Origin of the sequence: Salmonella sp. JXY0409-18 (assembly GCF_020268625.1) — a bacterium.
In the GTDB taxonomy this organism is placed as follows: domain Bacteria; phylum Pseudomonadota; class Gammaproteobacteria; order Enterobacterales; family Enterobacteriaceae; genus Salmonella; species Salmonella enterica.
Window position 1 is genome coordinate 57,672 of the sequence record NZ_CP084217.1, and the last position, 115,343, is coordinate 173,014.

The 115,343-nt window shown below is 44.4% G+C and carries 107 protein-coding genes; 47 read left to right on the forward strand and 60 right to left on the reverse strand.

Features of this window, described 5'->3' with window-relative positions; genetic code table 11:
- The first annotated feature begins 12 nt into the window (after positions 1-12).
- The 13 genes from LDB27_RS22665 to LDB27_RS22725 all read left to right on the forward strand — a co-directional run bounded on the left by LDB27_RS22665 (position 13) and on the right by LDB27_RS22725 (position 13,421).
- Entirely contained in the window at positions 13-1,071 is a 1,059-nt protein-coding gene (locus LDB27_RS22665; protein ID WP_001035162.1) for an ATP-grasp domain-containing protein, read from the forward strand.
- A 9-nt stretch (positions 1,072-1,080) separates the two neighbouring features.
- Positions 1,081-2,223 (forward strand): phosphoribosyltransferase domain-containing protein, encoded by a 1,143-nt coding sequence (locus LDB27_RS22670; protein WP_001285478.1) that lies wholly within the window; start codon positions 1,081-1,083, stop codon positions 2,221-2,223.
- Positions 2,216-2,989: a hypothetical protein gene (locus LDB27_RS22675; protein ID WP_001040059.1), complete on the forward strand. Its 774-nt coding sequence runs from the start codon at positions 2,216-2,218 to the stop codon at positions 2,987-2,989. The genes LDB27_RS22670 and LDB27_RS22675 overlap by 8 nt, the downstream gene beginning before the upstream one ends.
- Before the next feature lies 1 nt (position 2,990).
- Positions 2,991-4,070 carry a cysteine protease StiP family protein gene (locus LDB27_RS22680; RefSeq protein WP_001182411.1) on the forward strand — a complete coding sequence of 360 codons (1,080 nt, stop codon included), beginning with the start codon at positions 2,991-2,993 and terminating at the stop codon, positions 4,068-4,070.
- Complete coding sequence (locus LDB27_RS22685; RefSeq protein WP_000797366.1) at positions 4,070-5,026, forward strand: HpcH/HpaI aldolase/citrate lyase family protein; 957 nt, start codon at positions 4,070-4,072, stop codon at positions 5,024-5,026. Before LDB27_RS22680 ends, LDB27_RS22685 begins: the two co-directional genes overlap by 1 nt.
- A 10-nt stretch (positions 5,027-5,036) precedes the next feature.
- Positions 5,037-6,245 carry a DUF4236 domain-containing protein gene (locus LDB27_RS22690; RefSeq protein WP_000506887.1) on the forward strand — a complete coding sequence of 403 codons (1,209 nt, stop codon included), beginning with the start codon at positions 5,037-5,039 and terminating at the stop codon, positions 6,243-6,245.
- A 17-nt stretch (positions 6,246-6,262) separates the two neighbouring features.
- Complete coding sequence (terW, locus tag LDB27_RS22695) at positions 6,263-6,730, forward strand: tellurium resistance protein TerW (protein WP_001176767.1); 468 nt, start codon at positions 6,263-6,265, stop codon at positions 6,728-6,730.
- Between the two features lie 462 nt (positions 6,731-7,192).
- Complete coding sequence (locus tag LDB27_RS22700) at positions 7,193-7,831, forward strand: vWA domain-containing protein (RefSeq protein WP_024179285.1); 639 nt, start codon at positions 7,193-7,195, stop codon at positions 7,829-7,831.
- A 22-nt stretch (positions 7,832-7,853) separates the two neighbouring features.
- On the forward strand, positions 7,854-8,495 hold the full coding sequence (locus tag LDB27_RS22705; RefSeq protein ID WP_000116681.1) for a TerD family protein: 642 nt from the start codon (positions 7,854-7,856) through the stop codon (positions 8,493-8,495).
- Positions 8,495-9,133 (forward strand): vWA domain-containing protein, encoded by a 639-nt coding sequence (locus LDB27_RS22710; RefSeq protein WP_001253658.1) that lies wholly within the window; start codon positions 8,495-8,497, stop codon positions 9,131-9,133. The genes LDB27_RS22705 and LDB27_RS22710 overlap by 1 nt, the downstream gene beginning before the upstream one ends.
- A gap of 85 nt (positions 9,134-9,218) precedes the next feature.
- Positions 9,219-10,259: a TerY-C metal binding domain-containing protein gene (locus LDB27_RS22715; protein WP_001253653.1), complete on the forward strand. Its 1,041-nt coding sequence runs from the start codon at positions 9,219-9,221 to the stop codon at positions 10,257-10,259.
- On the forward strand, positions 10,259-11,896 hold the full coding sequence (locus LDB27_RS22720) for a PP2C family serine/threonine-protein phosphatase (RefSeq protein ID WP_000081622.1): 1,638 nt from the start codon (positions 10,259-10,261) through the stop codon (positions 11,894-11,896). Before LDB27_RS22715 ends, LDB27_RS22720 begins: the two co-directional genes overlap by 1 nt.
- A gap of 25 nt (positions 11,897-11,921) precedes the next feature.
- Positions 11,922-13,421 (forward strand): helix-hairpin-helix domain-containing protein, encoded by a 1,500-nt coding sequence (locus LDB27_RS22725; protein ID WP_001284313.1) that lies wholly within the window; start codon positions 11,922-11,924, stop codon positions 13,419-13,421.
- A 166-nt stretch (positions 13,422-13,587) separates the two neighbouring features.
- Here the strand turns inward: LDB27_RS22725 and LDB27_RS22730 are convergent, their stop codons facing one another.
- From LDB27_RS22730 to LDB27_RS22750, 5 genes are all read right to left on the reverse strand, one after another.
- Entirely contained in the window at positions 13,588-14,220 is a 633-nt protein-coding gene (locus LDB27_RS22730; protein ID WP_225519953.1) for a hypothetical protein, read from the reverse strand.
- A 38-nt stretch (positions 14,221-14,258) separates the two neighbouring features.
- Positions 14,259-15,041, reverse strand: a complete 783-nt coding sequence (gene istB / locus LDB27_RS22735; protein ID WP_001317493.1) for an IS21-like element IS100kyp family helper ATPase IstB — start codon at positions 15,039-15,041, stop codon at positions 14,259-14,261.
- Positions 15,038-16,060, reverse strand: coding sequence for an IS21-like element IS100 family transposase (gene istA / locus LDB27_RS22740; protein WP_000255946.1), 1,023 nt, complete (start codon positions 16,058-16,060; stop codon positions 15,038-15,040). Before istA ends, istB begins: the two co-directional genes overlap by 4 nt.
- 26 nt (positions 16,061-16,086) lie before the next feature.
- Entirely contained in the window at positions 16,087-16,629 is a 543-nt protein-coding gene (locus LDB27_RS22745; protein ID WP_225519954.1) for a competence protein CoiA family protein, read from the reverse strand.
- 360 nt (positions 16,630-16,989) lie between these two features.
- The gene (locus LDB27_RS22750; RefSeq protein ID WP_001285422.1) at positions 16,990-17,202 is read right to left on the reverse strand and encodes an Hha/YmoA family nucleoid-associated regulatory protein; all 213 of its coding nucleotides are present in this window, start codon (positions 17,200-17,202) and stop codon (positions 16,990-16,992) included.
- A gap of 170 nt (positions 17,203-17,372) precedes the next feature.
- Between LDB27_RS22750 and LDB27_RS22755 the strand changes: the two genes are divergently transcribed.
- Positions 17,373-18,548, forward strand: a complete 1,176-nt coding sequence (locus LDB27_RS22755; protein ID WP_000795947.1) for a tyrosine-type recombinase/integrase — start codon at positions 17,373-17,375, stop codon at positions 18,546-18,548.
- 21 nt (positions 18,549-18,569) lie between these two features.
- Here LDB27_RS22755 and LDB27_RS22760 read toward each other — a convergent pair whose 3' ends face one another.
- From LDB27_RS22760 to trhI, 25 genes are all read right to left on the reverse strand, one after another.
- A complete protein-coding gene (locus tag LDB27_RS22760; protein ID WP_001805195.1) occupies positions 18,570-18,914 on the reverse strand; it encodes a hypothetical protein in 345 nt (114 codons plus the stop codon).
- Positions 18,850-19,755 carry a hypothetical protein gene (locus LDB27_RS22765; protein WP_001198594.1) on the reverse strand — a complete coding sequence of 302 codons (906 nt, stop codon included), beginning with the start codon at positions 19,753-19,755 and terminating at the stop codon, positions 18,850-18,852. The genes LDB27_RS22760 and LDB27_RS22765 overlap by 65 nt, the downstream gene beginning before the upstream one ends.
- Before the next feature lie 9 nt (positions 19,756-19,764).
- Positions 19,765-20,727: a DNA replication terminus site-binding protein gene (locus LDB27_RS22770; RefSeq protein WP_000119427.1), complete on the reverse strand. Its 963-nt coding sequence runs from the start codon at positions 20,725-20,727 to the stop codon at positions 19,765-19,767.
- Between the two features lie 90 nt (positions 20,728-20,817).
- On the reverse strand, positions 20,818-21,264 hold the full coding sequence (locus LDB27_RS22775) for a hypothetical protein (protein WP_000549069.1): 447 nt from the start codon (positions 21,262-21,264) through the stop codon (positions 20,818-20,820).
- Positions 21,265-21,280: 16 nt separating this feature from the next.
- On the reverse strand, positions 21,281-21,817 hold the full coding sequence (locus LDB27_RS22780) for a hypothetical protein (RefSeq protein ID WP_000107168.1): 537 nt from the start codon (positions 21,815-21,817) through the stop codon (positions 21,281-21,283).
- A 73-nt stretch (positions 21,818-21,890) separates the two neighbouring features.
- The gene (locus tag LDB27_RS22785; protein WP_001371933.1) at positions 21,891-22,148 is read right to left on the reverse strand and encodes a hypothetical protein; all 258 of its coding nucleotides are present in this window, start codon (positions 22,146-22,148) and stop codon (positions 21,891-21,893) included.
- Between the two features lie 7 nt (positions 22,149-22,155).
- Positions 22,156-22,746: a hypothetical protein gene (locus LDB27_RS22790; protein ID WP_000578892.1), complete on the reverse strand. Its 591-nt coding sequence runs from the start codon at positions 22,744-22,746 to the stop codon at positions 22,156-22,158.
- Positions 22,747-22,790: 44 nt separating this feature from the next.
- Positions 22,791-23,066: a hypothetical protein gene (locus LDB27_RS22795; RefSeq protein WP_001004201.1), complete on the reverse strand. Its 276-nt coding sequence runs from the start codon at positions 23,064-23,066 to the stop codon at positions 22,791-22,793.
- 263 nt (positions 23,067-23,329) lie between these two features.
- Entirely contained in the window at positions 23,330-24,286 is a 957-nt protein-coding gene (locus LDB27_RS22800) for a hypothetical protein (RefSeq protein WP_000149830.1), read from the reverse strand.
- A gap of 171 nt (positions 24,287-24,457) precedes the next feature.
- Positions 24,458-25,396 (reverse strand): hypothetical protein, encoded by a 939-nt coding sequence (locus tag LDB27_RS22805; protein ID WP_000472043.1) that lies wholly within the window; start codon positions 25,394-25,396, stop codon positions 24,458-24,460.
- Positions 25,397-25,462: 66 nt separating this feature from the next.
- Positions 25,463-26,383: a hypothetical protein gene (locus LDB27_RS22810; RefSeq protein ID WP_225519955.1), complete on the reverse strand. Its 921-nt coding sequence runs from the start codon at positions 26,381-26,383 to the stop codon at positions 25,463-25,465.
- Between the two features lie 248 nt (positions 26,384-26,631).
- A complete protein-coding gene (locus tag LDB27_RS22815) occupies positions 26,632-26,910 on the reverse strand; it encodes a hypothetical protein (RefSeq protein WP_225519956.1) in 279 nt (92 codons plus the stop codon).
- Between the two features lie 50 nt (positions 26,911-26,960).
- On the reverse strand, positions 26,961-27,386 hold the full coding sequence (locus LDB27_RS22820; protein WP_225519957.1) for a hypothetical protein: 426 nt from the start codon (positions 27,384-27,386) through the stop codon (positions 26,961-26,963).
- Positions 27,387-27,456: 70 nt separating this feature from the next.
- Entirely contained in the window at positions 27,457-28,335 is an 879-nt protein-coding gene (locus LDB27_RS22825; protein WP_000762004.1) for a hypothetical protein, read from the reverse strand.
- A 78-nt stretch (positions 28,336-28,413) separates the two neighbouring features.
- Entirely contained in the window at positions 28,414-28,935 is a 522-nt protein-coding gene (locus LDB27_RS22830) for a hypothetical protein (RefSeq protein WP_001010933.1), read from the reverse strand.
- A gap of 270 nt (positions 28,936-29,205) precedes the next feature.
- Positions 29,206-30,438 carry a toprim domain-containing protein gene (locus LDB27_RS22835; protein WP_000220381.1) on the reverse strand — a complete coding sequence of 411 codons (1,233 nt, stop codon included), beginning with the start codon at positions 30,436-30,438 and terminating at the stop codon, positions 29,206-29,208.
- 113 nt (positions 30,439-30,551) lie between these two features.
- On the reverse strand, positions 30,552-30,773 hold the full coding sequence (locus tag LDB27_RS22840) for a hypothetical protein (RefSeq protein WP_000192120.1): 222 nt from the start codon (positions 30,771-30,773) through the stop codon (positions 30,552-30,554).
- Positions 30,774-30,844: 71 nt separating this feature from the next.
- Complete coding sequence (locus LDB27_RS22845) at positions 30,845-32,857, reverse strand: VWA domain-containing protein (protein WP_000762699.1); 2,013 nt, start codon at positions 32,855-32,857, stop codon at positions 30,845-30,847.
- 77 nt (positions 32,858-32,934) lie between these two features.
- The gene (locus LDB27_RS22850) at positions 32,935-34,062 is read right to left on the reverse strand and encodes a DUF3150 domain-containing protein (protein WP_000174395.1); all 1,128 of its coding nucleotides are present in this window, start codon (positions 34,060-34,062) and stop codon (positions 32,935-32,937) included.
- A 69-nt stretch (positions 34,063-34,131) separates the two neighbouring features.
- Entirely contained in the window at positions 34,132-34,299 is a 168-nt protein-coding gene (locus tag LDB27_RS22855; RefSeq protein ID WP_001176646.1) for a hypothetical protein, read from the reverse strand.
- Positions 34,300-34,430: 131 nt separating this feature from the next.
- Positions 34,431-35,489, reverse strand: a complete 1,059-nt coding sequence (locus LDB27_RS22860) for an ATP-binding protein (protein ID WP_000063335.1) — start codon at positions 35,487-35,489, stop codon at positions 34,431-34,433.
- Between the two features lie 57 nt (positions 35,490-35,546).
- Positions 35,547-36,524: a hypothetical protein gene (locus LDB27_RS22865; RefSeq protein WP_065311106.1), complete on the reverse strand. Its 978-nt coding sequence runs from the start codon at positions 36,522-36,524 to the stop codon at positions 35,547-35,549.
- Positions 36,525-36,584: 60 nt separating this feature from the next.
- Positions 36,585-36,962 carry a hypothetical protein gene (locus LDB27_RS22870; protein ID WP_000120822.1) on the reverse strand — a complete coding sequence of 126 codons (378 nt, stop codon included), beginning with the start codon at positions 36,960-36,962 and terminating at the stop codon, positions 36,585-36,587.
- 57 nt (positions 36,963-37,019) lie between these two features.
- Positions 37,020-37,892 (reverse strand): hypothetical protein, encoded by an 873-nt coding sequence (locus LDB27_RS22875; protein ID WP_000041927.1) that lies wholly within the window; start codon positions 37,890-37,892, stop codon positions 37,020-37,022.
- 394 nt (positions 37,893-38,286) lie between these two features.
- Positions 38,287-40,071, reverse strand: coding sequence for an IncHI-type conjugal transfer helicase TrhI (gene trhI, locus LDB27_RS22880; protein ID WP_000517886.1), 1,785 nt, complete (start codon positions 40,069-40,071; stop codon positions 38,287-38,289).
- A 179-nt stretch (positions 40,072-40,250) separates the two neighbouring features.
- Here trhI and LDB27_RS22885 point away from each other — a divergent pair, with 179 nt between their 5' ends.
- Positions 40,251-41,123 carry a hypothetical protein gene (locus tag LDB27_RS22885; protein WP_000771832.1) on the forward strand — a complete coding sequence of 291 codons (873 nt, stop codon included), beginning with the start codon at positions 40,251-40,253 and terminating at the stop codon, positions 41,121-41,123.
- Between the two features lie 28 nt (positions 41,124-41,151).
- Here LDB27_RS22885 and trhN read toward each other — a convergent pair whose 3' ends face one another.
- From trhN to hdtA, 8 genes are all read right to left on the reverse strand, one after another.
- Complete coding sequence (trhN, locus tag LDB27_RS22890) at positions 41,152-44,340, reverse strand: IncHI-type conjugal transfer protein TrhN (protein ID WP_080073148.1); 3,189 nt, start codon at positions 44,338-44,340, stop codon at positions 41,152-41,154.
- Between the two features lie 18 nt (positions 44,341-44,358).
- Entirely contained in the window at positions 44,359-45,414 is a 1,056-nt protein-coding gene (trhU, locus tag LDB27_RS22895; protein WP_181196458.1) for an IncHI-type conjugal transfer protein TrhU, read from the reverse strand.
- Between the two features lie 144 nt (positions 45,415-45,558).
- Entirely contained in the window at positions 45,559-47,070 is a 1,512-nt protein-coding gene (locus tag LDB27_RS22900) for a TrbC family F-type conjugative pilus assembly protein (protein ID WP_001256133.1), read from the reverse strand.
- A complete protein-coding gene (gene trhF, locus LDB27_RS22905; protein WP_001286759.1) occupies positions 47,057-47,569 on the reverse strand; it encodes an IncHI-type conjugal transfer protein TrhF in 513 nt (170 codons plus the stop codon). Before trhF ends, LDB27_RS22900 begins: the two co-directional genes overlap by 14 nt.
- A gap of 277 nt (positions 47,570-47,846) precedes the next feature.
- Positions 47,847-52,151: an IncHI-type conjugal transfer protein RSP gene (rsp, locus tag LDB27_RS22910; RefSeq protein WP_065311105.1), complete on the reverse strand. Its 4,305-nt coding sequence runs from the start codon at positions 52,149-52,151 to the stop codon at positions 47,847-47,849.
- Positions 52,152-52,270: 119 nt separating this feature from the next.
- Positions 52,271-52,825, reverse strand: a complete 555-nt coding sequence (locus LDB27_RS22915; RefSeq protein ID WP_000235775.1) for a plasmid transfer protein — start codon at positions 52,823-52,825, stop codon at positions 52,271-52,273.
- 8 nt (positions 52,826-52,833) lie between these two features.
- On the reverse strand, positions 52,834-53,259 hold the full coding sequence (locus tag LDB27_RS22920; protein WP_000836980.1) for a hypothetical protein: 426 nt from the start codon (positions 53,257-53,259) through the stop codon (positions 52,834-52,836).
- Complete coding sequence (gene hdtA, locus LDB27_RS22925; RefSeq protein WP_000952689.1) at positions 53,249-53,701, reverse strand: H transfer determinant A; 453 nt, start codon at positions 53,699-53,701, stop codon at positions 53,249-53,251. The genes LDB27_RS22920 and hdtA overlap by 11 nt, the downstream gene beginning before the upstream one ends.
- Positions 53,702-53,976: 275 nt before the next feature.
- Between hdtA and LDB27_RS22930 the strand changes: the two genes are divergently transcribed.
- Positions 53,977-54,957: an IS5-like element ISKpn26 family transposase gene (locus tag LDB27_RS22930; RefSeq protein WP_000019445.1), complete on the forward strand. Its 981-nt coding sequence runs from the start codon at positions 53,977-53,979 to the stop codon at positions 54,955-54,957.
- Between the two features lie 100 nt (positions 54,958-55,057).
- On the opposite strand, the gene parM is transcribed toward LDB27_RS22930, so the two are convergent.
- Complete coding sequence (gene parM / locus LDB27_RS22935) at positions 55,058-55,762, reverse strand: plasmid segregation protein ParM domain-containing protein (protein WP_077249218.1); 705 nt, start codon at positions 55,760-55,762, stop codon at positions 55,058-55,060.
- Between the two features lie 363 nt (positions 55,763-56,125).
- Between parM and LDB27_RS22940 the strand changes: the two genes are divergently transcribed.
- Genes LDB27_RS22940 through LDB27_RS22955 form a run of 4 tightly spaced genes read left to right on the forward strand, consistent with a single transcriptional unit; the run spans position 56,126 to position 58,806 of the window.
- Positions 56,126-57,073, forward strand: coding sequence for a metallophosphoesterase (locus LDB27_RS22940; protein ID WP_000718594.1), 948 nt, complete (start codon positions 56,126-56,128; stop codon positions 57,071-57,073).
- The gene (locus LDB27_RS22945) at positions 57,070-57,906 is read left to right on the forward strand and encodes a hypothetical protein (protein WP_000695957.1); all 837 of its coding nucleotides are present in this window, start codon (positions 57,070-57,072) and stop codon (positions 57,904-57,906) included. The genes LDB27_RS22940 and LDB27_RS22945 overlap by 4 nt, the downstream gene beginning before the upstream one ends.
- Complete coding sequence (locus tag LDB27_RS22950) at positions 57,899-58,420, forward strand: hypothetical protein (protein ID WP_000598516.1); 522 nt, start codon at positions 57,899-57,901, stop codon at positions 58,418-58,420. The genes LDB27_RS22945 and LDB27_RS22950 overlap by 8 nt, the downstream gene beginning before the upstream one ends.
- Positions 58,417-58,806 carry a hypothetical protein gene (locus tag LDB27_RS22955; RefSeq protein ID WP_001572421.1) on the forward strand — a complete coding sequence of 130 codons (390 nt, stop codon included), beginning with the start codon at positions 58,417-58,419 and terminating at the stop codon, positions 58,804-58,806. Before LDB27_RS22950 ends, LDB27_RS22955 begins: the two co-directional genes overlap by 4 nt.
- Positions 58,807-58,867: 61 nt before the next feature.
- Here the strand turns inward: LDB27_RS22955 and LDB27_RS22960 are convergent, their stop codons facing one another.
- The 13 genes from LDB27_RS22960 to LDB27_RS23020 form a co-directional block, all read right to left on the reverse strand.
- Positions 58,868-59,872, reverse strand: coding sequence for a ParB family protein (locus LDB27_RS22960; RefSeq protein WP_001278836.1), 1,005 nt, complete (start codon positions 59,870-59,872; stop codon positions 58,868-58,870).
- On the reverse strand, positions 59,869-61,122 hold the full coding sequence (locus LDB27_RS22965; RefSeq protein WP_001050364.1) for a ParA family protein: 1,254 nt from the start codon (positions 61,120-61,122) through the stop codon (positions 59,869-59,871). The genes LDB27_RS22960 and LDB27_RS22965 overlap by 4 nt, the downstream gene beginning before the upstream one ends.
- Positions 61,123-65,487: 4,365 nt before the next feature.
- Positions 65,488-68,169, reverse strand: coding sequence for a TraC family protein (locus tag LDB27_RS22970; RefSeq protein WP_000387412.1), 2,682 nt, complete (start codon positions 68,167-68,169; stop codon positions 65,488-65,490).
- 8 nt (positions 68,170-68,177) lie between these two features.
- A complete protein-coding gene (gene trhV / locus LDB27_RS22975; protein ID WP_001022587.1) occupies positions 68,178-69,128 on the reverse strand; it encodes an IncHI-type conjugal transfer lipoprotein TrhV in 951 nt (316 codons plus the stop codon).
- Between the two features lie 9 nt (positions 69,129-69,137).
- Positions 69,138-69,890, reverse strand: a complete 753-nt coding sequence (htdT, locus tag LDB27_RS22980; protein WP_183079335.1) for a protein-disulfide isomerase HtdT — start codon at positions 69,888-69,890, stop codon at positions 69,138-69,140.
- A 118-nt stretch (positions 69,891-70,008) separates the two neighbouring features.
- On the reverse strand, positions 70,009-70,491 hold the full coding sequence (locus tag LDB27_RS22985) for a transcriptional regulator (protein WP_065311104.1): 483 nt from the start codon (positions 70,489-70,491) through the stop codon (positions 70,009-70,011).
- Positions 70,492-70,498: 7 nt separating this feature from the next.
- Positions 70,499-71,854: an IncHI-type conjugal transfer protein TrhB gene (gene trhB, locus LDB27_RS22990; protein WP_000351841.1), complete on the reverse strand. Its 1,356-nt coding sequence runs from the start codon at positions 71,852-71,854 to the stop codon at positions 70,499-70,501.
- Entirely contained in the window at positions 71,844-72,305 is a 462-nt protein-coding gene (gene htdO / locus LDB27_RS22995; RefSeq protein ID WP_000521240.1) for a plasmid transfer protein HtdO, read from the reverse strand. Before htdO ends, trhB begins: the two co-directional genes overlap by 11 nt.
- 1 nt (position 72,306) lies before the next feature.
- Positions 72,307-73,578 (reverse strand): type-F conjugative transfer system secretin TraK, encoded by a 1,272-nt coding sequence (locus LDB27_RS23000; RefSeq protein ID WP_000592090.1) that lies wholly within the window; start codon positions 73,576-73,578, stop codon positions 72,307-72,309.
- A complete protein-coding gene (locus tag LDB27_RS23005; RefSeq protein WP_000783153.1) occupies positions 73,578-74,366 on the reverse strand; it encodes a TraE/TraK family type IV conjugative transfer system protein in 789 nt (262 codons plus the stop codon). Before LDB27_RS23005 ends, LDB27_RS23000 begins: the two co-directional genes overlap by 1 nt.
- An 11-nt stretch (positions 74,367-74,377) precedes the next feature.
- Entirely contained in the window at positions 74,378-74,728 is a 351-nt protein-coding gene (locus LDB27_RS23010; protein WP_012006609.1) for a type IV conjugative transfer system protein TraL, read from the reverse strand.
- 17 nt (positions 74,729-74,745) lie between these two features.
- Positions 74,746-75,099, reverse strand: coding sequence for a hypothetical protein (locus tag LDB27_RS23015; protein WP_000423602.1), 354 nt, complete (start codon positions 75,097-75,099; stop codon positions 74,746-74,748).
- Between the two features lie 1,148 nt (positions 75,100-76,247).
- Positions 76,248-77,123, reverse strand: coding sequence for a RepB family plasmid replication initiator protein (locus LDB27_RS23020; RefSeq protein WP_000594612.1), 876 nt, complete (start codon positions 77,121-77,123; stop codon positions 76,248-76,250).
- A gap of 476 nt (positions 77,124-77,599) precedes the next feature.
- On the opposite strand from LDB27_RS23020, the gene LDB27_RS23025 reads away from it, so the two are divergent.
- From LDB27_RS23025 to LDB27_RS23040, 4 genes are all read left to right on the forward strand, one after another.
- Complete coding sequence (locus LDB27_RS23025) at positions 77,600-78,655, forward strand: hypothetical protein (protein ID WP_065311103.1); 1,056 nt, start codon at positions 77,600-77,602, stop codon at positions 78,653-78,655.
- Between the two features lie 17 nt (positions 78,656-78,672).
- The gene (locus LDB27_RS23030; RefSeq protein WP_000594931.1) at positions 78,673-78,873 is read left to right on the forward strand and encodes a hypothetical protein; all 201 of its coding nucleotides are present in this window, start codon (positions 78,673-78,675) and stop codon (positions 78,871-78,873) included.
- A complete protein-coding gene (locus LDB27_RS23035) occupies positions 78,870-79,586 on the forward strand; it encodes a zinc finger-like domain-containing protein (RefSeq protein WP_000838218.1) in 717 nt (238 codons plus the stop codon). The genes LDB27_RS23030 and LDB27_RS23035 overlap by 4 nt, the downstream gene beginning before the upstream one ends.
- A 234-nt stretch (positions 79,587-79,820) precedes the next feature.
- Complete coding sequence (locus tag LDB27_RS23040) at positions 79,821-80,675, forward strand: hypothetical protein (protein ID WP_000970402.1); 855 nt, start codon at positions 79,821-79,823, stop codon at positions 80,673-80,675.
- 8 nt (positions 80,676-80,683) lie between these two features.
- Here the strand turns inward: LDB27_RS23040 and LDB27_RS23045 are convergent, their stop codons facing one another.
- Positions 80,684-81,496, reverse strand: a complete 813-nt coding sequence (locus LDB27_RS23045) for a DNA adenine methylase (RefSeq protein ID WP_001121575.1) — start codon at positions 81,494-81,496, stop codon at positions 80,684-80,686.
- Positions 81,497-81,865: 369 nt separating this feature from the next.
- Here LDB27_RS23045 and LDB27_RS23050 point away from each other — a divergent pair, with 369 nt between their 5' ends.
- The 6 genes from LDB27_RS23050 to tnpC all read left to right on the forward strand — a co-directional run bounded on the left by LDB27_RS23050 (position 81,866) and on the right by tnpC (position 87,676).
- The gene (locus LDB27_RS23050) at positions 81,866-83,029 is read left to right on the forward strand and encodes a hypothetical protein (protein WP_000114859.1); all 1,164 of its coding nucleotides are present in this window, start codon (positions 81,866-81,868) and stop codon (positions 83,027-83,029) included.
- Between the two features lie 247 nt (positions 83,030-83,276).
- Positions 83,277-84,968, forward strand: a complete 1,692-nt coding sequence (locus tag LDB27_RS23055) for a DUF4942 domain-containing protein (protein WP_000096324.1) — start codon at positions 83,277-83,279, stop codon at positions 84,966-84,968.
- Complete coding sequence (locus tag LDB27_RS23060) at positions 84,965-85,141, forward strand: hypothetical protein (protein ID WP_000070863.1); 177 nt, start codon at positions 84,965-84,967, stop codon at positions 85,139-85,141. Before LDB27_RS23055 ends, LDB27_RS23060 begins: the two co-directional genes overlap by 4 nt.
- A gap of 273 nt (positions 85,142-85,414) precedes the next feature.
- Entirely contained in the window at positions 85,415-85,747 is a 333-nt protein-coding gene (locus tag LDB27_RS24015) for a transposase (RefSeq protein ID WP_050586387.1), read from the forward strand.
- Positions 85,744-86,091, forward strand: a complete 348-nt coding sequence (gene tnpB / locus LDB27_RS23070; RefSeq protein ID WP_000609174.1) for an IS66 family insertion sequence element accessory protein TnpB — start codon at positions 85,744-85,746, stop codon at positions 86,089-86,091. Before LDB27_RS24015 ends, tnpB begins: the two co-directional genes overlap by 4 nt.
- Positions 86,092-86,140: 49 nt before the next feature.
- A complete protein-coding gene (gene tnpC / locus LDB27_RS23075) occupies positions 86,141-87,676 on the forward strand; it encodes an IS66 family transposase (RefSeq protein ID WP_001000406.1) in 1,536 nt (511 codons plus the stop codon).
- 316 nt (positions 87,677-87,992) lie between these two features.
- On the opposite strand, the gene LDB27_RS23080 is transcribed toward tnpC, so the two are convergent.
- Entirely contained in the window at positions 87,993-88,961 is a 969-nt protein-coding gene (locus tag LDB27_RS23080; protein ID WP_000654806.1) for an IS5 family transposase, read from the reverse strand.
- Between the two features lie 125 nt (positions 88,962-89,086).
- Positions 89,087-89,713 carry a hypothetical protein gene (locus tag LDB27_RS23085; RefSeq protein ID WP_000966519.1) on the reverse strand — a complete coding sequence of 209 codons (627 nt, stop codon included), beginning with the start codon at positions 89,711-89,713 and terminating at the stop codon, positions 89,087-89,089.
- Between the two features lie 372 nt (positions 89,714-90,085).
- On the opposite strand from LDB27_RS23085, the gene LDB27_RS23090 reads away from it, so the two are divergent.
- From LDB27_RS23090 to LDB27_RS23100, 3 genes are all read left to right on the forward strand, one after another.
- Positions 90,086-92,542, forward strand: coding sequence for an Ig-like domain-containing protein (locus LDB27_RS23090; RefSeq protein WP_001572417.1), 2,457 nt, complete (start codon positions 90,086-90,088; stop codon positions 92,540-92,542).
- A gap of 1,107 nt (positions 92,543-93,649) precedes the next feature.
- Complete coding sequence (repHI2, locus tag LDB27_RS23095; protein WP_000159529.1) at positions 93,650-94,738, forward strand: IncHI-type plasmid replication initiator protein RepHI2; 1,089 nt, start codon at positions 93,650-93,652, stop codon at positions 94,736-94,738.
- 1,771 nt (positions 94,739-96,509) lie between these two features.
- Positions 96,510-97,702 (forward strand): IS3-like element ISKpn18 family transposase gene (locus tag LDB27_RS23100; RefSeq protein WP_085955245.1). Its coding sequence is split into 2 segments (ribosomal slippage): positions 96,510-96,786 and positions 96,786-97,702, totalling 1,194 coding nucleotides; the frame shifts between segments, so codons are not numbered across the junction.
- Positions 97,703-98,203: 501 nt separating this feature from the next.
- On the opposite strand, the gene LDB27_RS23105 is transcribed toward LDB27_RS23100, so the two are convergent.
- From LDB27_RS23105 to LDB27_RS23125, 5 genes are all read right to left on the reverse strand, one after another.
- Entirely contained in the window at positions 98,204-100,624 is a 2,421-nt protein-coding gene (locus LDB27_RS23105) for an Ig-like domain-containing protein (protein ID WP_000681217.1), read from the reverse strand.
- A 464-nt stretch (positions 100,625-101,088) separates the two neighbouring features.
- The gene (locus LDB27_RS23110; protein ID WP_001572415.1) at positions 101,089-101,700 is read right to left on the reverse strand and encodes a hypothetical protein; all 612 of its coding nucleotides are present in this window, start codon (positions 101,698-101,700) and stop codon (positions 101,089-101,091) included.
- Positions 101,701-101,720: 20 nt separating this feature from the next.
- Positions 101,721-101,984, reverse strand: coding sequence for a hypothetical protein (locus LDB27_RS23115; RefSeq protein ID WP_000149861.1), 264 nt, complete (start codon positions 101,982-101,984; stop codon positions 101,721-101,723).
- A gap of 93 nt (positions 101,985-102,077) precedes the next feature.
- Entirely contained in the window at positions 102,078-102,839 is a 762-nt protein-coding gene (locus LDB27_RS23120; RefSeq protein WP_001167416.1) for a methyltransferase, read from the reverse strand.
- Between the two features lie 80 nt (positions 102,840-102,919).
- Complete coding sequence (locus LDB27_RS23125; protein ID WP_000277497.1) at positions 102,920-103,684, reverse strand: hypothetical protein; 765 nt, start codon at positions 103,682-103,684, stop codon at positions 102,920-102,922.
- A gap of 329 nt (positions 103,685-104,013) precedes the next feature.
- Between LDB27_RS23125 and LDB27_RS23130 the strand changes: the two genes are divergently transcribed.
- From LDB27_RS23130 to LDB27_RS23195, 14 genes are all read left to right on the forward strand, one after another.
- Positions 104,014-104,529, forward strand: a complete 516-nt coding sequence (locus tag LDB27_RS23130; protein WP_012006567.1) for a hypothetical protein — start codon at positions 104,014-104,016, stop codon at positions 104,527-104,529.
- A gap of 103 nt (positions 104,530-104,632) precedes the next feature.
- Entirely contained in the window at positions 104,633-105,070 is a 438-nt protein-coding gene (locus LDB27_RS23135) for a hypothetical protein (protein ID WP_001251243.1), read from the forward strand.
- Between the two features lie 176 nt (positions 105,071-105,246).
- Positions 105,247-105,489: a hypothetical protein gene (locus LDB27_RS23140; RefSeq protein WP_223230069.1), complete on the forward strand. Its 243-nt coding sequence runs from the start codon at positions 105,247-105,249 to the stop codon at positions 105,487-105,489.
- A 32-nt stretch (positions 105,490-105,521) separates the two neighbouring features.
- Entirely contained in the window at positions 105,522-105,773 is a 252-nt protein-coding gene (locus LDB27_RS23145; RefSeq protein WP_000111450.1) for a hypothetical protein, read from the forward strand.
- 403 nt (positions 105,774-106,176) lie between these two features.
- Positions 106,177-108,567: an Ig-like domain-containing protein gene (locus LDB27_RS23150; protein ID WP_000694550.1), complete on the forward strand. Its 2,391-nt coding sequence runs from the start codon at positions 106,177-106,179 to the stop codon at positions 108,565-108,567.
- 434 nt (positions 108,568-109,001) lie between these two features.
- Positions 109,002-109,472, forward strand: coding sequence for a hypothetical protein (locus LDB27_RS23155; RefSeq protein ID WP_000170638.1), 471 nt, complete (start codon positions 109,002-109,004; stop codon positions 109,470-109,472).
- Positions 109,473-109,521: 49 nt separating this feature from the next.
- Entirely contained in the window at positions 109,522-109,818 is a 297-nt protein-coding gene (locus tag LDB27_RS23160) for a type II toxin-antitoxin system RelE/ParE family toxin (RefSeq protein ID WP_000581857.1), read from the forward strand.
- 242 nt (positions 109,819-110,060) lie between these two features.
- Positions 110,061-111,008, forward strand: a complete 948-nt coding sequence (locus tag LDB27_RS23165) for a flavin reductase (RefSeq protein WP_164846946.1) — start codon at positions 110,061-110,063, stop codon at positions 111,006-111,008.
- 407 nt (positions 111,009-111,415) lie between these two features.
- Entirely contained in the window at positions 111,416-111,793 is a 378-nt protein-coding gene (locus tag LDB27_RS23170; protein WP_000853477.1) for a hypothetical protein, read from the forward strand.
- 94 nt (positions 111,794-111,887) lie between these two features.
- Positions 111,888-112,316, forward strand: coding sequence for a hypothetical protein (locus tag LDB27_RS23175; RefSeq protein WP_001133498.1), 429 nt, complete (start codon positions 111,888-111,890; stop codon positions 112,314-112,316).
- A gap of 64 nt (positions 112,317-112,380) precedes the next feature.
- Complete coding sequence (locus LDB27_RS23180; RefSeq protein ID WP_001290637.1) at positions 112,381-112,638, forward strand: hypothetical protein; 258 nt, start codon at positions 112,381-112,383, stop codon at positions 112,636-112,638.
- A gap of 155 nt (positions 112,639-112,793) precedes the next feature.
- Positions 112,794-113,402, forward strand: coding sequence for a hypothetical protein (locus tag LDB27_RS23185; RefSeq protein WP_000833773.1), 609 nt, complete (start codon positions 112,794-112,796; stop codon positions 113,400-113,402).
- A 168-nt stretch (positions 113,403-113,570) separates the two neighbouring features.
- Positions 113,571-114,821, forward strand: a complete 1,251-nt coding sequence (locus tag LDB27_RS23190) for a site-specific DNA-methyltransferase (protein ID WP_000104323.1) — start codon at positions 113,571-113,573, stop codon at positions 114,819-114,821.
- Positions 114,822-115,101: 280 nt separating this feature from the next.
- Positions 115,102-115,248, forward strand: coding sequence for a hypothetical protein (locus tag LDB27_RS23195; protein ID WP_001426334.1), 147 nt, complete (start codon positions 115,102-115,104; stop codon positions 115,246-115,248).
- Positions 115,249-115,343 lie beyond the last annotated feature (95 nt).

The following is a 115,343-nucleotide window of genomic DNA, read 5'->3' on the forward strand; positions in this document are numbered from 1 at the left end:
TAATTAAAAAAAATGAACAAGAAAATTTGGTTTATGGAAGGTTTGTCCTCCCAGCGAGATATTATTCAGGGGGTAAAATCATTTGCACAAAAAAATAATTTTGCTATTACCGTATTTGCCTCCCACCGTAACGAAAGACATGAAATTCTTTCCGTTGCCGATTATTCTTTGACTGAACCTGAAGATCCTCAAAAACGTCTTCAGTTTATTCAGGAAACCATTCAGACCTACGGCATCCACCATATTCATACTGGCCGTAACAGCCAGTGGTTTGAAGAACACCGTTCAGCCATTGAATCGACCGGAGCCACCCTTACTACCGGTGCAACAGGCGTCGACTGGTTAACTCTGGCTGACGAAAAAGTTACTTTTGCTCAGTTTATGGAGCAAAACGGGCTCCCGGTCGTACCGTCCTGGCGGGTGAATACGCTGGCAGAATTAAAGACGCACCTCGCGGCCCCGCCGTTCTCGGACAGCCCGGTATGCGTGAAGCCGGTGACGGGTATCTATGGCATGGGATTCTGGCGCTTTGATGACAGTGCTTCGCCCATGGCCGTCTTTAATCATCCCGAACATCGTCTGGTCAGTCCGCAACAGTATATTGCAGCAGCATCGGCTTCTGAGTCGTTTAAACCCCTTGTTTTGATGCCGTACCTGCCAGGCCCGGAATTTTCCGTCGATATCCTCGCGGATAAGGGCGAAATACTCGCAGCCGTGGGACGCCGTAAGGAAGGGGCTATCCAGTATCTGGTAAACGAAGGAAGCGCCTGGGAACTGGCTTGTGACTGCGCCCGGGTTATGAAGGCCGACGGGCTGGTGAATGTTCAGACGCGAAACGATGTGAATGGCAACCCGGTGCTGCTTGAAACCAACATGCGTCCGTCAGGCGGGGTGGGTTATACCCTTCACAGCGGGGTGAACCTTCCCGGGTTGTTTGCTGCCTTTAAGCTCGGTCTGATGTCTGAAGATGCGGTGATCCAGAGCGCCAGAAATACCTTTTCTCCGGTTGCAGTGAGATCCATCACAGATGTCATCGTTTACCCGGAATCACTCTCTAACCATCTGAATTAAGGCGTGTTTATGTCTGATACCCTCGAAGATATGATTTATCGCCGTACCCTCTCATGCGGTACGATACAGGTAACCCGCGACCAGGGTGATGTTTCGCTCGATGACCTGTTTGATATCGCTGAAAGACGTAACCCGAAACGCGCCTTTCTGTTTGTCAGCAAAGTACTCGGCAGGCACATTCCCGTGCCACCCTCAGTCATGCGGCAGGCCTACAGACAGCTTGCCAGCCAGTTCCCCGCAACGCTGACAGGGCCCGTACTTTTTATCGGTATGGCTGAAACCGCCGTTGGGCTAGGGGCCGGTGTGTTTGATGAAGTGCGCCACCAGCATCGTGAATCTGTCTATCTGACCTCTACCCGTCACCCGGTTGATGGCACGTTACTTTGCGAGTTCAAGGAAGAACACAGCCACGCCACCGATCATCTGATCTATCTGCCAGATGATGAAGAGAAAAGACGTCGTGTTACCAACGCACGAACGCTGGTTTTGATTGATGACGAGGCAACCACCGGTAATACCTTTATTAACCTGCTTTCTGCCCTGCGTAATACCGGCAAGCTTCAACATATTGAACAGGTTATCGCCGTTACGCTTACCGACTGGAGTAGCAACGCCCTGTCGGAGCGCACATCCTTGCCCGTCACTTCGGTTTCGCTTGTAAGCGGTCAGTGGGGATGGACCCCATTACCTGATGCACCTGTCCCGGACATGCCGAAAGTCAACGTAACTTCACGCGGAGAATGGGACATCCTGGGAAAACAGTCCTGGGGTCGACTGGGGATGCTCGCACCTGCGGCCGATCTCGGCCATGAGGTCTCCGTCCGCAAGGGGGAACGTATTCTGGTTCTCGGGACCGGGGAATTCGTCTGGGAGCCGTTCCTGCTTGCTGAACGGCTCGAAGCTGCCGGAGCACAGGCACTTTATGGTTCGACCACCCGCTCCCCTATCGCCGTTGGTTATGCCATTGAGTCCGCCATTTCCTTTACGGATAACTACGGGCTGGGCATCCCCAATTTTGTCTATAACGTCGCCCACCAGCAGTTTGACCGTATTCTTGTGTGTACTGAGACACCCGCAGAAAGTATTGACACGCAGCTTCTTAAAGCCCTGGCTGAGGTTGCGCCCGTCGTGGAGATTGTTACCTATGAATAAACCCGTTGTTCTGAGCGACCTTGACGACACGCTCTTTCAGACCCGTCGTAAAATGGTGGACGAGCTGGCCCTGGAGCCATTCCGTACCGGTGCCGTTGATCGCACCCTGAATCCACGAAGCTTTATGACGGAAGAACAGTCCATGTTGGTGGACTGGCTCCTGGAGCAGGCTGAACTCATACCTGTTACCGCCCGGGGAACTGAAGAAATCAGCCGCGTCCGGATCCCTTTCCACTCCTGGGCAATCACCACGCACGGGGCCGTCATTCTCACGCCTGAAGGCAAACCCGACGAGGAGTGGAAGGCCCATATGCTTGGCCAGCTGGCTCCCTACCAGGAAAAGCTGACATCGATGCAGCGTCTGATCACTGAAATGATGGACGCAAAAGGGATCAATGCCTGGGCAAGGCTGAACTTCGAATACGGTGAAACGGCGGTTTATATGGTGATGAAGCACCGCGACAGCACCCGCCTTGACGAGCTCAATGCCATTGCAGATGAGATAGAAACGGTGTTTCCGACCGAGGGCTTCTACATCCACCGCAACAGTAATAACGTGGCCTGGCTTCCCACCCCGGTTGAGAAAGGGCTGGCCGTCAGATGGCTGCTTGAAAAACTTCGGGCTGAACGCGGAGTCTTCCCCGTAATTGGCCTGGGCGACAGCCTGAGCGATCATCGTTTTATGAAACTGTGCAGCTGGTTTGGCATCCCGCGTCAGAGTCAGTTTGCAGATGCCATTTCACAGCGAATTTTTGGAGAAAATTAAAATGCAGCCACATGACACATTTACCGGCTCATACCAGCCCGGTGACGTGGAATTTCTGCTAAAGCCGGTTGTCATTGAGATGACGCCGGTTGAGCAAAAAGAAGAGCTGATTCAGTCAGGGAAGAAACATTATTCGGACATGCTCAGTCAGGAGCCAGCGCCAACACAATGGCATCTTGATTTGTTTCACCGGGCGCTGGATCGGGGCGCAGAGAGACTTGCAAAAGAAGTCACACAGCTCGCTATTGCTCTGGCCAAACGCTTTGGTGATGAGCCCATTGTACTGGCCAGTCTTGTCAGGGCTGGCGTGCCGCTCGGCGTTATGCTGCACCAGGCCCTGCGTGACATGGGGAAAACCTCATGGCATTACGGTATCAGCATTATCCGGGATCGTGGAATTGACGGTGCAGCCCTCGACGTCATTGAAGAGCGGCATGGTACCAGCGGTATTGTCTTTGTTGACGGATGGACAGGTAAAGGCGCAATTACCGGAGAGCTTGTACGCGCACTGAAAGATCGCCCGGGCTATCCTGAGCAGCCGCGACTGGTTGTCCTGGCCGATCCCTGTGGCTGCTCCTGGCTTGCAGCCAGTGATGATGACTGGCTCATTCCTTTTGGCATCATGGGTGCGCCGGTGTCAGGCCTGATCTCCCGGTCAGTGTGGTCCTCTGAAGGATTACACGGGTGCATGGTTTGCGAGCATCTCAGTGAATTCGAATGCAGCCGGATGCTTGTCGATACCGTCGCTCATTTCCGTAAGAAGTTAACCCCGTCATCCCTCGCTCCCCTGAGCTGGAATACGGAGTCAGCCCGGATCTTATGGCAGACAAGTCGCGACGTTATCGCGTTCCTGGCCGATGAATTTAAAGTGGACAGCGTCAATCGTATAAAACCCGGTATTGCTGAAGCAACCCGGGCTGTATTACGTCGGGTACCGGACCATGTATTTGTGCGTTCTATTGACGACCCGGACGTTGCCTTGCTTGTAGGGCTTGCTCGTGAAAAGGGAATAGTTGTTACAGAAATGGGGGGAACCCTCGGCCAGTATCGGGCTGTAACCATTATCAAGAAGGTACTTTGATGAAAAATCGTCTTTCTCCCTGGAATCTGGGAGCCACGCTATACATGCCTGCAACACGGGAAGATATTGCTGATGCCGTCCTGCACGGGAAAATCCCGGGTTTGCGCTCTCTGGTGATTTGCCTGGAGGATGCTGTCAGTGAAGCAGACATCCCCGTCGCCCTCAAAAATCTGGAGCACCTGCTGCACGAGCTCAGTAACAGCATGCATAGCCTGGGTAAAAATGACTGGCCTCTGGTGTTCATTCGCCCCCGGCATGCCGAAATGGGCAGATGGTTAAAAGCGCATTATGATCTTTCCGCTGTCGACGGGTTTGTGTTGCCGAAATTTACCCTCAGTTCGTTAGCTGAATGGTGGGATATCATGGGCGGGACTCACCTGTGCATGATGCCAACGCTGGAAACAGAAGACGTCTTTGACGTGGTTCAGATGCGGGAGCTGGCCACCCGTCTGGTGGAACATCCCTGCCACGACCGCATTATTGCGCTTCGAATCGGCGGCAACGATCTTATGAACGTTGTGTCGCTTCGCCGTCCCCGGGACCTGACGCTGTATGACAGCCCGATGGGCTACGTCATCAAAATGCTCGTTTCGGTCTTCGGCCCGCGTGATTTTGCCCTGACCGCGCCCGTATGTGAGCATATTGACGATCATGCCGTAATGGCCAGAGAGCTGGCTCTTGATATGGCACATGGGCTTGTTGGGAAAACGGCCATTCACCCGGGTCAGATAGAGGTCATTCAAAACGCGCTGATGGTCACTCAGGGTGAGCATTCTGACGCTCTGCGGATCCTGAACTCTACCCAGGCCGTGTTTAAGTCGCAGGGAGCAATGTGTGAACCCGCCACACATCGCCGCTGGGCGGCTGGCATTCTGGACAGAGCTCGTTTTTATGGGTTACAGAACGAGCAAAGCGCTGATGGAATCAGATTACTTACCGTGACCCAGCATCATTAAGGAAATCATAATGGGGTTCAGATTCAGAAAGTCGATCAACATTATTCCTGGTGTTCGCCTCAACCTGAGTAACGGTGCACCGAGCCTGAGTGTCGGGCCGAGAGGTGCTTCTGTTTCTTTTGGAAGCCGGGGGACCTATGCCAATCTGGGCTTGCCCGGTACCGGGCTGAGTTACCGTACCCGGCTTGATCGGGCCGCGCGTTCCGGAGGTGGGAACCGGACGGCTACCGACCCGGGGCTCAGACAGGCGCTTGAGGAGGAAGCCGCTGATCTCATGTCAGCGGTGACCGCAATCCGTAATATTCACGAGCTGACGCCGGATCCTAAAACAGGCATCAGCTGGGCAGAGCTGGAAGCAGTATACCTGCATAACAGAACGTCGCCTTTTCAGGTTCCGGCACCGGTGCGTCCAGAAAAGCCAGACTATCTTGCATTGCCGGAAAAGCCTGCCGAGAGCGAAGGCATTAGTTTTCTGGGTAAATGGTTTGAATCGGAATCAGCTAAAGCTGAGCGCCACGCCGAAAATCTTCGCCGGTGGCAGCAGGAGCTGATTGATGTGGAGCGTGAGAATACCCTTCGACAGCACCGGTACCAGCAACAACGGACGGCCTGGGCCGAACAGTATGCAAACTGGAAGTTTGAGGCTGAAGAACATGAAAAACGGCTCGCCACGGCTCAGGCAGATGCCCGGCAGCAGTTCCGGACAGACGCCGCGTTTTTCGAATCATACCTGGCGGGTGTGCTGGCAGAAACTGAATGGCCGCGTGAAACGCTTGTTGCATTTGAAGTAAAGCCGGAGCTATCAGCAGTCCTGCTGGATGTTGATTTAGCTGAGATTGAAGATTTCCCTGATAAGATTTACGGCGTTAATGCCCGGGGCACGGAGCTGACGGAAAAAGCCATGACGCAAAAAGCCGTACGCGAAAACTATGCCCGCCACGTCCATGGCTGCTTGTTCCGCCTGGTCGGTATCGTTTTACATACGCTACCGTTCGACAACGTGATTGTGTCAGGCTTTACGCAACGGGTCAGTAAGCGGACCGGCTATCTGGAGGATGAGTATATCCTGTCCTGCAAATGCAGTCGCAGCCAGATGTCGTCAGTAAATTTTGCAGGCTTAGAACACATTGATCCGGTTGAAGCGTTAGGCGATCACCCGGTTATTCGAAAGATGAGCAGTACCTTCATTTTTCAGCCTATTGAACCACTAACCCTTTAAGCAGGCTAAATCTTACGATGCAATTAAATACCAGACAGGCCCGGATTTTTAAGCTTGCCAACTTACTGGGCACCGGCAAGCCCGTTTCCGCTGCCGACATTATAACCAGTCTGGAATGCTCAGAGCCGACATTAACCCGGGCACTCAAAGAGCTACGCGAGTCATATTCTGCGGAGATCAAATACAGCAAGGCAGGTCATTCCTACCATCTCGTTAATCCGGGCCAGCTGGATAAAAAGACCCTTCGCCGGATGAATGAAGCGCTCGCACAGAATGCTGAACTGAAAACCGGTGAGTCCACAGGGAAGGTCGTACTCGATAAGGATAAAAAAACAGCCGTGTCATTATCGCTACGCATGCGGATTTTAAGAAAAATTGACCGTCTGGCTGCGCTGAGTGGCTCGACCCGAAGTGAAGCGGTAGAGAAGCTGGCTCTGCACTCCGTTGATGAACTGATAAAAGAATACAGCGCTAAAAAGTCCTGACGCTAAATCTCAGACCGGGGTGAAAACCCCGGTTTTGTCATATTTCACCTCTGTATCTGCGTGACGGAGTTTTGATCTATTCTCCTCCCGCAATGTCAGCAGCGCCTTTCTGCCTACAAAACCTGGTGTCTTGACATCCTCTTGTGCTACACATCAATCTTTGGGCGATTTACACTCCATTCATGCAGATCTGTGATGTATGATGATTTTCATACATAAGAAAGTTTATTTTTGCCGGAGTTTTTTTCAGAAATTTATATTCCAGTACGGTCTGAATTTTTTTCTCTGATAAGAGGCCATTCACATGTCGGTAATTCAATGGTGGTTAACTTATTTCTTTAATGCCGCTTCTGAGTATTTAATCTCCACCCGACAGATGTCGTGCCGTTTTATCAAATCTACAAACTCTGGCCTCTTCCTGAAACTACTCTCCTCTTCCGATCTCTTAAGAAGGAATTACATTTGAGACGCTTACCCGTATATCTGCTACTCGACACGTCCGGCTCTATGCACGGAGAGCCTATCGAAGCGGTTAAGAATGGCGTTCAGACGCTGCTTACCACGCTGAAACAGGATCCGTATGCACTCGAAACGGCTTACGTGTCAGTGATCACCTTTGATTCTTCAGCCCGACAGGCAGTCCCCCTGACAGACCTCCTGAGTTTCCAGATGCCAGCACTAACAGCCAGCGGCACCACCTCTCTTGGCGAAGCGCTTTCCCTCACGGCCAGCTCCATTGCCAAAGAAGTACAGAAAACGACGGCTGACACTAAAGGTGACTGGCGTCCCCTTGTATTCCTGATGACGGATGGAAGTCCGAATGATGACTGGCGTAAAGGCCTGAATGACTTTAAAGCGGCCAGAACCGGCGTTGTTGTGGCATGTGCAGCCGGGCATGATGCCGATACCAGCGTCCTCAAAGAAATCACTGAAATCGTGGTTCAGCTCGATACAGCTGACAGTTCGACGATTAAAGCTTTCTTTAAATGGGTCAGTGCGAGCATTTCGGTAGGCAGTCAGAAAGTGGAGTCCAGCAAAAAAGAAGTGATCGGTCTTGAAGACCTGCCACCGCCGCCGCCAGAAGTAAACGTGGTCTTATAATTTTATTAATTAAGGGGATGTCATGTCTGTCAGTCTGAGCAAAGGCCAGGGCGTAAGCCTGAAAAAAAATGAATACGATCTCTCGTCCGTTACTATCGGCCTGGGTTGGGATATTAATGAGGAAAAGAAAGGTTTCCTCGGCGGGATCTTTGGTAAAAAAGAAGAAGAATACGACCTTGATGTGATCGCTTTCCTGTGTAATTCAGCCGGAAAGGTGACCGATCTCGGCAATGTGGAAAATGGTAAACCAACGCTTGTGAATGGCGATATCATCTTTTTCAACAGCCTTCGCCATAAGTCAGGAAATATCTGGCTGACGGGCGATAACCGAACCGGAGCCGGTGATGGTGACGATGAGCAAATTATTGTGCGCCTGAATTCCCTTGACGCTCAGTACGAGAAAATTGTGTTCATCGTTCAGATCTACAATGGTGAAAAGCTCCAGCAGCACTTTGGTAAAGTTCAGAATGCCTTCATCCGGGCAGTAGATGCCCGTAATATTGAAATGGCACGATTCGATCTTTCTGGCGGACCCGCCTTCGCCAGCCAGCGCTCCATGGTTTTTGCCGAGCTGATACGCGAGGCTACAGGCTGGAAACTCAGGGCAATTGGTGAGCCTTCAGAATCAGATTCGTTTGTCTCGCACCTGAGGAATTACATGTGATGCGCCGCCTGCCTGTTTACCTTGTTATCGACACATCCGGCTCGATGCGCGGTGAGTCCATCCATTCCGTTAACGTTGGAATTCAGGCGATGCTTAGCGCTCTTCGCCAGGATCCCTACGCCCTCGAAAGCGTTCATATCTCCATTATCACCTATGACAATGAGGCGCGTGAGTTCATTCCTCTCACGCCGCTGGAAGACTTCCAGTTTTCTGACATCGTTGTGCCAAGCGCAGGCGGGACGTTCACCGGTGCTGCCCTTGAATGTCTGATGCAGTGTGTTGAACGGGATGTACGTCGCTCAGATGGTGATACAAAAGGAGACTGGCGTCCTCTGGTATTCCTGATGACTGATGGAACCCCTTCTGATGCCCTGGCGTACGGTGAAGCGGTAAAAGCGATTCGCGGCCGGGGATTCGGATCCATCATTGCCTGCGCCGTTGGTCCTAAAGCAGGCCATGAGCACTTAAAACAGCTCACCGATAAGGTTGTGTCTCTGGAGACGCTAGATTCAACCGCGTTTGCAGGTTTCTTTAAATGGGTATCGGCCAGCGTGTCTTCCGGCAGCACAAGCGCGGGGATCAATAACGGAACTGATACCCTTCCCCCTCCTCCACCAGAAATCCAGCTGGTGCTCTGACAGACAGAAAGGTGCTGCTTTCCGGGCAGCACCTTTCTGTACAGCAACGTTTTCTGCTGGCCGTACCAGCCGTACGAGGAAAATTATGAGACGCCTTCCCGTGTTTTTTGTCCTGGACTGTTCAGAGTCCATGATTGGTGAAAACCTGAAAAAAATGACTGATGGTCTGCAAATGATCATCGGAGATTTAAGAAAGGATCCACACGCACTTGAAACAGCCTGGGTTTCGGTAATCGCATTTGCCGGTGTAGCCCGTACGATTGTACCTCTTCACGAAATTGCCTCGTTCTACCCTCCCCGCCTTCCCGTTGGCGGCGGTACGAGCCTTGGGGCCGCATTGCGTGAGCTGACCGTACAAATTGATACCCAGGTCAGAAAAACCACTCATGAGGCTAAAGGCGACTGGAAACCCGTCGTGTATCTCCTTACCGACGGACGTCCGACTGACGACACAACCGCAGAAGTGAAGCGCTGGAAGGATCACTACGCGAGTAAAGTGAATCTCATTGCCGTTGGCCTGGGGCCGTCAGCGGACCTGAATACCCTGCGGCAACTGACAGAGAATGTCATGCTGTTCACCGAGTCTCAGGAAGGGGACTTTACCCGCTTCATCAAATGGATCACAGCCTCGGTTACGGCGCACAGCCGCAGCGTCGGAGACGACAAACAACCTGAGCTCAGCCAGACTGAATACATAGTCCGGCTGGCCAAGGACGAGCCAGTAAAAGCGTACGACGAAAACTGCGTTACGCTTACCGGCCGTTGCAGCAAGACCCGTCGTCCGTATCTGATGAAGTATGAACGGCCACCAGCAAGGATTTCCGGGCTCGATTTCAGCCTGAACCTGAACAGCTTTAATATTGCCGGATGCTATCCCATCGATGAAGACTATTTTGCATGGTCAGATGCCACCGCTACCGGTTTGCAGGTAAACACCAGCGAACTGCATGGCGTACCGGGTTGCCCTCACTGCGGTAATGCCAGTGCGTTTGCCCTGTGCTCATGCGGAAAATTGCTGTGCATTGACGGCCCGGATGACGTGATCTGCCCGTGGTGTGAAACAGGTCTGTCATTCAGCAATGATGGCGGAAACACTAACTTCGACGTAAACAGAGGGAGAGGTTGATGTCGCAAAATGTTTTACTTGAAGAGAAGATTATCCGCTTAGTGCTGTCTGAGCTGGGCCACCCTGTAGAAGGTGAGCGGCTTTTTCTTCTATCGCACGACCCTTCCCTTACTGAAGAGATTATGCGGCTTAAAGAGCGGATTGAGAGCCTTGCACAGGGTTTATCTGCGCGGGTTAGCGAAGGTTATAACGACGCAGAGATCGCCCCCTCGTCAGCATCCAGCCTTTCCGATCAGCAACAAACGGTCGTAAGTGATGCTGATAACCCGGGCATTGACGCTACCGATACACCATTACTGCAACCCCTGCCAGAAAATGAACCTCATCCTCCGTTCTGGAAGCTGATGCCTTATTACGAATTTGATAAACCAGCACAGAGGGAAGACGAAAACCTGTCTTCCCTGGTATTAAAACCCGGGCAGATACCGACAGGCCAGCAGCGGGCCGGATTAGCTGTGCCACCTGCCGTTCCCCCGAGAGCTAAAATAGTTATTCCCAACGCCCGCGCAGGCGAACGTTTCTCTTCGCCGGTTGCTATAGTTCTGGATGAGGGCCAGCAGGCTACTGTCAGGGACGTTGTCTTTCCCAGGAACATTGGCCTGACCTTTGACAAAGAGCATAAGTTGCTGACAGGTACACCCACCGAAAGCGGCGATATAGAGCTTTCAGTACTCTGGTCATGCGCTTCGCACGACGAATGCGAAACAAAACAGCTTTTTATAGTCAATCCCGATCCGAGAAGCCTGTGGAAGGTGGTAGAGCCACCAGCAGACGCTTCCTACCCTAAGTCCCATCTGGACGCTGCTGGCCTGGTCAGGGGTGACATACGTATTGCTGCCGCCAGTCGCCGGGGACGATCTCATGAGCATGCCGGGAGCTTCAGAGATGACGACTTCTATATCAACCACTGCCAGGAAACAGGATGGTCTGTCATGCTGGTCGCAGACGGGGCCGGTAGTGCGGTAAATTCCCGGGAAGGCTCCCGGATTGCAGTCCAAACGGCTGGCGATTACCTTTTCAATCAGCTCAGTGGTTTGAAAGGCGTCCATCTAAAGCAGCACATCACGGCGTGGGAAGGGAGCGATCAGCAGGCAACCATAAACGCCATGCTTCATCATTTTAAACAGGCAGCTACGCTCGCGGTCAACAGTATCCAGAACGAAGCCATTTGTGCAGAACAACCTGTGAAATCCTATTCAACAACCCTACTGGCAACTGTAGCGCTACGAACTGATAACGAGCTGTTTGCGGCTGCATTCTGGCTTGGTGATGGTGCGATAGGTGCATACAGCCCTTCCGGTAAAGTCAGGATACTGGGAAATCCCGATAGCGGAGAATACGCAGGACAAACCCGCTTTCTTGACCAGAGCATTATCGCAGACCCCTCGTTTAGCGGCCGCATCAGCGTGGGTAAATGGAATGATGTATCTCACTTGATCCTCATGACAGATGGCGTATCAGACCCTCTGTTTGAGACAGATAACGGGCTTCGCAGTGACGAAAAATGGACCCGTCTCCTTGATGAGCTCATCCCTGTCCTTACAGACGCCAGTATTGCGCCTGAGAGGTTAGGCGACTGGCTTAACTTTTTCTCCACAGGGAACCACGATGACCGCACTATTGCGGTGTTGTGGTAAGGGATACGCTTCTTCGGTGATCAATATGGCAAATATTGTTACGTGCAAAACAAAGGACGGCGAAACAGTCCAGTATGTTGACGAGGTAATTGGTTCGGGCTCGATGAAGGATGTTTACTTCTCGCCTGATAAATCATACGTCGTCGCTTTTTATCATAAACCGCAGAACGAGCAGGCCCGGGATCGGATTGATATGATCACCGGACGCTACAGGCAAAACATTTTTGGCCAGTCCGGAGGTGAATACTGGAAGGACCTGTTTTGCTGGCCGACCCACGTTGTTGAGCATGGGGATAAAATCGGCATCGTGGTTCCAACCTACAAAAGCTACTTTTTCTTTAAATACGGCTCTAAAAACGATGATTTTCTTGGCATAAAAGGCCGTGAAAAGGAAGGCAAATGGTTTGCCAGCGCCAGCAACCAGAATAAATTTCTCGACCCACGTGAACGAGGCAATACGCTTACCTATCTCAAGGTCTGTCTGCTGCTAACAAGAGCCGTCAGAAGGATGCATGCGGCAGGTCTCTGTCACAGCGATCTAAGCTATAAAAACGTGCTTATCGATCCAGAAATGGGACATGCCTGCATCATTGACGTAGACGGCCTGGTTGTCCCTGGAAAGTATCCTCCCGACGTCGTGGGCACCCCGGATTTTATCGCTCCGGAAGTGGTGAAAACCAGCCATCTTTCCAAAGAGGATCCGAACCGCGTATTGCCAAGCATTTCTACTGACCGTCATGCGCTGTCGGTGCTTATCTACATGTATCTGTTCTTCCGTCATCCGCTACGTGGCGGAAAAATACATGACATGTCGGATGAAGTACGTGATGAGACCTTATCTATGGGTGAGAAGGCACTCTTCATTGAACATCCGACAGACAAAAGCAATGCAGTCAAAGTCAGTCAGCTATCCTCCTTTTCACTGCCCTGGGCTGACCCGGAGAAAATTCCTTACACCATCATGGGCCCTTATTTGACGCCTTTGTTTGAACGCGCCTTTATTGATGGCTTACACGATGCCAATAAACGCCCGACCGCCGATGAGTGGGAAAGTGCCCTGGTTAAAACAGTCGATCTGATACAGCCCTGCCAGAACAAGGCGTGTGAACAGAAATGGTACGTTTTCTCAGGTAAGACAAAGCCGGTTTGTCCCTACTGCGGTACGCCATACAAGGGTAAATTACCGGTTCTAAATTTATATTCATCCCGAAAGGAAGGCAGTTATCGTCCTGACGACCACCGGTTGATGGTGTGGAGCGGGCAGTCAATCTATGCGTGGCATGTGAATCGCCTCATTGCGCCAAATGAGCGCACAACCGATGCACAAAGGAAACGAGTTGGGTATTTTGTTTTCCATAACGATCAGTGGTGGTTAGTAAATGAAGGCATAAATGGGCTTATGTCATTACCGGATAAACGACAGATTGCCATTGGGGAAAAAATTGAACTGACGAATAACGCTCAGTTTGTTCTGTCAAAGGAGGAAGGCGGCAGGCTGGTCGTCGTTCAGTTAGTTGAAAACTAACGGACGCCCATTACGACTAAAACGTTCTGGCAGCATACTGAACCTGTTTAATGAATCACTATATTAAGCAGTGTCAAATTTAAGCTGCCAGAAAAAACTGACTGTCTGTGCCGGATATGCGGTACACCGCCTGCGGCAAGGGTTTAATGCGCAAAGCCCAAGTTATTTATAAAAGTGAATAGTTTTGTGACTCTACCCTGCCGCTCTTCTTTCCAGTGTCATGGTTTTTAACATCTGAAATACTGACATTGTTAAGCCGGTGATTGTAAAAGGCGATGCGGACAATCTCATGAAGATATTCAAGTTCGTTTTGTGTCAAGGACTGGCCTTCCTGGGTTTTTGAAATCATTTCCTGCCAGCAGATCAGTCTTTCGTAACTGACATGTTCGCTGTTTTCCAGGCAGTGCAACCTGAAATAGCGAAGGAACAAAGGAAATTCATCGGTCTGAGCGATGTCATAAGCCCGAACCGTTAACCGACACAGACATACAATCGTATCCTGCTGTAACCTGACTAGCGCGTTATGACTGCCCGGAAGGATATCAGGCAATTTCATCTTACAGTCAGCAAGGCGCTGAAGAAGAGGCCCTTCCTCTGAAGGCTCCCGTCCCCGATACTCCTGAAGAGGTTCAGATTCAAGTTCATGCATTAATGGATGATATAGCCATTCCCGGGAACTGGTCTCATCAATGATCAGGCTTTCAATGCACTCACTGTATGTTGTTTTACGTCGCCCGAGCTGCACCTGACTGATTTCATATTCAATATCAGTGTCAACGACGGATGAAAAGTGATCCACTTATATCTCCACCAACGGCCCAATATTGATCCACCGTTTTACTCAGGATTAGCTTCAGCTATAACCCCGGCCTTTCGTTTCTGTCTGAGTCGATAGCTTTCTCCTTTGATTTGAACGACATGTGAGTGGTGTAAGATACGGTCCAGCATCGCTGAGGTCAGTGCTGCATCACCGGCGAACGTTTGATCCCACTGCCCGAACGGCAGATTGGATGTCAGGATCATTGCGCTCTTTTCGTAACGTTTAGCGATGACCTGGAAGAACAGTTTTGCTTCTTCCTGACTGAACGGCAGATAGCCTATTTCATCAATGATGAGCAGGCGGGGGGCCATTACTCCACGCTGAAGCGTCGTTTTATAACGGCCCTGACGTTGTGCCGTAGATAACTGAAGTAACAGATCTGCTGCTGTTGTGAAGCGAACCTTGATACCTGCACGGACTGCTTCATAGCCCATCGCTATTGCCAGATGGGTTTTCCCCACACCTGATGGCCCCAGTAATACGATATTTTCATTACGTTCTATGAAGCTGAGTGAGCGTAACGACTGGAGTTGCTTCTGCGGTGCTCCGGTGGCGAATGTGAAGTCATACTCTTCGAACGTTTTCACCGCCGGGAAGGCTGCCATTCGGGTATACATCGCCTGTTTACGTTGATGACGTGCCAGTTTTTCTTCATGAAGCAGATGCTCCAGGAAGTCCATATAACTCCATTCCTGGTCTACTGCCTGTTGTGACAGCGCAGGCGCTGCGCTTATAAGGCTTTCCAGTTGCAACTGCCCGGCGAGCGCCATCAGTCGTTGATGTTGCAGTTCCATCATCACGCCACTCCTCTGCAGAATGAGTCGTAGATGGAGAGTGGATGATGCAGGGGGTGTTTATCGAAGTTCACCAGATTTTCACCAGGATGCACGTCATACTCTTTTTTCTCCGGAGGCAGTGCCAGCATGGACTGCTGCTCTTCGAGCCAGCGATCGCAGGGACGGGCCTGGATTGTTTCATGCTTTCGTTGGTTAGCGACATCGTGCAGCCAGCGCAGACCGTGGCGGTTGGCTGTTTCAACATCGACAGTGATCCCCATCGGGCGCAGGCGAGTCATTAGTGGGATGTAAAAACTGTTACGGGTGTACTGCACCATCCGTTCCACCTTACCTTTAGTCTGTGCCCTGAAGGGGCGACACAGTCGGGGAGAGAAGCCCATCTCCTTGCCGAACTGCCACAGCGAAGGATGGAACCGGTGCTGACCGGTCTGATATGCGTCACGTTGCAGAACCACAGTTTTCATATTGTCATACAACACTTCGCGCGGCACACCACCAAAGAAGCGGAACGCATTACGATGGCAGGTCTCCAGCGTGTCATAACGCATATTGTCAGTGAATTCGATGTACAACATTCGGCTGTATCCGAGAACAGCAACGAACACGTGAAGCGGTGAGCGACCATTACGCATAGTGCCCCAGTCAACCTGCATCTGTCGTCCGGGTTCAGTTTCGAACCGAACGGCAGGCTCCTGCTCCTGAGGAACCGAGAGAGAACGAATGAACGCCCTGAGAATGGTCATTCCGCCACGATATCCCTGGTCTCTGATCTCGCGAGCGATTACCGTTGCCGGGATTTTGTAAGGATGAGCATCGGCGATGCGTTGACGAATATAATCCCGGTATTCATCCAGGAGTGAAGCAACAGCAGGTCGCGGTGTATATTTTGGCGGCTCAGATTTTGCCTGCAAATAACGTTTAACGGTATTGCGGGAGATCCCCAGTTCTCTGGCAATCGCCCGGCTACTCATTCCCTGCTTGTGCAGGATTTTAATTTCCATAACTGTCTCAAAAGTGACCATAAGCTCTCCTGAATCAGGAGAGCAGATTACCCCCTGGATCTGATTTCAGGCGTTGGGTGTGGATCACTATTGCACCGTTCGTGACAATCAGGAAGATCGATACGCAATGCGGCAACTCTTTCGGAAGGATGAAGATGGTCAAAGGTTAACTTCTCTGAAATGCTGCGATCCCTGTCCAGAAAGACGGCCACACATAAATCATTAACCTTTACGAACAGATCAGCTGTGCCTCCGAACATACTGCCGCTTCCACTAACCTCATTCAGTGAAACCGGCCCACCATCGTCGCCAGCGAGAAGATTTGGGAAACCAAGAACCTGGTGCTCGTTGATGACTTCAATAATCTTTCCCCGGATGGCTTCCATCAGACCATCACAGTCACCGGCTACAGCTGTACTGTGTGAGAAATGCCAAAGCTTGACCTCCCCCTGCTTTGCTAACAGATCAGTTTTGCAAGCGGGGCAGATGCAGTTACAGTCAATACCCCGGCTGACCTCTGTAATATCTAAAAAGAGTCCTGATTCTCGCTGGAGTCCAAATGGAATACCAAATGTATAACTCTTACGCATGGCTGCACCCCGTTTTTGATAATGATTCAAACTATATCCGAAATAACGGAGGAGGATTTCTGTAAAACGTATTAAAAGAAATGATTTTTCCGTCTTCCAGATTAATGTTTGACAAAAATCAAATGAGAGCCTTACAAATATTGAGAGAGAAGTTTAGGTAAAGTAACTTTTATCACTTCTAATAAAATGAAGGAGAATATCGGATGTATTTAGCAGTGGGCTTGGCTTATGATTAAAGTTTTTCTCCGAACTTAATAAACAACTTTAAAAGACAGGCTATTACAATGCCTTTAGCCCCGAAAGGGGCATAAACTATTTTCAAATCCAGGCACAGTCTTTTTGTTGTGCCAATATTAATAATTACTCGCGAACAAAGGTCCACACACTCGCAGGAACTTTGTCATATAACTTTTTCATTGTCAGTTCGGCTTTACGATGATCATAAGCACCAGAAATTTCAAGAGAGGCGACACCCGAGTTTTTTTCACATAACCTTTCAAATACTTTTTCGAGCGTTTCGAACGAACTACACTTACGGAATTTCATTAAATAAGACTGCTTTGTGTCAGACATAATCAACCTTCTTTAGACAGGCCTCAACTGGCCAGGGATAATCTTAATATCATTTTTCACTTAAGCCTAACGATTTCACAACCTTTTTCGTTGTTTCCACCCTGTTCATAACCAGGTACATGAGTGCTAAAATGACCTGTAATTAAAACCAGTGTATCCCGGTGAGCAGGATGAAGAATCAATCAGTGATCAGACAGTTTTCGGAAAGCGAATTGCATCAGCAGCTGGAAACGTTCGGCAACCATGATAAACAGCTTTCACGCTTGATCCGTTACTTTTCCCATCTGAGATACAACACTGCTAAAACCTATCTGCACTGGCTACGAGTATGGAACGAATGGTATCTGGCGAATGCCCGGTTGCATACAGACTGGCCAGTAAGTTCGCTCCCCGTGTCTGAGGACGCTCTGCTTGCGTTTATGGGGCATCTTGAAGGCAAATTGTCACGAAGCAGCATAAACAGCTGTCTTCAGGCCTTAAATAGTATCCATAAAAAAGGGCTTAACCTGCCCGGGATTATTACGTCTGAAGCATGGTACATGCTGGAAGCCTTAAAACAATCGGAAGCCCGGAAGCGAAAGACGACTAAACAGGCAACTCCCTTTCTTATTGGCGATCTCAAGGCTCTGATAAAGTTACGCAGTACTACAAACTCAGTTCGTAAACTTCGTGACCTGTGCCTGATCTGGACAGGCTTTGAAACACTGCTCCGTTCATCCGAAATTCGACGTATACGTCTGAAAGATCTGTCTCTGGATAGTATGACCGGTGAATTTAACCTGACGGTATACCGTACAAAAACGAACATTAGTACACTTCTTACCTACCGGCTGACACGTCAGTTAACTAACTGCCTCTTGAGATTGATGAACCTCGTGAAAATGGATCAGCACAGTCATCCGGATGAATTCCTTTTCCAGGCCGTAAATTTCCATGATACAGGCTATATGCCACCCGGCTGGAAGCTTCGGAGTAAGGGGAATGAGCTATCTGAACTTCTTAAAAGGCATAACCTACCCTATCGTGCTAAGCAAAGTCTTCTGAACGATGAAGATGAAGAAGACACTGTGGACGATGCCGGTATGCTCAGCAAAAATTCCCTTTTACGAGCATTTAAAGAGATGTGGAATGAGCTTTATCCAAATGAGACTAAAACTCGTTACTGGACAGGGCACAGCGTTCGTGTAGGCGGAGCGATACAGCTAAATATTGAAGGTTACTCGCTACCACAGATTATGGAAATGGGGAACTGGTCGAATGAAGAAATGGTTATGCGCTACATTCGTAATATTGAAGCTGGTAAAAAAGCAATGATCAAGCTTATGCGAAATGCCTTTGATGAATAGCGCCCTCACGGGCGCATAACTTTATTTTTTCTTGAACGGGTTAAGTCTGGTGAGATTAGAGAGTGCCCCTCCCGGAGGCAAAATTCCCGTTCTTTTATATTTGTACACGCCATTTAATTTCATTGTCTGGATTCCAAGATTAATAAGCGTGACAAGTTTAAGGGTATACAGAAGTGTAAATTGTGGAGCAACCTGAATAAAAACCAATAACAAGCCTGCACACATTACACGTAGCCATGCCGCGTACTCCATGCTCAGCGGACGCTTGAAATAGAATCTTTCGAGCAAATCAACTGTCTTATTACTGATCCACGCCGCCGCCACGGAGAGTAACAACACGATGCACACCATAATGCCCAGTTCCATTTTCACTCCCTTCTCTTTTAGTCTCTTTAAGTTGAGGCTTAGCCACAGTAGTTTTGTTTTTTGCTTTTTTCTTAGGTTTGGTATGATGAAACAGAAAACAATCCACCATTACCCAACCATTTTTATATCGAGCCACCAGCATCTTCTGGCTGGGGTAATGAGCATGAAACAGCATTTTCACGTCCATGGTGCCCATCAACGACTGTTTGCGCTTTAGCTCATCCTCAGCCATCTGAAATTCTTGTAAGAATTCTGAAGACAGACGCTGACGCAGGATTCTTATGGCACTGGAGTTTTCATCATTCTTTGCCAGATGCCCGAAGCGTACTAGTGCCTTGTGGGTTATCTGGATGGGTCCCAGATGAGAGCTGAGCTGTTCGTACTGCCAGAAGTAGGTCAAATCCACCTTAACCCAGCTGATGCTGTCCAGCAGAGCCTCGTTCATGATGGTTCCGGACATTGGTACCATTGTCAGCCTGGCCAGACGCATATGTATGTAGTCCGTAAGCAACCTCAGCGACTCAGGAACGTTTTTATTGAGCAGGAGATGCTGAAGCACCGGGGTTGCGGTCTGCCAACACAGATTGCGCCCGTCAGGCAGGAAAGCAAACTTTTGATCGTCAGGCGCAGAGTTCGAAGCGTTTTCCTTACGAAGCAAAAAATAATGGCCGCACAGCAGCTCTGCTCTTACCTGGTCCTCGTCAGGGTCATGTCGGGCTTTACTTAGATCAACGGTAAGCACAACGCGGTTAATCGCATCAGCGTGATATTTTTTTACCCAGACACAGACACGATAGAGACGCTCATCGATTTTCTGGCTGGCTGTGGAAATCCATTGCATTGTTGTTCCTTAATTTTCGGGGCTGACAATGAAAATGCCCAGCTCAGCCCCCGGCACGAGTTCTGTATATTTCAGGCTCAGCTTCCGTTGGTTGGACGGGCCCTGGCTGTTTTCAGGAGCCCAGTCAGAGAGCGTTTTTAATTGAGGTATGTTGCCTGCTGCGAAAATGGGCAAGGATGCTTTTACTACTGAATAATCAGTCTCAGCATATTTATTCCCGTTTCGTTCCTGCCCTTCAGGCCTAAATGCAAAAATGTGAGCAATCGGAACAGGGAAAGAGTTAGTTCGACAAAGGCGATAAGATTCGCCCTGCTTCAGTGGGTGAAATTCAAGACGGTGTAAAGCCTTATCGATATTAGACACGACATTCAAATTGGTAGTTGCTACATTTTTTACTTCTGAGGCTCTCCTGCGCTCCAACAAACTCACAAGTTGCTCTGCTGTTTTAACTTCCTGGTTTCGGTTTAGCCGCCATGAAAAAGTAACTTTTTTAAGCTGGGACTTGATGAAAAGGACATTTCTTGTTGAGTGCATAGCGACAAGGCCCGGGAGCTTCTTGTGCACTTTATCAAAACGGACATTCTTTTTATTATCGATACGCCTCATTGCCGCAGCAAAATCATTTTTTGCTTCATTTATAGATGTGATCAAGCTTTCGAGAAGATCTGCTCTTTCTGGGACAATGATAAGACCCGGGTATTTAGTGGTCACTTTGGTGGAATCATGACTTAATGACTCTATGTCATCCACACAGATGTCAGTAAGTGCCTGAATAATTTCCTCAACCGAAGCATCGTCTTTAACACTAACCCTGATGGGTTTAACCTGCTTCAGTCGCTCTTCTGTTCGAGATACGGTGGAGACAGTCATCAGGTTTGCCATCAGCGGGGGGGTGTTCGAAAGAAAACACTTAAGCGAGTCGATACGTTCCAGAATCTGGTCACGAAAATAGGGCAAATCGTCATAACTCATACGTTTCTCCAGGCTCATGTTATTTCAAATCAATTTTGCTGCCCTGGCTGACCTTGCAGAACATAAATGTCATGTAAACCTCTAAAGAAGTCATTTTGAAACAGCTTTCACAGCATGCGATTTATGTTCGATAGGGCTCATGAACAAAGGATGATAATGGAGACGCCATGGATAGTGGATAGTCTTACCCACCTGGGTGATCCGATTGAGGCGAAAACGACCATTTATACAGTCAACTGACCAAAGCCCGGGAGAAACTAACCTCTTCCAGCGGTAAAAAGAGAAACCTGCAACACAGAGGTCATGCTCCAGGAAATGTTGAGTTTCGACGACGCGAACTTTTATCAAAAACCCCAGCATTGGCGAAAACCAGATCAACAACCATGTTGGCGGCAGGATGACTTTGTTCAGGAGATGATCTGTCATAAGCAAGGCAGATAACATCAGAAAACTGATAGTCAACCACAGGGCCATCCAACCGGCCCATACGCGGCTCTGACAGGGTTTCCATTCGAGAAGAAAAAGTTTTTTATGCATTCTGCCCCGCCTAATTTTAATGTATTGCCGAAGTATGCTGCATCATGATGGTGGTGCGGGGAAAGATTTCAAACTTCCACAATTCTGAAGCCGTGTTCCAACCATGAAAGATCCCGTCTCCACAGCGAGTGTTAAAAGCAAGAATTTCATCCCTGACCTGGTAAGCGAGCACTTCTGGCATATCAATAAATTCAGGTAAGGAAAGAAGAATCCCATGGATAACTTCTCCGGTTAACTTACTCATAACCTCTTCCTCAGACAGGGCAGCGTCCGGGAACAAACACGACGGAAGTGAAAAACAACATAGGTCAAGACCAAGAGCAGCCCTTCCTGCGTCGTAGCCTTCTTCATTAACGACAAAACGAAAGAATTTTTCAGCCTCACCCAGTAATGTTGACGGTCCTTCAGACGGAACTTCAATACCACTGAAGACTTTATCGGTCCAGTTGGTAAATGGACTGGTGAAAACCCAACAAATTAAGGATAACGCCAGCTCTTCCTTAAACATACGTTCAGTGCCGGTTGTTCTGGAAAGTTGCTTTTGAGTACTCATGTTTTACCTGTTGCATGAAATTATTGATGTTATATAAACACAACCGGCATTTTATCTAATAGGTTTGAAAACACTAAAAATCGCAAATGCTGGTACCTTTCTGTTTTAAGAGATTTTCAAGGTAAAGTGAGGCGAGATCAATTGGCTGGTTCTCTTCAAGACAGGCTCGCACAAGATCTTCAATAGAGACCGAATCAACCCCCCTTCCCTGTAAAATTTCTTTAGCAGATGCCAGCGTTTTATGAACGCTTCGACTTAGTTGTAATCTGACTTGTGTGCGGGTATCAAAAAGACAATCTTCTGTGACACTTTGTGAAACGGTTCTACTCATTGAAAAATCACTCCATTTCTGGGATCGAATGAAAATTAACAGCTATAGATGTATCAGGTTTCCCATTTTCTACGATACTCAACCACGTACGCGCTGAGATTTGTTGTTCACAGACGAGTATGTAACCTGTTCCCTGTTGATGATGTAGCTCAAGAGCTTTTAGGATAGGCCCTGAATGAGGTCCGAGAGCATCACGCGTGTGAATAAGCGTTTGCTCTGGCAATACGTTGCTAAGCATAGACAGCAGAACATTACGCTCATCCTCATTATCCGACAAAACAAGAATTATACGAAAACCCGTTTTTATACGAAATCTGATCTCTGAAACTAACTTTCTTAATCTTAATTTATATATGACCAGGCGGAATCGAGTCATCAGTAAAGAAACCACTGTGAAGATAACGATTACTGCGCCATATTTTGACCTGTAGAACCACCAGTTAAGGCCTCCAGCAACTATCAGGATTAACATTAAAATTAAACTCCCATAGAAAAAAAGTGCTGGGTAGCGAGTTGTCTTTCCTTCAATTAGTGCTGAGGCAAATATCAAAATGGATATTCCGTAAATTACCCAGTCAAAAATACTTTCTCCAATCATTCTTTAGTGAACATCCTTAAAAGTGGAAATGTAGGTTTATGGGTTTATGCATTTTCCTGATGGCCTTGACAACCAAGGATTTCACAGAAATTGTCACAGTGTGAAGCTGTAACAAAGCGCTCTCCACGTTCGAATCGCTCAACCAAATCCTTTCTTACTTCACTTCCAGGTTTCTGGAAGATGTACTCAAGCTGGAGATCCTCGGCCGTAGAAAGTAGTCGTTCTATGCTGAAATCAACATGGTAAAAGCAAAACTGATTATCAACCGGGGGAAAGTTGCTTTTGGTACTGTTCTCGTTTTTGGATTTTAGTTCATTCATGAGCTCTCCTTGGTTGAGAACAGTATACAAATCTCTTTAGGGATTTTTTTTCGTTAATAGCACTTTTTTGAGTTTAAAGAGTATGTTCATACCAGAGCATTAGAGGCTACGAAAAGGATAATGGAATTAGAAAGATAGATTTTAAGTGGTGATGTAAGGTGGGATAGGTAGAAGAGGAGTAGACGCTTGTAAGCGAGGCAAAAAAAAGGCACGGAAACCGTGCCATAAGAGTATGTGAGAAAAAATCAAAATCAGGGAAAGAATCAAGCAGCTTGTGAAACTGAATCTCCAACTGCAAGATTTAAATTTCTTAGGTTATCGAAAACTTCAGATACTAAGTCATTACGGTCGTGGATTTTAATCCGCCCACCGGTTAACTCTGAAACATAAACGGTATGGCAGAGGTCAGTAACCACTTCGCCGTATTCATCAACGACTTCCAAAGATGCAATCATCGGAATATAAGAAGCCGCAGCATAGCTCTCATAAATACTTATTATGGAGTCATTGTTGCGTCGAGAAATTACCCTACCAGAAGGTAAAGCCTCATCTTCCATATAGCAATCAGATAGGTCCTCACAGAAGTCATTTTCTTTAAGTGAAATATTAAGGGTCAATTCACTGTTGATAGAGCGTGAATAAGAATATTCACTCAGTTTATAGCAAGCCAAACTAATATCACTAAAAGTTTCATAAGCTTTATAGAGGCTCGATGTTATAGACTCAGATACAAATGTTATTAGTCCAATAAAATGAGTATCCCAGAACTGTTGCAAAGCAAAACGGGCAATCATAACCTGACCATCAACCTGCATCAGTCTGTTATATTCATCCCGGTCATAACCTTTCGACTGAGAAACATCATTAGACATGCTAAGAACTTCACTACAAACATCATCATATTCAAAACGACTAGTTGCAAAGTGTTTTCCTGAAATTTCAAGGTACTGACCAGAGACTGCGTCAAACACCTCAAGAAAGTAACAGAGTCGCGATTTTAAAGATTCTCTGTTTAAAGCTTCTATTTCATTCTCAGAGATACTATCGACATATAAATCAACAGCATTCTTGAGTTCAATAGCTTTGATATTACAGGTAAAAGAAAGCTCGTCACTTTGACAATGGCAAACACTTAATACTATATCCGCCTCATCAAAATCTATGCCAAGATAACTCAGAACTGCTCGGACATAGTTTTTATCATCAGATGAATGTGTCATATACACTACCTCGAATTTGAGAGGAAGTGCCCCAGAAGGGAAGCGACTTCCCCACTGGGTTAGATAAAAATTTGGTTAAGCTAAAAGAAGATGCCAGCGACAGATTTTACATTGTCATAGACAAGTGTCTTCAGCCAACCAAAGTTACTTTTTTGGACTGAAGCAAAAGGATCATTGAGACGCGTTACGAAAATCGTCAAAAGCTTCAGTTATTAGTAATGTGCGATCAGTTACTCTGTATCGGTCATTACTTTCGAGAGATACGTAAGTTGAATGCGAAGAATCACAGACAACACGCCCTCTTTTATTGATCAATCTTACTTCCATCATCACCGGCACATTGATAATTGAAGCAACATCGGTATAGAGGGATATGAGGGCATCATTGTCACAATATAACGCCCCGTTCCCATCAAATGTATCGTTAAACTTAATATATATATCTGGCATATTTGCCGGATAATCATCAGTATTGAAATCAATGCATAACTTTAAGTCATCATTAATACGGCGATTAATCTTATGCTGCCCTACACGTACAAAGCCATGTTCAACAGCTTTGATAATCCTTAAAGTTTCATTAAGACAATCTGTAATTCTTTTCTCGACAAATGAGATAAAGTCACCAAAGTCGGAATGAAAAAACTGTTTAAGTGCAAATTTCGCAACTAACACTTTCCCATCCACCTTCATTTTATCGAGATAAAGATTTCTTATAGCATCAGTAGAAGAATTAGCTTTAGATAACTCTTCACAGTCATTAATAATCATTGAAACAATATCAATAACTTTAACTGGGCTTAAAGTATTACTATATCCGCGAATATCAAACGTAAAAAATCCGAAATTCTTAAATACTCCAAGAAAATAAATTATTTTTTGTTTCAAAAGAATAGAATCGGAGTAAGATGCGTTGTGCTTTATTAGCTCAGATATGTAGAGATCCAACATACAATTTAAATTATCGATATCTACATCGTAATCAAAGGTTACTTTGTCGAACGAAGTATCAGATAATTGAACGGTTATATCGTCAGCGGAAACATTAAGGCCTAAATTTTGATAAAGAAAGGCACTAACAAATTCCACGTGGTCAGATTCTTTAAACATTTACACTACCTCATGACTAAAAAGGAAGTGCTTCCCACCGGGAAGCAGGTTCCCGGATGGGTTAGATTAATTATAAAAGAGTTCTTCAGAAGGTACATGCATTTCTGGTTTGAACTGTTTTAAGGAGTTGTTTATAGCTTTTCGATATAACCCTGAAGAGTGTGGCTTAAACATTTGATATTCCGTAACGAGCAGAGGAGACGTAAAGCATCCTAAGTTCACTAGTGAAATACTTGATGTTTCTTCACAAACATCTAATTCAGCGTATATCCGCCTCTTCATTACCCTGCCTGCTAAATAGCGACGAACATGATTTATAAACTTGTCCGCATCTGATATAGAATTAACTATATAATCAGATGTGACTATCTGATTAGATACAGTTTCAGGTATAGCTTCGGCTATTATTTTTACGTTCATTTCATAATCAACACTATGGAAGCAAGCAAGAATTTGTGGCTTCGCGCTTTCTAAAATCTTTTCAAGAACAGAAAAAAACAGAGAGAACTCGTTTAAAATTCGCTTTTGTATAAGTCCATGTAGATGTTTTATGAAAGGAGAACCGTGTTCAACAAGGCCTAGTATAAGATCCTTAGAGGCCAAATCTGAGCGGTAATAAACGTATTCTAGATTATCCCGGTTAAATCCTTTGAAAAGCAAATCAGGCTGCTCTGAGACCAGTCGTAAATGAGTTGAAGCTATAGAAACTTCAAAACGAAAGTTCGCGAGATTTACAGGACCTGCTTTTAATGTAGCCGCTTCGGAAAAATAAATGAAAAGAGGATGCAAATCATCGTTACCACTGTAAAGATGGTCTGCACCCTTAAGATATTTCACCAAATGAGGTAGAAAAGATATTACTGGAATATCAGCCACAAATCGAATATGCCGAAATGGTTTTGAATCCAAATATATATTTTCCACTACAGCGCCAACAAAACCCATTTTAACAAGAATAGATTCAACTAACTTTTGTATAGCATTCATTTCAATACCCTCTTAATAGAGGGATTTCTCCCATAGGGAGAAATCCCTATGGGAGAAAATAATTTTAATTAATAATTATAGCGAAGCGCATGTTCTTTTTCACTAAGATGGTTTTCATATTCCGACTTACCAGAACTTAAACACTCTTTGAAAAAGACCTTTGAAAAATTCTTCAAGTCACTTCGGTTATTAATTTCTTTGTCAGACATCAACTTAGCTGAGTGTGAGGTATCAACAGGCCCCAACCATCATTCATATTTAATATAAACACAATTGGTTTGTGTATGTCCATTTAGAAATCGTTTTGCATTTCTAAGTATTTTTCTACAACCGTTAAGGTCTGAAAGTAAGATATCTGGAGCAATGAGCTCTTCCAGAATATGACCAGGTAAGCCTTTCCTAAAAAGCTCAACATCGTAACTACAATACCAGTCACGATAATTAAAAGCTTTAATAAGTCTTTCAGGTGTATCCAAAGATATCTTATTCAGGATTTTTAATGCAAAGCATACAGCATCTTTTAACAACTCGTGCACCTCAACATTGATAAATGAGAAAAACGAGCTTAATTCTTTCTCTAAGGAATTATACAACTTACCGTAAATATCCTGAGAAAAAAGATACTGCAATCTTTCTTTATTATAAGTGCAATTCGAAATGGATAGACTTCTCCTCTTTCGATTTTGCACCCTTCCCTTAAAACTATAGGAAACCTCAAATGGTTAACAAAGAAAGAATGATTCTTTCTTTGCTTCAGAGCATCTAATTGAAATTTCGTAATTTCCTCCAGATTTGCATCTTCAAAACCTGGAAAGGGAATATCACAGAAACAAGAACTATATGCTTTTGCTGATTCATACATAAACTCCAGTGAAACATCAGCATCAAAAGACATACCAGAGAACATGCCCTGCCCATTGTCTAAAAATGTAATGTTTTTAACCTGTATTTTTTTATGTTGAACAACCAAAAAGGCATTAATGATTTTTTCGATAATTTTCATGTGATCCTCTCTCAATAAAAAAAGGGATCACTCCCATATGGGGTGTGATCCCCACATGGGTATAATTTAATTAAAAATCTGTAAGACCTAAATCTTTATTTCTACCACAAACTGTAGAAGATATAAGACGTTTTACTCGCTTTCGAGCACTTCGGCCTGACGTATCTTTCAAGTACATCGGTAATGACAATGATGAAATTTGATTACTTCGCTTATGATGGCAGACTATATAGCCCTGCCTCCACCCCGAACGCACAAACTCACGGATGCGGTTAATATATGCCGAAGCTTGAGATTTTGTACTTATCGATTCAGAACACTTTAAGTTCTGTTCGATAGAGTAAAGCTCAGCCGCCATGAATTTCACCTCATACAGCTCATCGCCATAACTTATAGTTTTCAACAGCTCTTCCTTTTCCCGAATGAAAAATACTTGCTGCATTCCAAGGATCAGGTCATAGGCCTCTCGAAAGAGGTCGATAAGCTTATTACGAACATAAATCATAAACTCCTCAAAGTGCTGAAGCCAGAAATAAGCCGCATTACTTATTTGTGAATTGTGAGAACAAACAAGCCCTTTAGCAAGCTCGACCTCTTCCTCCCGAAAAGTAAAGTTACTTTTCTTAAACCGACTTTGTTCAAAAATGCTTTGATGCATTTCTATCCATACAGAAACAAAACCGAGGGATTCAAATTCTTCGTTTAACAAATGTAAACTTTCGAAGATTTTCTGAATTTCGATCCCGATGTCATATGACAGTGGACATTCTTTTATAGAATAAACATAACCGGGTAGGAAGTGAGATAAATGCTCAGTTCGCAAATATAAACTGAATTTAAGTTCTGTCAGTGGTTGTTTCAAAGATAACTTAGATGATTCGCTTATATTTACTGGTTCAACGCCATTTCTAATCAAAATAGCTTTTACCAGGTCCGTAGCTAACTTCATACAGCCTCCATTCGTTATTGAGGCCTCCCTGATGCAGGTTGGCCATCAGGGAAAATATGTAAATCAATTAGCAATCAATCAGACCGTTGCCATGACATTGTCAATGTATCTGACAAGGGATGGGCGGTCGTCCTGTAAGGCAAAACGGCGAAGGTCATCAAGATTATACGCAGGAAGATAATCAGCGTAACCTCGAATACGAAGGTCCTCAACCACAACTTTTATATACTCAAATCGTCCAAGATTCCCTTTTAATGGGGGTTTTCCTGGACTAGACAGCATATCGTCTGCTTGCTCCCATGTGATTTCTTTAGCTTCACCACTATGTAGATCAAGATGGACATATATGAATGACTTATAATCTCCACGGCAACGAAGATAATATTTCGGATAGAAATATTTGTCACAACGCAACAAACACGTTCCTGAAGGACGAACTACGTACAACAGGTTTCTGTCATTTTCTAATATGCTATGTTTCAAAATCGTTATATCTATCTCATTATCATGCAGCAAATAGCATGACGATGGTTCATTGACGATGCGCGATTTTATAACAGCAGCAAATTTATTAAAAACTTCGTTAATTTGAAAATTCATTAAAATGCTCTCCGATGTAAAACGACGAGCATCACCATAACGGTAATACTCCCGTTATGGGTTTTAATAGTTTATGGAATAACCATGTCATACAACCGACCATAGCCAGTAGTACCGCACATTTATTTAACTGAGCAAGCATCTCAGCCGTGAAAAGACCTTAAAGGCAGGTAATTATCACGAAGGAAAGCGGTTATCTTATCAATACAATTTTAAAATATAATATTGATAAGATAACCCCCCCCGCAAAAAGCGGGGGAGTTATCGTTGTTACAGCTGATTAAGACATTCAGGAGCCCAGTGAATCGGGAATCCATCCTGCCCTGTTAACTGGAGAACATCGTTCCAGTCGATACCCTTTTTCCCATCAGGAATATCTTGTGCTGGTTCGAAGACTTCAATTGTCAGCTTTGATGCGGGATATCGTTTAGCCAAAAACTCAACCATGCGGCTTTGAAGTCGCTGAGCAGCTTCAATACCGGCACGAGTGCCTTGTGAGTTAGCAATATCCTTATCCGCCCAGATATAAAAGTTTATAGATTTTACATCCGGCGGAGGCAGTAAAAAATCAGGAACAGTAACGTTTTCAAGGCACCATGCGGAGCTGGCTGCCCAGCATGGTGTTGAAGTCGCTTCTACAACAGAAAGCGCGTTCTCGATCCCTTCAGCCACTCCCAGTGTCCAGGTCGAACTACCTGAATCATAGTGAGGGTCAAACAACTGAATTGAGCCACCTGTCATATCGGCAGGAGGCTTCATCATCAGCTTTGGATTTTCTACAGGTGCCTTATCACCATTTTTGTCTACGTATGTTCTATGAATAGTCAGAGGCCGACCTCGGGTGTCACGATAGATCGCAATCATTCCCGGATAGATAATCGATTTCTGCTTATCTTTATCCCAATAGTAGATCCGGTTATTAAAGCCTAAATCCTTTGGTAAGTGACTCAGTAAGCGGGAGATCCCACGATTACGGAGGTACAAAGCAACAGGAGTATTAGGCTTGATTTCACCGGTATAGTGATACATCACATCAAGTTTTCGCATTCGCTTTGCCACTTCCTCTCGGTCAAGAGTTTCTGTGGCACGAACTGCTGATTTATAGCGTCGTTCATTTTCAATGTCGGCGTCAGTTAACGGAGCATGCAGATCCATCCCGAAAAAATCTGAGAGAATCTTTTTGCAAGTCTGCGTTTTACTTAATTCATAATATTTCGCCAGAACATCAATTCCGTCGCAAAACTCATTTACCGGAAAGTCATTATGGATCGCACATCCGGTATAAAGGTCTTTTTGTCGGAAACGAAACTTCGATTTCCCTGCGCCAGTAAACGGGCAAGGAACCTGGCTCGGGGCTTTTGCACAAGCGTCTTTGAAAGCAGGTATTCTTTCGAATATATACTTCCAGCCAGACACTTCAGCAATTCGAGCATGAACGAGTTTAATAAAGTGTTCAGATACTTCCTGTGGATTACGACGAAGAGCCGGGGATGCATAAGTCATGATGATCTCTCTTATCTGGCATTGTGAGTTTCTCAATGCCTTCTGCGGTGCAGAAGACAGGGAGAAACCCACAACGCAGAATTTAAGAAAGAGGGCCCGGGGGCCCTCAACATTTATGCTTCAGTCGTGAAGCCATTATTCTCAAGACGCTGTATGTAGTTATCTACAAGTAACGCAGCCTGCTGGCTATTACCCTCCGCTATAGTGACTTCGCGGAAGATTCTTTCCTGAGGGCTATCATTGCTTATAACTTCACCAACACGTCCGAAAATACGGACTTTATGCATCGCACCGACTTTTTCATGTTCTACACGGTAAGTTTTTATCTGAGTCATATTTTGCTCCTTATTCCTTCATGGAGCAAAAAGACCCACCGGGGCCTTTTGCCCCGATTGGGTAGAGTTTATTAAGAAAGTATTTGATGAACTAGCTTACTGACTTCAATAGACAATAAAGAAGTATCATCAACTGTTACGAAAGTGTCCGTTTCAAAACCAATTATTTCATCAGTCTTAATACCAACACCAACGATTTCTATTCCATTACATTTAGCCTTTTCCATAACTTCGCCGATAGTAAATTCCGATTTATTCGGATAACCATCAGTTATAAGAAAAATTATTTTCCTATCGAATTGGCTGTCAAGTAACAGATCAACAGCTGCCATTAAAGCCGATCCCGTAGGGGTATAATAACCCTTACATCCAAGAGTGAATTTCGATAGAGATTCCTCAACGCTTTGATCAAACGTTTTGATAATCTCAAATTCACTTTCCTTGAAGGGAAAGACTATATTGGAGACATGCATTTTTGACAAACTTTCAGCGGCCATCGATAAAGCAAGATCTGACTTAATGGCATGAATATATCTTTCATCATTAGCCATTGACGCTGAAATATCACGAACTAATACGAGGCCAACATGCCCTCTATTTTTAGATTCGCTTTGAGCTCTGAAGACATCACGAACTCCCATTGGTGACAGAATTAATCGATTTCCATCGAAGGTAATTCCACGCTCATGAGTTTTGTTTCGGCCACGCATTTTAACCTGCTGTAAAACAGACAAGTCGCTACCGATTGAATGACTCAGAGACAAAGCCTCATTGTAAACATTCAAATCGATAAGGAGATCAGGGATATCCCATTCAGAAGCACCGAATTCGGCTTTCACGTCATCGGATACTTTTGATGCAATACCTTCAATCTCTTTAGCCAAAGCATCGTGATAATCTTCGCTATCCTCATCACTGCCAAGAAAGGCATCCAACAAATCTGCCAGTATCTCCCATTGAGCCGATGAAAAGTTACTTTCATCTTCAACGTTAGTCGAACTGGCTTCATCTGATTCACTCTCGGAAGGGTTAATCGCATCAGTATCGTCTTCAATAATGTTATCACCTGTGGGATTGCCACCGGTGGGTTCATTATTTCCCTCGTTATCTTCAGCAAGTTCTGAAGGCTCAGAACATCCCTCTTGAGCAAGATCAGAGTTATCGGAAGTATCTGCCTGACCTTCACTATCGTCCTCAGAATCATCCTCACGACTATCAGTCGACTCAAGCGATTTATCTTCTGATTCGGTATCGGTCTCGGTCTCGGTCTCGGATTCATCATATGCCTCCTGCTCCTCCTGCTCTGTCTGCTGCTGTTGTTCCCTTGCCTCATCCCGCAGTCTCTCTAAAAGAGCCAGGGTCTTACGAGCAAGGGATTCACAGCCCTGAGTATTTTCACAACCAAGAGCATCATGAAAAATTTCCTCAACATCAGAAATTACTGGAGAAAGTATCTTTTGGGCATAGTCAAAAAACGGATCGAGTGTTTCTTTGTGACCTGCCTGCTGAAGGACTTTTACTCGCAATGAGTTAAGCAGATACCACTCAATAAATAGGACAGGATTTTCCGGACGAGAAGATATATCAGGAGTCATCCTTCCGGCTTTAACCATCAGTGCGTAAGTGGCTGCAAGCCGCCGCTTTGCATCCGGATAATCGTTACCAACCTTCTCTTCCATCTGTACATCATCGAACAGATTTATAAGCCCGGTAAGACGTTTTGCCCTGCTATAAGCTTTACGTTTCTCAGCGAGGCTCTCAAACTCTGCATTCATTCCGTCATCGAAGCGTGTAAACCCTTCAGATGACTTGAGAACACTATTAAAGGCGTCACTGTAAACCTCGCTGTCGGTATAGCGACCATGACCAGCTTCATGACAGGTAAAACCTTCAATCAGACTGACAAAGTCATCATCGCTATAATCGCCGTTTGGTAAAACACAAACTTTATTTACAGGATCAAAATACGGTCCTTTGGTATTGTCGTCTATTACAACTCTTACATCGCCTAAGCCGCTAATGACTTTTGCTATATTCTGTAAACGCTTAATATGGCGCGGTGATGATTTAAGATCTAATTTCATAGAATACCTCTTTATAAAAAAGGGGTACTCACCCAGATGGTGAAGTACCCATCTGGGGTTTTTAATAAAGCAAACAGTTACCAGCCTTTGAGCTCGATATCAAAACCATTTTCAACATTGTCTTCCTGTTGCGAAACTGATTTCTCAGGTTCAGCTACAGGATCAGTGTTTGAAAACGTGCTGTTATTTATATCGTTCTCTACGACAGGTTCAACCTGGAACACATTTGTTGAATCTAAAATAGCTTCAATACCTGTGTTCTGTAGCGCGTTCGGTTCTGTTTGTGAGCTTTGATTAAATGATCTGGTAATAGATTCCAACCAGTCAGTAACCTTTTGCTCTCCTGAAATAATACGCTTTAACATTGAAGCATCACTCATGAAATAAAACCACTGCTGTAACACCGCAACGTCGCGAGGTTCAGAAATGGCACCTTTAGGTAAATTATTCATTATGTGTTTTATAGCTTCTGCAAGTACTGCCGCCTCTTTATGTATAAACATGAAGCTAATGATCTTATTTTGCATTTGCTTCAGTCGGTCAATAGTACTTGAGCGCAAATTGTTATTTTTGCTAATTTTTTCATAAACCTTCATTGCTTCTTCTGCCAGATCTGTTATCAATTGTTCCTGATAGTAGTCCTGGGTTTCATCACCTTCAACGCTAATAGGCGTAAAAGGAATAAAGTGAGCAATATTAAATCTAAAGGATTTTATGAAATCATCTTTAGTTAATTTCAACTGATCAATCAAAGAAGACATTCTTGGGCTTCTATTTTTTTCAGCCTCAATATGCATCTCATAATTGTCTACAACGTTTTGAATACCTGCCTGAAACTCTCGTTCAATCTCTTGGGCCCCTTCCAGAAACTCTTCCATACTGGATACTGGTAAAATCCACATATTGCTATAGCGGATGCACAAGCGTGAGCAAAGAGTTGATATTCTGCTGGTAATCGTACTTTTGAAGCTAAGGGCTTTTATGTCAATCCAGCGTACTTCGCTTTTAGATACGCTTTTTTGATCCGTAATATCATCTCCATCATAAGACAAATCGATTTTATCGGTTCGACGCGATCCTTGACAGCCACTTATTTCAATTTTTGTTATAACTGCACCTTCCAGTAAATCTGGATATGATTTTGCAAAATTCTCAGAGATTTGTTTTGCAGATACTTTGTTAAGCATTGAAGTATTTAAAGTCATGGGTTTCTCCAAAAAAAAGGGGAAACCCTCCCCAACGGGAAAGATTTCCCGATAGGGTTGATATTAAAGCTACTCTGGTGAAATTAAAAGAATACCGGGAAACTCAGCAACAACATCATCATTGCCCATTGCTCCCTGATACATATAACCTTTTAATTCCATTTGTTTAATCAGACCTTCCATATTTATTTTACCATCATGATAAAACAATAAAGAATAGTCGTTATTCAGTTGCATAAGTCCAGTAAAATTAGTTCCGTTTTTTGCTATAGCAATGGTAGCAGCACCATCCGTACTTAAAAACGCACTAAATTCAAGATGGGATAACTCTGAGATACAAATATCAGAGGTTTCATAACAAATCCCATCTAACTCGACTTTTTTGCTGTGAAATACTCCAGCGATTTATCCTTGTCTTCGCCAAGAGAAAGATCTATAGCTTGAAGAACAAGATCGACCACATGTAAAGGTAAAGCAGAAGCAAAAGCTATTTTGAAAGTGTCAAGAAGACTAAAGGTTTTTAACGTCATCGACGTGCCAACCCAAGCTACTAATTGACGAATATCCATCACACTGTCTTCTGTACCAGAGTCATTTACTGCAATCGCTACTCTTACGAACTTCTCAATGACCTGAAAAGGCAAAGAGCTATATCGTTTAGTAAGCACATTGGTTAAAGCAACTTTGTCGGGCTTCTCCATTTCAACTATCAAGAACCGCTTTATAAAAGCTGCATCTTGACGTTGAGAAGAAACGAACCGGCGAGCGCCTCCACTCATGTTTGTGTTTGCAGTACCAATAAATCGCGTGTAGCCATTAGCAGTTATAACCTCACCACCATTAGCACTGAGTGACCAGGGCTTACGTTCAATGGGCATGTGAAGTTTTGCTGCCGTATCAGGATCGATTTTGTCCACTTCATCCAGAAGAATGAGGTGACCATTACGAAATCCCGTTACCAAATCGCTGTGTACAAAACCTGTATTACCACCATTAAGACTGCGCTCACCTTCAAGCTCATCAACTCGAATATTGCTGTTGATCTGCTTAATTGTCAGCGGCCAATTCATCATGTGGCTAATGTACATTACCATTTCAGTCTTGCCAGAACCGGACTCACCTTTAAGACACACACTTAAATCTATATCCGGACTGATAAGCAGTTTAACCACTTGTTCAAGTATTCGGGGATTTGGTATGTAGTCTTTGTTCAGCGGAGCTCGATACGAGGTTTTAGTTTTGAAAACAGGCACAGCCATCTTTGGATCCATTTCTGGAATACCAAAAAGGTCCTTTGCTAGAACTAAAAGATACTCACCTTTATCCACATAATGTTTTAACTTTATAACATCCGGGGAAAGAAGAGCTTCTAATTTTTCATAAGCATCAGAAGATGTTTCATTTAACTTCATAGCGGCATTAGACATTTTTAACTCCGGTAAAATGCAAACACCGCCCTCTGGCAGATGTTTGCCAGTGGCATTTTATTTGAGATTCATTTGGCAAATAGTTGCCATCAGTTTCCTGATTTGAGGCACATTATAACCAAGATGATTTCCCACTATTTCAAAAGCTTCAGACATGATCCATTCAAAATGATTTTCGAATATTGGATTGATTTCTAACTTGCCAAAAGCGTTTCGTTTAGTTAACAGATCACATGAAACAAGCTCGTCAAACAACTCTAATGAGGATTTAAAAGCTTTTATGTAAACATCCATAATTTCCCTGTCAGTCCATTTAACAGCCAGTTTTTTTTCTGACATTAAATAATCCTGATCAAAGAAGATGTCCCAGCCCATATCGTCATTGCAATCATGCAAAATGATTTCATCATCATTCCTGCATTCAGCTAATTTCGTGTTTTCACTAATCGAACGATGCGAATGATAATAGAGCCATGATTTTAATTCCGCTCTAAATTCACATGCATCAAGTCCATGAGATAAACAAGTGTATTCAAATGATTTTGACATATACCACCGTGTTTCAGCTTCTAAAAGTGGATTCACTGTGATATTACCATTGTCATCTTTGAAGAATAACTTTCTCCTCAACACTAGTTCTTTAATGATTTCCAAAGACTCTTCCATAGCGGATAGAAAAACAACATACACATCCTCAGGGGTCCATTCTATTACCAGACCACCCAAATCTGGGTTATATTCTTCAACCGTATATAGATAATCTGTTTCTGTTGCAAAATTAATTGTATGCAAAATCTGATTTTTAAGTAATTTGGATTTTTCATAAAGGTGATTTTCACGCCTTTCAGAATCATAATTTATCTCAGAAATGTTACTTTCTTCTGATTTAAAGTTTAATCCGGACGTGTAAGCATCATTTAAATGCTCTTTGGGTGAATCAACTATTTGCGTTATTTCATCTTCATCTATATCGAGTATAGAAAAAAAACTAAGTTGATTACTACTTATTGCAGTAGCCCTAAATTTTTGTTTCATGGGGACTCCAAAAGGAGAAATCCCATGAAGGGATTTCTCCCCTTTAGGGTGGGTTTAATGTCAGATCTGATTAAAGCTACTTTGTCCAAAACCTTTTAGAGGTTTAGGTATGTGAGCCAACTTACTTGTTGCTACCACTCTCATGTAGTCAAGAGGATGTTCTCTCCCTTCAATCATAATAGTATCGACAACAATATAACCGGAGACCATCAACTCATCACCCTGATTTATACCAGTGAAACAGGTTGAATACATTTCAGGCGACACCTTGATTTGAACTGAAAATTCTCTCTCAGTGATTTCACCATCAACTTCTGTCTTCATCCTATTTTTGAGCTTTATTAACAAACCTATACTCTGGTCAGTCATTTTTTTCTCCACAGCACTGATAACTATCCCGGACACTTTTACTTCATTGATATATTCAAGATATGACATTTTCCGCTCCTCGATTTGTTCAAAGAGAAGCCCCGTTAGGGTTCCCCCTTAACAGGATTAAATAAATTTATTAGTTACATACATGAACGTGCAGACTACCAAACAGGCAATTCCGGCAATATGTAACCAATTTCTTGTTGGTTTAGTTGGTGCAATCGCTAAAGAGTTCTCCAACTTCTCTGTTACAAGACGTCGATTCTCTGCTTTAGCCGCATCATCTAAATATTGAGTTTCACGCTTAGCGAGAGTCTCAATTTTCGATTTTATTGCATGGTCCCATCCTTTAGTTTCAAAAACGCTTAACTCACTAAAGGTGTGCGTCATGAGATCTTCTGGGAAACCCAGTTTTTTCATTAACGGACGAATGGTATCATACATTTTTTCTACATTTTCGTAGTGGGCCTTTACTGCGACATCAAAACGCTTACGTAAAGTTAATTTTTCACGTTTGCAAATGATGTCCGAAACCCAATTTATTAACTGCTCATTTTTGAGTTCACTGGCTTTTTCAAGTGAGTAATCCAGATTATCCACGTCAAGAAATGAATTTAATCCGTATTTTTCAAACTCCTCAACAAGATATTTATCCAGTTCAGTTAAGCTTTTAAAAAGTGGTACATCTGGGGAAGCTTTAAGAAGCTTATAAGCTCCTTCGAAATCAATTTTCTTGACCACGAGCTCCACAACATCCACATGATAATAGCTTGAATAAGCAGAAAGCTTTTCGGCCAACAAAGACACAGGCTTAAGAGACTTAAGTTCAATGATATTTGGGCCGTCCTCATTCAAAATAACAATCAGTTCATTATCACGTTCTGTATATTTCATCAGAACTTCTAAGAGCTGTTTGTTTAGCGCCTTATCCATCTCTGGAATAATTTCACTAAAGGTTTGATGAAGGGCTTTACTGCGAGCTTTATTTTTAGACATTTGGGGTCACCTATATATAGTAAGAAGGAAGAAACAATTTTTTGTTTCAACACGAAGGCAAAGCCTGTCATTCATCTCCCGTAAGCTATGAACCGCCTGATTTATACTATCTGGCATTAGAAGTACGCAACAAAAATAGCTCCAGGAGGAGCTAAATTAGTTACGGTTTGGTAAATTCAGATTGCCTTTTTCAGGCATGGGAAGTGCACCAGCGACAAAGGTGACATTTTGCCGGTGGTGTCTTACAGCTTGTTTAAGCTGGCCGCTTTTCACGGCTAAATCAACGCTTAACGCGAAAGTAACTTTAAGCAAAGTTACTCAAATTTGGGAGCTGATATTTAAGCTCATTGTTTTTATACTATAGCTTTAAGCATAAGTAAATGCCCATATCGAATTATTCTGTATAAACTGGAGAAATTCGAATATTAGCTGCTTCTTTTATCTTTTCTTCACTGCATTCTCTTAAAAAGAAAGAAGGGTCACCATACCACATTACAAAAAGTTGCTTTTCTGCACGCGTAAATCCAACATAAAGCAAACGTCTTTCTTCTTCTATTGCCTCCTCCCCAACTGATCTTTTACTTGGTATCTGATCCGCATTACAACTCATTATTATTACTTTATTCCACTCAAGACCCTTTGAACCATGCAAGGTTGATAGGACTACTTTCTCTGGGCTGTATTCCTCGTCCTTCTTCCTAGGGCCTAATGACATTGCAGCAGCACGATTGATCATATTCATCCAACCAGTCTTTTCTGCCCACTGTTTACAAGTGTCTAAAGCAATTTTTGTTAAGGTTGCTGTACCTTTATTACTCCTCATCTTGATTGACGACGATTCCATCCATTTCGTAAGGTTGGCGAAACGTTTTGCTATCTCAACTTTATCAGTACTTTCCTGGGTAAAGCGCACGAAGTTTGAATGTAATGTTTTTGTTTCGAGAGAACTGTCCTCCGGGATGGCAAGGTCGCCAAAAGTAACTTTTCTTCCTCTCATACTCAATGCCACTTCATCCAAAACTGATTCCTGTTCTCCAAACAATGCCAATACTCTCTTCATTAAGCGAGGATCATTTGATTGTCGGAAAAAGGCCATAAGGCTTAACACATCGCTTGTTTCTTTTTCATCCCAGAATGATTTACCTCCGTAACGAATTACTGGCTGTTCGATCAAACTTTCTAGCTCATCCAAGTGAGCATTATTGCGGCTTAGAATTGCCCATCCATGTGGATCCTGATTTATAAGGCTTAAAATACCCTGTATCTGTTCCTCCATATCTACATATGAACGAAAAGTGACCTTTCCTCCTCCCTTTTTTGCCGAGCGTAACTCTTTGGCATAACGGTAAACATTCTTTCCTATCAGTGCTCCGGCCACCTCTAAAATTTCAGGTTCACACCTAAAGCATGTGTTTAAGTAAAATATGTTAGGTCTGAAGTGTTTTTCAAACTGTTGAAATATTTTGACTCCTCCTGAGGATCTGAAGGAGTAGATGGCCTGATCATCGTCTCCAACTATACTCGTATAGACTCCAGCTCTTGTATGCAATGCTATCCATGAGAATTGTATAGAGTCAGTATCCTGAACTTCGTCTACTATCAAATGTGTCAAATCTAACGTGCGCATTTTTCCCGAATGCATTTGACCGACAACAAATTTTGAAAGAGCATTGAGGTCCGCCACATGGTCTTTCTGGCATAACGCCTGATAGGTATTAAATAAATGGATCTGTTGTCTGTTATGCCGAACTGAAATCACATCCGTATCCATTTCTCTGCCGATAGCATCAATAACGAATTCAGCTTCAGCAAACTTCATCGTTACACCGGATTCTTTCAAAGCCCGGTGAATGACAGATCTCTGTGCTGGCCCTATCAACATCTTTCCCGGCCAGCGAATCATGTCCAGTTGCTTCTTAACGAGTCCGTGAAAAGTATCCACCAGCACCCGGTCAAGATCCTTCTTGCTCAATCGCTTTTGTAACTTTGCTGCAAGTGCGTTTGTTGCAGCGCGAGTAAAGGTCACCATCCCGATTCTTGCATATGGATACTTTTTGAGAATCGATATAACCGCTTCTATCATGGTGAATGATTTGCCTGATCCAGGCGCTGCTATCACCATATTGTTTGCGCTAGCATTCTCGATAACAGGTCTTTGCTCTTCTGTTGGCTTACCCATTTCAACCTCATTACTTCGTTTTAATAATTATACATTTTTATAAAAGCGCTTTTCTTGTGTACTGCTGGTTCTACTGGAAATCACTTTTTTTCCTTTTTTATGCAATCAGGTTGTTTGTGAAACGCGTGACTATGGAATAATGGTTCCATCTCCAAAAGACATTACAAAAAGGGCTTTAAATGAAACTTTTACGTTTAGTATCTCTGGTCTCTTCTGTCGTCATTGGTTTTTCCCTATCGGGTTGTGCCGGTGACACCGGCACTACGCCAGGCACCGCTCTGAATGCGTACAGTCACGGCCAGTACTGGCATGCTAAAGCAAATGATTCTGTCGCCAAGAATGCCTATTCGTTTGCTGGTTTCGACGTTAATTTTAAGGAGCAAGAGGTTACTCCTGGAGGGGATGCCGACAACTTTCTTTCTAAGTATCTCATCAATAGTTCGATGGGCTACGTAACAGGCGGTCTAAAAGGTTTTGGGATCATGAGCCTCGGCTCTTTGTACAGTTCTTCTGACGCCGAATACATCCAGGTCAATCAATACCTAGTGTTCGTCCCCAATCCAAAAAAATTGCCTTACAATGATGAAAGTTTGGTACGTGAAGGAGCTAAGTATGTTTTTGAGCATACAAAAGCAACTCAGGCCTCATTTGGATACAACCCTGAAAAACAGAAAGCAGCTCTGGCCACATGTAAAATTGATATGGCAGTCGTCAATAAATGGAGTACCTGTGATCTGCCCTCTAAGCCTGATGCTGATGTTTTCCCTACAGATTCAATGTACAGCTTTCAGGCGATTCGCCCCGCAACAGGAACCGAAATTCCTCAGCTAAACCTTCCCGCTGGTGATTACGCTGTAATTCGTTATGTGTTCATCCCATTTAAAGGAAACGAAACAAGCGCTGATTTTTCGGGTATCATTTTCCGTTCTGATAGCCCAAATACAACAACTCCAGGGGGTGTTGCAGCCTCCATCAACGGAAAAGATTATTACCTCTTTACCGGTGAATACGGTAAAAAAGGCTTCCCAGAAAAAACATTGAAAGCCAAGTAATTAAAAAAGGGGCCTAACGGCCCCTTCTTCAATATTTCGGCAACTGCTTGCCCGTAACCGGATCCAGCGTAGTTGAACCTACCTCACATATGGCCGGTCGAGGTAAATAGCTACAATCTACATTTTCCTCTTTTATAGCCTGAGCATTTTCTTGTCTGGCCTTTATCATATTTTCTTCACCGCCCATTGCTTCCTTGGTACGTTCTGATGGAAGTTGATAGTTCTCATTCTGGAATGGTAAGTTTTCCACAATTGATTCTTCGGAGAATTTTGAATATTGATCAGGAACTTCTCCTACCTGAACTGCATCATTAATCCACTCCGTCAGATCAATTTTATCGAAATCCAGTTGCTGTATTTGCTTTATTGATAGCCCCACGCAATTAGAGGCGACAGGGTCTATTCCTAATTGCGGATAAGCTTGTTGCATAATAACGCGTGACAACATGGAATTATAACAGCACATGTCTGTTGCTTTTTTAACGCATTTCTTTGTGAAACCAACATTCAGATATTTGACGCATCGTTCCGTATCTAATGTAAAACAGGATTTTTGATTCTTATGAATAGAAGCTTCCATCTCTTTCTGGTCGCATGCTACCAACATTTCTAAAAGCATTTTAGTGACCTGATAGGCTGTATAAATCCAACCGATCACGTTTAATGCAAGCATAAAGTTTTGAACCGCAGCCGAGAAGACAACCTCTCCTCCGGTAGTAGCAACGTTCTTAAAGACAAAGTCTCGAACTGTATCTGGTAGCAATTCGTAGGCTTTCTTCATTGCCATCTGCTTAAGCTGACCTATACCGAAGCTGGACATTGTTTCCTGTGCCAACTGGCCAGCACCTCCTGCCCCTCCAGAAGTTGCGGAAGACCCAACTGCCCTGCTTAGATTACCAGCGACGTTTTCATATACGCTCGTTAAGGAGCTCGTGACATTGTTCCACATTTGCCCTACTGTTTTACCAGCTGATGCAGTCCACTCACCGACCGCATTGGACATAGAAGCCCATGTACCTGTATCACCGCCGGTCCATTTTATTAGCTGAGCATTAACTCTGGTCCAGTTAGTGTTTCTGATCATAGATCCGGCAAGCATGATACCTTCAAGTGCTCCTGCGGTTCCCTGCGGTGCTTCGCAGCAGTCCGTCTTTGCCAGGCCATTTACAAAGCCTACTGAACGACCACACCATTCAGGTTTTCCTTCAAAGACAGAACAGGAATTGGCATCGTTAGGGTCTTCGCATTTGGCTTCGCCCTGCATGTACTGAACCATGTTTGAATAAGCCGCAACTTTTCCAAAATCGTTGTTCTCTTCCTTTGGCCCAGTTTCGCATGTTCCTCCAGAACATGGGATCATGCCAACACAGGCATTTGTAGAAGATTCAACCTCACGAACTACATCCTTACCTCTGTCACAGGTGTATTTCTGTTCATACATGTAGCAGCTGTTAGTGCCCTCATCGAACCAACCCTCTGCACATGTTTGTTTATCGAGTACACATGCTGCATCATTTTTATAAGAACTACATGCATCAGGCATACTCTTAATTTCTTCGTAGTTGTAACAGAGGTCCTTTCCATTAGCGTCTTTCATAATTTTCCCACTAGCGTCATAAGAGCAAATCTTGTCTTTAGCCAATGGATCACAAAAATAGCCTTCAAGGTTAGTCTTCCAGGTAAGAAAGCCTTTATCGCCTTCATACAGCGGCTTTGCCATAGAAAGCACGCTTTCCGGAAGCCGCTTCGTGCCAACATCCATATCTTTAAACCGATCGAAACGGCAGAATGTATTTGGTGTTTGTACAGCATCGTAACAACCAGCTGGTTCCTGGACGTGCTTATCTTCGAGCTTCATATTTTCAAACGTCAGCTCAACCTCAAAGTACCCTTCACCTCCCCCACCAACCCAGACTCTGGATGCCATTGTCACTTCACGATCAGGTTCTTCATAAACTGATTTTCTGACCTTTTCAGTTACATCGTATACTTTGTCGAGTTTCCACGATTTTTTTAACTCCCAAGATCCCTTTGGAGCCGGATAGTCACTTTCTCGATATGCACCATCTATGTGAGCAAAAATCTGCGTGCCATCAAGTGTTACCCGCATGTGGTCATCCCACTCCGCGTTAACAATCTTTGCTGAGGCCAATTTTGCATCCGGATGGAATTTTAATGTCAGTTCGTTATTAAATACCCCGTCACTCCAGTAGTTGTCATCACGGCGACCAAACCATATACGCACACAATTATCGCCGCACATCGACATGTCTCCGTTTCCGCCTGAAATGTATACAGGAACAGAGAAGTCACGAGTTATCGTGCAGCTGCTGAAGTTATCTTGCTTAGGCGAGTTACAGTAGAACTCTTTGTAATCAGGATAGTGTGTGGTTACTGTTTTTTTGGAGGTCTCAACATTACAGTTCTGAAGCCAGTTTCCAGTACCAGCAACAGCATTGGTTATCTCATTTCTCCCCGCAGTAAACATGGGATCGTTAGGCTTTACAGACGATGCCGGGTTGTCCTTGTTAGCATTTACGAGGGTGCGGTAGGCAACGCCATCATAACTTTGAGCATCAAATAACTGGCTTTTCCGATTCTTTATATCGTTAACAAAGCCATCCTCATCCCCATAACGATCTGCGGCGTTGAACTTTATATCGCTGTGCTTTTGCTCTGAGCTGAAAATCTCTCCCGTATTTGTTTTGGTTCCAGGAGTAGTATTGGGATTACTGCTTATACCAATGTTGCCATTAGCATCACGAGAGAGCAGCTTTGCCCCTTCCTTGGTGTAGTTTGAATTGATTGTCCCTCCAGACATACTCGGCAGTTGTACGGCGCTACCAATAGACTTTCCATCGGATGCGGCATTTTTCATGACACTTTCATTAGAGTTCCCTGCCCCATACTTCCCGAGATTAAGATTAGCGGATTCGGCTTTACCCACGTATTTCTCGGTGATCTTCCCACTGACATTCTCGCCTGAATCCGCGTTCTTGTATTTCTCCACAATGTCCTGAGCACTGGTGGTTGCATTGCGATTTGCGTTAGGATTTGCAAGGTTAAAATTATTTTCGAGCTGGTCAAATATAGCGTCAGCAGCGTAAACACGTGGTGTCATTACCATGTTTATGAGTGTGACATAAAAAGCCCAACTCATAGTATTGGCAACCATTGATGCAATAATCGCTGAGGTGATTGTTTTTCTAAGTTTCACTTATTTTCTCCTTAGAAATCAAACGCCCGGAACGTAGCGAACACAACAGTCATTGTAACGCCACAACATATAGACATAATTATCGTTGCCTATTTTTTTGCGCCCACCTTTAAGGGTTGACCAGTCGTGTACCGAATCACCAAGACGATGACAGCAATCCGGTCCCTTCGCCTCAGGAGTAGGGAAAAGCATTGAAAGCCGATACTGGGAACGTGGTGTAAAGTATTCCCACGTTTTCTCACACATTGCGTCTGCTCCCATCGTTCGCATCAGCATGCCTTGGCGATGTAGTTTTGTCAGAAGACGCTGGGTAATCAGTGAACTCGTCCTTACAGCGTCATCATTTGCGTAAATGTGGCCGGTTAATGGGTAAAGGTTGCCATCGCATCCGGCACAAAAGTATGCAGCGAGATTATCCTTTCCTGCTGTTACTGCTACACAGTCAGCAGCGCACACCATTGAGGCAATTGGGTTTGCAAAAACTACTGCCTCGGGATTCAGGACGAGTGTAAGCAGATCACTTTCCCACATAGGGTCCACTTCGCTTATATAGGTCAGGCTGGCATCTATATAGGGTTCAGCAGTGCACTCGCCAATAATCAGTAATTTGAGCATTGTCATGATTGGGAACTCCCAAAGATGAACATCGTAAAATCCGGCTTCAGTTGCTGTCATTGGCTGATTAGTGTTGCTTTTACCAATATCAAACTGCGATTTTTGAAGCATCGTGCCTTCAAGAAAGGGGCTGCACCAGGGGCTCTTTACAACTTCTACAATCTTCACCGGCTGAAAGAAGCTCAATTGCCAACCTATTTCCGGTACGCCGTTCTGATCTGTGCAGTAGCAACCCGGACGTGAAGGTGCAGCGCCTTCTGGAGCAGCCCCTATGCCCATTATCCTCATGGGAAAAATGCAGCTCCAACAGATATTCTTAATCAAGCCCTGCCACACTCCAGCTGACTGACACATAGCCCCAGGGACTCCAGCATCTGCTGCCATAGCCATACCAGGTATAGAAAGCGAAAGCATAACTGCTACAATGAACTCTAAAAGTAACTTTTTGAATTTTTTCACCATCATGCTCACTTGGATGTAATAAATGTTGCAACACTTTCGATATAGTCGACGGCTTTGGTAAAATAACTTCTCATCTGGTCCGGATAATTTAGCGTCAGCCATGTTGCAAAGAGAGCGCCTATAATAAATCCGAGTTTCATATTATTTTTCCTCTGAAAGATTTGGGGCTCCGATTCCACGGACTTCTGCCTCGCTAAACAGGGTGATCCGGAATTTATCTTGGTCAGTAGTTATAAGCGCAGGTGTATTTTTAATCTGAAAGCGTGAGATAATCTGTTCGTTTACTTTAAACACCTTACCGTTAAATTTTTCACGTAAATCATTTAGGTGATCCCATCCATTATCTTTTTGGATACGGGTAAACATTGGCATTACTTTTCCACTACCCAGACGTTGTCGATACTGCTGCTCAGCCCATACCAGCTGGCCCGGATTGAGTGGATCGAAAATTATCATCGTCAGGTTTTGAGGAAATCTCGAAAGTGGATTAATCAACTCACCGGCGGAAGCTATTACACGGCCCTGCTTATCTTTTACGTCCTGAGTGACCCTCACTGTAGGGTCAATTAAAAATTCTTTGTGTTCCTGGGCAGGAGGGAGATCGACCATCCATTGATTTTTCCAGGTGTCCGCAACGGCCCTTTTTTTTGCACCTTCCCAGTCATATTTTTGTGCGCGTTCTTCCAGTTCTTTAATGATGCTCTTTTCTTCAACGGGATAAATCGTACCAGCAACAGGAAAAATGTCCTGATCGGGTTTTTTAGCAAGTTCTCGCTGAAAAAACTCAACGTTGAAGGACCCTACCATTTTTGCAAAACGAGCTTGCTCCCGAGAAATAATTGTCGGTACTTGAGTTACTTGATACTGACTGAAGCTATCAGGATCAATTGTAATCAAAGGAGATTCAAATTTTCCTTTGACAATCATTTGGTTTATTGCTGCCTGTGTCTCTGGTAGCCGAGTAGTTCCTTTCTTTAGACCATTGAAAACTACACGAGCTTTATGCTCTGAGGCCGTACGTAAAAGGTCTTCCAGTACATAATCCGGTAAGCTAAATGAAGCAAAGATCGTTATACCATTTTCAGTTGATAGTGCTTCTTCACGTGTGCTATCCATTTTTCTTTCGAAGTCAGCAGCTGTGATGCCCGAGGAACCAAACAATTTTTCGATATTTTTAGATTGTCCTCGCATGACTTCCGGCTTATTTTCCACAGCTTTCAGAGCCGCTTCATTAAGGCTGGCGTTTTCCTGAATTTCATCACGTCTTCTAATTATATCGTTGACAGCATCAGAGTTATTACTTTGGGCCCTTATAGCCTGGGTATGGTCTATAACTGCTTGAACACTATCCGCATTCATACCGGGCACGTAACCACGGTTTGTTTGCCTGCTCAGGTCCTGGTTTTTTTTGAGTGCTTCAGCTTGCGCAATGTACTTCTGCACATCTGGTGAATTTAGCGTAGCATCAAGGCTAAGAGCCCCATCTGGCTGCTGTGCACCTTTAGCCTGAGCGCCAAGCCCTTTTGCTTGCTGAGCGATTAGGTCAGCATCATGTTGATACTCAGTGCTTGCATTTGTATTACTTAAAACTGCACATAACGCAAGTCCAGGAAGTATTGGTAAATATTTTTTATTTACATTAAAAGATCGCATATGTTTTCCCAATTACTGAATTCAGCTTTACTGTTCCCCAAAAACGGGAATCCCATGAGTGATCGGTTTGCCCAATTAGGAAAACTTCGCCTTCAGGAATTATCAATTCTTTTTCAATCAAAATGGACGGAATACTGTATTTCTTTGAAATACGACGTGCATTAGCTTCAAAAAATTTGTCCCCGTTATAAACCCCATCCATTGTTACTTTGAGTTTGTCACCGCCCACACCGGCAACAATTTTTATGACTCGTTCATTTTCTGGGATAAAACGAACCGATTTCGGCATGTTGAAAGCTATGAGTTCACCAGTTTTAATAGTTTTATCCGAATGATCAATCATATAAAAATCAGCAGGCAGGCACCCATTCAATAAACCGTATCCAAATGTATAACGGGTGAAAAAGACACACATAACGAGAATCAGCAATAAAATATTAATGGGGACATACCAATCCAGTATAAGCAGCCCTCTCTTTTTAGGTATGTAGTCGCTCATATTTTTCTCACTGGCACTGAAGAATATTTTTACTAAGTAGATACACCTCTATCCAAGTAACTATTATCCATGTTTTTCAACGCTCGGAAGTCTGCAAACTAACCTAATATTCACCTATAAGGATGTTAATTTCTCAGCATGTAGACGCAGCCTTGTTAGCGGCCATGAAAGATACCTTTGTAGCAAAGTTACTTTCCGGTATTAATTTTTCAAAGGTCCAATTGTTGGGCATAAAAAAGCCGGGACAAAATGTCCCGGCTTTATATTTAAAAATTTATTACTCACTGCTTGGTATTGATACAGTGTATTCAGACTTACTTGCCTCTTCAGCCGGTCCGAAAACTGTCACGTGCTGCGTTGCAAAGTCTCCACTATCATCATAAGCAATTACTTTTATGTCCTGCTTACCACGGTTAAGGTTTTTAGAAAGTGTAGCCGTACTACCGAAAACGTTCCTTAATTCGCCGTTGATGAACCATTCATATCTAACCATTTTTCCATCAGTATCATCACATTTATTGGTAAAGCTCCAGCTTAGGTTGGTTTCCGTGTAGCTCAATGTACAATTAGGCACTGCGTTTTTAACGACATCAAACTCAACAGATGCTGAACCTCTCTGTCCAAGTTTACTAACAACATCAATTGTGATCTCGTATTTCTTTTCTTTTAAACCCGAAATCAGTTGAGCCCAATAATTTTTGCCGCTGGGTATTACCTCACCGTTCACCTTGTATGTGACCGTATCTATCGAGTCCGCCGAATGAGATAGCTTGATGTTTGACCTTAAGGTTACATCGAGTGGAGCTCTCATATATTTGTTAGAGAACTTGGGTGTCATCTCAACGTTCATTGGCGTTTGTTCATCGACAACAAAGGTATTTTCGATACGCTGTTCATTGTTGCGGTTATCTTTGAAAACAACCATCAATGTATATTTGCCAGGATTTTCAATTGTAAATTCTTTGGTGTCACCTTCATCTTTAGTGATTACCAGATTCTCTTTGTCGTAAATCCATTCTCGGGAATAAGTAACACCAGGATAGTCTCCATCCTTAATACCGCTCAACGCAACGCGTAGGGTGGTCGGTGCCATGTCGTATTTAAGTTTGGAGCTTATTTTCATTTCGGGGAATTTATAAACCCACGATTTGACAGAAACTCTACGGGTAGAAACCGTATTCTCCTTATTGTCCGCTAACCATGCACTGTATTCAAAAGCAGCATATCCCTGTTTATCCAACATTTGCTCAGTAAGGGTAACAGACAGTGTAGAGCCTTTAAATGTCTGGCCATCCGGTGTTTTCCATTCTTCAACTACGTTATTACCATTCTGGTACTTACTGTTAGGGTTCGTGAACTTACCTTCCAAAGTAACTTTTTGACCAACCTCTACCTTAGAAACCCCCGTTACCGAGACAGAAAGGCGCTTGGGTTTTGCGGCTGCCAACCGAGCAGACGTTTCCTTCCATGAAGACTCCTCTGCCAGTTCATCGGAATCAAGGTAACGCATCCGGGCATAAATCGTAGACGGTAGGGTATCAGCTGAAGCCACAGTGTAAGTTGTATCTCCCTGCACCCAGTTGACTTTATCCTCTGACCAGAGAACCTCAGCGGTGCCTGCTGGTATAGGCTCATCGTTATCAAGCAGGGTTACAGGTACATCTGAGCCCTGAAGAATGTCTGTCACATCTATACTGAGCTTAGGCTGCTTGTAGGTAACTACCGTTAAGGCATCTGTGTAGGAAACCTTAGATGTGAATTTATTGGTCATTTTTGCCCTATAAAGCCACTTTCCTACTTCTGTCTTTTTGATACTTACACTTCTCTTTCCGGTCATGTCGGAAAGCATATTCCAGGTTTGACCATTATCAGAGGACTGCTGCCATTCGGTGGGGGCAAGTGCGTCAGAGTTAGCAGTACTGGCAGATTTGAAGCTTACCAGAGTACTAAGTGGGATCCTTCCGATAATAAGGCTTTTCGACAGGTTACCCTCCAGTTCCTCACCTTTATAGATTCGAATGCCTACAGCACTGGTCTCACGTTTCATTTCAAAATCAGAGAATGGCGATCTGACCTTAGCCACACCAACCAGACGCATATTACCCAGATCCATATTTTCAATTTTAATCTTGGTTTCGACAATGCCCGCATCATTGACCGGCAATGCTTCAGTCAGCGCAGTTCTTTCGTATGTAGTTTTATAACGGCCTGTTTCTGGATCTTTGCCGTATACACTTTTTTGCGAGTATATCGTGACGTCCCATTCTCCCATTGTTTTACGGTCAAATGCACTTTTACGTGTGGAGTTGTTATAACGCCCCACTGTTACCTTTAAGGGCACTTCAAGAGATGTGGCTGTTTTTCTGTCATCCACTTCCATCGATGCTCGAATATTGAAATCAGGCACCGTATATACGTTGAGTGTGTCTGTAGTTCTTAATTCTGGATCCTTTGAGTATTCTACAGCTATGTCAAAGACGTTCTTTGTCCACAATGGTGCAGCAGCAACCTTAACCCTTTGTACAAAGGTCGTTGCATCGTTGTTTGAGGAACGATTTTTAAATGACGTTTTGACAGCCTCAGAGCCGTTTTGAGAGACGATCATCGTAACGTCAGCTGGTACCACCTTCGCTAATATTCGAGCGGCCTCCCCCCCGGTCGTATAAGCCAGAGCAGTGTTCGGATTGATGCCAGCTATGACTTTATTCTTTTTGTAAGAGATGATCGGGTTGTATGGTAATTGTGTGGTCAGAGTACGGCGATTCCTTGCGGATACCGCTTTAGAGCCCTTCCCGTTAATCATATAGACTTGATAGTCGAGCAGATTCTCACCTGTTTTATTAAAGAATCCAGTTAGACCCGGGGTACGTCCTTTAAAATAGAACTCCAACCCATCAGGGACATTGTTCCACTGAGGGTAGCATGCTGTAACATCTGATTTTTCCCCATACCAGGCGAGGTAAGCATTCGCATTTTCCTCTGTGGTAAACAGAGTGCATTTATCACCAGCTGTTTGACTAAGCAGGTCCGTATACTGACGTACACGCGAGTAAAGAGTTACGTTTTTTTCCAGATTCTTGAGAGTGAATCCAGTAGGTTGATAAGTGAAAACGGTACTGAAATTAACGTTTTTTCCATAAAGGTTTTCAGCCACCACAGTAATCTCGTGATCCGAATTAACTGCTAAATCGTCTCCAACCGGCAGGTAGTAAATACCTCTATAATTTGTAGGTGTTAACGAAACTACTTTGTTGTCTATTGTTACTGATTTTATGTCAGCAACCCCAGCCTGCCCCTGGAAAGCTGCAACGATAATCTCGTTCAGGAAGTATACGGGTGCTCGTTTAGTTAATACCTGCCCATCTTTGAGAACCATAAGCGTTGGGTTATCAGACAGCATCAGTTTGCTTTCAGGCTCAGTGTACGTAGAAGAGTTTTTGCTCGTATTTTCTACTGTAAAAGTCGCTGCGTAGGACCCGTTTATAAGATCCGTTAAGTCGAAGATATAGAGGTACTCATCACCGACTTTTTGAGGTCCACTTACCGGCTGTAAAGTTCTACGTAAAGGGGTTGCCCAGGACTGTTTGAAATCAATCTCAGTGCCATCATCTAAAGTCACTTTAGTCGTCGGTTTAAACACGCCATCCGGAGTCATAGTGAGCGACATAGCTGTTGGGAGCCACCATTCACCTTCTGTTTCTTGCTGGGGTACCTTAACGGCCACAGCAACGGTTTTGGCTCCGGTATAGATGTCCTGGCCACCTACTTTGATTGTTTTAGCCTCATCGGTAAAATTCCAAAGTGTATGGTCTACTACAGGAGGCCGATAATCCCAGTTAACAACAAGCTTTTTGGATTCAGGAGGTGCGAAATAATTATTCTTAGAGTTTGCTGTAATTGTGATATCACGTGAACCCAAAAGTTCATCTGTATCACTGGCCTTAATGCTTCCAACTTCAATGGTACAGGAAGTTCCGCCAATAGGAACTTCACAGGCGGAGCCTGAACCTATTGAGATGTATTGAATATAATTGCGGGGCTCAACAGAAACAGCGATATCTTTGATCGCTTCATCCTTTAAATACGATTTGAAAGAAAAGCCGTCATAGACTAATCCGTTCAGGGATGATTTAAGACCGGTGATAGTAGGTTTTACCGGTGCCACACTTTTGATTGAATATTCACCTTTTACTATTTCAACTTTTTTCCGTTCAGAACCAGAGAAGTAAGAAATCTTGTAAGGTAGTTTTAAATCACCGGTGGTGTTGGGAACGCCTGAAAGAGTGAAACCGTTAGAAGTAAATCCCAAGGTATTGGGTAACCACTCAAAAAAACAAACGAGGTTATCAACAGAGGAAGTCGCTCGATCATCAACCGTTACATTACAGGCTGTGCCTGCACCTGAGGCAGTGATAGTGTTAGAATTAACGTATGCAACAAAGTCGCCCGGCCCCGGGTCAAAGGATACGGCTGGCAAATCAGCCTGTAGCTTTCCTGAAATCATAATCGCTTCGGCATAGACCGCTTTAATCGGAGCAATTAAAGAAAACAACAGGGCTAAACCTAAACCTGATTTTCTCATGACGAATACCTGTTTTTCTGAGCAAAATTAAACTCACTTTACGATGAAAAACAGAAATATCCGTTCGTATAACATTTAAAAAAACCTGTATTTTTCCATGTATTCCGTATGTTAATACGCTATTTTGAATTCTTGGCTTCAGATAAGCGAAGCGCGGTAATTATAGACTCGGAGCTTACCCAAGGCGTTTTTTGAGCAAGATATCCAAGTATGTAGAGGCCAATTTTAACGCAGTCCATTTGTGAGACGGGGACCATGTGCATGAAGGGTTTTAAGCCGTCTTTATCGACTGGAACTATCCCTGCTGATAACAACAAACCGCCCCTCTCGTTTGGGGTAACGCTTATATTTTTGTATACGACGTGGCCATGATGTGAGGTTTTCCTCTTATCAATTTTTAAAGTATGCATGATTCTAAGAAATACAGATGCCATCTGCATAACTTCATTCGTCGACAATTTTAGAAGTACAGAACGGTTTGAGCCCCAGTCATAATCTTTTTTGGCGTTCCTCGGAGCGGCGTGCAATGTAAGATAATAATTATCAATCTCATTTGAAAAAGGTGAAGGTTTTGATGAGCTAACATCTTCATTGTTCATCTCAATGACAAGTGCTGCATCCTGACCAAAAGCTTTTACATTATGGTTTTTAAGAGAGAAGTCTGAAGTTGCCATATAAAAAGTCACTTTTGATAAAACCACATACCACCTAATGATTCATCATCGGCAAGATGCTTGAAATTTGAGAGTGTATATCCTGTTTTGGTTTCAGAAATCACCATGCTGTAAGATGCCGTATGTACAAGGCGAGAATTGTTTAGATCAAGATCATCACAAAAACCAGGGCTTTTGACGGGGTCAGCCTTTTCAACAAAAGTTACTTTTGAAGCGATGCCGTTGATCACGATTTTCTCGTTATCAGCAATTTTAATGTTTAAAGAAGGCGAGCTTTTATCACATGGCAGGAAGAGTGATGTCTTTTTAAATGTGTTTCCAGTGAAGTCCAAAAGGTCAGGTTTAACCGGAACATTGTTTAGGATTTTATAAACTCCAGCAAATGCACATATCACAACAAAACCAGATAAAACATATCTAATCTTAGACTTCATCCCCCAGTTCCTCTCCTAAAAGTTTTAACGCACTTACGCACATAAGCCTCAACTGATACAGTAAGTTATCAGCGGTTATTCCACCAACGAAGGTAACTGTACGTCGTATTGATGCTCCGCCAGGCTCGCACTGGATATGGCCGATACCAGAATCACGGAGGAAGTCATTTTCTGCACTTACAAGGTCTGACTCTACAGGTGGAATGATAACTTCAATGAGTATTGTATCAACTGGGGCCCACTCCCAATCGAACTTAAGAGAGGAAATTGGGGATATAGAAACAAGAAGCTCATCAATATTAAAAATTACGGGTTTTATTCCCATAACCTCAGACTGAATGAAGTGGCTTTCTACCATAACTACCGGAAACTCTGAAATAGTCAGAACTCCGATTAACTGGTCTCGGCGTAAACCATGTATTAGTGAGTTGCGAGATAGCATTCGATCAGCCTTTATTATAATAATCAAACATTTGGGACAAGGACAAAAGGGATTACAGAAACGAAGATTCTACATGAACATCGTTGTCAGTGACCTTAGGTCCATCGGGTATAAGGGTATCAAAAAATCCTTACATAACCATTAAAGCACAGAGACTTTATAAGTAAAATAATAATTAAGTACCAGATTTATTAAGATAATTCTTAGGGAAGGTGCGAACAAGTTCCTGATATGAGATCATCATATTCATCCGGAGCGCATCCCAGAGGGACATCATGAGCCATCAACTCACCTTCGCCGATAGTGAATTCAGCACTAAGCGCCGTCAGACCCGAAAAGAGATTTTCCTCTCCCGCATGGAGCAGATTCTGCCATGGCAGAATATGACCGCTGTCATCGAGCCGTTTTATCCCAAGGCGGGCAATGGCCGACGGCCCTATCCGCTGGAGACCATGCTGCGTATTCACTGCATGCAGCATTGGTACAACCTGAGCGACGGTGCCATGGAAGATGCCCTGTACGAAATCGCCTCCATGCGCCTGTTTGCCCGATTATCCCTGGATAGCGCCCTGCCGGATCGCACCACCATCATGAATTTCCGCCACCTGCTCGAGCAGCATCAACTGGCCCGTCAATTGTTCAAGACCATCAATCGCTGGCTGGCCGAAGCAGGCGTCATGATGACCCAAGGCACTTTGGTGGATGCCACCATCATTGAGGCACCCAGCTCTACCAAGAACAAAGAGCAGCAACGCGATCCGGAGATGCATCAGACCAAGAAAGGCAATCAGTGGCACTTTGGCATGAAGGCCCACATTGGTGTCGATGCCAAGAGTGGCCTGACCCACAGCCTGGTCACCACCGCGGCCAACGAGCATGACCTCAATCAGCTGGGTAATCTGCTTCATGGAGAGGAGCAATTTGTCTCAGCCGATGCCGGCTACCAAGGAGCGCCACAGCGCGAGGAGCTGGCCGAGGTGGATGTGGACTGGCTGATCGCCGAGCGTCCCGGCAAGGTAAAAACCTTGAAGCAGCATCCGCGCAAGAACAAAACGGCCATCAACATCGAATACATGAAAGCCAGCATCCGTGCCAGGGTGGAGCACCCGTTTCGCATCATCAAGCGGCAGTTCGGCTTCGTGAAAGCCAGATACAAAGGGCTGCTGAAAAACGATAACCAACTGGCGATGTTATTCACCCTGGCCAACCTGTTTCGGGTGGACCAAATGATACGTCAGTGGGAGAGATCTCAGTAAAAACCGGAAATAACGCCAGAAATGGTGGAAAAAATAGCCTAAATAGGCTGATTCGATGTGTTTGCGGGAAAAAAATCGGCCCAGATCCGCGAAATTTTAATCAGCGAGTCAGCTTGGGAAGAAATGACCTGCTTATTCGCACCTTCCCTTTTACTTTCGAAATCTGTTCTAATTGCCCAGTAATACTTGCAACATCAAGAGTAGTACCACCAAGATCAATTACCAAACTTGATTCAAATGAAGCAATATCCTCAATTTCATCTGCCCGGGTCACAGCTGGTAAAGATTCAGGGAAAACAGTCACAGACAAAACGTTGAAAGAATAGCGTTTACCGTCAAGATAACGCTCAACTGGTTTCATCAGGTTATCTTTTTTTCTCTGAATATTTTCAATATTCGTTTCCCCTAAAGCAGTATAGAACTGGCTAAGAGGTAAAGTAACAAAGAGGTGAACATCCTGAGGAACTAAACCAGAAGCATGAAGTGCATGGTGAACATTTAACCGGCTAATTTCATCGTATTGGTGAGATACATCAGTCGATTCCAGTGAGTTACTAGATTCGCTGTGATGCGAAAACCTTTCCAGCCCATCAATAAGATAGTTAAAAGGATTGAGACCCTCATGGCGAACACGGAAATCTGGAACAAAACTATTTTGTGTGAGCAAGGGAACTAATTCGTTTCTTTCATTAAGACAAACCAGTTTTGCAGCTTTACTTCCATCATCGACAACGATTTTTAAAGCTTCAGTGATATCCTGCAATGATTGTGAAACAGGACTTTCAGATTTTAATAGTTCAGCCATAAAAACTCTCTTTTATTAATAGGACCATATTAGATATTAACTTTATACATTAATGGTGACCTATTATCAACATCAACACTATTAAAAAAATACGTAACTCTATGTTATTTCAGCATCCTTCCATTTTAAATACATTACCGTTAAATATCCTGTATTCATGAAGTAAACATGTTTATAAAGGAGCCAATTATAATCAGAAAGTTACTTTGCATCCTAAGTATGAACTGTTTGAGAGCCAGGACTGGAGCCTTTACCAGTAAGTAACAAAGGTCCTTAGGCTTAGAATCCAAAATGACGCCTTTATGTAAAAAAATCATAGCTCGAAATACCGTATCATCGATGTAAACATACGTAGAGGAATTTATGGCAGCTGAGCACGTCCAAACTATAGACCTTACAAACTTCTCGGGAAGGATTTTCTTTCTGGCAGATCCTCATGGACATTACTCTGCGCTGTGCAACTTGATTCAATCAGTTACAAAGCCAGAAGAAGAGATAGTAATTTTCTCTACTGGAAATTTGTTTGACTATGGGCCGGAACCCATAGAGTTGATGAAGGCGATAAACAGTGGCTTTTTCGATGGACGTTTTGTGAGGCATTTCTCAGCTGCCGGAGCCGGAGAAGAAATGTTAAAAAAATTGTTACCATTAAACAAAGACCGGAGAACATTTTACCCCAGCACATACCTCAATGAGAGATGGTGTGTAATGGGCGGAAAGTGGCATAAAGCTGTAAATCGTTACTATTTAGAGGAAGAGGTAAAAAAACTTCTTAATACCCAGCTTGGTACGATGATGCAGATTTTACTCAAAGGCGATATAAAAATTGGGGTTTGCCCTTCTGATTACGCCCCTATCCGCACATCATTCACTGATACTTATAATGCGCTTCAAGCATTCAACTATGCCAATGTGAATATTTTTCAGAGCCAGTTTCTATTCGGTATGGACCATGCCGTAATACCAATGATGATAAATGACGTCAACCTTATGGTCCTAGGTAGGAATCCTGTAAACAGCATTCGAAAAGCCCATGGTCGTACTCAAAACAATCTTCCAGTACTGATCGGTAATTGTTTACATATAAATACTGGATCACTCTATATGTCAAAATTAGAAGACCAGGTAATAGTTGCTCCGGGTATACCGCCAACTGACTCACCAGCACTTACATTAGTAGAAATAATCATGAAGAACAATCCAGTTTTATTGTGTCATCAGCTAATACAAACAACAAACAAGTTTTATTCACTTAAAACCTATCCTTTAGAACTCGATTCGATTGAAAACAACATTGAGGTAACAAGATGAAGATAAAATGGAAGATTATCTCAATTTCAACATTACTTTTGCATCTTCACGCAGCAGCTGCACCACATCAAGAGAAAGAGCAAAGAAAAGATGCTTTTTCTTCTGCCGCTCAGAAAAGTGATTCACTTATATCTGCTAAAGCGGAGCTTATAAACGGAAGGTGGTTTATAAATGGTAAATATAGGCCTGTTCTAAAGACCAGCATGACCAAAACCAATTTCTTAGAAATCATGAATGTTTCAAATAAAGAATCACTTTTTATGGTGATACCGAAACTTGAGTATAATATCATTGCCAAAAATAAAATCTTACTAAATGAAAAAATTGCATTAAGCGAAGGCACATCCGGAAAAAGCATTGTTTGGGTCGAGCCTAAATCAAGTATAACTATATCGTTTATAAATGACCTTGCTAATACGCCCCTTCAGGCTATCGTTTCGATCACAAGAAACAACAAAGATGTAATTGCCATCTTTGGACCGGATCAGGATAAAGGGTTTACTCTTCCCGGAAAGACATCTAATGATCAAGTGTCCGTTCCTGACGATTCTGATCTAAATATAAAAAAACTTAACATACCTCAAAGTGTTGGTAATTCAGTAACCATCAATCCTAAAGAGAAGAATTACCTCTTAGTTGGACAAGTAAAATATAAAATCTTATCTCTTCCGAAATATCAACATTTAGAATTTTCTGAACCGGTTTATATTGAGAAAAGAAAAGATATCCTCGGTGGTTATGGTTATTGGACGAAAGAAACAATTCTCTACCCCGGTGAATCATTATCTTTTATAACCAGCGCCAAAAACAATCTAAGGAAGCGGGATGATTAAAGTTATCACACTTTTATTGTTTGCATTACTGACTGGTTGTCAGTCAGTAGAAAGTAAAATCGAAGAACTCCCGACAGTTGGTTTTGACCCTATTCTATACAATAAAAGTGAGGCCTTTACTGACGGAAAAGTTACTTTACGTGTCGAAAGTTCAGGAACTGATGTTTGGCTTGTCGCCAAGAATGGAACCAGAAGTTTTATTGAGCTTTCAGGCCTAACGCTAGGTGGTAGTCGTTGTGCTTACAATGCCCGTAGTAAGCAACTTTTGCCCCCAGGCAGCGTAAGCACATTCGTAGTTCCTACGGTTGGAATGCTTGGACTTTGCTTCAACAATGAAGATCAACTTATGTTTATTAACCGTGCTTTTAGCAGAATCTCTCCCAAAGCAAAAGGAAAAGATTCTCTTTCTCTTTTATTTTCTGTTAGTTACGATTTTCCCGGAAAAGCGGACCTAATTAATAACCACGATTTTCAAGAGTTATATCTTTTATTTTTGAATGAGGATAATCTATGAAAAAAACATTAATTGTTATTTTATTATGTTTTTGTCACTCAGTTTTAGCATATCCATACCGTATCTATACTGTCCCGGAAGGGGCATTAGTAAAAAACATACTAACTAATGAATATCTAGGAAAAACCCCTGTGGTTGTGGACGTGAGCAATACCGAAGCTGGTTCTACTTTTGGGATTTCTTTATTTAGACATGAAAATGTTGCTATAAAGATTTTTACAGTAATGCCTTCAGCAGAAAATAATTTTGCTGTTTCTGGACCTGACGTTGCAACTATGTCATTGCCGGGCAAAGCACCTTTAAACGTAGTAAATGATGGGAATGGCGCTTCTGTTCATATAGAACTAAGACCTTATATGTCTGAACCTGCGCACACCCCATATTAATATAACAAGAAATTAAAAATATAAATCATATGAACTGCATCATAAAGATGCAGTTCAATATTTATTCTGATACTTTTAATTTTTCTTTTATGAACTCCTCTAGCTCCTTAATAAAACCCGCACTTATCCTATTGAATTCAATGCGAATTTTTCTTCCAGTATTGTTTTTACTGATTCTTGCATACTTATCTTTGTTATCAAAAGTAATAAGATCACTTGTTTCCCATTTTGTGGAATAAGATTTTTCACAAACACTTTCCACAGCTTGTGTGATTTTCTCCATTACAACTTTTTGGGCAACTTGGAGATCTCCAATGTCTAAATCTTTTGTTTCCTCTTTAACATTATCTATTACTTCATCTAAAGGAAATAGATTTTTTTGCACATATTTCTGTAAACGAGACAAGCGACTATAATAGGAGTTCGGTATTCCTTCATAATCCGGGAATAAAGAGATCAATGTTTCGTCAATACGGGCCGCCTGGATTCTTTTGGCTACCGATACATGACTAATCCCAAGATATGCTGCGAGTTCTTCATTAGTAGAAAATCCCTTTTCTTCCATTTTCTTGATAAATTGAAACCCAACTTCTCTATATGAAAATTTTCGAGATGTTTGTGCTGCGGATATAATTGAATTTATATCATCTTCGGTTAGTTCATCCGGTAGTACCCACAGGGGGAGATCCTTTTCTGCCTTTATACAGCAGAAACGTCTGCGACTTCCTTCTATTAATAAATAAACCCCATCTCTTTTTACAGCGATCCCTTCGGTATCGACCCCTCTTTCTTCAATCTGCTTAAGAATATCTCTAACAGAATAATCTGTAAGGGCTTCTTGATTTCGTGGGTTTGCTGGATGGACTAAGGTCTCCTTCTCCACTCTCTGGGCTGGAACAATCACATGTTCCGCTTCAAGTCTTCGGCCCTTATGAAGAGTGAATAACTTTTTTATGCGAGGTGCTGTTTTCAAACCCGCAAGACCTGAACGGTGACCGACTTCTGTCCGCTTTGGTGCGTTTAAATATCGAGATTTATCATTCCCGATATGTTGCTCATCGCTCATGCGTTAACTCCTTGCTTAGCTGAAAAACTTTTTATTTCATTTATAAATTGTTGATATACCTGTAATACAGATTCTTCTGCGACATCAAGTTGCTTTGCGGAACAAAGTTCCTCTGATTTTTTGATATCAAGCACTGTACGCCCTTTGGAAGCAGCTGCCTTAAATGCTTCAGAATTTTTTATGTTAGCGGACATCAAAAGGTCCTGAACAGTTCTGATTAATTTATCCAAAACTATTCTTTCATATGGACTTTTGTCATCAACATTGACAGCAAGAACTTTGAACCATTTTAAATTATCGCCCTTACTTGGTGATTGTTTAAACCTTTCACTTATTGTAAGCATGAAGTCTGTAGTAGAGGCGTAATCATATTCACGTGGTGACACTGCGACAAGAATCCCATCGGCCGCTTCGTCAGCAGCCCAGATCAAAGGTGAATCTTCAGGTGGAGTGTCTATAATAATCAAATCATAGTTCTGCTTCAGTACCGGTAAGATAACTTCCTTGAAACGTAGTAACAAAGACGTTCGTTCTTCTCTAGAACATTGCCAGTATTTATCTTTAAAACGAGCATCTGTCGGAAATGCCGTTATCACGTCCAAGTTTGGCAGATGCGTTGAAAAAGGCATATTAGTGATGATTTCTTCTTCAGAGAATCCTGAATCTAAATATTTTTTATACTCAGAATTTTCTTCATAAATTCCAAGGATTGCATCAATTGCTGTAAGGAAGACATCATCTTCTGAGACACTTTGAATCATGCTGCTTCCAATCGAACCTTGTGGGTCCCATTCGATCATTAATACACGTGCATTCAGTTGTAGATCTAAAGCAGCTGCTACTGCTAAAGCTACAGATGTAGTGCTTTTCCCTGTACCGCCTTTATGATTCTGAGTAACAATAGCTCTGCTAAAGTAATGATCGCGGTACTTGGGATAACCCAGGGCATCCATTATTTTTTGAACATCCCAGCGGGTGTAAAGATGATTTTTGTTTTGATAAATAGGTGCACCAACAAGTTCTTTTTCTTCTAAGTCCGAAAGTATTTTATTGAACGTTACTCGTGACTTCCCAAAAAAATCAGAGAGATTTTTTTTATTTAAACAGTGGTTGTAGATCAGTCTATCAACACCATCAACACTATCATCAGAAACAGATACTCTTGATGAAGCCATCAGAGATTCCTTAAGAGAAATCTGCTCGCTTTTCATGCGCTGACCAACGAGGGCGATCTTTTCAAGTAAATTCATGGTTATGACCTTTTTGCACTGAAAACCGACTTTTACGCATATATGTAAACTTTACGCATAATGCGTCCATTTCATTGTTATACGTACAATTCTATCCTTTGTTTCAATCCTAAGCTAATGTTTGTTTACTTTTTTATGATTTTTTGTGAGCTTAACTTGCAGATGAGAGCTCAGACTCTCTAGTCCATACCTAATGCTCATTCTTTTTAAACCACGATTCTTGTCGACTTCTCTACGCTTTGACGTTATGAGCTCCATTAATGAATCTTCACGCCTACCCTATTTCTTGCTTAGACCCTAAAATCTATCTCACCGGTGTGCTGATTTACGTTTCCTAACTGTGAATCGTTGTCGTCAGTCCAGTCTAAAGATATGAGGTGTTAATCTCTTGAGTAGGCCCACTACGAATTATGGGAGCAGAGTTAGCAACCTAGCCCAGAACTGAAACCCAACTTCAGGAGGCAACCCCAGTGTGGCGATTAAGGGGGTTAAATCTGCCAGCGGCTGACAGTGTCCTAGCTGCTGCTCAGTCACACCACGCCCTGATTAAATCTCCTGCCCGGTATTGTAAGGACCGAAAAAAGCCCGTGCATTTGTGTCGGCAGACCGGCATGAAGGAATATGACGTTAATCTGTATCAGCAGGCACTTTTCGCATGATGGGAGCAAGTGATAGCAACCCCGCCCAGAACGGAAGGCCAGCATCAGGACAAAACCCAAGTTTGGCGATTAAGGGGGTTAAATTTGCAAGCGGATGACAGTGCCCCAGCTGCTGCTCAGTCACACCACGCCCTGAGTAAATCTCTCGCCAGGTCTTGTTATGACCGAAAATAGCCCAAGCACTGGTGTCGGCAGACCGGCATACAGGAATATGACGTTAATCTGTATCAGCAGATACATTTCGCATTATGGGAGCAAGAGATAGCAACCCAGCCCAGAACTGAAGGCCAGCATGAGGACAGAACACCAGTTTGGCGATTAAGGGAGTTAAATATGCAAGCTGCTGATAGTGCCCCAGCTCCTGCTCAGTAACACCACGCCCTGATAAAATCTCCTGCCCGGTAATGTAATGACCGAAAAAAGGCCGTGCACTGGTGTCGGCAGACCGGCACGCAGGAAAATGACGTTAATCTGTATCAACAGACACATTTCGCATTAGGGGAGCAAGTGATAGCCACCCAGCCCAGAACTGAAGGCCAGCATCAGGACAGTACCCCAGTTTGGCGATTAAGGGGGTTAAATCCGCCAGTGGCTGTAAGTGCCCGAGCGGTGTATAAGAAATATTTCCCGAAGGACAATCTTTCGCTCGTACGATGAATAAAGTGTTCAACCCGGGAGCGGGGATCACTTAACCTGCTTAGCCTAAATCTTACGTCATTCTCTAAACGGAGTTTAAGCTTAATGGTCCTTAGAAAGTTAAAAGGACTACCCATAATGACGTCTTGAGATGGCGAATAAAGGGTTTTAATCTGCCAGCGGCTGACAGTGCCCCAGCTTCTGCTCAGTCACACCACGCCTGATTAAATCTCCCGCCAGGTCTTATTATGACCGAAAATAGTCCCCGTGCACTAGAGTCGTAAGACCGGCATACAGGAATGAGGCTTAAATCTTTATCAGGTTGCAAGGTTCGCATCATGGGAGCAAGGGCCTTGAACTGTAGGTTAACATCAGAAAATCCCAGATTGGCGATTAAGGGGGTTAAATCTGACAGAGACTGAAAGTGCCTTCAGATGCTGCTCAGGTATATTACAACCTGAAAAAATCAAGCGTCTGTTCATGCGAATATCGAAAAAAGCTATGCACCAGTTTCGGCAGACCGGCATGGAGTAATGAGACGTTAATCTGTATCAGCTGGCGCATTTCGTATCATGGGAGCAAGTGTTAGCAACCCTGCCCAGGACGGAAGGACACTATCAGGACTGATCCCAGTTTGGAGATTAAGGGGGTTAAATCTGCCAGTGGCTGACAGAGCCTTCTGATGCTGCTCAGACATACTATGCAAAGATAAAATCACCCGTCCGTCCTTGTGATTATCGGAAAAAGCCATGCACCGGAGTCGGCAGATCGGTATGCAGTAATGTGACTTTAATCTGTATCAGCAGGCGCAATGGGAGCAAGTGTTAGCAACCGAGCCCAGGACGGAAGGACACTATCAGGACTGAACCCCAGTGTGGCGATTAAGGGGGTTAAATCTGCAAGCGGATAACAGTGCCCCAGCTGCTGCTCAGTCACACCACGCCCTGATTAAATCTCTCGCCAGGTCTTGTTAGGACCGAAAATAGCCCGAGCAATGGTGTCGGCAGACCGGCATACAGGAATACGACGTTAATTTGTATCAGCAGGTACATTTCGCATTATGGGAGCAAGTGATAGCAACCCAGCTCAGAACTGAAGGCCTGCATGAGGACAGAACACCAGTTTGGCGATTAAGGGGGTTAAATCTGACAGCGGCTGACAGTGCCTTCAGATGCTGCTCAGGCATACTACTCTCCCTGATATAATCTCCCATATGTTCTTGAGATCGTCGGAAATCGCCCATGCACCGGTGTCGGCAGACCGGTATGCAGTAATGTGATTTTAATCTGTATCAGCAGGCACATTTCGTATCATGGGAGTAAGTGTTAGCAAACCGAACCCCGCCCAGAACGGAAGGTCAATATCAGACCAGAATCCCAGTGTGGCGATTAAGGGGGTTAAATCTGCAAGCTGCTGACAGTGCCCCAGCTTCTGCTCAGTCACACCACGCCCTGATAAAATCTCCTGCCCGGTAATGTGATGACCGAAAAAAGCCCGTGCACTGGTGTTGGCAGACCGGCACGCAGGAATATGACGTTAATCTGTATCAGCAGTTACATTTCGCATTATGGGAGGAAGTGATAGCCACCCAGCCCAGAACTGAAGGCCAGCATCAGGACAGTACCCCAGTTTGGCGATTAAGGGGGTTAAATCTGCAAGCGGATAACAGTGCCCCAGCTGCTGCTCAGTCACACCACGCCCTGATTAAATCTCTCGCCAGGTCTTGTTAGGACCGAAAATAGCCCGAGCACTGGTGTCGGCAGACCGGCATACAGGAATACGACGTTAATTTGTATCAGCAGGTACATTTCGCATTATGGGAGCAAGTGATAGCAACCCAGCTCAGAACTGAAGGCCTGCATGAGGACAGAACACCAGTTTGGCGATTAAGGGGGTTAAATCTGACAGCGGCTGACAGTGCCTTCAGATGCTGCTCAGGCATACTACTCTCCCTGATATAATCTCCCATATGTTCTTGAGATCGTCGGAAATCGCCCATGCACCGGTGTCGGCAGACCGGTATGCAGTAATGTGATTTTAATCTGTATCAGCAGGCACATTTCGTATCATGGGAGTAAGTGTTAGCAAACCGAACCCCGCCCAGAACGGAAGGTCAATATCAGACCAGAATCCCAGTGTGGCGATTAAGGGGGTTAAATCTGCAAGCTGCTGACAGTGCCCCAGCTTCTGCTCAGTCACACCACGCCCTGATAAAATCTCCTGCCCGGTAATGTGATGACCGAAAAAAGCCCGTGCACTGGTGTTGGCAGACCGGCACGCAGGAATATGACGTTAATCTGTATCAGCAGTTACATTTCGCATTATGGGAGGAAGTGATAGCCACCCAGCCCAGAACTGAAGGCCAGCATCAGGACAGTACCCCAGTTTGGCGATTAAGGGGGTTAAATCTGCAAGCGGATAACAGTGCCCCAGCTGCTGCTCAGTCACACCACGCCCTGATTAAATCTCTCGCCAGGTCTTGTTAGGACCGAAAATAGCCCGAGCACTGGCGTCGTAAGACCGGCATACAGGAATGAGGCGTTAATCTTTATTAGGTGGAAGGATTCGCATCATGGGAGCAAGGGCCCTAGAACTGTAGGCTAACATTAGAAAATCACAGATTGGCGATAAAGGGGGTTAAATAAGTTAAAAGTCTTCGGTGAGCAAATTGGATAAATTTTCATAAACCAAAGCGTTAATATTAAACTTTTAGAAGAATGATTAAAGGATATTAAGTTTTGTATGCAATATGACACCAGTGATCTGTTTTCACTAATAATGCCGCGCTCCTTTGATTACCTTTGGTAAACAAAAATGTAATTTACGTGAATTTCATCTTATAAAGTCAGTATTGATGTTATAAATTTTGTTTACTTAATGCGTACACAACCTAAATGCGATTTGTAATTATGTCACTGTTTTTAAGCCATATTAATTATAAAACCAAAATTTGCAGCACAGTGATGAACTCATTAAGTCATAACCTCATTTGTTTACTTAAGGCATACAATAAAAAACCAGATTCTTATGAGACATCTGGTTTAATTGTTTTTGCTTGAAGATATTTACTCTACGCGGCCAAACCCGCTGCTACTTCTTGAGCATAGAGAATTTCTATTGCCTCGCCATAGCTACAATTCTCGCGGCTTTGAATTTCCCATAATTTACTCCTGTCAGCACTATCCGTAGTAAAACAAAGCTCCATTTTCCGGTCTACGTATAACCGACAGATCTCTTGGAAGTTTTCGAACCTGACTAACATCTCTGAAAACACCTTTTTGACTGTACGAATATTTTTCATTCGTTCATATTCTGCATCTGAAGTAGAAAAATATTTATTAGCCTTCATTGCTTCAATGCTTTCTTTTTCTTGTTTCATGATTATCTTCCAAGGCGAGTTAGCAGTCAGGGCCCGGCCAACAGAAGAAGTAAAATAATCTTCAAACGACTGTGTGATACAGATGCCAGCGCAGTTTGTTTTCCTGAACCTACGCCATGCCGCTTCGAGGAAGGAAGAGAAGAATTGGTTTGATTGATTTCCGGCACCTGATGAATTATCAGGACGAATGTACTCCCAAGCTTCATCTAGGATGAACAAGCGACGACGCCCATCTTTTTTGATGAACATTGCATGCTGAGCAGCCTGAATGATAGACATTAAAACAACTGTCTGAAGGTGGGGGGTGCCTTTTAGCTCCTCCAGTTCCAAAACAATAAATCTGCTGTCGAAGTTGATTGGAGGCAACGTATCGGTAAACCGGTGCCCATAAATTCCACCTTCGCACCATGCTCCGAGTTGCTCCCCAATATCCTTTATACGTTTGTCTTCATGCTTCTTGCAACGCAGAGCAAAGCCGGTTATTGAACCGGTCCGACCTGATTTTCTGGATTCCTGGTACTCTTCTGCAATAAGCTGAAGCATCACTGATTGTTGATAATCATCGATAAGGCCTTTCTCTGAAGCCATAATTTTTAGCTGATTCAGAACCATTATGGTCTGAGCAACTTTGTCTTTTTCTGCATCGTTTGAAGTTGATTCACCGGTAAATTCAGGTGCTTCGTTAAATACATCGTCGTTAACAGTGATGTCAGTTAGGAAGGCAAAGGGATTTAGGGTGAAGTCAGGGGTTTTACCGAAATCAATAAATTGACTGTTTGTATATTGTTCCGCAATCCCCTGGTAAGAACGCCCCACGTCCACTACAAAAACTTGAGCACCATCAGGATCATCATCTGGGTATTCGTTTTCTAAAAAATGCTTAAATGTTGAGCGATAATGAACGAGGTTATTAGATCGCGGTCCAGCTCCAAGATAGTTATTGATTAGATATGCTGTCCAGAATGACTTGCCTGCACCTGACGTTGCACCAATAACCATGTTATAGCTTGCAGAAGTCTTGAAAATATCAAGTCCCATGAGTTGACCTTCACGAGAAACTAAACTCAGTACTGGTCTATCTGTATTACCTTTCCAGGGCCCAAAGATCGGCGTCATATGAGCCGCTCCGGTGTTGCTCACTACTTCGGAACGGTCAAGGTCGAAAATTGTCTTTGGGTCATTGCACATTGGCAGACATGACATAAATGACGGGAAAACGATAAAGGAATCATCTGCTACTTTGACCCGGCTTTCGAGGTAAAAGGATTTGAGATCGTTAGCTGCTGTCTGCACAGAATTGGCATTACTACCCATAACAGTGAAAGTAAGATACCCTCTTAAAAGCTTTGCGCCATCCTCAAGCTCGCGAGTTACGGCCATGTAGTCATTATCCATATCCCGCAGGCGAGGGCAGAATGTGACAACTGAAGGTATACTTGCCTGTTTATTAGTGATTGCTTTGTAGCGGACGTTTTCTTTTGACAACTTGAGCGGATCGGCAAACTGAACAGTCTGAGTGATCATAAATGGGCTGAAAATTGTCTTACGTCCATGCATCCAGTTAACTACTAACTCATACATACAACCGAAATTGACGTATTCAGGAAACTTTACAACGGAAAGTTGTTTGAAGTAACGATGCTCAGATTCGTCGTCACTTTGTGTGACTGATGAGAAATGATTTTCTGTGACTGTATACTTTCGGCCGGGAACGTTAACTTGTTCATTAAGCCTTTTCATAGTGTTAACGTCTATAAAACCTTCAGCCCACCGAGAGTTCTTTCCGGGGTTTACGACCTTATCTATACAATAGAGCCAGTTTTCTGCATCGACCTTAAACGGATGCAGTCCAATCGTAATTAACTTACTTACAAGTTCAGAGTAAAGTGAATCGATACGCGAATGTTCCAGCTCGGTAGGAAGGGCAGACTGTAAAGGAATCGATAGCGAGATCCATACCTGAAAATCCCTCAACATAAGGTTATCATGATCAGGTTTTAAAGGCTTATGCATACTTCTGTCGTAGTAGTCCAACTGATAACCATTAAGCAGATCTGCTTTAAGCTTATCGTTCCCAGTCATACGCCCACCTCGCACAGCTGACCAAGCACTAAGCTGTAAAGTCAAGTCTGGCAATGCAGTCAGAGATATTTGACAGACAGTATCTGTAGGAAAATCCATTTTGAACATTTCAGCAAGAACATCTTGCTGATTATCAAAAACTCCAGGTGATGGATTACAGATAAACATAAACCCTAATCTGTTGCCATCAATCAAAAAATAGTGAGTCCCTGCTAATTGATCGTAAACAGGGATAAACCCACCTAATTGATGGCGATTTAAACCGCTATTGTAATTATTGATAGCTTCCATATTTGACCTTACAGTTGTCTAACAATGCCGTTCGAAGAGACAGCTTTAGTTGCTTTTTGTTGCTGCTGCATATTTTCCCGGGCCGCATCCTGTACTTCTAAAGGAACTATGCGAGCTGGGTTTGAGGTCGAATTCTTGCCAGCAATCCATGTTTGCGGTTTTACGTTGACATAAACGTAGCCGGGAAGATTAAGCGCATCGTTATCATCGGTATAAGGTGCAAAAGTAATTCTCATTACTTTCCCCTGTTGCAGAACAGCAAGTGGTTCAGGAGCCACTACAGCTTGTTTATAACCTTGCGAACGGTATTGCTGGATCTGCCCAGTGTTGAGAGTAGGGTTAACGGGCTGGCCATTGTAAAGAGAGTACATATCCTTGCCAGGGCTGATATCAGAATTAGGTGCAACGTAGCGTGGTGCATTTCCAGCAGAAACCGGATAGCTTGTTTGTTTAACGACTTCCGCAGCCGGATGAACGAAAGGGTTACCAGCTGAAGAGGCAGTGCTATAACTGCTAGTCATCCTTACGTTTGAATTAACCGGTACACCAGAAATAGGCCGTGGTCCAATGGATGAAGTAGGGGCACCCATTTTTAAAGTTTTATCGTACATGACAGGTAACTGACCAACTGGCTTAATTTCGGTTTTTGAATAAGCCACAGGCTGATTTTTAAGGGTTGTAGACTGTGGATATTTGACTTCCCCTGGAGGGCTAATTTCAGTTGGATAACGGCTGTCATTGACAGCCGATTTCTCCTTTCCCGATTCCGACTCTTCCCCCGCAAGTGCAGACAGATCATCTCGATTATTAGTTAACTCCATAACTTCGCGAGGACCTTTACAGATAACGCCCTTTTCAATGCCTGGACATTCGGATTCGGAACTCCCGATGGAGCACCCCGTAAGATATGAGGATGTACCTACAACCAGAGCACTGAGTACCAATCTTTTGATGTTCATAAACTAGCCTTAATTTGTCTCAAATGGATTTTTTAAGAGAGGTTCAACGCTTTGGTTCAACCAGTAGTCGAAATCTTTTGGAATGCCATTACCAGCCAAACCATCCTGTCTGACAACTGAAGGTACACCCTGCAATTTATAAATTCCTGCGAGCATCAATGACGCTACCAAAGGTTCCGCCGGACATTCTTCTGCTTCTTTTTGAGAGAGCAATCTTTTTTCAATGTCGGATTTGCTTCCCATTAGCCAACGAAGAATATCGAGGTTGTTTATTTTTCCTTTTTCTTTACTACACCAGAGCCTTCTAAGCTCTTCTTTTGGCTCACCGGGTGAGGGAACTAAAACAATATCTATCCGATACTTGTCCCGATCTGCATAAAATTTCTTAACAAGTTCCATGCAACCGTCACAATCAAGTGTTAAGAAAATGGCTGCTTGTCTCTTAAGCTTTGAATTTCCCAGATGAATGGACGCTACAGTTTCCAGAGGGAAGGGGGCCTCATCAAGACTAATAAAATAGGAATTTCTGATTTCTTCTACAGTCAGAACAGGTTTACGTTTAATTACATCAACAAGGCTTCCCCCAGTAAGGGAGTATCGGCCATCGGTCGTTACTGCCATTAGCTGCGAACGCTCGTCCTGAAAGAGGTATAGCCCACCAGAAGGAATGTATATGGCATCCTTAGGTTTATATCCTTTCATTTTTGATAACGCACCCGAGATCTGACTGGGTGAAACGCCGCCTTCCTTTGCCTTTGCCATTAACGCAGCAGCATCACTATTAGTTAGGACCTGCTCTGAAGCATAAGTGACCGTATTCGCCATAATGGCGAAAGCCGCCATTAAAGGGAAAAGTAACTTTTTCACTATTGGGTGCCCTCTACTTCTTTGCATTATAAGAACTTGATTGTACCGCTTCAGAGCTATCTTCAAGTTCCATATAAGTGACGATTTCAACACTATCCGGTACAGTAACGGCAAGCGTTGCATCAATAATTAAATAGCCACGGTCACGGTAGATCTTCATTAATGTTCTGAAATATTCTTCGAATTGAGTTCTATCATTGTCAGCAGTACGGCCTTCGTGATGCTTGAAAAATTCCTTACGTAATTCAGGCATGTCAAGCACTGCAATCTTGTACGAAGGCTGTGATTGTTTATTGAAGTAATCGTAAACATTCATAAAGCCTTTATAACCATAAATAATGACCAAAACGGCAAAGGCGAAGAAAAATAAATACTTCAATATTTTTTCAATATCAATTTCGAAGGTAATTTTTTTTGTTGTCCTTTCTCGCACCATTTTTTTAGTGATTTCAGGTCCAGCTGATTCAGTCGATTCTTTTTTTTCTAAACTATCCATTTAAACCTCAGCGACTGGTCAGATTCGTTGGAATTGTAGTTCCGGTCTGAACGACAAATGTAATAGCTCGGCCAGGGCTAATTTCTACGATTGGCCACTGTTGTTCTGCAATTGCGGTGTAGTAATCGACGAGTCGATTAAGGCCACCTTGAGCTGCACCAGCCCCGGCTAATGCCCCAAGTGCACCAAAATTAGGGGACTGATACTGAGCCTGTGAATTAGGGTCGATGTTAAGTGAAGATACCTTACTGGGGCTTAAGCTACCGGCAAGTGAAGAAAGTCCACCGGCAAATGCAGCTCCTGCAATTGCGTTACCATTTCGGCTGATAAGCGTGCCTCGGATCCCATTTTTTCCGTCATTTTCACTTACAGCATATGCTTCCAGTTTTACGTCAAAAGCTTTCCCTTTTGAATTAACACAAGAGATAGAAGTGGCACGTATGTAAGCACGCTGTGACGCCAAATCACCAACAGCTGAACCCAGAAGGTTACAGTCACGCAAATCCATGGTGAAATTATTGGGCATGATGACATCTTTTTTAATACGCATTGTTACTGGCATTGGTTCTGATTTGGAAGAAAGGCTTGTAGGCGCTTCAAGCCCGGTAATCAGAACACCAGTGATAATAGATGTTGCCGGAAGAAACATTTCATCTTTTCGGGCAGCATGCCGCGCTTTGCTATCAACTGGCGCAGTACCATCACCTCGTACAGTCCGAGTAGGCGCTTTATCTCCTGCAATGACCTCTCTGCCTTCCTTGATTCTGTTTTCAGACACGGGCATAACCTGAATGACACCATCGGTACCATTAGTCTTAATGGAACTTTGTGTGATTGTTCTCATCGGGCTATTACGCGTAGGTGTGATAGACGCGTAATTAGGGTTTACGCCATTAATCGGCGCATTAGCATTAAGCTGATAAGGAGCTGCCGGTGCCTGCTCATTAATCGTTTTACGCGAACTACCAGCATCCAAGTTACGATTGCCGTTTCGATTAGTCTGCATATCATTAATTTGCTGAGACAGCTGCTGAAGTTGAGAAGTTAAACTTGCAACTTGGGCTTTAGTTTCCTGTTGGGCTTTTTCTGCTTTTTCGCGGTCCTCTTTCGCCGCATTTTGATCAAGTCGGTTTTGCTTAACCATTTCCTTATATACTTTCTGGCTTTCTTCATTACTCAATTTGTTCATTTGCGAATCATCTAACAACAAATTGGTCTGCATGTCTTTTTTCTGTGTTTTCTTTTCTTTCTTAACTGGTGTGGAAAAAATAGACTGGCTAATAATATAAACAATCACTACCAGCAGAGCGCCAATAACAGAAAGTCTGACGGTCTTATTTTCCCAGGCCTTTTTAATGTCCATGATTAGCTCCACTTGTAGGTTTCTGGAATCGTTTAATTTTTAGATTTCGTTCGCTGTCAGACATCTGAGGAACGATATAGGGATCACCTGCTCTGGCCCAGTTTTCACGAACAGATGGATGATTCATTTCAGCTTTATCTATCTGGCTCGTTCTAGATATTTCATGTTTGTAATTAGGTTCCAAAACGTTACTTTTGTGATAGTCAAAAGCATTCTCCTCATTAATATTGTCCTCTCCTACAAATTTATCAATAAGAGTTGGATCGTTCATTATTACTGTCTGAACGGGAAAAGCGTTACTGCCATCTTCGATACTAATGGGTGCGTCCGGAACGATTAATACACTCCTTTTTGGTATATATTCTGACCTGTAGTAAAAGCTGGTTAAAGCAAATACGACAAAACCAATCACGGTGGCCCCAAGCAGAGCAGGCAAAGTAACTTTTCCCATATTATTTTCTGATTAGACTTGGTCTGGTTGTAACCCGGGCCTCGCGTTCCTTGAACAATTTATCCCGGACTATGTAAAGCTCTGTTTCTTCTCCCGGTTGCAGGTATGCTTTATCAAATAAAGCACTTGCAATAACGCCTTCTGCCATACACTGCTGATCAGCAACGATTTGACCGTATGGTTTATCGTTTTTCACAAGAATTACATCAATAAGTTCACGTGAGCCAACCAGTCTCTGACCGAGCTTTGCATACATATTAAAGTTACATGGGGACTGCTCTGACGCAGGAATACGAGAAAGTCGGTCCTGTTGTAAACTGAATCCTGAAGGGACCTCACCAAGAGCCACAGGAGTCAATAAATCAATGATTCTTTGTTTATGATCGTCTTGTTTTGGATCCGATGGAGCCAGTTCTTCTGACTGGGAGCGGGCCAACATTTCCTCATAGTTTTGCTTATCCAATGAGGTTTCACGTTTGGCTTGCATAGATGGGCTTAAAGATGTAGTAACTGAAATCATCGCACCGGGAACATCAAGCGGTACCAGGGTCAGGTTATAGGTCGATTCAGGTACCTGATCTTCCGACAACATAATCCCGATTGGTTTATCGGTATTAGTTGAAATAAAGACATCGCCACCATTAACAAATATGCTTGCCTCTTCAGCAGGGGTAGAAGTGCTGACAGAAGCATTCTTGAAGCTGGTCGATATTCTGTTTTGAAGTCCTCGTGAAACTGGCAGTACCACATTCCCACCAGGCGGCACATTTACACGCTGAACTTCTTTATATCGGTTACGAGCTTCGACATAAAGTTCATCGGCTTTTGACGTGGCGGTCGCATTGGTTGCATTCTGCTGGGAAGAGGTACCTGTTGGTCTCCCATAGCTATCAATTGCACCAGAGCGGGTCTGTGCGTCAAATCCGGGGAGACTAGGATTATTTGATAATGCTCCAGTAATAGCGCTTACCGCAGGCGAAGCATTGCTGGCTGGGGAAAGTTGCACGGTAGGGAGATCAGTTGTAGGTTTTTGTCCCTGCGCATTACCGGCTTCACTAAGGTTTGTTTGTGCACCTGACTGTTCAGAACCAGCTTGACCCGGAATAATGGCTTTTGCAGCTCCATTCTGAAATCCGTCAGCACCAACTGGCATTACAACCGGGTTATTAATTGTTGCTGGCAATTGGTATTCTTCAGCGATTACGCAGTTCGAAGTCGTGAGCATGATCAATGCGGTAATTGCGTTGAACCCTAAGCCCTTTTTTTTAATCATCACTTGTTACCTGTAGACGGTGGCGGATTATCCAGCGTTGCCAGTTGCTCTTTGCCGTTTATCGTAATTTTTTTAATATTCGGTGTTCCGGAATATTGATTTACATATGCAATTCTTGGGCGACCATTTTTCATCCCGAGAACCCATTCATAAGTCCATTTCGATGATTCAGTTTTGTCCGGAACATTTACAAGTCGAGTCGTTTTGGTACCCCAGACATAGACCATGTCATTTTTTGGATCAAAGTAAATATCATTAGGCTTAAAGGTCTGCTCAACACCACGAGCCTGCATGATATTTATCTGCTCCTGTAAAGACTCACTCGTTTTAGCCTGTAGTTCAGGTGAAAGGGCATCGAGGACATAGGCCGTCACAAAGGAAATATTAGTTGGATTAATATTCCCTAAAAGGGTACTAAAAAAGAGAGCCCATTGTGTTTTATAAGATTCCGATGCTTTGTTACCAACAACCGTGATCTCTTCATTCATGTTTGGAGGGGTAACAATCGTCACTGGGTCAGTGAAAAAAAGAATCTTTGCAACCAATAACCCAATGACGGCTATTGAAACAGTATTAATGCGGATAAGTTTTGTATCACGATTAATCAGGGCGCTGTATGTAATTCCAGCACCTGACGCTTCAGCTTGTGGGCTAAATCGTTTTTTAATGTCCAAAAAACGTCCCTTAGCACTTTCATCTTTCTTTACGTATGACTGTTCAAGATCACCGTTTTCATCCTTTTTAGATTTTTTGAAAAAAGGGATGTTAATGCCACTTAGCATTTTCATTCATAGCTCCATCAAGAATACAAATCTCTGATAAATGGATCGTTGAAATAACGGCTACTAAAAACTGCTTTACCTGGCAAAAAACCGAGCCACCAGAGTCTGTGTTTTAGCAATCCTCTTATTCCTGACTCAGCTGCTTTGTTATACGCAATCCAATATACAACCGCTGCTACAACAGAAAACCCGAAGCATTCGAAGATATTCCCAAATGCAACCAGAATGAATGCAAGCCCTATTTTTTTTGCATCCCAAAACAAAATCAGTAGAGGCATGTTGATCCTGAAAGGGAATCTATAGGTATGCTGAGGAACGTCGTTCTGCTTACTCATTAAAAATCCAGAGAGGGGGATGAACCCCCTCATGCATGATTAACAATAAATTACAGCGGTACGCCAGCATCCATAAAGGTGCTGATAATTTTCTCGCCGTTGGCCATTACCAGCATCATGAATAATGAAACCAGTGCCAGGCCCGGGTTAGGCTTAAGGACAGAGAAATATACGCTTGAGATCAACATCGCGGCTGCCAGAATTTTGCCCGGAGCTCCAGTCATACTTTCACTCATGTATGACCAAATATCTCCCAGTGCCCCATCATCTGAACCCGCATATGCCAGACCGCAAAAAAGCACGGTCAGCAGAACAAACAAAATCACTTTTGCGCTTTTTGTTTTAAAAAGTGCAGCCGTGTTAGATTTCTTTTCACTAAGGCCAATATTTAAAGAAAGTTCCATAATTACTCCGTGTAGATTTGAGTTCACGTAAACGCGAATGAATAATACTTTTTTATTCCGATCCTTCCGTTCGCATAAACCCCCTTTTTTTAACGTTTAGCGATTGGTGAATTTTTAAGCAAAGAGGCCTAAAGCATAATCTTTGAAAAGTACCAGTGAACGCTTAGTAAAAGTTTGAAAGAGGGGAGGGGGTAAGATTACGTTAAGCTCAATCCTGAAGCTGATGAGACTCCTCAAGCATAAAAGTCACTTTTGATGGTTTGAAAAGCTCTAACTAGATATCGGGCAGGTAACTAAGCTTCATATCTAATCTTTTTTGTTCCCTTAATATCTATCTCTTGATTCTGAGAAGGCCGCATATCACTGTGCTCCCTGGTTCGGCAACTATCAGTTGGAGAAACTACATACAATCCTCGGCCGGTGCGTCATTCATCTAAATGCCTTTTACACCTCTGGGCGTGAGTGGGACTTTGTCTTGTCCATATGAACATCATTCATTCGAATGCTTTTGGCCAATGCTATTTAAGCAAATGCTTTCTGGCTGAGTCCTTTTGCGAATGAGTCTTTGATATAACTGCATGAATTTTGGGTTGTTTGGTGTACTAACAAAACAAAGGCATTTCTTTGAATGCCATTGGAGTTGTGATGCTTCTGATATTTTTTTGATCTCATATCAAACACATAGTCCTTCTGATGCCCAATGTCATAGATGTCTTGGACCATTCTCGCTCTTAACAAAGCTGTACTGTGTGTCATTCGACCTAATGCCATTCACCAAAATGCCTTTTTATACCACTGCATAGCTATGCTCGGGATACAGTGGCAAACAAAAGCATTTCAATGAATGATTTTTTGGGATACCGACATCAAAAGCATTTGTATGAATGTAAGAGGCGTAATCCACAAAAGGCATTCACGTGAATAGAGTGCGCACGAAACCATCTTGCTCCACGGCATTTAATGAATGGGCTAGCATGTACGCTTGAGTCAGAAAGGCATACAGATGAATAGTCAGGAGTTCGTTTGAAAAGTTACTTTTTTGCACATTAAGCCGAGATGTAAGACCAGTAGTAAAAGAAGCACTAAGCATAGCACTGATAAATAACTTATTTTTCAGCATGTTATAACCAGTGCATACCTGGTAGCTTTCAACCTTGTTTGGCGAGGGCCAGCTTAGGGCTTCTTTTGAAGATCTGAAATTGTATGTCGCGACCTTTCTTAACTTCTTGATAATCGAGATATCCGATAGATTCAAGTTCCCGCATTGCTTTACGAATTATCTGGTTTTGCGTACGAATAGGGGTTGTAAGAAGCAACCTTTCCCTCAACCGTTTCATATTAACGAACAACGTACCAGCTGGCATTGCTTCAAAATAAATATAGAGAGATTGCGCAGCTTCTTTTTTAGCCAAAATGTATAGAACCTGAAGGCTTAACAATGTCTTATGGTCGTAACGATACAGTTCCCACATAGAAGGATCCCCAACCAACTCAACAGTATCGCTTTTTGGATCAATCATAGCCTTCTGCACCAGATGCGTTACTGTGAACCGACCACTCCGAGAGTCTGAGAAGGCAAGCACTACCGATGCAAGGTTCATTAATGACTCTTTAAAGCGCGCACGAGTTCGTTTGTTGATGTTTGTTGAACTGATACCACACATCTTCGCAAACTCGTTAAAAGTCAGGGTAATCTTCTCGGAAGTAAAACCATATTTACTGAAAGCCATGATGATCCCGAGCCAGCACTTAAAGTCGGTAGACATAGATAGTTTGACACCAGTTATCTTGATGTCGTCATAACCCTCCGATCTTGCAATTTCCATACACGAAAGCTCATCAGAGGCATCAACTTCAAAGTTTCGGTCGCGGTTTTCTTTTGTGCCGACAGGGGTAAATACACTCAATCTCAACAGGGCCACGGGCTGAACCGACTTGGACGAGTTAGGCGTCAGTTGATAAGTCTTACCTGATTCATTACTGGTTACGTCAAAAGGATGGATTAACTCGTTGTTTTTAATCATTAACTTAACTCGTCGGTGATAAGATTTTCATTTGGCAAACTGTTTATAACATATTCTTGCAAATGCTTTTTACGCATTAACCTAAATGCCATAAGCATTCCAGTAAATGCCTTCCTTATTCATTCAAATGCTTTTCGCATGCATCCGAATGCCGGATCCTTTCATAAAGTCACTATAATCAATGAGTTAAAGATGCCGTGATCTTTACTTGAACTCTATTGATCTTTAGTGATCTAAAGAATTGATCTATCCTGTTGAAAACAATGATAAGTCCATATAAAACAAGGAATAGCGCTCCTTTAACAATATCTACAGATCGCAAACGGAAATGAACGAGGGTCTACTATCATTGTTTTATTCAAGACAGTTTTTATTTTAATTTTATTAAGCAAATTTTTTGAGTTTACCTTTTAGATGTATCAGCCCTATTTGGCAAATTTGAGGTTCATGTATCATGTAGTAAACAGGAGGAAGATATGAACAACAGCAAACATACAGTCATTGAAGTGGATACTAATCTAGTTGAAATTGAAAAGGGATTTAATCCCCGAGAGGCGGTAATCGGAGATTTGTGTTACGAACAAGAACCTGTCAAGTCGATGATTGTGTCAATCAAACAAGCCTTTAAGGAAGGAAGGCAGGTTGATATGATCAAGGTCGTAAAAAGAAAAGGTAAATATTTAGTTCGTCAAGGTCATACTCGTTTTCATGGCTTAAAATTAGCAATTTCTGAAGGTGCTAATATTCCAAAATTATCTGTTATCCTAATCGATTATAAAAACGAAATTGAAGAATACCTTGAGAACCTCGATGGTAACAGAAGCAATGGGCTAAATCCGGTTGGGCAAGCTCATGCATTAGCTCATGCTGTTAGTCTCGGGTATTCGGTTGAAGAACTAGCAATGCGATATCAACGATCAACTACCGCAATTCGTAATATGCTAAAAATCCTTGATATGCCATTAGAGCTTCAACATTTGATTAGCCTAAATCTAATCAAAAAAACGCTCGCCATTGAAATAATGTTAAAATATTCCAACGATCACAAAATGGTTTTAAAACATATAGAAGGTTTCTTACCTGGCGTTAAGAATATTGAGACTACAACGAGCAAAATTGTAGGCATACCTGAACACAATGCAGCTGGAGCAGGACCAGACACCTTAAATAAAGGCGGACCAGAAAAGAAAAATTCGGCAGTCACTCGTAAGACTTTGGGTATTAAGCGCCTCTCGCATAAGAAAACAGAACGGCTAAAATCTGAATTTCTTGAGCTTGTGGAAAGTACACATACGGAATCTATAACGAATACTCAAACAGAACTAAAATTTGGTAGAGATAGTGCACACTTGTTCAAAAATGTTAATAGTAATAATGTAATATTTTCCAATGATGGTGTTCAAATAATCTTGAATGATGAAAAGCTAAATATTTTATTGTCTTTACTTAACGACGAAAATACAGCAATCATTGTTTCTAAACCAAAATTAGAAGAGCTTCTGGAAATTCGAGATCTCCTTAAGGAATATTAAAAACGAGGATTAGTTGAGTGATTAAACCTATAAAGCTGACTCTTATCGATAATTATAGTGATTTGCTTCTAACTCATGAAGTCCTTAAACGCAACATGGAAGAGTTAGAACACGGTAAACGTTTTGATCAATTTCCTGAAGGGCATGACCACTATGAAAAAACTGTGAAAGAAGCTGTAGCAATCGTAGAGGCACGTTTGGAGGTGTTTCGAAAATGAAATCTCTTTTCTTTACTCTTGATGGTCATATGGTACCAGCCTCAGTGAATGTATCACTTAACGGAGATGGAAATTATTATGCACCTATCGAAAGAGAATGTAACGAATGTGCGGGCACAGGCCACAAAGGGGCTGATTTATGTGAAAAGTGTCATGGGGTACAAACAGTTGGACCCATTATTGAAAAATTAGTGGCACTAGAGCCAATTACCTTTCTCGATAACATTCCGGAACTGCGTGTTAACCCAACACTCGAAGCATGGAAATCCAGAAACCACGTCCTTATTGAGAAAGCAAAAAAGGCTAACACTAAGTTTTCTAATAGTATATTGGCGCAATTAGACAATAACCGTTTCTTGACAGAACGCCAGCTGGATTGTTTCTTTACAACTTTTGATGTGATGTTGTCTGAAACTCCGGAAAATGAACAAGAAATTTTAAAACATAGCTACAATATCGGCCAGGTCATAAGCATTGAACTAACATTTACTGAAGTCAGGGCCGCGTACGCAAAAAGTAAAGGGAGTTATTTTTTTACATTTACTGGTAAAGTTAGAAATGACGGGATCGCTTTAACGGCCGATAAACAGGATCACATTTTATTGGGTGAACGTTATCATTTGACTGGAAAAGTCAGAAAATTCTATGAATTTGATTCGAAAAATTATGCTGCAATAACAGTTTTTAAGTTAAATAAACTCCAAGACAGTTAAATGTTTTTGCTGCTTAAATATAGAGCCAAGACTTTAACTGTCGTTAGGACTCACTCACGTAATATTGTTGCTTACGCAATGGGTTTTATCCCTCATAAAGATCTGCGAGTATAAATCTTTTACATTTAAATTCTCCTCTATCAGAACCTTTTCTATTGTAAAAAAATGATAATCTTATTAATTATAATTTTAATTTTTTGTATACCAATACCATACAGTTAAGGCTAAAAGGTGATGATGGAGATGGACTTTAAAATGCACAATGATCTGGGTCTCGGTTTCATTTGTAAAAATGCAAGAACATCGTCAAAGCCAACGTTAAGAAAAGTTACTTTTCCGGTAAGCGCATATGAAACGTCTAAGCTTTCTTTAACCGGTTTTCAATGCCCCACAGCCTGCCGTTTTCCTTTTTTTGTGCTATGCATGATAATCCATAACCATCTTTCGTCTGCATGCCCTATCACCCAAAATGAATGTTCAAATCATATCTCGCAATTTTCTATCGACATTAAAGTACAAGATTGGCTTAGCCGTTCAAGAGTAGCGTTTATTGATTTCCATAATCTTAGAAATACAGATAAAGCCACTTTAATAACAGTGAACCATCTTGAAGCTTTACTTACTGTTATGTCGACTACTCTTGTCGCTTATGTTCCATATTCAAAAAAGAGACTAAACTTTAGCTTTCTAAACTCATTCACTTTGTCTAAAACTTCTCAAAGTTACACATTAACTTTCCCGGTAGTTCTCAGTCCGCTTTTAGATGCTCTTGGCGACTTCATTCAGGAATGCATAACCGAAAAATTGTTAAAACGACGAAATTCGAATTTCATGGTTTACGAGTATCTTAAACGTTCAGGCCAGAGCTCTCATAAAGTGGAGGACATTAATAACGACTTACAGCTTAAAAGTCTAAATATAAGACTTATGAGCGTCCTTACTGGCCTTTCTCAGCAAGGACTCATTTCATTTATTTGCGAAGGAAAGAGGGGCGACCGGAGAATAGAAGAGCTTCAGTTTATACCTTATGTTCAACGAACTTACCCTGAGGTATTAACTTTTGAGGAATGGATTAGCCCAGTTGATTAGAATTTACTCTATTTCAGCACGGCCAGTATTTCTGTTTCCGTTTTCCGTGTATTCGGCTTACTTCCTACGGATCGGTAAGCGCTGAGTCTGTGTATGACGAATCCACGCTCTTCATAGAGGCCCAAAGTGAATGATGTCAGGCTATTTGATATCGCAACAGCAGCGCCTTTTCTGTGAGCGTCAACGAGCATATTTGCTAACAGCACGTGGTCGCTTTGGCTGAACGGTTTACCATCGTAACTGACAAAACTAGTTTTGCTTGTTTTGTCATATGGCGGATCACAGTAAATCTGATCTCCTTCACCGGTTGCGGCCAGAGTCTCCTCAAAACCAGCGGTGATCAGTTCAATACCTGAAAGACGAAATGAAAGGTAGTCTATTTTATTGAGGTCAAGCTTCAGTTCTGTATGTTTCCCCCACGGCACTGAATAGATTCTTTCTGAGTTATAGCGGCACATACCGTTATAGCCCAGGCGATTCAGGGAGTAAAACAAAGCCGCTCTTTGAAGCGATTGACCAGAAATACAGGTTTTGTTGAAACGGTCCCTCATCTCATAGTAGTCCTTTTCGACAAAGGTTTTATCCGCCAAGTTTTGGACCTGATTTATAAAGTTAGTTTTCTGTCTTTGAATAGTCCTGTATAGGTTGATCAAGTCTGGATTGCTATCTGCAAGCAATGCATTTTGTGCAAACATGTTCAGAAAAACGGCACCACCGCCTATAAAGGGTTCTACCCACCGGCAACTATGATCGTGTGGGTAGTGATGGCTGATGAAAGGCATCAGTTTCGTTTTTCCACCAGCCCATTTGATTATCGGCATGTGTCTGAGATGTCGAGTCAAAGTGTCTATACCTGAGAGAGAAATTTAGGTGCTGGTATCGTACCTAACCACGGGCTTTAACTAATAACTTAGGGAGCAAAAAAAAGTTGTTTAAGACGCACAGTTTTGACTTTCAGCATTTCGGATTTATAAGATTTTTCCTCACTTATACCTGAACTTTATGTTTTGGATTTATGTATTTGTTTATGAAGCGATTTTTATGCCATCACAAGTAATGGGGAGCCACCTTTTTTTGTAAAAAATCAGAATAGGCTCAAAAAGTACCTTTTTTGCGAAAAATTATGAATTTTTTTTTCGGTAGTATCCCCGCTACGCAGAAAGTAAGCAGAAAAATGTAACGGAGCCCCTATGAGTGTTTTACTGACAGAACCTACACAGCAAGCTAATGACAAGGTCTTTAAAACGGCCCATGTTGCCTTTTCAGTAGTTACTGGCACAGGCCGTTACGTCACTGGGCTTAAACAGTTCCGTGATGCAAACCCTGAACTTTGTACTGAAGTAAGTGACCAGAAAGCATGGGCTATCCACCCTTCAGTAATTCAGGTCACGCCAGGCTTCAACTCCCGCGAAATGGGAATGGGTGACGATTACTATAAGCTCCCTGAGGTTGAAGAACACATCTACAACATCAAGAATGCCTACATTCGAGGTGACTATGTAGACCCTATCCGAGTACGTGTCATTGATGGGGTACCTTTTGTTCGCCAGGGGCACTGCCGTTTAAAAGCCGCAATGATGGCATGTGATGAAGATCATGACATCACAATCCTTTGCGTTGAGATTAAAGAAGATGAAATTGGCTGTGAGCTCGCGACCATTGATGGTAACCGTGGTCTTGCGCTTTCTCCTGTTGCGCTTGGCGAGTCCTATCGTCGCCTACATTCTCTTGCTGGCTGGTCACTCGAACGAATTGCTCAACGTGAAAATAAAAGCCCGACGACCATCAGTTCTCTTATCCGCCTGACAACCTGTTCTGTTGTTATCAAGAAATGGATTCATGCTGACGCTATTTCGTATGTTAACGTGCTTTCACTGATCGATGAGCTCGGCGAAACAGAAGCAATTTCACGTATCAAGAAGATGATCGCAGAACTTGAGCAGGCCGATGCGAATGGCATCACGGTGAAAAAAACCCAACATGGTCAGGTACGAGTCAGACCTTCAGACTTCAAGCCAGCACGGATTCCGCCGGTTATTGCCACAAAAGCCGTAGAAGGCGTCAAACTCATCACCACCAGCTTATTACAGAAACTGGGGGATATTGAATTGCCGGAGCTGACAGATTCAAGTGCTGACGAAGAAATCAACATTACGTTGAACCGCAGTACTCTGGAGATGTTGAGAAATCTTTCAAAAGAGATCACAGAATCAGAGAACAAGCAGCTTCGCCGTGCGGAGAATCGTCAGGCAAAACTTAATGGTGAGAAGCCAAAATACCCACGTAAAAAAAATGCTAAGAAGGCAGGGGAAGAGACCGATCAGGATACTGACCCACAGCCGGACGCAGAATAATTTACTTTTGGCAAAGTGCTGGTTTTGTCAGAGTCATTAAGGATTCAGGCTTTTTGCCCGCCTTTTTTAAACCTCCATGTATCGTTCTTGCCCCGTTTATGCGGGGCTTTTTTTTTGCTTCTTTCTATGAGTTGACATCTTTAAGTTTTATTCAGAGACATAAAAAACTTTTTCGTGTCACTGAACCTATTAGGTTACTGAGCGACGTTGCTATCCTGGTAAAAGTTTTTTCTAAAGGACCGGTAAAATGTCATCTCTTGATTCTGAAGCTAAACCCGATAATGCAGGTCACAGCGTACTGGCTTTAACAACCTCTCATAGCCTGGTGGTTAGCTCTCCTGAAACATTTCTTCCAGATATGCGCAAAGAGCTCGGCATTATCGCGGATCTTGTTGAGTCCTATAATGATGAACTCTGCTTGTTGAAACTCATGGCTGTCCAGTTCAAAACCCACAATCACCAGAAACTTTATTCTTATCTCTCAGGCTACAACCACAGCATCTCAGAAGCGGATGCTTTGTTCGCAGAAAACGCTCTGAGATCAGAATACTGGAAACGCGTTATGGCACTCACTGATGTTTTGCCTATCATGTCGGATGCCAAACGTAACGAATGGGATAAGCAGTTTACGGCCGACCGTTATATTATGCCGCCTCAGGTGATCCCTGATTTCACAGCTGACGCTGTAGTGGGCACAGTCGTTGCTTTGCTTAATGACCGCAATCAATTTATTAAAGAAAGGGTTTACGACGTCTTCCAGTCTCTGAGCCGCAGTCACAAGACAAACAAAGCTTTTGGGTTCTCCACCCGCATGATCACTACCGGAGTTTGCGAGCCGTCTAAATACCCCTGGCAGAAATTAAGGGTGGATTTTAAAGAGTCTGGCATTTCACCGCTGAGCGAGCTCCGCGTTATATGCGCATTCTTCCGTGGCGAACAGGTGAAGGCGATCCATAACACCAAATCATTGGTTGAGGCGTTGGTCGAACATGAGGGGTTCAGAAAATGGATCTGCATCGATGGCAACAGTATTCGTTTCAGGGTTTACAAAAATGGATCAATGCATATTGACGTCCACCCTGATATCGCCGAGCGGCTTAACAATATTTTATCAGCTATCGTACCGCTGGCATTACCTGCCGACCGTATGGCTCATAGCAAGAAATCTTTGGAGGCATTCCCTGTACTTAAGCAGTGCATCGACTTTGATACCCGGATGCAGCTTTCTGAACTGATGTTTAAAAATGACGGGGACAATAAATGGAGTTGCTGGACATCTTTAGGGTCTCTCGCCGAACGCAAATCTTCGAGTGTTGCCGCTGACACCCTTCGGTTCTTAGGGGCAACAGTAACAAAATACGATGTGACATTTTCCTATGATCCGTGTGAGGTTATTCGTTACATCGGCCAGATAGGGGAGATGCCTGATATTGTATCGCATCAGTTTTACCCTTCATCTTGCCGAATCAGCGAATATGTATCTTCCCTGCTTGGTGCAGGGGAAGGGGATACCCTCCTGGAGCCTAATATTGGCCATGCGGATTTGCTTAAATCATTCCCTGCCGGTGTGATCGTTACTGGCATCGAGCTTGATACTTTGAATTGCCTTATCTCCCGGGCTAAGGGATACGATACGACAGAAGCTGACTTCCTCACATGGTCTAAGTCTAATCAACAGAAGAAGTTTGATTATGTCGTGATGAACCCACCTTTTGCCGATAACCGGGCCAGGCTGCATCTCCAGGCAGCTGCATCTCATCTCGCAGCCGGGGGATCTCTAGCAGCCGTTCTTCCATTATCTCTTCAGGGGCTCGATAACCTTTTGGGGGAAGAATTCCGGACGGAATGGATGGACGTTTTTGAGAACGAGTTTGAAAACACGACCGTTTCGGTTCGCATCCTGTACGCCGAACGTATTCAACAAGAGGAAGTCCTATGAGCAACCAACCCACCAGCCTGCCAGAAGAAGATATTGAGTTTGTTATGGATACCTTTCAGAGGAGCATGGGTAAATCCAAGCCTGTCAGGGATACTCAACTAGAGGGTGAGAAACCGCAAAGTAAAGAGTCCGCAAACTCAACTGAAAACCCCGGTTATGAAGAATTCTATTAATTACGCTCATGATATCCTGGTGCAGTTATTTAGAATGATATTTGAGGGATGGGGGACATTGTGATTAAAAGGCGTAACATTCGACGATCAGTTTATGGATTGCTTATTGTTCTTATCGCCGGAAATGTGTGGTTAGGCCGTAAGCGTCGTCTGAGTACCGTCTGGTCCCGAATCCAGGATCCTGTAACTTAAGCACCCACTTATTTTGCAGGTGGACACCTCATGCGCGCTAAAGAAAGACTTCCCCGGAAACACTATTCCCCTGAATTCAAAATGGAACTGGTCAGGCTGGCTCTTGAAGAAGAAGGCAGTATTGCCGCACTGGCCCGGAAACATGACGTCAATGATAACCTGCTCTTTAAATGGATAAGGCTCTGGCAGCGTGAAGGGCGGGTCTGTCGGCCCCGAAAAAACTCATCGTCGCTTCCTGCCCTGATACCCGTGCAGCTTCAGGCGGGCTCTTCTCTCCCAACCTTCGAACTACCATCCTGCTCTCCTCCCGCTACCTGCCACATAAAATGTCGGGGAGGAGAAATAACACTGACTCATCCCTCTGCTGAACTCATGAGCACTGTCCTGCGCGAACTGATGCGGGGGCCTGTATGATAAATCTTCCCGCAGGCACAAAAATCTGGCTGGTTGCCGGTATCACCGATATGCGCAACGGCTTCAATGGCCTCGCCGCAAAGGTGCAGACCGCGCTGAAAGATGACCCGATGTCCGGCCACGTCTTCATCTTCCGGGGACGCAGCGGCAGTCAGGTAAAACTGCTCTGGTCCACCGGCGATGGTCTGTGCCTGCTGACAAAGCGACTGGAACGTGGTCGCTTCGCCTGGCCCTCAGCCCGCGATGGCAAAGTGTTCCTGACGCCGGCGCAACTGGCGATGCTGATGGAAGGTATCGACTGGCGACAGCCAAAGCGGTTACTGACATCCCTGACCATGTTGTAGCGCTCTTTATCCTGGTTGTCGCAGAATAAGCCTGGTAAAATACAGGCTTATGAACGACACCTCTTCTGACGACATCCTTCTGCTGAAACAGCGCCTGGCCGAACAGGAAGCGTTGATCCACGCCCTGCAGGAAAAGCTGAGCAACCGGGAACGCGAAATAGACCATCTGCAGGCGCAACTGGATAAGCTGCGCCGGATGAACTTCGGCAGTCGTTCCGAAAAGGTATCCCGCCGTATCGCGCAAATGGAAGCTGACCTGAACCTGCTGCAGCAGGAAAGCGATACGCTGACCGGCCGGGTGGATGACCCGGCAGTGCAGCGCCCGCTGCGTCAGACCCGCACCCGCAAACCGTTCCCTGAGTCACTCCCACGGGATGAGAAGCGGCTGCTGCCGACTGAGCCGTGTTGCCCGGAGTGCGGTGGTTCGCTGAGTTACCTGGGTGAGGATGCCGCCGAACAGCTGGAGCTGATGCGCAGCGCCTTCCGGGTTATCCGGACAGTCCGTGAAAAGCATGCCTGCCGTCGGTGCGATCGCATCGTTCAGGCCCCGGCTCCTTCGCGCCCCATCGAACGGGGGATCGCCGGACCGGGGCTGCTGGCCCGAGTGCTGACCTCAAAGTATGCAGAGCACACACCGCTGTATCGCCAGTCGGAGATCTATGCCCGCCAGGGTGTAGTGTTGAGTCGTTCTGTACTGTCGGGCTGGGTGGATGCGTGTTGTCGTCTGCTGGCACCGCTGGATGAAGCCCTTCAGCACTATGTCCTGACCGACGGCAAACTCCATGCTGACGATACGCCTGTCCCGGTGCTGTTGCCAGGCAATAAGAAGACGAAGACCGGGCGCTTATGGACGTACGTTCGAGACGACCGCAACGCCGGATCAGCGCTGGCCCCCGCAGTGTGGTTCGCTTACAGCCCGGACAGAAAAGGTATCCACCCTCAGACCCATCTTGCAGGCTTCAGTGGCGTACTGCAGGCTGATGCCTACGCCGGGTTCAACGAGCTCTACCGCGACGGCCATATAAAGGAAGCCGCGTGCTGGGCCCATGCCCGCCGAAAAATCCACGATGTTCACGTCCGTACCCCGTCAGCCCTGACGGAGGAGGCGCTGAAACGGATCGGCGAGCTGTATGCCATCGAGTCGGAGCTCAGAGGTAAAAGAGCAGAGGAACGGCAGGCAGTCCGGCACCAAAAAGTGCTGCCGCTGCTGGCGTCACTGGAGGGGTGGCTGCGGGAGAAACAGAAAACCCTCTCAAGGCACTCAGAACTGGCGAAGGCGTTCGGGTATGCGCTGAACCAGTGGCCGGCGCTGACCCGCTATGCAGAAGATGGCTGGGTGGAGGTGGATAATAACATTGCCGAAAACGCCCTACGACTGGTCAGTCTGGGGAGAAAAAACTGGCTGTTCTTCGGCTCGGATCATGGTGGTGAGCGCGGTGCGTCACTGTACAGTCTTATCGGGACGTGCAAATTAAACGGCGTGGATCCGGAACGCTATCTGCATCATGTACTTGATGTCATCGCCGACTGGCCTGTGAACCGGGTGGGTGCTCTGCTCCCGTGGCGGGTTACTCTGCCTGCCTGACCAGCTTCACTTCGTCAATACGGTTCTCACTGCACGCTTACGTTAGGCCTTAGAGCTGATAAAATTCATAAAGTGCGTTATCAGGATTTCTGGTCACCGGCAACTGTGATTAAAGTAACTGTAATGCCTTCAACGAATGAAACCCAGCTCAGTGGTAAAATCCCTAAATCGGTAAGAGTTTCAAACAATTATGTTGAGTACTCGTTACCGGGCACACTCTCGGCCAAGACCATTTACCGAAGCGTGTTAGAAGATGAGATGGGCTTTGTTGAATAAATAAGATTTCGTGCGAACGACCCTGGAGCTGGCTGGATTTTCAGGCAATACGCACGCTTTCTGGCATCCCAGCCTTTGTCATCCTGTTCAACGCACGCACCATGGCCATAGCTTCCGCTACCTGACCATCGTAGTCACGCAGCGTCAGTGAATCTCCCAACAACTGCTTCATTCTGTACATTGCCGTTTCCGCTATCGAGCGACGGTTATATTCCGTTGTCCATTTCCACCGTGCATTGCTTCCGCTCAGCCGCTGATTAGCAACGGCACGGTTGCGGTCTGCGTACTCACCGGGCCAGTAACCTGCTCCTTTTCGGGGAGGAATAAGCGCGCTGATTTTTTTGCGGCGCAGTTCATCGTGACAGAGCCGGGTATCGTAAGCCCCGTCTGCCGCGGCTGCCCTGATTTTTCTGTGAGTCTGCCGGATAAGGCCCGGGAAGGCTTCTGAGTCCGTCACATTGTTCAGCGACAGGTCTGCACAGATGATTTCATGTGTGTTGCTGTCAACTGCCAGATGCAACTTTCGCCATATACGACGGCGTTCTTTGCCGTGTTTTTTGACTTTCCATTCGCCTTCACCAAAGACCTTCAGCCCGGTGGAATCAATCACCAGATGCGCGATTTCACCCCGGGTGAACGTTTTGAAACTGACATTAACCGACTTTGCGCGCTTGCTGACACTGGTGTAATCCGGGCAGCGCAACGGAACATTCATCAGTGTAAAAATGGAATCAATAAAACCCTGTGCAGCCCGCAGGGTCAACCTGAACACGCGTTTAATGACCAGAACGGTGGTGATGGCGAGATCAGAATAGCGCTGAGGTCTTCCCCGTGATGAAGGCGTTGTCGACTCATACCAGGCCTGAATAGCTTCATCATCCAGCCAGAAAGTTATGGAGCCACGGTTGATGAGGGCTTTATTGTAGGTGGGCCAGTTGGTGATTTTGAACTTTTGCTTTGCCACGGAACGGTCTGCGTTGTCGGGAAGATGCGTGATCTGATCCTTCAACTCAGCAAAAGTTCGATTTATTCAACAAAGCCAAGTCTATCTTTAAAAAAGCTAAAACAAAAATATAGAGTTAATTAGATTGGTGGCTCAGGTTTATAAAACCTCTCACTAGTGAGGTTTATTTTTTATTTTTGGCTGAGATTAACAGCGTTTTCCATAAATGTATCAATAACAACCGTAAGAGACTGGCTGGTACCATGGCTATACTCAGGCCAGGGTAAAAAAGGATATGAAGAATACGCCATCAACATGATACTGGTTGGGCAACGCCAGTCCGTTGGAACACCTTTACTGTAATGGACAATCATAGCCGGGCGACTACAATCAATATCTCCAGCGTTTTTATCGAGTACGAAAGTAGCCAGAACGCCGGTGTCCTTCTGGGATACGAAAACAAGGCTGTCAGTAAAAATAAAGGCCATTAAGGAAGAGGCCAGGAAAGCGCCAGTAAATAAGGACTTCTTCTCTTTCCAAACGCGTCGAGCATATAACCCCATTAGCGCTACCGCTGAAACCATTCCGTACCACTGAGCACCCAAAGAAAAATCTGTTACTGTTTTAGATGTCATACTTTCATTAATAGTAATCATTGCGACAATGAATGGTGATGCGATTCCAAGTGTTGCTAGGACTATCAGCGATATTTCAGACCGGTTTTCTTTAGCGGATCCTTTACTTATTGCAGACATTGCTCTGAACATAACGAATGTACTGTTGAGCATCAGAAAACAGCATAAGAGCATGTATAACATTGGGTTTCCTCAACCTAGAAGTGATGGTTTCCCTGTTATTTTACATAAATTTGACTCAACAGATGCTTTTAAAATCTCGCTTCCTTGAATTTACAAACATATCAGCACAATTGGCAAACATAAAGGAGCAGCGTCTATCAAAAGTTACTTTTATGATTGGTTGAATACTCATTTTGAAGGCTAAAATCCAAAAAAGTGGATACAAAAAGTTACTTTTGCGTCATCCAGATGCACTGCCGCCATTTTGCATTCTGTACGTTGGTTGCTTTCTCACTTGATGTCTCTTTTAACAGGCAAATTATCACTTTATCCGACCGGACCTTGTAGGCTGAATCCGTAGAATAAGGCTATAACCTATTCCCGGAGCATCATATGCGTAAAACTCTAATTGGCTGCATGGTTGCAACTGCCCTTGCTACTGTATCTTCGGCACATGCTCAGGTATTTAGCTACTCATTTACAGATACCAATAAGGCTGTTCGGAATATCAAACCTGCAACACAAACATATCTTAATCCCGCTGGTGTTTTGACTCTGAACTTGATATCGGGTCTTGATCGGTACGAGCGAGTGACGGTCACACGAGACAGCGATAAAAAGGTTATGTATTCCTCCGTCTCGACCAAAACGAGCGTTGCAGATCGTATCGTTGCTGCCGATGGAACAGAATACTATGGAAAGGATATGGTTCTACCGGCGCTCGGAGAAGGGACCTTTACTGTAGTCAATGAAACTCTGGATATTCGCCAGACTGTAGTGAGCACATCTACTTATCATTTCATCGTTGATACAACTCCTCCACGCTATAAGAGTATTTATCCGAGTCAAAACGCAGGTTACGACATGGTACTTTCTGGGCCACTTTGGGAGTTGGGCCGAGGCGGTAGTGGCCAGTTTTCTATATTTGCAGACGGTATTGAGGATGCTAGTGGAATTGACAAGATCCGTCTTGTCATTAAACGAAGTAATGGTTCTGTGGTCTCCGACAATAACCTGAGTTATGACACAGCCAATAAACGTGCGTTCTATCCGTGGATTAAAGATATGAACACCCAGGCTGGCATGCCCTCAAGTGATCTTGATGAAGAATTCACCTTCAATTTCATCGTTACGGACCTGGCAGGAAATACGCTTAACATTCCTCCCCAGCGGTTTTTATATGACGATCAAATGGGAGAATTTACGCCATTTGCAGTTCATGACTCACGTGTAAGCACCAGTGTTGTACCCGGCATTTCTTCGGGATACGTCCCGTTTAAACGAGGCCTTACAGTGCTGGAAAACCCCTACAAGTTGGTTATACGTATCCCAAGAACTAACTGGAAGCCATATCGAAATGGTGGCATGAGCATTACCAATAACTATGGCGGAGTACAGGTCCTTTCCGAAGATGCCACCTATGTCTACGTGGAAGTTAAGCTGCCACAGGGTGCCTTAGATGGAAACTACTATAGACCTGTGAATACATATCAATGGTCTGGAGGAGATCTTGGTCAGTATGCCAGCTGGCTCAACTGGGATCCTGCCTCTGTAAAGAGTCCGGCTTGGGGAAGTTCACCCATAGAACGACAAAAGGCTGATGGAACATGGTTCAACAGCGTAAACTGGAACCTGTTCAAGGCATCTGATATGCCTATAAAACTTACTAATATCCGATTCAATGTACAGGCCAGGCCATATGATCAAAAAATCACTGGCGGAGCAACATGCAGTATTCCAGCTGGCTCAACAACCTGTACCGTCTCTTTGCCCCAGGATATTATAAATGGCACTACCGGTTATCTTCATAGTGGCTATGAAGTAAGGTCAACCACCGAAGCAACCTTCTTTGCCCCTATATGGGAGAATATAGCCTGGCATACACTGGGTCCCTCCGTCACTGGATTTGATTACAATGAAACCACCAACATTCTCCAGGTTTACGTGAATCAACCTGGAGATGGTTCATATTTCGACCATGTTTATGTAAATCGAGTTTGGTTGTCAGATAAAAACCGTAACAACGCAGAAATAAGCGTAACCGGCAAACAAACAGGTAGAAATATGGCGTCTGGGAACTACACGTATGAGTTCAACATGAAAGAGGTACCAGAAGGCAGTTATAACGTGGTGATTAATGCCCAAGATACATTCAACAATACCGGTAACCTCCCTTATCAAACAGTTGTCGTTGATAATACAGCACCATCTGTAAGTATTAGCTACGAAGGAAAACCGATCAGCAAAAACGTAACAGTATATGGGCTGGAGAACGTCCGTATACAGCTCACCGATGCTCTAACTAAACCATCCTTAAGCCGTATGACTCTTCGCGGTGGCCCTGTTTCTGATGCGGTGGAATTGTCTTGGGTGAATCTGGGAAACAACCTGTATGCACCTAATTATCCCAAGATCTTTCCGTCTCTTAATGAAGGCGAAACATACACTCTCACAGTTCAGGCCAAAGATGAGATGAACAACGTTAAAGAAAGCTCAGTCGAATTTAACTACCTTCCAAACAATCTCGTCAGGCTAGAGAATCTGAAAACCTTAGCTGTCAATGCTTCTCTCAAAACATCTGACAATACTGCTCTGGCTGTTCTGTATGCCAGCCAGCTGCGTAAAAAGGATGGTTCAATCGCTACAGGGCTTCAGGACGCAGTGCTTACTGTCCGTAAGGACGCTGCATTCGGCGTGACTGTAAATGGCGTTTCTGCGATGCCAGGTGAAAGCAAAGAGCTTCAACTGGATTTGGGGCTCGGGGACAGCCGTAGCTTTCCTATTTTCCCTGCTGTATCCGGCCTTACTGGCAGATCTGAGTTCATGATTAACATTGAAGAATTAAAATAAAGCAGGGCTGTTTTGCTGAAGCACAACGGCCGCCTTCTGATGCGCCGTAGCCCATGTTGTTGCAAATCAGTCCGACGTTCATTGCGTAAGTAACGCTTACTGCGGACCATGGTAGTGATTAGACTCACTACCATGGTCATTTCACCACATATCTTCTCTGCATTGCTCTTGTTGGGCAGACTAGTAACTCGTCACTAAATTGCAGCTTTTGTCTTGCTAAGTCGCTGGTATAACTGCACTACGAAATCGTCAAAAGATTTTATCCCTCATGTAGATCCAATAAATGATCCCAAAGGTGCCAGAGAGTACAAAGAAGATCCCGGTACGCTGTAGGCCGCATGGTTACTGGGCTGGAGCATTGTCACTGACAACAGTAGCGACATAAGTGACAACGGGAGTGACTTAAAAGACAATGGTAGAGACTATTTCGACGTTGGTAATGATTTTAAGTGACAATGGTAGTGAGGTTAGACTTAAACTTCCACTGTGAGGTAAGGTGACTCGCATTATTTAAATAAATCATTACTTTCAATTACTTGCGACACGAGTCTGCATGTATGCTTCTATTTCTCAAAAATTTATCCACCGAAAATGCCTGTGGCTGTGATTTAGCTTTGACGACAGTTTTTATCAGGGAGGCAAGTTGAGACCTGTATAAGAACTAAGCATTTATTTATCCCCATTTTCCACAAGGTAGTTCCAATAATTAGTACCTTAGTGTTCCTGATAGATCAAAAGAGATCCCCGCTGCCTCCAGGCCAGACGGCACAAGGCCTGAGACGTGATCAGTGACAACAGTAGTGATTATTTTGACATTAGTAGTGATTATTATAACGTTGGTAATGAGTTTTTTGACATCAGTAGTGATCAGAGCGACAATAGTAGTGACTTTTCATTAGATCTTTTTAACTTGATCTGATCCGTTGTTGATAAGAGTTGCAGGTCATTGTATGCAAAGAGTTTTTGCCAAGTTTTAATGAGTGGAGTCGTTTTTTTAGGTAGAACTTATGCACAGATATGGATCATCACAATGATCCATCCAGTGACATAGAGTTCGCTGGGGCTTACTATTCACCAATCTGTTTACACATTCAGTGATAACTTATTATGACTAAAGAGAAAGATACTGAGCAGCAGGACCTGGTCACCAGGGCTTTCTCTGTTAGAGAGAAAGAATCAGGTAAAGACATCATTTTGCGTCCTAACAGCAACCGTACGGTGCAGTCTATTGCTTTGATGCGGCTCGGGCTGTTCGTCCCATCACCAAAGAGTGTGGGGCGTCAAAATCGGGAATATAAAACGGTTGGCTTTGACGCAACGAAAGAGTTACAGACGCTCTCTTTAATGGAGAGCGAGGGGTTCACCAATATTTCAATTGTCGGTGAGCGTCTTAATATGTCAGTAGATTTTAAGACGTGGATGGGCATCATTCGAACCTATGCCAATCATCCGATTAACAATGACACGATAAGCTTAAAATTCACTGAATTCCTCAAGCTATGTACGCCTGAAAATTATCGCTCATCTACAGCGTCCAGAAAACGTATAGACGCCTCCTTACGCAGGTTAGCATCCGTTACCTTGTCGTTCACCAGTAATAACTCGTCCAAAGTCTATACAACGCATCTGGTACAGTCTGCCCTGTTAGACCCGGAATCAGATCAGGTTGTCCTTCAGGTTGATCCTAAGATTTTCGAGCTCTATCAATACGATCATAAGGTTTTGATGCAGCTGAAGGCAATTAAGGAGTTGGCCAAGAAGGAAAGCGCCCAGGCTCTCTATACGTTCATAGAGTCATTACCGCCAAATCCTATACCGATATCCCTTACTCGGCTGAAAAATCGTCTGAACCTCAAAACACGAGCAAATAGTCAGAATGCTACCGTGAGAAAGGCTCTTGAAGAGTTGGCATCGATAGGATACCTCAAGTACACCGAAATTAAGAAAGACGGAAAAGTATACTTCCAGATTCATAAGCGGGATCCCGATCTGAATTTGAACAATACTCAGCCTCCTTTAGAAGTGGTTGAAGATGAAGAAGAGAACTCAGGGTCTTCTGTTTTAGAAGGTGAGTTATGCCCACCAGCTGACCCGATTGACGGCGATGATGTTCTTACCGTCCATGATTTAACCGCTGAAGAACTGCGCTATATTCGTAGTCTTCGAAGCCAGAAAAAGAACAGCAACGCCAGCTAAAGTTAACCCGGCGGTTTAGGCTCCGGGTGCTAAATTACTTCTTCGATTTTCGTTAGTCCCAGCCCGCTCTTTCACGTCAACGGTAATGAGTCAAAAGTCATTACCGTTGTCATTGTTCTCTACCACCCTATGTAGATCGAGATTGCGAAATTCAACGCTTTCTCCTGAGTCACCTGTTAACACCCGGTTTCTACGCTTTACTTCATTGGCCAGTACATCCAACGGAAAATATCGTAACGGGGTGACAATGGCAGTGAGTTGACCCACTCACTACCATCGACATTCAAATCCCGGCTTCTCTGGTAGCTATAGTGACAATGGTAATGATGTGTACCTTACTGGCATTGTCATTGTCCTCCGAGTGTGCGTTCAGCTTTGGGAGGACACCGGAACTTAATGCGGCGAGTCACGGCCATTGTGAATCTCGATTGGATTGGCGAATACGGCTTCCGGTTGGGCCAGATGTCAATGGTTATGCTTCATCCAGCTCATTACTGTAGTCATTGCCGTTCAGTTGAGCTGATGCTCCTCTCATTCTATATGGCGACAACGGTAGTGAGCCCAGAAAGTGACTACCGTTGTCATGGCCGTCCAGTAGAGCGGGTCAACCTCTTAACTCACAGGGTGACAACGGTAGTGAGCCCAGAAAGTGACTACCGTTGTCATGGCCGTCCAGTAGAGCGGGTCAACCTCTTAACTCACAGGGTGACAACGGTATTGAGCCCAGAAAGTCACTACCGTTGTCATGGCCGTCTGGTTAAGCAGATCATCCTCTCAATTCACAGGGTGACAATGGTAGTGAGCCTATTAAGTCATTACCGTTGTCATTGCCATCCAGAAGAGCGGATGATCCTCTCAATTCATACGGCGACAATGGCAGTGAGCCCAGCAAGTCACTTCCGTTGTCATAGCCTTCCAGAAGAGCAGATGAGCCTCTTAATTAACAGGGTGACAACGGTAGTGAGCTCATTAAGTCATTACCATTGTCATGGACGTACAGCTGAGCTGCTCATCCTCTCAATTCACACACCGACAATGGTAGTGAGCTATTAAAGTCACTACCATTGTCATATACGTCCAGTTAAGTGGACCATCCTCTCAATACACACGGTGACAACGGTAGTGAGCCATTAGAATCACTACCGTTGTCATTGCTTTTCAGGTGCACTGATAAGGCTCTCAATAGACACGACGACAATGGCAGTGAGCAATTAGAGTCACTACCGTTGTCATTGCTTTTCAGGTGCACTGATAAGGCTCTCAATAGACACGACGACAATGGCAGTGAGCAATTAGAGTCACTACCGTTGTCATTGCTTTCAGCTGAGCTGATAAGGTACGTCATTTACACGATGACAATGGCAGTGAGCCAATCGAGTCACTACCGTTGTTAATGCCGACCAACCGAGGGAAGGGTCCGCTCAAAGAACTGAGTGACAACAGTAGTGAGATCATCCAATCACTACCATTGTCAGCTTAAACCTGTAGGACGAAGAGGCTTGTCCGATAAAATGACGACAATGGAAATGAGCCTATCCATCACTACCACTGTCATTAAAGTCCAGCGGTTCAACGTTAATCAGTAGCTCCGGATGACAATGGTTGTGAGTCAGGCAATTCCCAAGCATTAGGTGACAGCAGCGTAACACCTCTAAGCTCACTTCTGTTGTCAGGGGTTAGGGTATTGAGTCTCTACCGTCGTCAGTGTTGTGGTCAAATTTAAATGGACACTTTGATCGGGTGTTTTCCCCCCGACAAGGAACATGAAGAGATGACCGACAAGACAACCGACACAACCAAGAATCGCCGAACCTTTGATCCAGCGTTCAAGTTACAGGTGGCGCGCATGGTGCGCGAGCAAGGCGTCAGCGTCAGCCAAGTCTGCCGCGAAATGAAGCTGACCGAAAGTGTGGTCCGACGCTGGGTACACCAACTGGATGACGAGTCAGCCGGCAGGCCGGGGATTGGTAAACCGTTAACGGCTGAGCAGCAACGTATTCGAGAACTGGAAGCCGAAGTCAGGCGACTAAAATCAGACAATGAATTATTAAAAAAAGCTTCGGCCTTCTTCGCACGGGAAATAAAGTGATCCACGATGTTGTCACTGAGTTAGCGAAGCAGGCCCCGATCAAGCAGGTCTGTCAGGCGTTGGACATCAGTCGCTCTGGTTACTACGCAGCGCGTCGCAGAGTCAATACACCCAAACCTATTTGCCAGGACAGCGTGCATGCTCAGGCGGTTTTTCTTGCCAGTGGTCGCACCTATGGCAGTCGTCGTTTGAGTGCAGCCCTGCGTGCCCAGGGCCATGATGTTGGACGTCATCGCTGTCGTACCTTGATGAAAGCCTGTGGACTCAAGGCCTGTTGGCGTCGCAAGTTCGCTCATACCACCGATAGCAAACACCATTTGCCGGTGGCAGAGAACGTGCTCAACCGTCAGTTTGAGCCTGAAGCACCCAATACGGCCTGGGTGTGCGATGTGACGTACATTCGGACCGACAGCGGTTGGCTATATCTGGCCGCTGTGCTGGATCTGTATTCACGTCGCATCGTGGGTTGGTCCATGGCACCGACCATGCCTGCACAGCTGGTGTGCGATGCGTTGAGCATGGCTATTTCGGTTCGCCAACCGGCACCGGGTTTATTGGTTCATTCGGACCGGGGCAGTCAATATGCCAGTGCTGAACACCGGCAATTACTTGAAAACCATGGTCTGGTACTCAGCATGAGCCGCAAGGGTAATTGCTGGGACAATGCCGTGATGGAGCGGTTCTTTCTGAATTTGAAAATGGAGCGTGTCTGGCAGACTCGGTATGCCAACCATACAGAAGCCAAACAAGACATCACCGACTACATCGTTAACTTTTATAACAGTACCCGATTGCATTCAAAACTTGGCTACCGATCACCCGCACAGTACGAAACGCTGGCCAGCCCTGCCGCCCAGTTGCCCGCCTGTGCATAACCCTACCATCTGATCGGCGTGTCCAAAAAAACTTGACCACAACACAGTGTTTCTGAGACACCAGTATTGCAGATCACTACAATTGTCACTTAAATATCGACGGGGGAGTAGATGCAAGTGACTGGCTAACCAGTACCAGTTTAGATTCAAAACGATCCCATCTTTGTGGATGCGCTTGAGTAAGCTCGTATGACGATATGTCAGAGAAGTGACAACAGGTGTGAGTTGCCGGACTCACTCCCGTTGTCATCCCCGGTTGAAGGAAGAGAATCCCCGGGGCTGTATATTTACCAAGTATCCTTACTCAAGGGGTTCGACACTCACTCCCATTGTCGTAATCAACGAGTATGCATTGTCTTTTGAAAGCATCGCTGGAAACGTACGATTAAAGTAACTTTTCTTTCGGTTCTTCCTTGCGAATCTCTGAAGACGTACTGGCTGATCGGAGTCGAGGAGGGCAGTAAAATTGAAGCCGTCAGTTTTACTGTCGGCTCCGGGTAGTTACTTCAACTCGTCGATCTGAATCATGAATTCTGAGGTGCCAACTTTCCCATTTTCGGAAGGATAAACGGGTAACAGAAGATTATCCCCCTGGCCCATATCTATTTGCACCTCAACTGACTCGCCTGGAGCCGCCTGTGCCCCATTAAATTTAATACCGAAGGCTGCATCCTTCCGCACAGTCAGCGTTGCGTTCTGGACCCCTTTAGCAATTTCTCCATTTGTCTTACGCAGAACGTTAGTGGACAGGTACGCAAGTGGTACGCCATCTGTCGTTTTGAGAGGTGAACTGACCGACAATGTGCGTAGATTATGTAACTGCACAAGGTTATTCGGTAGATAACTGAACTTCTGAGTATAGGTTTTGGTATTCGACTGACTATCGGCAACTGTTACGCTAATTGAATAATTTTCAGATGGTTCGAAATTTGGGAACAGCCTCGGATACTCAGGCATGTATGTATCTTTGCCTGCCGGTGACCACGTAAGCTCAACGTTATCAGCTGTGGGGCCACCTACGAGCTGAAGACGGGTTATCCTCGGGGTTGTCAGATTATCTGCCAGAGCGATCCTGAGGTTCTCCAGGCCGTACACTACCGTATCGTCTTTTACCGGCTTTCCGTCGAATGTTATGGCCACTGTCGGAGGAGTGTTATCCAGAGCAATTTCTCCGAAAGTTTTATTGGTCTGGTTCTGGAAGAAGTCCCTGATGTTGACCTCAACGTTGTATTTTCCTTCAGACTGACGGGATAAATCATAAGCAATCGTGTAGTTACCTGAGATACGAGATTTGATTACGCCTGTTGGTGACATCCGGGTACCGGTGTTCTTATCGGAAAGATAAAATTCCCTCAATGAGACCGAGTCGAACCAGTTACCATCGCCTTCAAGTGACGCCAGTACATCCAGCTGCTTGTTAGTCTCGTCATATGATATCGAGTTTATTACCGGCAGTTGTTTATTGTTCCAGCGTGTCATAATCCATTGCTCAGACCGCAAAATGGGATTGCTGATGCTGCGAACGAAGTAAAGGATTCTATTGTAGCCCTGGGTACCCAAGGCCATATCAAACGTCTCAGGCGCTTCACACGAGGTTTTTCCTGCCGGAATGGTGCAGGTCGCCTTACCGCCGATCTCCTGTGCAAAGGGCCGGGCTTCAACGTTAAAACGAAGTCGGGAAATTTTAATTGGCAGTCGTGATGAAGCCACACTCTCAAAATCCTTCCACTTAACCCAGTTCCCCTTATCATCGAGGAAATCTACCCAGGTACCCGCAAATGCAGGCGTTTGGTTTGCAGATGGGTTTAGAACGAGGCTGTATGACGGATAATACCCTCCCCACTGGCCAAAGTTCGCCATACGAGCCATATCCCCATTAATTGAGCCATAGGGAAGAGTCATTTCAACATAAGCATAAGTGCTGTCTACAGCTATCTCTTTGGGGGCGGAATATTGATTGATGAACTGAAGCCCACCTTCTGAATAAGCACGGTAGTTAGATTTTGGGATCCGGTAGACTAATCGAATAGGGTTTTCGTTAACGACCATACCGGCTTTGTAAGCCGGATAATTAGAAACCCCGGGTACGACGCTGGAAGACGTATTTGGATCATGAACGGCCCACAGTGTCATCTCACCCAGCGTGTTGTCGTAGCGAAATTTTTGAGTTGGCAGCGTTCGGCTATTACCTGCGTTATCGAAGATAACAACTTTTGCAGTAAAGTCTTCATCCAGGTTGCTGTCTGGTATTCCGGTTCCCTTAACTGAATTCTTAGAGTAAGTGTGGTACATCTTTTGGCCGGATACGTCATACTGCATCTGTGTAGTGCTGTAGAGGCTACCGTCCTGCCTGTAAATATATATTAGGCCCTTATCAATACCATTTGCATCACTTACGCCCGAAGAGGTGAAGTCATACTGCCCCGTTGCCTCTAATCCAAGCTTCCACACGTCACCAGCGGTAGAGCCAGAACCAGTATTAGCGGTAAGAGCATTTGCCGCTGGAGGGGTGACATCAATTAGCCAGTTATAGTTATAGGTCGCTACAGGCTTCTGATTGAGATCTAACACGTTTATCTGAACGACAAATTTGCCTTCACCCAAAGCAGGCAAAGTTACTTTTTTGCCGTAGAACTCACTACCGTCAGCAGCTGTTAGTCGGTCTGATACACCCGTCCGTGTAGTCGTAGTATTAAGAATGACAGTTCCAGTGTCTTTCGTGACTTTGACATTAACGAAACGATCAAGACCTGAAATAAGTGTCAAAGTTACCGGTGATGCCGGATTAAGCATAAGACGAGAAGACGGGGCGTGGATCTCAATACCGTTCGTGTCCTTAAAGGCCGATTCATATATCTGAGCTGGGGCCTGAACAGACATACCGAGTCCGGCTACAGCAGTAATAAAAGCGAGATGTTTCATTCTTATTCCCCTTTAGGTTTGGTGTTATTTTAAGCTTTTCCTAAAGGTCACTATGTTCGTAAAAGTATAAAAAACTTCTCCATATGGTGCTCGAAATTACAAATCTATAATTTGCCTTTCGACAAACCTTATTGTGCGTTCAGGACGTAAATCTTTCTTTTTGGAATTACATCTGACATTGCTGTGGTATCCAAACTGGCAACGATTGCAAAACTTATAACATTAGCCTGAAACTATCGGCATCCACATATCGCATTAAGTGATGCTTTTACTTTGTGTAAAAAAGAATCAGGATAAATTAGGTATGACAGATATAAATGCGTTAACGGACGGCATATATGAATCAAAACCTGGCGGTATTACGCCACCAGTCGAGAGGGGAGTGAACCTCAGTCAGTACGTCTACCTTCGTTCCGCAAGGCGCTTCTTGTTGTGAATTACAAACTGCCCTGGCGAGAACTGCATCATTTCACCCCCAGCAACACACGTGCCTCTTCAACGGTTTGCCACGAAGGCATTGCTACGCCAGATTGACTGCCGTTGCCTCTGCGCTCACCGGTGTCACATTCTACATAAAGACGCATCAGCATCGCTTCTATTTCAGCGGCCCGGCTATTATCCATTACCAGTTCTGCTGCGCGTCGTAGCTGTTCTGGAATGTCATTCCACATTCCCGCACCACTTCTGTCTTTGTTAGTGAGCAAGTCTTCAATAGCAGATGAAGCCATGTTAAGCAGGTCAGCCGAAACTAAAGGCATCGGCGGGGCGGTATAGAGGATTCGACGTCTTCCGCGTCTGTCTGGATCGTATTTATCATAAAAAGCTTTGTTCACATCTTCCCAGTGCCACTGAAGTTGCCCGGTTGCGTCATGGTGGCAAAACTCGCACTGATAAACAGGCGCAATCGACATAACTGCCTTTCCAATACGTGCCAGTACAGCAACTTCGTCAGCTCTAAGACTCATTGCTTCGCTTGGGTTACTACCCTCGGAAAATTCCAAAATTTGTTCAATACGTTCTGGTGTGAAAGTGGTCATAGGCTTTGAAAACATATTTTTTCCAGTTGTGCTTACCATATCATCAGGCCTTAAGAGCGTTAGCGAATAATTAACAGGTCAGGACCAAAACTAAATCCTTCCCCCATACGGTCTTCATGACGGGAGACATATGCCTTACCGTATTTCTCCAGATCCTGTAAGCGATCTTTTGCCAGATTCCACGAGTATTCCTGGCCCCACACGGGGCCGTCACGCCCGTCAAAGCGGTCAGGTTTACAATTTGCTTTCAGAAGTGCGTAGACATGCTCCAGCGTGGGTAGCTGCAAAGCACTATTAGCCTGAGAAACGGCAGTATGCGTCATTTCTGTTCACTCTTTATTGATTTAGTCAGTTAAGCCGGTCAGGTAACTTTAACCGGCTACTCGTATTAAGATTTCTTTCCGGTTGCTTGTCAGTTAGCGGCGAAGATCAATTTCAAGGCGGGCTGTTTTGACCTTTGTTCCGGACTCCCTAAATGTATCATCCGGAAGAGGCGAAATTTGTCCGCCAAGTTGTTTGACTCGCTCCCTGAGCGCTTTTGTCAGTGTGTCTTCCCGGAACAATACCCCAGCTGACAGAATGGCCTGTAAGCGACCTCGCTTAGCGAGCATTGCGATGGCATGCATGACATGTTTAACGTCAGAGCGTTTAAGGAATGGTGGATTCATAACGATAACATCAAAAGTTTCATCGGGCTGGTACCCAAGAAAGTCGGTATGCACCAGCTCGGCCCCTGTGCTAAGGACACTATCGTTCTTCACTGCAAGGAATCGCTCATCGTTCAATTCGATCCCGGTAATCAATGCATCCGGAGCCGCCAGTTTTAAGGCTTTCAGAATGCGGCCATCACCAAACTCAGGCTCCAGAACACGTTCCCCGGCAGCTGGTTCAGCGCGTAGAACCATATCTGTGACTAAATTCTCAGGGGTAGGGAAGAAATTGAACAAATCACGTGGGATGTCGACCGAACCTGTCAGAATGATTTGCTCGATACGCTCAGCTGCATCCGCCGTAAAAATATGTGCCTGCTCTTTTCGGTTCCATTTGCCACCGGCAGCTTCCAGCACTTTGTTTGTCTTAACATAAATGCTGCGGTCGAGCTGGTCGGCCAGGAAAAGAAAGTTCCCTTCAGCACGGCAGCGAGATAAGACGTTCAGAACTTCAGTTGAGATTTGCATTAAAACTCCATTAAGAGGATTTACCCGCCTGGCGGCAGCGGGTTGGTTACTTAAACAGGACAATTCAGATTTGGCCTTGGTTAGTCGGCAGACAACAGCAGGGATGGGCTGTTATAAGCGAAGCGGTCAACGGGAGCCTTCTCAAATCGCTGACCGCTTGCATCAGGGGTCAGAACGAGTCCGTTATGGGCGCAATGAATGTGGAGCAACATATCCCCGCCGGTGTTGATGTGTAAGGCAGGCACACCCTGATCGATTTCGAACATGACACCAAAACAGGGGTTACCTTCCTTGTTAACAACTTCACAGTGGATGTTATGTTGGCCGGTAACGCTGACCTGATAGGCCTGACTGTCCTCTTCTCTCAGTGTTTCCTCCTCCAGGCGCCAGTCCTGAAGTGTGAGGCTAATTTCAGGGGTATCATGCTCCTTCTGAAGAGCCTGGATACCTTTACGGAACAGCTGCATCATTTCATGAGTAAGGCAGTCTTCCTCAGCTCCAAAATGTTCTTTCCAGCCTTCAGGATCTGCATACATCCAGACGTTTTTAGCGAGCGAAGGTAAGGAAGCATCAGGCTCTACAAGGAGGTGAGGGATGCTCTCTTTGATTCCGAGATAACGTACTGGCTGGCCGTTAAGCGGTAACCCATCCGGCACTGTAACTTCAGCTCCTGGCAAGACGACGCTGTTTACCAGACCTCCACAATGTTCTGCCACCACCCGGCCTAAATCTGCCATAAACATCCGATGCTTTTCTGGTGAGTCCAGCTCACCAAGGAGTTCAGGTTTAAGCAGTAAACCGGTAATAATCTCAGTCAGTTCACGAGGAGATACTAATTTATACATTTTGTTTTCCTTTTCTGTGTTGGCTTTATATTAACAATCCAGATGCACGAGCTAATAACCTCCAGACAACTTTTTCAAAAATTATATACTTAAAGCAGGGGCTAATATGCGCAAGAAATGAATTTAGGAAGGATGGCTTCAAATTTAACTTTTTGGTTTTTTATTTTAGACGGACTTTAAAATAGCATCGCTGGTAAAATAATAAACATGGTTTATTTTTTGTTTGTATTGACAATCAAATGGGTAAAAATTAATTTACTTACATGGCGTATATTTAATGCCACCGTCCCGGCGGCACCGGGCATAAAAGGAAAACCATCTTGAAACCGATGCTCAAAAAAGATTTTTTTTCAGCTATTGAAAACCTTCTCAAAGCTGGCTTTCAACCTCGCTTTTACACTGTTAACAGTGGACGAATCGGTCTCATTACATTCACTGATAAAAATGGAACAAAACAGGTCGAACAGGTTTATTCCTGCACTTCTTTAGCCGCCAATACTTTTGGAAAGCGCTTCACCACATGGTTAGAAGAAATTTTTCAAAAGCATAATGAAAAAAAAGTAGCTGATTCCGGGATCGAGGTTGGTAGCCGTGTCTGGGATAAAATGATGTATACGGTGCGCACCATTTCAGAAATTCGTGCTGGGGGTGTGCTGGTGCTGGATAACGGTGCACAGCGTACTCTGGATGAAGTTCAAAAAACGGCTCCTGAAGCAAACCAGGTAGAGCCAAAGGAAATCTCTTCACTTAAGGAGCTGCTGAACGCTTCCAAAAATCTGGAGCCGACTTCGCCTGAACTAATTGCGGCTCTTAATGAGGCTCAGTCAACCGCCATAAAACGGTGAATGCAACGGCAGTCTGGCACATCAGGCCTTGTCAGAGATTAGGCCTGAAAAGCACTTACGTACCGATATAACACCTAATTCCCCTTTAAGGAGATTGCCCTAAATGGCGATGAATAAAAAAGAACAAGCCGCCTATGATGAGCTGGTGGCACAGGCCAGAATAAACCGCGCTTTACGCTGGTCTGACTATAGCGTTGAACGCGATATGCCCGTACCAGAGGTCTCGGGGGAATACCAAAACGGCTGGAGCTTCAACACCGCCACTGGCACTGTTTATCCGACATGGAGCGGAACTACGGTTCACGGCACACGGGAAGAGGGAGAGGTTGTCGATGCAACCTCCCGCCGCATGCGAGGCATGAATGGTAGCCAGAACGGCATACCACAATACAGCACCAAAGAACGCGCCCTGAAGGCATTACGCTGTTCGCTTGAAATCAAGTTTGCTATGCAGCTGGATGCCGTAGATAAAGCAATCGCAAAAGAATTAGAGTCGTCCACCGCTCGCCGGGAGAGCGATACCTCAGATGCCAAACGGTAAACCATCAAATCAGGCCCGTGATCAGAGGGGCCTTAACGCCCTGAAAGAGGCGGTTCCAGCGACGGCACAACTACAGATGCGGGTTACCCCTGATCGGAAACTGCGTTACGTCAATCAGGCAAAGGCCGAAGGCCTGGGTCTAACAGACTGGGTCCAAAAGCATATGGATAACGTGTGTGATCTGGCAGGCCAGCCCGACACAACCATGTACAAAGATGATGGAGAAACAAGTGGCCAAAAATAACAACAGTCTCAAACAGCATGTCTTCAATATGCTGTCGGCTGGCAGCGAACTTAAAGAAGTGAAGCGTTTTCTCACCAGCAAGCGCCTTAAAGCCCGCCCAGCAGTGTTAATGATCCACGAACAGGCGATTGCTGTGCAGAACACTGAGTACCTGAATAAACCGGCTTATAGCTAACTGGTAACAACAATTAAAGAGAGATATTTAAAATGAGCGTAATCCCAGATTACACCAGGGTTCAGCATGTCCAGATTATTCGCGAGCGAGATGGGCAGAAGGAAGTTGTTCGAGTCTATGATGAAGATGGCGACGTAGTTCTGTGTTTACCTGCCTACATTCAGGATGAGGAAATAAATCTTATTCTGCGCCGGTTGAATGACGTATATTCAGTCGGATATCGTGTAGGTGATGCAGCCCGCCGCCGCGCCATCAAAAAAGCGCTGGGGGATGATGAGGAGTAAGGCCATTTTTACTGGCAAGATATCTGTATACCGGAGTCTTTAGAGTACGTTCTGATGGCTCCGGATTATTAATACTGTTTCACTCATGCAATAAAAAGCTAACCGAAATTCTTTCGCTAATTCAGTTTTAAATGCTCTAATCATTAAATGTAATGAGCTTTATTTATCAATAGGCATGGCGTTTTTAATGGCTATTAAGCTAGTTCTGCTTTCGCTTGCTTCTGGAAATTGGGAAAACCTAATTTTAACCCTATCAAAAAGTAACTTTTCTTGTATTTTTGCATTTACGTAAACAAAACAAGTCCCGCCGGGCAGAAAAGAAAAACATTAAAATTAGCTATTTTCCCGAAAAGATCTCGAACACTGAAAAAGTATCATGGGGAACCTGATCAGGAGACAACCCATGAAAATCAAACTAGCCCTGCTTATTGCATTTGCAGGTTTCAGCGCAGGAGCTTCCGCTGAAATCGCAGAATTCAGCTTTAAAGATACCCTGAACGTTAAAAAGACCGTATCGCCTGCATCCGTATGGATTAATCCGGTAACGAGCTTTGACGTTGCCGTTATTTCCGGTCTGGACCGTTATATTACGCTCAGTCTGCTGAAAAGTGACGGGAGCCTCATCTGGAGCACGAAAAGCAGCCTGGTTACCGTAGATGACCGTACCACATCTTCGACAGGCTTTGATTATTACGGCAAGACTCTGACCGTACCAGCGATGGGAGAAGATAGCTTCACCCTCAGAGAGGTGATTACCGACTTGCAAGGGAAGGAGGTCTCCCGGCAGGATTACCCGCTTGCAATTGACCGAACGCCTCCGGCAACGGGTACCATAAGTTATACGAGAAACGGGTGGAACTTTGGCAGCGAAGCGATCTTCACTTCAGTACCAGCCGGTATGCAGTACGCCAGCGTCCAGGCACTGGTCTTTAATGGACTGAGTGATAAAGGTTCCGGGCTTGCTAATGCTGAATATTTCATAACCGATGCCGCTGGAGTGGAGCGTAAAAAGCCAGCGGAAATTAATACAGTGGAAGGTAGCGTAACCGTTCAAGTCGCCGACGCAAGCAGCAATGCCCTGGCACCGGAAAACCGCTCTGAATATAAAGTGGGGATCTACCTTTATGACAAAGCGGGAAACAGGATCGAACTAAGCCGCCGAAGCGTAATTGATCGGGTTAAGCCTGACGATATCATCCAGGTGCAGGACGCCACTACCGGATCATGGGTCACTTATCAGTCTGGCATGACCGTCTTCCAGAACCCTATTTCCGTACGGGTATTAAGGAAAAAAAGTGACTTTACTGCTGTTAACGGTTCCAAATATGGCTGGGCGGACTCGAATTTCCAGACGTCCGATAGCACTTATAATATTTATACTTTCAAATACATATATCCCAATGTGGGGGATACTTATCATGAATTCCAGACTCTGGCAGGAGGAGTAAGACGAATTCATCATAACTCCCTCAACTTCACTCCAGCCCCGGCGATGGAAATAGCCCCGAAGATAGTGGCTAAAGAGATGTACCGGAGTGATACCAGTGAGTGGTTAACTCAGGCCTCAATCAGCGTTAAAACCGCCACCATTAGCCGCATAAAGGTAACCGCTGAACCCCGACCATACGTGCAAAAGTTCAGAACGGTAAAAAATGCAGCCTGGTTCTGCACTATACCTATCGGACAAAGTTCATGCGAGATGACGGTTAACTTCAACTACACCAGTGACAAAGGATTTGAGTATCTGCACCTTTACTCGGGAAAAGATGGTGACAGCATATTCGATGCGCTTGCTGGTAATTTTACGGTTATCTGGGATAACAACCCACCGGTGGTTAATGTCGCTCAGGTAAACAAGGCCTCCAAGACAATCACTATGACGGCCACCGATAATGATCGCGTCAACGCCTGGAACATCAGCTACTGGGATACCAAAGTTTTCGAAGCCACCCTTAAAAATGCCCGGGGGGAACCTTTCACGCTGAAGCCTGTGACCGTCAGTGAAAGCGATTATAAAACCAAAAACGCCACCTTCTCATACGCTGGTCTACCGGACGGGGATTATACGGTGGTTAGCGTCTCTGCCACGGATCTTGTTGGAAACACCGGAACCAAAACGCTTAATGCACCGCTGAAAATTGACTCAACGCTTCCGGTTATCGCGTTCAGTTTTAATGGCGCAGACGCAGAAGGAAAACTGGTTAAAGGGCTTGAGAACCTTCGCATAAGCGTTACTGATGCCTCTGGGGATGCTTCCCTGACATCGCTTCAGCTCGCTGGTGGACCTAACTCTGAAAAGGTCACCCTGGCATTCACGCCGTTATCCAAGGATGTCTTTATTCCGGAATACCCCAGAATCTTCCCCAACACTGACGAATCGGGACAGATGTATCATCTGGAGGCACTGGCTATTGACGAATCAGGTAACCGGACCACTAAAACGCTTAATTTTACCTACCAGCCTGCGAATCTGATTATGCTGGATAATCTCAAGACGCTGGCCACAGCCGTAGCACTGAAAGCAACGGACAACACGCCGCTGGCCATCATCCGAACCAGTGTGTTGCGGCGTCAGGACGGTTCTATCATTACCGGACAGTTAAACGGAACCCTGACTGTTCAGAAAAATGCCCAGTTCGGCGTTACGGTTGCCGGAGTTACGGTCCAGCCTGGTGAAACTAAATCGCTGTCACTGGATCTTGGTAATGGTGAAGAGCGCACGTATCCCGTTACTCCCGCTGTAAGTGGTCAATCTGGCACGGCCACATTTGCTATAGAATTCCCTCAAACATAAGCTCTTCAGAAGGGTGCGGTAGTATGCCGTACCCTGTTACGCCATCCTCAATGTAATATGTAGAGTTGAGCATGACTTAATTATTACTTTCTCATTAAGTGGCTCTTAAATTGCAAACGGGAAAGTAATATTCCCGAGACGGGAAGGACGCCTTCCTTTTGGTTTTAATCTATGATGCTAAACCGTTTAATCACTCCGGAACAATGCCCGCGTTTAAATGGCTGGCACCAGTACATGATTTATCCATGAATGCTTTTTGATGCACTTTTACTTCAGAATGCTCTTAATTTTTTAAACAAAATTATATTTGAATCCTTCGTGTATAAATTTGCAGACCCTCTCTCAATGTTTTTTTAAAATATTTACTCTCAGGTTATTAGCCAGTAGATTCATTCTGTCATGATTACTCCAGAACTAACCGGAGGAATCACATTATGACCAAATATTATGATCGCAGTGGAATTGAAATCTCCAGCGCAAAAATCCGCTGTGTTGATTCTGTAAAAGGTACTGCGGAATATACTTTTCGTATTCTTTGCGATAAATGCAATGGTCGGGGAGAGCGTAAGCATTTTTATAGAAGTCGCTGTATGGCTTGTAAAGCCACGGGTTACAGCCTCGAAACGACCCGCACTGCTTACACGCTGAATGCGCTGTACCGCATTAATGCTCAAGCTGCCCGCAAAGTGTCAGCATCCTTGCAAAACGAGCGTTTGAGGACTGAAAACGCCCACAACTCTGCGTTCAATGCATGGTGCAGATCTCATCAAAAAATGGTTGATGCAATCACCCAGCAATCCAGCAGTAATAATTTTCTGGAAAGCCTTAAGTCTTCTTTAACCCACCAGCGTCAGTTAAGTGATAAGCAGCTGGCAGTCGCCGCCCGCATTTTAGGGATTCATTAATTCAAAGCCCTTTTAATTTAATTTTAAGGTCAATTATTACGGAGGAACTATGATCCATTCATTTAAAGACAGACGGCTTGAAAAGTTCTTCCGTAATGGAAAAACAACGGCAGGTATTCCTTCTGAAATTATTAACGCGATTCTGTGTCGACTCGAAACGCTGGATAATGTCCAGAGTGAGCGGGAGTTATTATCCAACAGCTTGCGTTATGAACGCTTAAGAATGACGTCAAACCGTTATTCCTCCATTCGAGTAAACTCTAAGTATCGATTATTCTTTGAATGGAATGATGGCGCACATAATGTCCATTTGTCAGCACATGACTATAAATCGCTCATCCATTAAGGTTAAAAATGAAGCTATTTTCAATTTCATCCCGGGATACAAGCATGGACGCGATGTTTTATATCCAGGCCAGTACTAAACAACAGGCAAGTTACATATTTAGTACCCTTTCCCCGAAGCCTACTGCGAACTGCCAGCTTACAGATTTGCAGAATGAGACGGTCGTCCCTTCCATAAGCCCTATTTCGCTTTCACTTAACCCCTGGTCGATCAATTCCCAGTCCCGAACCCGGGAATTGAGTATGGCCACGCATGGTCTTAACCTGATCTGTGCAGTCACGGATGAGCATACCCGTCAGATAGTAGACTTTTGCGATAACCTTGGACAGCAGCTTAAGGATCCGGACGACAAAAGCGCCTGGGTTAAGCTCATTAATTCTGAATGCGCATTGCTTAATTCTCCGCGTTTATATCCCGTTCTGCTGGAGCCGGAGACACCGGCACAATTTGAAATCTTTGTGCCAGCTCCGGAAGATGGCGATCACGACACGGTTATAGCCAGCGTTGTTGAAGAATGTTTCGGAGATGAATGCCGGTACAGAGCAACGGACAAAGCTTTTGCAATGTCGGAAAAGCCAATCATCAGGCTGGAAGCACATTTCAATGACAAACGGGAAAAGGTTTTAGAACTGACCTTTTCCAGTTTCAACCTTTCACTTTCTGCGTCCGTGTATGAACACCAGCTACGTCAGATTTTATTACTTTGCGAAGATTTTGGCGTAAGGCTTCAGGGTAGAGCCGGGGCATCCTGCCACATCAATATGCGCAGCGCTTACCGTCGTCTTGCACATGTCGGCACCGGCTCTCGCCCAGGTGATGGGAGTGATGTGCGGGGCTATACCTCATCTAAAGAGCAAAAAGATGTTAAGGGGCTGCTCGATAAGTCAACCAGGGGAAGTGAGCTTGTACCGGCGAGGCACGGGCAGCAGTTTAACGGTGTCTTAGTGAATGCCACACCCGCACCGGCCACGACGGGTTTTATATACCTGTCGCATGATTTTCCGGAAGGCCAGTTTATGATGACAGCCGAGGTGTTGCATGTTGGAATAACACCGGGCGGGATCTACTACATTGAAACACTGGACGGATACCGGTTTATCGTTACAGCGTTTGAAAAGGGATTAATGAACGGTTTAAGGGAGTTTTTGGCTGTAAATGAGGACTACTTTAAGTATTACCGCTGGTCTTAGCGTCTGACCTGAAACCGGTAGGCCAGGGAAGGCAACCGGGAAAATGCAATTTAACCTGATCCTCTCCCTACCACTACCTTTACCCACGTATAATAGCCCGACCAAATTATAATGCCCGATCACCGCATTGGCTGAAACCACACATATTCTTCTTAGGCCTCGCCTGATGAACTTCGACCACAAGACAAAGGAACGTAACTAATAAATAAAATTTATGAGCTGCACAAAAGTTACTTTTCCATAATGGCGCTTCACTTACATTGTGGTTTCATAATCATTGTTGGTATTTAAAAAGGATGTGTTCAATCTTAAATAAAAGGCGGTGTTTTTTTTCTGAAAATTTGCTGGGAGGTTATTAGCTGGGGGTTGGGTAACAGTATAATAAGTACAGATGAAAAGGAGGTTTTATGAAAACGTTAGACGTGATTTCAACTCAACTCAACTTTAATAATCTGCTGAATCAGGCAGGATATAATCTTTCAGAAATTGTTGTTAAACGCTACAGCGCTGCACCCGCCTTTAACGAAGGGCACTGGTTGTTCATTGCAGAGCAGGATAATCGCTACATTGAAGTGGTCAGTCTTCTTTCAAAGGCATCAGAAAGCGGAGAGCAGCATGTCGATATCTTTATCAATATGTTCGAAGATCCGATTGATGACATTATCTCCCGAAACATTGAACCCAAAACATTTGCGACACTTTATAAATACATTGAACGTATACCTTTTACACCGGACGTAAAAAAAGAATTCTTGAGCAGTATTGAGACTATTAATTTTAGTTAACTAAAAATTACAGATTTTCTTTCACCAAGTTATTAGGTAATGATATCGACCTGGTATCATTACCGTATCATGAATATGGACGGGGACGGGTAAAATGCCTAATAATACTGAAGTCATTAGCTGCGACTTATTTTCAATTCTTTCCTCACTTAATTTTAGTGTTGAGGATATTACAGGGCTAACTCCGGCCAAATTCAGAAAGGGGGCTTTCTTGCATGCAAAAATATCTGCAAGCCAGGCCACGCGAGCAGCTGATATTTCCCTTCAATTACTCACGGATCGTGTTTCAGGTGAAATGAACTACGTAATAGTAATTGGCAGGCACGAAGGGCTCCTGCAAAGCGAAGCAATTGACCCAAACGCTGATAAGCAGTACCGGGAAAACCGTCATTCTCGCCATTTTATCCCAGTAACCGATGCCAATACCAAAGCCCTGAAAAAAACCTGCAAGGTAATGAAAACATATATCAAAGAGCAGGCATTTAAGCCTAACACCTGGGGGCACAATTTCATTAAGGGTTGATTTATTCTTGCCCCGGTGAACCGGGGCAACGCTAAATTAACCTCAACCTGAGCTGGAGGCACAAATGTCTGAAAAACACTTTATCGTAAAGATCCAGAACCGTAACGGCGACCATGAGAAAAGCTATGTTCGTATACTCGTCAGCGATTGTGAGAAAAATGCTTGCCAGACGGCACTGATTTCCGAGTGTGCTGGCGAGGTTGAACAGCTGAGTTTTGAAGACGGTGGGGTTTATGACTACAACGGCGAAAATCACTACAGTGTCAGGAGCTGCGTGGAGGTTGCCCCTGAAGATGTTGCAACTTTGCAACGCTACCTTTAACACCTGCGGCATTAAAAAAAATATCGGGTGTCTGTTACAGGATGCCGCTGTTTTAAACGATGCCTCAAAGATCGCTATCGCTCCTGATGCCTTCATTAAGAGCGGGTTTGTGGTAGGTTCAGCGTAACAAAACTACTGGAATTTTGGTTGCCTCGATGAAGAGCTGCTTTTCTGATTTACCCGTTAAAGACGGCAAGTCCGGAACTTGGAAACTGGACACTTTCGAAATTACCACAGATAAGGCGCTGACCCTCGCCCTTCGTGCCGAGTGTACTGGTAATACAGATGAGTTTATCCCGCCCGGTAGATATCGCCGCTTGTCCAACGGCTGGGATGTGGTGATGTCCAATACCCCGATGGAGATCCGAACCTGCCAGGATTTTATAGAGCGAGCCACCGGGCGGGTGCTCATTAATGGTCTTGGTCTTGGTATGGTGCTCCACGCCATTCTTCAGAAAGACGATGTAACCCATGTCACGGTAATCGAAAAAGAACAGGATGTTATTAACCTCGTTGCAGCCTCGTTTGCAACCGATCTTCGCGTTGAAATTATTAATGCTGATGCAATGGAGTATTGTCCACCAGCTGGCGTTACGTACAACGCTTGCTGGCATGACATATGGACAGACTTCGCAACAGCTAATCTCGCACAGATGGATAAGCTGGAAAGTAAGTACCGGGACATCTGTGACTGGCAGGGATCGTGGGGCAGGGAGGAGTGTGAGCAAAAGCTCATTGAGTTCCAGAATCTTGAGGCTGATTAATCCAACTTGCGAAGGTGTCTCCGCTAAAGGAGCCCGGCTCGCTCTGTGCAAGCCCAGCTGTGCTGCATGATTTGGCAAAGTCTTCAACAAACCAGATCGGTCTGATTTAGTAATCTCACTTCCAACCATCAGGCCGATATAATAACTGTATCCCCATTAGGATGGCTGATGAGTACGATTAATACGGACTTAATTGCGCATATCTACGCTGCCTCCGAATCGCCGTTGACCAACGACGAGCTTTATCGCGAAGTGCAGCGTAAAACTGGCATGTCGGATGCCGAATTGCACGAACTGAAAGAATTTGGGTCAGATAAAACCAGAACCAGCGGCGTCAAACATAAGGTTCGCTGGTTTCAGCAGACTCTCCGTCAGGCCGGGGTCATCGAACGCGTTCCAGAAAAACGGGGCGTCTGGAGATACGCCTCTAAGACGAAAACAAACCTGCATGAGTCATGGGAAAAGCTCTGTGTTGTCGGTTTCTCAACTTCTCTTGGGGCATCGGTTTTTGGAAACGCCTATGCCTTCTTCAGCAATATCACCGAGCAAATTCATCTTTGCCTGACCTCGCCACCTTACCTCCTTCGAAATTCAAGAGACTACGGGCACGGAGGGGGGCGTGGCGAGCAGGCTTATATTGACTGGCTTCTGCGTATCCTCGAACCGATCGTGAAACAGCTTGTACCGGGCGCAAGTGTGGCATTGAATATCACTCAAGATAGCTTTAATAGGGGTAGGCCTTCACGTTCTCTGTATCTGGAGCGTCTGACACTGGCATTATGTGACAAGCTGGGGCTTGAGCTCATGGACAGGCTTCAGTGGGTGAATCGCAGTAAGCCCCCATCGCCAACGCACTGGGCATGTAAGCAACGGGTGCAGCTCTGCTCATCGTATGAGCCTGTGCTGTGGTTTACCAATGATGCGAGTAAGGTTCGTTCAAACAACTTACGTGTACTACAACCGCATTCAGACCAGCATCTAAAATTGCAGGCAGCAGGCGGTGAAAATCGCACGACCTTTTATGGTGATGGGGCGTACCAGCTTAAAAGCGGTTCCTTTGGAAATAAAACAGAAGGAACGATCCCCAAGAATACTTTGTTTTACGGCAATAGCTGCGCTGATACGAGATTTTGCCATTCCATTGCCCGCGAGCTCGGTTTTCCGCTGCACGGTGCAACGTCTCCTACCAGGCTTGCAGCGTTTCTGATTGAGTTTTTGACAGAGCCGGGAGATCTTGTTGTAGATCCCTTCGCTGGCTTGCATAAAGTCCCCATCGCAGCCGAGCGACTTGGCAGACGTTGGCTGGCGACGGACAAAATCATGGAGTGGCTGGCGATTTCCCGAAACCTTTTTACGGCCGCACCGGGATATAAGAGTAACCCCATGCTGGATGAGCTCGCCGAACTGTATCGGACTTAATGCAAGTTAACGGTTTTGATAAAGTGGTTTGAAGCGACAAACGGTTTATTCATTTAGCAGTGGTTCCACCAGAGAATGGCAATATTAACGGCTTAGCATATACCGCTGAGATAATCAGGTAGTCATTCATTTCCGGTTGTCTGTATTAACGAGTGTATTCATTATTCACTTGTTTCTACGATATAGACCCAACAAAAACAAATTGATGGTTGTGATACAGATGTTGTTGGATTAACTAATTTGGTAATTTAGACGGTTTCTAAATTAAAGGTGGACAGATATGAAGTCAGATTCAGAAATGGCTTCTCCTATCGAGTTGCACATTGGCGATCATGTCCAGCGGCATGGTGCTTTATCTGAGGTCATGCATATTGTTGAATCCAAATGCGATATTCCCGGCGGCATCCGGGTAGCAGCATGCATTTGACGGGTTATCGGTAACGTTCCGGGCAATATTCCTCGTGGTTGGCTGGAAACACCGAAGCGTATGGCTGAGCGAGGCGTTAAGTGGGCGACGAGTCT

Coding starts and splice junctions, on each gene's coding strand:
- LDB27_RS22665 (WP_001035162.1), top strand. CDS start 13: ATGAACAAGAAAATTTGGTTTATGGAAGGTTTGTCCTCCCAGCGAGAT.
- LDB27_RS22670 (WP_001285478.1), top strand. CDS start 1,081: ATGTCTGATACCCTCGAAGATATGATTTATCGCCGTACCCTCTCATGC.
- LDB27_RS22675 (WP_001040059.1), top strand. CDS start 2,216: ATGAATAAACCCGTTGTTCTGAGCGACCTTGACGACACGCTCTTTCAG.
- LDB27_RS22680 (WP_001182411.1), top strand. CDS start 2,991: ATGCAGCCACATGACACATTTACCGGCTCATACCAGCCCGGTGACGTG.
- LDB27_RS22685 (WP_000797366.1), top strand. CDS start 4,070: ATGAAAAATCGTCTTTCTCCCTGGAATCTGGGAGCCACGCTATACATG.
- LDB27_RS22690 (WP_000506887.1), top strand. CDS start 5,037: ATGGGGTTCAGATTCAGAAAGTCGATCAACATTATTCCTGGTGTTCGC.
- terW (WP_001176767.1), top strand. CDS start 6,263: ATGCAATTAAATACCAGACAGGCCCGGATTTTTAAGCTTGCCAACTTA.
- LDB27_RS22705 (WP_000116681.1), top strand. CDS start 7,854: ATGTCTGTCAGTCTGAGCAAAGGCCAGGGCGTAAGCCTGAAAAAAAAT.
- LDB27_RS22710 (WP_001253658.1), top strand. CDS start 8,495: ATGCGCCGCCTGCCTGTTTACCTTGTTATCGACACATCCGGCTCGATG.
- LDB27_RS22715 (WP_001253653.1), top strand. CDS start 9,219: ATGAGACGCCTTCCCGTGTTTTTTGTCCTGGACTGTTCAGAGTCCATG.
- LDB27_RS22720 (WP_000081622.1), top strand. CDS start 10,259: ATGTCGCAAAATGTTTTACTTGAAGAGAAGATTATCCGCTTAGTGCTG.
- LDB27_RS22725 (WP_001284313.1), top strand. CDS start 11,922: ATGGCAAATATTGTTACGTGCAAAACAAAGGACGGCGAAACAGTCCAG.
- istA (WP_000255946.1), bottom strand. CDS start 16,060: ATGGTCACTTTTGAGACAGTTATGGAAATTAAAATCCTGCACAAGCAG.
- LDB27_RS22745 (WP_225519954.1), bottom strand. CDS start 16,629: ATGCGTAAGAGTTATACATTTGGTATTCCATTTGGACTCCAGCGAGAA.
- LDB27_RS22750 (WP_001285422.1), bottom strand. CDS start 17,202: ATGTCTGACACAAAGCAGTCTTATTTAATGAAATTCCGTAAGTGTAGT.
- LDB27_RS22755 (WP_000795947.1), top strand. CDS start 17,373: ATGAAGAATCAATCAGTGATCAGACAGTTTTCGGAAAGCGAATTGCAT.
- LDB27_RS22760 (WP_001805195.1), bottom strand. CDS start 18,914: ATGGAACTGGGCATTATGGTGTGCATCGTGTTGTTACTCTCCGTGGCG.
- LDB27_RS22765 (WP_001198594.1), bottom strand. CDS start 19,755: ATGCAATGGATTTCCACAGCCAGCCAGAAAATCGATGAGCGTCTCTAT.
- LDB27_RS22770 (WP_000119427.1), bottom strand. CDS start 20,727: ATGAGTTATGACGATTTGCCCTATTTTCGTGACCAGATTCTGGAACGT.
- LDB27_RS22775 (WP_000549069.1), bottom strand. CDS start 21,264: ATGCATAAAAAACTTTTTCTTCTCGAATGGAAACCCTGTCAGAGCCGC.
- LDB27_RS22780 (WP_000107168.1), bottom strand. CDS start 21,817: ATGAGTACTCAAAAGCAACTTTCCAGAACAACCGGCACTGAACGTATG.
- LDB27_RS22785 (WP_001371933.1), bottom strand. CDS start 22,148: ATGAGTAGAACCGTTTCACAAAGTGTCACAGAAGATTGTCTTTTTGAT.
- LDB27_RS22790 (WP_000578892.1), bottom strand. CDS start 22,746: ATGATTGGAGAAAGTATTTTTGACTGGGTAATTTACGGAATATCCATT.
- LDB27_RS22795 (WP_001004201.1), bottom strand. CDS start 23,066: ATGAATGAACTAAAATCCAAAAACGAGAACAGTACCAAAAGCAACTTT.
- LDB27_RS22800 (WP_000149830.1), bottom strand. CDS start 24,286: ATGACACATTCATCTGATGATAAAAACTATGTCCGAGCAGTTCTGAGT.
- LDB27_RS22805 (WP_000472043.1), bottom strand. CDS start 25,396: ATGTTTAAAGAATCTGACCACGTGGAATTTGTTAGTGCCTTTCTTTAT.
- LDB27_RS22810 (WP_225519955.1), bottom strand. CDS start 26,383: ATGAATGCTATACAAAAGTTAGTTGAATCTATTCTTGTTAAAATGGGT.
- LDB27_RS22820 (WP_225519957.1), bottom strand. CDS start 27,386: ATGAAAATTATCGAAAAAATCATTAATGCCTTTTTGGTTGTTCAACAT.
- LDB27_RS22825 (WP_000762004.1), bottom strand. CDS start 28,335: ATGAAGTTAGCTACGGACCTGGTAAAAGCTATTTTGATTAGAAATGGC.
- LDB27_RS22830 (WP_001010933.1), bottom strand. CDS start 28,935: ATGAATTTTCAAATTAACGAAGTTTTTAATAAATTTGCTGCTGTTATA.
- LDB27_RS22835 (WP_000220381.1), bottom strand. CDS start 30,438: ATGACTTATGCATCCCCGGCTCTTCGTCGTAATCCACAGGAAGTATCT.
- LDB27_RS22840 (WP_000192120.1), bottom strand. CDS start 30,773: ATGACTCAGATAAAAACTTACCGTGTAGAACATGAAAAAGTCGGTGCG.
- LDB27_RS22845 (WP_000762699.1), bottom strand. CDS start 32,857: ATGAAATTAGATCTTAAATCATCACCGCGCCATATTAAGCGTTTACAG.
- LDB27_RS22850 (WP_000174395.1), bottom strand. CDS start 34,062: ATGACTTTAAATACTTCAATGCTTAACAAAGTATCTGCAAAACAAATC.
- LDB27_RS22855 (WP_001176646.1), bottom strand. CDS start 34,299: ATGCAACTGAATAACGACTATTCTTTATTGTTTTATCATGATGGTAAA.
- LDB27_RS22860 (WP_000063335.1), bottom strand. CDS start 35,489: ATGTCTAATGCCGCTATGAAGTTAAATGAAACATCTTCTGATGCTTAT.
- LDB27_RS22865 (WP_065311106.1), bottom strand. CDS start 36,524: ATGAAACAAAAATTTAGGGCTACTGCAATAAGTAGTAATCAACTTAGT.
- LDB27_RS22870 (WP_000120822.1), bottom strand. CDS start 36,962: ATGTCATATCTTGAATATATCAATGAAGTAAAAGTGTCCGGGATAGTT.
- LDB27_RS22875 (WP_000041927.1), bottom strand. CDS start 37,892: ATGTCTAAAAATAAAGCTCGCAGTAAAGCCCTTCATCAAACCTTTAGT.
- trhI (WP_000517886.1), bottom strand. CDS start 40,071: ATGGGTAAGCCAACAGAAGAGCAAAGACCTGTTATCGAGAATGCTAGC.
- LDB27_RS22885 (WP_000771832.1), top strand. CDS start 40,251: ATGAAACTTTTACGTTTAGTATCTCTGGTCTCTTCTGTCGTCATTGGT.
- LDB27_RS22900 (WP_001256133.1), bottom strand. CDS start 47,070: ATGCGATCTTTTAATGTAAATAAAAAATATTTACCAATACTTCCTGGA.
- trhF (WP_001286759.1), bottom strand. CDS start 47,569: ATGAGCGACTACATACCTAAAAAGAGAGGGCTGCTTATACTGGATTGG.
- rsp (WP_065311105.1), bottom strand. CDS start 52,151: ATGAGAAAATCAGGTTTAGGTTTAGCCCTGTTGTTTTCTTTAATTGCT.
- LDB27_RS22915 (WP_000235775.1), bottom strand. CDS start 52,825: ATGGCAACTTCAGACTTCTCTCTTAAAAACCATAATGTAAAAGCTTTT.
- LDB27_RS22920 (WP_000836980.1), bottom strand. CDS start 53,259: ATGAAGTCTAAGATTAGATATGTTTTATCTGGTTTTGTTGTGATATGT.
- hdtA (WP_000952689.1), bottom strand. CDS start 53,701: ATGCTATCTCGCAACTCACTAATACATGGTTTACGCCGAGACCAGTTA.
- LDB27_RS22930 (WP_000019445.1), top strand. CDS start 53,977: ATGAGCCATCAACTCACCTTCGCCGATAGTGAATTCAGCACTAAGCGC.
- parM (WP_077249218.1), bottom strand. CDS start 55,762: ATGGCTGAACTATTAAAATCTGAAAGTCCTGTTTCACAATCATTGCAG.
- LDB27_RS22940 (WP_000718594.1), top strand. CDS start 56,126: ATGGCAGCTGAGCACGTCCAAACTATAGACCTTACAAACTTCTCGGGA.
- LDB27_RS22945 (WP_000695957.1), top strand. CDS start 57,070: ATGAAGATAAAATGGAAGATTATCTCAATTTCAACATTACTTTTGCAT.
- LDB27_RS22950 (WP_000598516.1), top strand. CDS start 57,899: ATGATTAAAGTTATCACACTTTTATTGTTTGCATTACTGACTGGTTGT.
- LDB27_RS22955 (WP_001572421.1), top strand. CDS start 58,417: ATGAAAAAAACATTAATTGTTATTTTATTATGTTTTTGTCACTCAGTT.
- LDB27_RS22960 (WP_001278836.1), bottom strand. CDS start 59,872: ATGAGCGATGAGCAACATATCGGGAATGATAAATCTCGATATTTAAAC.
- LDB27_RS22965 (WP_001050364.1), bottom strand. CDS start 61,122: ATGAATTTACTTGAAAAGATCGCCCTCGTTGGTCAGCGCATGAAAAGC.
- LDB27_RS22970 (WP_000387412.1), bottom strand. CDS start 68,169: ATGGAAGCTATCAATAATTACAATAGCGGTTTAAATCGCCATCAATTA.
- trhV (WP_001022587.1), bottom strand. CDS start 69,128: ATGAACATCAAAAGATTGGTACTCAGTGCTCTGGTTGTAGGTACATCC.
- htdT (WP_183079335.1), bottom strand. CDS start 69,890: ATGGCAAAGGCAAAGGAAGGCGGCGTTTCACCCAGTCAGATCTCGGGT.
- LDB27_RS22985 (WP_065311104.1), bottom strand. CDS start 70,491: ATGGATAGTTTAGAAAAAAAAGAATCGACTGAATCAGCTGGACCTGAA.
- trhB (WP_000351841.1), bottom strand. CDS start 71,854: ATGGACATTAAAAAGGCCTGGGAAAATAAGACCGTCAGACTTTCTGTT.
- htdO (WP_000521240.1), bottom strand. CDS start 72,305: ATGGGAAAAGTTACTTTGCCTGCTCTGCTTGGGGCCACCGTGATTGGT.
- LDB27_RS23000 (WP_000592090.1), bottom strand. CDS start 73,578: ATGATTAAAAAAAAGGGCTTAGGGTTCAACGCAATTACCGCATTGATC.
- LDB27_RS23005 (WP_000783153.1), bottom strand. CDS start 74,366: ATGAAAATGCTAAGTGGCATTAACATCCCTTTTTTCAAAAAATCTAAA.
- LDB27_RS23010 (WP_012006609.1), bottom strand. CDS start 74,728: ATGAGGGGGTTCATCCCCCTCTCTGGATTTTTAATGAGTAAGCAGAAC.
- LDB27_RS23015 (WP_000423602.1), bottom strand. CDS start 75,099: ATGGAACTTTCTTTAAATATTGGCCTTAGTGAAAAGAAATCTAACACG.
- LDB27_RS23020 (WP_000594612.1), bottom strand. CDS start 77,123: ATGATTAAAAACAACGAGTTAATCCATCCTTTTGACGTAACCAGTAAT.
- LDB27_RS23025 (WP_065311103.1), top strand. CDS start 77,600: ATGAACAACAGCAAACATACAGTCATTGAAGTGGATACTAATCTAGTT.
- LDB27_RS23035 (WP_000838218.1), top strand. CDS start 78,870: ATGAAATCTCTTTTCTTTACTCTTGATGGTCATATGGTACCAGCCTCA.
- LDB27_RS23040 (WP_000970402.1), top strand. CDS start 79,821: ATGATGGAGATGGACTTTAAAATGCACAATGATCTGGGTCTCGGTTTC.
- LDB27_RS23045 (WP_001121575.1), bottom strand. CDS start 81,496: ATGCCGATAATCAAATGGGCTGGTGGAAAAACGAAACTGATGCCTTTC.
- LDB27_RS23050 (WP_000114859.1), top strand. CDS start 81,866: ATGAGTGTTTTACTGACAGAACCTACACAGCAAGCTAATGACAAGGTC.
- LDB27_RS23055 (WP_000096324.1), top strand. CDS start 83,277: ATGTCATCTCTTGATTCTGAAGCTAAACCCGATAATGCAGGTCACAGC.
- LDB27_RS23060 (WP_000070863.1), top strand. CDS start 84,965: ATGAGCAACCAACCCACCAGCCTGCCAGAAGAAGATATTGAGTTTGTT.
- LDB27_RS24015 (WP_050586387.1), top strand. CDS start 85,415: ATGGAACTGGTCAGGCTGGCTCTTGAAGAAGAAGGCAGTATTGCCGCA.
- tnpB (WP_000609174.1), top strand. CDS start 85,744: ATGATAAATCTTCCCGCAGGCACAAAAATCTGGCTGGTTGCCGGTATC.
- tnpC (WP_001000406.1), top strand. CDS start 86,141: ATGAACGACACCTCTTCTGACGACATCCTTCTGCTGAAACAGCGCCTG.
- LDB27_RS23085 (WP_000966519.1), bottom strand. CDS start 89,713: ATGTTATACATGCTCTTATGCTGTTTTCTGATGCTCAACAGTACATTC.
- LDB27_RS23090 (WP_001572417.1), top strand. CDS start 90,086: ATGCGTAAAACTCTAATTGGCTGCATGGTTGCAACTGCCCTTGCTACT.
- repHI2 (WP_000159529.1), top strand. CDS start 93,650: ATGACTAAAGAGAAAGATACTGAGCAGCAGGACCTGGTCACCAGGGCT.
- LDB27_RS23105 (WP_000681217.1), bottom strand. CDS start 100,624: ATGAAACATCTCGCTTTTATTACTGCTGTAGCCGGACTCGGTATGTCT.
- LDB27_RS23110 (WP_001572415.1), bottom strand. CDS start 101,700: ATGGTAAGCACAACTGGAAAAAATATGTTTTCAAAGCCTATGACCACT.
- LDB27_RS23115 (WP_000149861.1), bottom strand. CDS start 101,984: ATGACGCATACTGCCGTTTCTCAGGCTAATAGTGCTTTGCAGCTACCC.
- LDB27_RS23120 (WP_001167416.1), bottom strand. CDS start 102,839: ATGCAAATCTCAACTGAAGTTCTGAACGTCTTATCTCGCTGCCGTGCT.
- LDB27_RS23125 (WP_000277497.1), bottom strand. CDS start 103,684: ATGTATAAATTAGTATCTCCTCGTGAACTGACTGAGATTATTACCGGT.
- LDB27_RS23130 (WP_012006567.1), top strand. CDS start 104,014: ATGCTCAAAAAAGATTTTTTTTCAGCTATTGAAAACCTTCTCAAAGCT.
- LDB27_RS23135 (WP_001251243.1), top strand. CDS start 104,633: ATGGCGATGAATAAAAAAGAACAAGCCGCCTATGATGAGCTGGTGGCA.
- LDB27_RS23145 (WP_000111450.1), top strand. CDS start 105,522: ATGAGCGTAATCCCAGATTACACCAGGGTTCAGCATGTCCAGATTATT.
- LDB27_RS23150 (WP_000694550.1), top strand. CDS start 106,177: ATGAAAATCAAACTAGCCCTGCTTATTGCATTTGCAGGTTTCAGCGCA.
- LDB27_RS23155 (WP_000170638.1), top strand. CDS start 109,002: ATGACCAAATATTATGATCGCAGTGGAATTGAAATCTCCAGCGCAAAA.
- LDB27_RS23160 (WP_000581857.1), top strand. CDS start 109,522: ATGATCCATTCATTTAAAGACAGACGGCTTGAAAAGTTCTTCCGTAAT.
- LDB27_RS23165 (WP_164846946.1), top strand. CDS start 110,061: ATGGCCACGCATGGTCTTAACCTGATCTGTGCAGTCACGGATGAGCAT.
- LDB27_RS23170 (WP_000853477.1), top strand. CDS start 111,416: ATGAAAACGTTAGACGTGATTTCAACTCAACTCAACTTTAATAATCTG.
- LDB27_RS23175 (WP_001133498.1), top strand. CDS start 111,888: ATGCCTAATAATACTGAAGTCATTAGCTGCGACTTATTTTCAATTCTT.
- LDB27_RS23180 (WP_001290637.1), top strand. CDS start 112,381: ATGTCTGAAAAACACTTTATCGTAAAGATCCAGAACCGTAACGGCGAC.
- LDB27_RS23185 (WP_000833773.1), top strand. CDS start 112,794: ATGAAGAGCTGCTTTTCTGATTTACCCGTTAAAGACGGCAAGTCCGGA.
- LDB27_RS23190 (WP_000104323.1), top strand. CDS start 113,571: ATGAGTACGATTAATACGGACTTAATTGCGCATATCTACGCTGCCTCC.
- LDB27_RS23195 (WP_001426334.1), top strand. CDS start 115,102: ATGAAGTCAGATTCAGAAATGGCTTCTCCTATCGAGTTGCACATTGGC.